Source organism: Streptomyces sp. NPDC086549 (assembly GCF_044746205.1).
GTDB lineage: Bacteria > Actinomycetota > Actinomycetes > Streptomycetales > Streptomycetaceae > Streptomyces.
Genome location: NZ_JBIVBS010000001.1, coordinates 676151 through 790745 on the forward strand (window position 1 = coordinate 676151; position 114595 = coordinate 790745).

Annotated in this window: 89 protein-coding genes, 3 tRNA genes and 6 pseudogenes (2 of these 98 cut by a window edge); 52 read left to right on the forward strand and 46 right to left on the reverse strand. The window is 70.1% G+C overall.

The genetic code is table 11. The features are described from left to right. Both ACIPSA_RS03150 and ACIPSA_RS03155 read left to right on the forward strand, forming a co-directional pair. Window positions 1-1122, forward strand: the final stretch of a protein-coding gene (locus ACIPSA_RS03150) for an SAV_2336 N-terminal domain-related protein (protein WP_402628189.1). The gene continues 3678 nt to the left of window position 1, outside the view; the window shows 1122 of its 4800 coding nt (coding positions 3679-4800); its start codon lies off the left edge, out of view; the stop codon is at window positions 1120-1122. A gap of 130 nt (window positions 1123-1252) precedes the next feature. Continuing rightward, window positions 1253-2290, forward strand: a complete 1038-nt coding sequence (locus tag ACIPSA_RS03155; protein WP_402628191.1) for a rod shape-determining protein — start codon at window positions 1253-1255, stop codon at window positions 2288-2290. Window positions 2291-2626: 336 nt separating this feature from the next. Here ACIPSA_RS03155 and ACIPSA_RS03160 read toward each other — a convergent pair whose 3' ends face one another. Further along, window positions 2627-3151, reverse strand: a complete 525-nt coding sequence (locus ACIPSA_RS03160; RefSeq protein ID WP_402628193.1) for a hypothetical protein — start codon at window positions 3149-3151, stop codon at window positions 2627-2629. Between the two features lie 150 nt (window positions 3152-3301). On the opposite strand from ACIPSA_RS03160, the gene ACIPSA_RS03165 reads away from it, so the two are divergent. Next, window positions 3302-3961 carry a hypothetical protein gene (locus tag ACIPSA_RS03165; protein ID WP_402628195.1) on the forward strand — a complete coding sequence of 220 codons (660 nt, stop codon included), beginning with the start codon at window positions 3302-3304 and terminating at the stop codon, window positions 3959-3961. Window positions 3962-4134: 173 nt separating this feature from the next. After that, on the forward strand, window positions 4135-5307 hold the full coding sequence (locus ACIPSA_RS03170; RefSeq protein WP_402628196.1) for an FG-GAP repeat domain-containing protein: 1173 nt from the start codon (window positions 4135-4137) through the stop codon (window positions 5305-5307). Between the two features lie 7 nt (window positions 5308-5314). Here ACIPSA_RS03170 and ACIPSA_RS03175 read toward each other — a convergent pair whose 3' ends face one another. Next, window positions 5315-5554, reverse strand: coding sequence for a hypothetical protein (locus ACIPSA_RS03175; RefSeq protein ID WP_402628198.1), 240 nt, complete (start codon window positions 5552-5554; stop codon window positions 5315-5317). A 370-nt stretch (window positions 5555-5924) separates the two neighbouring features. On the opposite strand from ACIPSA_RS03175, the gene ACIPSA_RS03180 reads away from it, so the two are divergent. Further along, a complete protein-coding gene (locus ACIPSA_RS03180) occupies window positions 5925-8795 on the forward strand; it encodes an AAA family ATPase (RefSeq protein WP_402628199.1) in 2871 nt (956 codons plus the stop codon). Between the two features lie 22 nt (window positions 8796-8817). On the opposite strand, the gene ACIPSA_RS03185 is transcribed toward ACIPSA_RS03180, so the two are convergent. Next, window positions 8818-10263, reverse strand: a complete 1446-nt coding sequence (locus ACIPSA_RS03185; protein WP_402628201.1) for a hypothetical protein — start codon at window positions 10261-10263, stop codon at window positions 8818-8820. A gap of 279 nt (window positions 10264-10542) precedes the next feature. Further along, entirely contained in the window at window positions 10543-11439 is an 897-nt protein-coding gene (locus tag ACIPSA_RS03190) for an AraC family transcriptional regulator N-terminal domain-containing protein (protein WP_402628203.1), read from the reverse strand. A gap of 87 nt (window positions 11440-11526) precedes the next feature. On the opposite strand from ACIPSA_RS03190, the pseudogene ACIPSA_RS03195 reads away from it, so the two are divergent. From ACIPSA_RS03195 to ACIPSA_RS03205, 3 genes and pseudogenes are all read left to right on the forward strand, one after another. Then, a pseudogene (locus ACIPSA_RS03195) lies at window positions 11527-11781 on the forward strand (aldo/keto reductase); the annotation flags it as partial. A 428-nt stretch (window positions 11782-12209) separates the two neighbouring features. Beyond that, complete coding sequence (locus tag ACIPSA_RS03200) at window positions 12210-12971, forward strand: SDR family NAD(P)-dependent oxidoreductase (protein ID WP_402628205.1); 762 nt, start codon at window positions 12210-12212, stop codon at window positions 12969-12971. 44 nt (window positions 12972-13015) lie between these two features. After that, window positions 13016-13183 carry a hypothetical protein gene (locus ACIPSA_RS03205; RefSeq protein ID WP_402628206.1) on the forward strand — a complete coding sequence of 56 codons (168 nt, stop codon included), beginning with the start codon at window positions 13016-13018 and terminating at the stop codon, window positions 13181-13183. A gap of 229 nt (window positions 13184-13412) precedes the next feature. Here the strand turns inward: ACIPSA_RS03205 and ACIPSA_RS03210 are convergent. After that, window positions 13413-13760: pseudogene (locus ACIPSA_RS03210) on the reverse strand (helix-turn-helix domain-containing protein); the annotation flags it as partial. 60 nt (window positions 13761-13820) lie between these two features. Here ACIPSA_RS03210 and ACIPSA_RS03215 point away from each other — a divergent pair. Next, window positions 13821-14324 (forward strand): annotated as a pseudogene (locus tag ACIPSA_RS03215) (glycine-rich domain-containing protein). A gap of 23 nt (window positions 14325-14347) precedes the next feature. Next, window positions 14348-14473 (forward strand): hypothetical protein, encoded by a 126-nt coding sequence (locus ACIPSA_RS03220; protein ID WP_402628208.1) that lies wholly within the window; start codon window positions 14348-14350, stop codon window positions 14471-14473. A gap of 181 nt (window positions 14474-14654) precedes the next feature. On the opposite strand, the gene ACIPSA_RS03225 is transcribed toward ACIPSA_RS03220, so the two are convergent. The 3 genes from ACIPSA_RS03225 to ACIPSA_RS03235 form a co-directional block, all read right to left on the reverse strand. After that, window positions 14655-14728: transfer RNA gene (locus ACIPSA_RS03225), tRNA-Ile, on the reverse strand. Between the two features lie 168 nt (window positions 14729-14896). Continuing rightward, a tRNA-Asn gene (locus ACIPSA_RS03230) sits at window positions 14897-14969 on the reverse strand. Window positions 14970-14974: 5 nt separating this feature from the next. After that, window positions 14975-15047 (reverse strand) — tRNA-Asn (locus ACIPSA_RS03235). Window positions 15048-15204: 157 nt separating this feature from the next. Here ACIPSA_RS03235 and ACIPSA_RS03240 point away from each other — a divergent pair. The 4 genes from ACIPSA_RS03240 (at window position 15205) to ACIPSA_RS03255 (ending at window position 20985) form a co-directional block, all read left to right on the forward strand. Next, complete coding sequence (locus ACIPSA_RS03240; RefSeq protein WP_402628210.1) at window positions 15205-15510, forward strand: YtxH domain-containing protein; 306 nt, start codon at window positions 15205-15207, stop codon at window positions 15508-15510. Window positions 15511-15703: 193 nt separating this feature from the next. Further along, window positions 15704-17155: an FGGY-family carbohydrate kinase gene (locus ACIPSA_RS03245; protein ID WP_402628212.1), complete on the forward strand. Its 1452-nt coding sequence runs from the start codon at window positions 15704-15706 to the stop codon at window positions 17153-17155. Between the two features lie 168 nt (window positions 17156-17323). Further along, window positions 17324-19057 (forward strand): ABC transporter ATP-binding protein, encoded by a 1734-nt coding sequence (locus ACIPSA_RS03250; protein WP_402628214.1) that lies wholly within the window; start codon window positions 17324-17326, stop codon window positions 19055-19057. Further along, entirely contained in the window at window positions 19057-20985 is a 1929-nt protein-coding gene (locus tag ACIPSA_RS03255; RefSeq protein ID WP_402628216.1) for an ABC transporter ATP-binding protein, read from the forward strand. The genes ACIPSA_RS03250 and ACIPSA_RS03255 overlap by 1 nt, the downstream gene beginning before the upstream one ends. Window positions 20986-21034: 49 nt before the next feature. Here the strand turns inward: ACIPSA_RS03255 and ACIPSA_RS03260 are convergent, their stop codons facing one another. The 5 genes from ACIPSA_RS03260 to ACIPSA_RS03280 form a co-directional block, all read right to left on the reverse strand. After that, window positions 21035-22342: an RNA polymerase sigma factor gene (locus ACIPSA_RS03260; protein WP_402628218.1), complete on the reverse strand. Its 1308-nt coding sequence runs from the start codon at window positions 22340-22342 to the stop codon at window positions 21035-21037. A gap of 104 nt (window positions 22343-22446) precedes the next feature. Beyond that, complete coding sequence (gene dnaG, locus ACIPSA_RS03265; protein WP_402628220.1) at window positions 22447-24357, reverse strand: DNA primase; 1911 nt, start codon at window positions 24355-24357, stop codon at window positions 22447-22449. 47 nt (window positions 24358-24404) lie between these two features. Next, a complete protein-coding gene (locus tag ACIPSA_RS03270) occupies window positions 24405-25670 on the reverse strand; it encodes an NAD(P)/FAD-dependent oxidoreductase (protein ID WP_402628222.1) in 1266 nt (421 codons plus the stop codon). A gap of 135 nt (window positions 25671-25805) precedes the next feature. Continuing rightward, window positions 25806-27095, reverse strand: coding sequence for a deoxyguanosinetriphosphate triphosphohydrolase (locus ACIPSA_RS03275; protein ID WP_402628224.1), 1290 nt, complete (start codon window positions 27093-27095; stop codon window positions 25806-25808). A 145-nt stretch (window positions 27096-27240) separates the two neighbouring features. Further along, complete coding sequence (locus ACIPSA_RS03280; protein WP_402628226.1) at window positions 27241-28014, reverse strand: sirohydrochlorin chelatase; 774 nt, start codon at window positions 28012-28014, stop codon at window positions 27241-27243. A 160-nt stretch (window positions 28015-28174) separates the two neighbouring features. Here ACIPSA_RS03280 and ACIPSA_RS03285 point away from each other — a divergent pair, with 160 nt between their 5' ends. Beyond that, window positions 28175-28852 carry a vancomycin high temperature exclusion protein gene (locus ACIPSA_RS03285; protein WP_402628228.1) on the forward strand — a complete coding sequence of 226 codons (678 nt, stop codon included), beginning with the start codon at window positions 28175-28177 and terminating at the stop codon, window positions 28850-28852. A 39-nt stretch (window positions 28853-28891) separates the two neighbouring features. Here the strand turns inward: ACIPSA_RS03285 and ACIPSA_RS03290 are convergent. Next, a pseudogene (locus ACIPSA_RS03290) lies at window positions 28892-29129 on the reverse strand (AMP-binding protein); the annotation flags it as partial. Between the two features lie 346 nt (window positions 29130-29475). Between ACIPSA_RS03290 and ACIPSA_RS03295 the strand changes: the two are divergent. Further along, on the forward strand, window positions 29476-31641 hold the full coding sequence (locus tag ACIPSA_RS03295) for a molybdopterin oxidoreductase family protein (RefSeq protein WP_402628230.1): 2166 nt from the start codon (window positions 29476-29478) through the stop codon (window positions 31639-31641). 130 nt (window positions 31642-31771) lie between these two features. Here ACIPSA_RS03295 and ACIPSA_RS03300 read toward each other — a convergent pair whose 3' ends face one another. Continuing rightward, on the reverse strand, window positions 31772-32182 hold the full coding sequence (locus ACIPSA_RS03300) for a gamma-glutamylcyclotransferase family protein (RefSeq protein ID WP_402628232.1): 411 nt from the start codon (window positions 32180-32182) through the stop codon (window positions 31772-31774). 138 nt (window positions 32183-32320) lie between these two features. Here ACIPSA_RS03300 and ACIPSA_RS03305 point away from each other — a divergent pair, with 138 nt between their 5' ends. Further along, a complete protein-coding gene (locus tag ACIPSA_RS03305) occupies window positions 32321-33964 on the forward strand; it encodes a M4 family metallopeptidase (RefSeq protein WP_402628233.1) in 1644 nt (547 codons plus the stop codon). A gap of 162 nt (window positions 33965-34126) precedes the next feature. Beyond that, complete coding sequence (locus ACIPSA_RS03310; RefSeq protein WP_402628235.1) at window positions 34127-34810, forward strand: DUF6215 domain-containing protein; 684 nt, start codon at window positions 34127-34129, stop codon at window positions 34808-34810. 556 nt (window positions 34811-35366) lie between these two features. Here the strand turns inward: ACIPSA_RS03310 and ACIPSA_RS03315 are convergent. The 6 genes and pseudogenes from ACIPSA_RS03315 to ACIPSA_RS03340 form a co-directional block, all read right to left on the reverse strand. Then, window positions 35367-35930 carry a hypothetical protein gene (locus ACIPSA_RS03315; RefSeq protein ID WP_402628237.1) on the reverse strand — a complete coding sequence of 188 codons (564 nt, stop codon included), beginning with the start codon at window positions 35928-35930 and terminating at the stop codon, window positions 35367-35369. A 7-nt stretch (window positions 35931-35937) separates the two neighbouring features. Beyond that, window positions 35938-36351, reverse strand: coding sequence for a hypothetical protein (locus ACIPSA_RS03320; RefSeq protein ID WP_402628239.1), 414 nt, complete (start codon window positions 36349-36351; stop codon window positions 35938-35940). Between the two features lie 170 nt (window positions 36352-36521). Further along, window positions 36522-36737: pseudogene (locus tag ACIPSA_RS03325) on the reverse strand (helix-turn-helix domain-containing protein); the annotation flags it as partial. Window positions 36738-36772: 35 nt separating this feature from the next. Further along, a complete protein-coding gene (locus tag ACIPSA_RS03330) occupies window positions 36773-37111 on the reverse strand; it encodes a helix-turn-helix domain-containing protein (protein WP_402628241.1) in 339 nt (112 codons plus the stop codon). Beyond that, window positions 37108-37491, reverse strand: coding sequence for a type II toxin-antitoxin system RelE/ParE family toxin (locus ACIPSA_RS03335; protein WP_402628243.1), 384 nt, complete (start codon window positions 37489-37491; stop codon window positions 37108-37110). Before ACIPSA_RS03335 ends, ACIPSA_RS03330 begins: the two co-directional genes overlap by 4 nt. 652 nt (window positions 37492-38143) lie before the next feature. After that, window positions 38144-38572, reverse strand: coding sequence for a GntR family transcriptional regulator (locus ACIPSA_RS03340; protein WP_402628244.1), 429 nt, complete (start codon window positions 38570-38572; stop codon window positions 38144-38146). Between the two features lie 322 nt (window positions 38573-38894). On the opposite strand from ACIPSA_RS03340, the pseudogene ACIPSA_RS03345 reads away from it, so the two are divergent. The 3 genes and pseudogenes from ACIPSA_RS03345 to ACIPSA_RS03355 all read left to right on the forward strand — a co-directional run bounded on the left by ACIPSA_RS03345 (window position 38895) and on the right by ACIPSA_RS03355 (window position 42095). After that, window positions 38895-40597, forward strand: a pseudogene (locus ACIPSA_RS03345) (replication initiator). Beyond that, window positions 40594-40782, forward strand: a complete 189-nt coding sequence (locus ACIPSA_RS03350) for a helix-turn-helix domain-containing protein (RefSeq protein ID WP_402628245.1) — start codon at window positions 40594-40596, stop codon at window positions 40780-40782. The pseudogene ACIPSA_RS03345 and the gene ACIPSA_RS03350 overlap by 4 nt, the downstream one beginning before the upstream one ends. Continuing rightward, window positions 40779-42095, forward strand: coding sequence for a tyrosine-type recombinase/integrase (locus tag ACIPSA_RS03355; protein WP_402628247.1), 1317 nt, complete (start codon window positions 40779-40781; stop codon window positions 42093-42095). Before ACIPSA_RS03350 ends, ACIPSA_RS03355 begins: the two co-directional genes overlap by 4 nt. 157 nt (window positions 42096-42252) lie before the next feature. Here the strand turns inward: ACIPSA_RS03355 and ACIPSA_RS03360 are convergent, their stop codons facing one another. The 3 genes from ACIPSA_RS03360 to ACIPSA_RS03370 all read right to left on the reverse strand — a co-directional run bounded on the left by ACIPSA_RS03360 (window position 42253) and on the right by ACIPSA_RS03370 (window position 44713). Beyond that, entirely contained in the window at window positions 42253-42588 is a 336-nt protein-coding gene (locus ACIPSA_RS03360; RefSeq protein WP_402628249.1) for a DUF6881 domain-containing protein, read from the reverse strand. Continuing rightward, on the reverse strand, window positions 42539-42922 hold the full coding sequence (locus ACIPSA_RS03365; RefSeq protein ID WP_402628251.1) for an HYD1 signature containing ADP-ribosyltransferase family protein: 384 nt from the start codon (window positions 42920-42922) through the stop codon (window positions 42539-42541). Before ACIPSA_RS03365 ends, ACIPSA_RS03360 begins: the two co-directional genes overlap by 50 nt. Before the next feature lie 270 nt (window positions 42923-43192). After that, window positions 43193-44713, reverse strand: coding sequence for an IS4 family transposase (locus ACIPSA_RS03370; protein WP_402628253.1), 1521 nt, complete (start codon window positions 44711-44713; stop codon window positions 43193-43195). Between the two features lie 555 nt (window positions 44714-45268). Between ACIPSA_RS03370 and ACIPSA_RS03375 the strand changes: the two genes are divergently transcribed. The 3 genes from ACIPSA_RS03375 (at window position 45269) to ACIPSA_RS03385 (ending at window position 47277) form a co-directional block, all read left to right on the forward strand. Continuing rightward, window positions 45269-46465, forward strand: a complete 1197-nt coding sequence (locus ACIPSA_RS03375; RefSeq protein WP_402628255.1) for a helix-turn-helix domain-containing protein — start codon at window positions 45269-45271, stop codon at window positions 46463-46465. Window positions 46466-46603: 138 nt separating this feature from the next. Next, a complete protein-coding gene (locus ACIPSA_RS03380; protein WP_402628257.1) occupies window positions 46604-46912 on the forward strand; it encodes a hypothetical protein in 309 nt (102 codons plus the stop codon). Further along, window positions 46909-47277, forward strand: a complete 369-nt coding sequence (locus ACIPSA_RS03385) for a hypothetical protein (RefSeq protein ID WP_402628259.1) — start codon at window positions 46909-46911, stop codon at window positions 47275-47277. Before ACIPSA_RS03380 ends, ACIPSA_RS03385 begins: the two co-directional genes overlap by 4 nt. Before the next feature lie 91 nt (window positions 47278-47368). On the opposite strand, the gene ACIPSA_RS03390 is transcribed toward ACIPSA_RS03385, so the two are convergent. Further along, entirely contained in the window at window positions 47369-48307 is a 939-nt protein-coding gene (locus ACIPSA_RS03390) for a GntR family transcriptional regulator (protein WP_402628260.1), read from the reverse strand. A gap of 223 nt (window positions 48308-48530) precedes the next feature. On the opposite strand from ACIPSA_RS03390, the gene ACIPSA_RS03395 reads away from it, so the two are divergent. The 5 genes from ACIPSA_RS03395 to ACIPSA_RS03415 all read left to right on the forward strand — a co-directional run bounded on the left by ACIPSA_RS03395 (window position 48531) and on the right by ACIPSA_RS03415 (window position 53193). After that, entirely contained in the window at window positions 48531-48857 is a 327-nt protein-coding gene (locus ACIPSA_RS03395; protein ID WP_402629455.1) for a hypothetical protein, read from the forward strand. Next, on the forward strand, window positions 48857-50185 hold the full coding sequence (locus ACIPSA_RS03400) for an FtsK/SpoIIIE domain-containing protein (RefSeq protein WP_402628262.1): 1329 nt from the start codon (window positions 48857-48859) through the stop codon (window positions 50183-50185). The genes ACIPSA_RS03395 and ACIPSA_RS03400 overlap by 1 nt, the downstream gene beginning before the upstream one ends. Before the next feature lie 170 nt (window positions 50186-50355). Then, a complete protein-coding gene (locus ACIPSA_RS03405; protein WP_402628264.1) occupies window positions 50356-51702 on the forward strand; it encodes a replication initiator in 1347 nt (448 codons plus the stop codon). Next, the gene (locus tag ACIPSA_RS03410; RefSeq protein ID WP_402628266.1) at window positions 51695-51880 is read left to right on the forward strand and encodes a helix-turn-helix domain-containing protein; all 186 of its coding nucleotides are present in this window, start codon (window positions 51695-51697) and stop codon (window positions 51878-51880) included. Before ACIPSA_RS03405 ends, ACIPSA_RS03410 begins: the two co-directional genes overlap by 8 nt. Continuing rightward, window positions 51877-53193 carry a tyrosine-type recombinase/integrase gene (locus ACIPSA_RS03415; RefSeq protein ID WP_402628267.1) on the forward strand — a complete coding sequence of 439 codons (1317 nt, stop codon included), beginning with the start codon at window positions 51877-51879 and terminating at the stop codon, window positions 53191-53193. Before ACIPSA_RS03410 ends, ACIPSA_RS03415 begins: the two co-directional genes overlap by 4 nt. Window positions 53194-53656: 463 nt before the next feature. On the opposite strand, the gene ACIPSA_RS03420 is transcribed toward ACIPSA_RS03415, so the two are convergent. Both ACIPSA_RS03420 and ACIPSA_RS03425 read right to left on the reverse strand, forming a co-directional pair. Continuing rightward, entirely contained in the window at window positions 53657-54130 is a 474-nt protein-coding gene (locus tag ACIPSA_RS03420; RefSeq protein WP_402628269.1) for an SUKH-3 domain-containing protein, read from the reverse strand. Next, a complete protein-coding gene (locus ACIPSA_RS03425; RefSeq protein WP_402628270.1) occupies window positions 54118-62442 on the reverse strand; it encodes a ricin-type beta-trefoil lectin domain protein in 8325 nt (2774 codons plus the stop codon). Before ACIPSA_RS03425 ends, ACIPSA_RS03420 begins: the two co-directional genes overlap by 13 nt. A 282-nt stretch (window positions 62443-62724) precedes the next feature. Here ACIPSA_RS03425 and ACIPSA_RS03430 point away from each other — a divergent pair, with 282 nt between their 5' ends. Continuing rightward, complete coding sequence (locus ACIPSA_RS03430; RefSeq protein ID WP_402628272.1) at window positions 62725-67134, forward strand: ricin-type beta-trefoil lectin domain protein; 4410 nt, start codon at window positions 62725-62727, stop codon at window positions 67132-67134. Window positions 67135-67228: 94 nt separating this feature from the next. On the opposite strand, the gene ACIPSA_RS03435 is transcribed toward ACIPSA_RS03430, so the two are convergent. After that, window positions 67229-67465: a hypothetical protein gene (locus ACIPSA_RS03435; RefSeq protein ID WP_402628274.1), complete on the reverse strand. Its 237-nt coding sequence runs from the start codon at window positions 67463-67465 to the stop codon at window positions 67229-67231. 56 nt (window positions 67466-67521) lie between these two features. Between ACIPSA_RS03435 and ACIPSA_RS03440 the strand changes: the two genes are divergently transcribed. The 6 genes from ACIPSA_RS03440 (at window position 67522) to nirD (ending at window position 73984) form a co-directional block, all read left to right on the forward strand. After that, window positions 67522-68109: a TetR/AcrR family transcriptional regulator C-terminal domain-containing protein gene (locus tag ACIPSA_RS03440; RefSeq protein WP_402628275.1), complete on the forward strand. Its 588-nt coding sequence runs from the start codon at window positions 67522-67524 to the stop codon at window positions 68107-68109. A gap of 283 nt (window positions 68110-68392) precedes the next feature. Then, window positions 68393-68935, forward strand: coding sequence for a hypothetical protein (locus tag ACIPSA_RS03445; RefSeq protein WP_402628277.1), 543 nt, complete (start codon window positions 68393-68395; stop codon window positions 68933-68935). 111 nt (window positions 68936-69046) lie between these two features. Further along, window positions 69047-69667 (forward strand): class F sortase, encoded by a 621-nt coding sequence (locus ACIPSA_RS03450; protein WP_402628278.1) that lies wholly within the window; start codon window positions 69047-69049, stop codon window positions 69665-69667. A gap of 143 nt (window positions 69668-69810) precedes the next feature. After that, window positions 69811-71028, forward strand: coding sequence for an NAD(P)/FAD-dependent oxidoreductase (locus ACIPSA_RS03455; protein WP_402628280.1), 1218 nt, complete (start codon window positions 69811-69813; stop codon window positions 71026-71028). Next, complete coding sequence (gene nirB / locus ACIPSA_RS03460; protein ID WP_402628282.1) at window positions 71028-73637, forward strand: nitrite reductase large subunit NirB; 2610 nt, start codon at window positions 71028-71030, stop codon at window positions 73635-73637. The genes ACIPSA_RS03455 and nirB overlap by 1 nt, the downstream gene beginning before the upstream one ends. Then, window positions 73634-73984: a nitrite reductase small subunit NirD gene (gene nirD / locus ACIPSA_RS03465; RefSeq protein ID WP_402628284.1), complete on the forward strand. Its 351-nt coding sequence runs from the start codon at window positions 73634-73636 to the stop codon at window positions 73982-73984. The genes nirB and nirD overlap by 4 nt, the downstream gene beginning before the upstream one ends. A gap of 54 nt (window positions 73985-74038) precedes the next feature. Here nirD and ACIPSA_RS03470 read toward each other — a convergent pair whose 3' ends face one another. The 6 genes from ACIPSA_RS03470 to ACIPSA_RS03495 form a co-directional block, all read right to left on the reverse strand. Then, the gene (locus tag ACIPSA_RS03470) at window positions 74039-74965 is read right to left on the reverse strand and encodes an oxidoreductase (protein WP_402628286.1); all 927 of its coding nucleotides are present in this window, start codon (window positions 74963-74965) and stop codon (window positions 74039-74041) included. A 75-nt stretch (window positions 74966-75040) separates the two neighbouring features. Beyond that, window positions 75041-77356: an FGLLP motif-containing membrane protein gene (locus ACIPSA_RS03475; RefSeq protein WP_402628288.1), complete on the reverse strand. Its 2316-nt coding sequence runs from the start codon at window positions 77354-77356 to the stop codon at window positions 75041-75043. A 217-nt stretch (window positions 77357-77573) separates the two neighbouring features. Beyond that, window positions 77574-78749, reverse strand: coding sequence for a methyltransferase domain-containing protein (locus tag ACIPSA_RS03480; RefSeq protein WP_402628289.1), 1176 nt, complete (start codon window positions 78747-78749; stop codon window positions 77574-77576). A gap of 1 nt (window position 78750) precedes the next feature. After that, window positions 78751-79434 carry a DUF6415 family natural product biosynthesis protein gene (locus ACIPSA_RS03485; protein ID WP_402628291.1) on the reverse strand — a complete coding sequence of 228 codons (684 nt, stop codon included), beginning with the start codon at window positions 79432-79434 and terminating at the stop codon, window positions 78751-78753. A 379-nt stretch (window positions 79435-79813) separates the two neighbouring features. Beyond that, the gene (locus ACIPSA_RS03490; RefSeq protein ID WP_402628292.1) at window positions 79814-81001 is read right to left on the reverse strand and encodes a helix-turn-helix domain-containing protein; all 1188 of its coding nucleotides are present in this window, start codon (window positions 80999-81001) and stop codon (window positions 79814-79816) included. A 106-nt stretch (window positions 81002-81107) separates the two neighbouring features. Beyond that, window positions 81108-81749 carry an HAD family hydrolase gene (locus ACIPSA_RS03495; RefSeq protein ID WP_402628294.1) on the reverse strand — a complete coding sequence of 214 codons (642 nt, stop codon included), beginning with the start codon at window positions 81747-81749 and terminating at the stop codon, window positions 81108-81110. Between the two features lie 138 nt (window positions 81750-81887). Here ACIPSA_RS03495 and ACIPSA_RS03500 point away from each other — a divergent pair, with 138 nt between their 5' ends. Further along, window positions 81888-82436: a flavoprotein gene (locus tag ACIPSA_RS03500; RefSeq protein ID WP_402628296.1), complete on the forward strand. Its 549-nt coding sequence runs from the start codon at window positions 81888-81890 to the stop codon at window positions 82434-82436. Between the two features lie 258 nt (window positions 82437-82694). Here ACIPSA_RS03500 and ppdK read toward each other — a convergent pair whose 3' ends face one another. After that, window positions 82695-85442 carry a pyruvate, phosphate dikinase gene (gene ppdK / locus ACIPSA_RS03505; protein ID WP_402628298.1) on the reverse strand — a complete coding sequence of 916 codons (2748 nt, stop codon included), beginning with the start codon at window positions 85440-85442 and terminating at the stop codon, window positions 82695-82697. 406 nt (window positions 85443-85848) lie between these two features. Then, window positions 85849-87078, reverse strand: a complete 1230-nt coding sequence (locus tag ACIPSA_RS03510) for an ROK family protein (RefSeq protein ID WP_402628300.1) — start codon at window positions 87076-87078, stop codon at window positions 85849-85851. A 78-nt stretch (window positions 87079-87156) separates the two neighbouring features. On the opposite strand from ACIPSA_RS03510, the gene ACIPSA_RS03515 reads away from it, so the two are divergent. From ACIPSA_RS03515 to ACIPSA_RS03525, 3 genes are all read left to right on the forward strand, one after another. Beyond that, window positions 87157-88638, forward strand: coding sequence for an amylo-alpha-1,6-glucosidase (locus ACIPSA_RS03515; protein WP_402628302.1), 1482 nt, complete (start codon window positions 87157-87159; stop codon window positions 88636-88638). Next, the gene (locus tag ACIPSA_RS03520) at window positions 88635-90572 is read left to right on the forward strand and encodes a glycogen debranching N-terminal domain-containing protein (protein WP_402628304.1); all 1938 of its coding nucleotides are present in this window, start codon (window positions 88635-88637) and stop codon (window positions 90570-90572) included. The genes ACIPSA_RS03515 and ACIPSA_RS03520 overlap by 4 nt, the downstream gene beginning before the upstream one ends. Window positions 90573-91771: 1199 nt before the next feature. After that, window positions 91772-93439: a CDP-alcohol phosphatidyltransferase gene (locus ACIPSA_RS03525; protein WP_402629458.1), complete on the forward strand. Its 1668-nt coding sequence runs from the start codon at window positions 91772-91774 to the stop codon at window positions 93437-93439. Here the strand turns inward: ACIPSA_RS03525 and dusB are convergent, their stop codons facing one another. Then, entirely contained in the window at window positions 93440-94582 is a 1143-nt protein-coding gene (gene dusB, locus ACIPSA_RS03530; protein WP_402628306.1) for a tRNA dihydrouridine synthase DusB, read from the reverse strand. Between the two features lie 79 nt (window positions 94583-94661). On the opposite strand from dusB, the gene ACIPSA_RS03535 reads away from it, so the two are divergent. After that, window positions 94662-96107 (forward strand): MFS transporter, encoded by a 1446-nt coding sequence (locus tag ACIPSA_RS03535; protein WP_402628308.1) that lies wholly within the window; start codon window positions 94662-94664, stop codon window positions 96105-96107. Here the strand turns inward: ACIPSA_RS03535 and ACIPSA_RS03540 are convergent. Next, window positions 96056-96991 (reverse strand): helix-turn-helix transcriptional regulator, encoded by a 936-nt coding sequence (locus ACIPSA_RS03540; protein WP_402628310.1) that lies wholly within the window; start codon window positions 96989-96991, stop codon window positions 96056-96058. The genes ACIPSA_RS03535 and ACIPSA_RS03540 overlap by 52 nt on opposite strands. A gap of 100 nt (window positions 96992-97091) precedes the next feature. Between ACIPSA_RS03540 and ACIPSA_RS03545 the strand changes: the two genes are divergently transcribed. Both ACIPSA_RS03545 and ACIPSA_RS03550 read left to right on the forward strand, forming a co-directional pair. Then, on the forward strand, window positions 97092-98519 hold the full coding sequence (locus ACIPSA_RS03545) for an MFS transporter (RefSeq protein ID WP_402628312.1): 1428 nt from the start codon (window positions 97092-97094) through the stop codon (window positions 98517-98519). Between the two features lie 110 nt (window positions 98520-98629). Beyond that, the gene (locus ACIPSA_RS03550) at window positions 98630-98848 is read left to right on the forward strand and encodes a hypothetical protein (protein WP_402628314.1); all 219 of its coding nucleotides are present in this window, start codon (window positions 98630-98632) and stop codon (window positions 98846-98848) included. Window positions 98849-98971: 123 nt separating this feature from the next. Here ACIPSA_RS03550 and ACIPSA_RS03555 read toward each other — a convergent pair whose 3' ends face one another. Then, the gene (locus ACIPSA_RS03555) at window positions 98972-99562 is read right to left on the reverse strand and encodes a TetR family transcriptional regulator (RefSeq protein ID WP_402628316.1); all 591 of its coding nucleotides are present in this window, start codon (window positions 99560-99562) and stop codon (window positions 98972-98974) included. A gap of 68 nt (window positions 99563-99630) precedes the next feature. Then, a complete protein-coding gene (locus ACIPSA_RS03560) occupies window positions 99631-100653 on the reverse strand; it encodes an aldo/keto reductase (protein ID WP_402628318.1) in 1023 nt (340 codons plus the stop codon). Between the two features lie 163 nt (window positions 100654-100816). Between ACIPSA_RS03560 and ACIPSA_RS03565 the strand changes: the two genes are divergently transcribed. Further along, window positions 100817-101863 (forward strand): chitinase, encoded by a 1047-nt coding sequence (locus tag ACIPSA_RS03565; protein ID WP_402628320.1) that lies wholly within the window; start codon window positions 100817-100819, stop codon window positions 101861-101863. A 160-nt stretch (window positions 101864-102023) separates the two neighbouring features. Next, window positions 102024-103151, forward strand: a complete 1128-nt coding sequence (locus tag ACIPSA_RS03570) for an endonuclease/exonuclease/phosphatase family protein (RefSeq protein ID WP_402628322.1) — start codon at window positions 102024-102026, stop codon at window positions 103149-103151. 138 nt (window positions 103152-103289) lie between these two features. Here ACIPSA_RS03570 and ACIPSA_RS03575 read toward each other — a convergent pair whose 3' ends face one another. Beyond that, a complete protein-coding gene (locus ACIPSA_RS03575) occupies window positions 103290-104672 on the reverse strand; it encodes a glycine--tRNA ligase (protein WP_402628324.1) in 1383 nt (460 codons plus the stop codon). Window positions 104673-104833: 161 nt separating this feature from the next. On the opposite strand from ACIPSA_RS03575, the gene ACIPSA_RS03580 reads away from it, so the two are divergent. The 4 genes from ACIPSA_RS03580 to ACIPSA_RS03595 all read left to right on the forward strand — a co-directional run bounded on the left by ACIPSA_RS03580 (window position 104834) and on the right by ACIPSA_RS03595 (window position 107977). Then, a complete protein-coding gene (locus ACIPSA_RS03580) occupies window positions 104834-105793 on the forward strand; it encodes a metal ABC transporter substrate-binding protein (protein WP_402628326.1) in 960 nt (319 codons plus the stop codon). Window positions 105794-105813: 20 nt separating this feature from the next. Next, on the forward strand, window positions 105814-106581 hold the full coding sequence (locus ACIPSA_RS03585; RefSeq protein ID WP_402629461.1) for a metal ABC transporter ATP-binding protein: 768 nt from the start codon (window positions 105814-105816) through the stop codon (window positions 106579-106581). Next, entirely contained in the window at window positions 106581-107480 is a 900-nt protein-coding gene (locus ACIPSA_RS03590) for a metal ABC transporter permease (RefSeq protein WP_402628327.1), read from the forward strand. The genes ACIPSA_RS03585 and ACIPSA_RS03590 overlap by 1 nt, the downstream gene beginning before the upstream one ends. 80 nt (window positions 107481-107560) lie before the next feature. Next, window positions 107561-107977 carry a Fur family transcriptional regulator gene (locus ACIPSA_RS03595; RefSeq protein WP_402628329.1) on the forward strand — a complete coding sequence of 139 codons (417 nt, stop codon included), beginning with the start codon at window positions 107561-107563 and terminating at the stop codon, window positions 107975-107977. A gap of 3 nt (window positions 107978-107980) precedes the next feature. Here ACIPSA_RS03595 and ACIPSA_RS03600 read toward each other — a convergent pair whose 3' ends face one another. The 4 genes from ACIPSA_RS03600 to ACIPSA_RS03615 form a co-directional block, all read right to left on the reverse strand. Then, window positions 107981-108649 (reverse strand): YcxB family protein, encoded by a 669-nt coding sequence (locus tag ACIPSA_RS03600; RefSeq protein WP_402628331.1) that lies wholly within the window; start codon window positions 108647-108649, stop codon window positions 107981-107983. 40 nt (window positions 108650-108689) lie between these two features. Next, window positions 108690-109538: an isoprenyl transferase gene (locus ACIPSA_RS03605; RefSeq protein ID WP_402628332.1), complete on the reverse strand. Its 849-nt coding sequence runs from the start codon at window positions 109536-109538 to the stop codon at window positions 108690-108692. A gap of 29 nt (window positions 109539-109567) precedes the next feature. Next, window positions 109568-110317 (reverse strand): DNA repair protein RecO, encoded by a 750-nt coding sequence (gene recO / locus ACIPSA_RS03610; protein ID WP_402628334.1) that lies wholly within the window; start codon window positions 110315-110317, stop codon window positions 109568-109570. A gap of 272 nt (window positions 110318-110589) precedes the next feature. After that, window positions 110590-110805 carry a hypothetical protein gene (locus ACIPSA_RS03615; protein WP_402629464.1) on the reverse strand — a complete coding sequence of 72 codons (216 nt, stop codon included), beginning with the start codon at window positions 110803-110805 and terminating at the stop codon, window positions 110590-110592. Window positions 110806-111011: 206 nt separating this feature from the next. On the opposite strand from ACIPSA_RS03615, the gene ACIPSA_RS03620 reads away from it, so the two are divergent. Both ACIPSA_RS03620 and ACIPSA_RS03625 read left to right on the forward strand, forming a co-directional pair. Next, window positions 111012-111560, forward strand: a complete 549-nt coding sequence (locus ACIPSA_RS03620) for a SigE family RNA polymerase sigma factor (protein WP_402628335.1) — start codon at window positions 111012-111014, stop codon at window positions 111558-111560. Then, window positions 111557-112507, forward strand: a complete 951-nt coding sequence (locus ACIPSA_RS03625; protein WP_402628336.1) for a hypothetical protein — start codon at window positions 111557-111559, stop codon at window positions 112505-112507. Before ACIPSA_RS03620 ends, ACIPSA_RS03625 begins: the two co-directional genes overlap by 4 nt. Window positions 112508-112519: 12 nt before the next feature. Here the strand turns inward: ACIPSA_RS03625 and ACIPSA_RS03630 are convergent, their stop codons facing one another. Beyond that, the gene (locus ACIPSA_RS03630; protein ID WP_402629466.1) at window positions 112520-113236 is read right to left on the reverse strand and encodes a FadR/GntR family transcriptional regulator; all 717 of its coding nucleotides are present in this window, start codon (window positions 113234-113236) and stop codon (window positions 112520-112522) included. Between the two features lie 213 nt (window positions 113237-113449). On the opposite strand from ACIPSA_RS03630, the gene ACIPSA_RS03635 reads away from it, so the two are divergent. Further along, window positions 113450-114595 carry the 5' portion of an ABC transporter substrate-binding protein gene (locus ACIPSA_RS03635; protein ID WP_402628338.1) on the forward strand. 489 nt of this gene lie beyond the right edge of the window, so 1146 of the gene's 1635 nt are visible here — the first part of the coding sequence; it begins with the start codon at window positions 113450-113452; its stop codon lies beyond the right edge, outside the window.

The window sequence follows — 114595 nt, forward strand, 5'->3', positions numbered from 1 at the left end:
CCTCCGGTGCAAGGCCCCTTCCCGCTGCCTCCCCGGGCCGTGCTCCCCGAGCCCGCCGGTGAGACCAGGACCGTCGTCTACCGCACACGGGACGACGAGCTCGGCCTCACCCGGACCCAGGACACCGTCGGCTACTTCGAGGTGGATCTCACCCTGCACCGGGTGGAGCTGGACAGTGCCAGGCCGTCCGCCGACGGAGGTTACGTCTTCAGGGTCAGGGGCGACGCGTCCTGGCGGATCGCGGACCCGGTCGAGGCCACCGTCCACGGCGGCGGTAGGACTCCGTCCGCGCTCGTCCAGGAGCGGGCGGAGGCGTGCCTGGACGAGGTGACGCTCAACTTCCCGCCCTCCCGGGCCGCCCAGGCGCGGGCCGCGTTCGACGACGCCCTGGTCCGAGGAGCCGTACCGGGTTGCGTGGTCCTCTGGGACGTCACCCTGACCACGACGCCCTCCTCGCGTTCCGGTCCGCCGGCCCGACGCCACAGGTCCAAGGTCGCCGGCTCCGTCAGGGCGGCCGAAGCCGTCGTGTTCGGTTTCGACGGGACGCTGGCCCGCCTCTATCCCGGGAACGGCGCGGCCGGGGTCGCCCGTGACCTCGCGCGGCTGCTCATGGACGAGGTCCTCGAACCGTGCCCGCACCCCCTCGCCCTGCTCCGCGCGTTCGAGCAGCACGAGGCGGCTCTGCGCTCGCGGCTGGCCGAGGTGGAGACGGCGGCCGCCCGCAGCGCGGAACCCGTGCCCCATGCCGACCTCCTGGTACGCACCCTGGCCGACAAGGGTGTGCCGCTGGCCGTGGTCACGGACTGCGCGCCACGGGCCGCGACGGCCTACCTGGTCGGGCGCGGGCTCACGGACTGCCTCCCCGGGGGTGTCCACGGACGCGACGACGGCCACTCCCGGCTGATGCCCTCTCCGGACGCCGTGCTGAGCGCGGCCGCCGGCCTGGGGGTGCGCCCCGGCGACTGTCTGGTCGTCGGCTCCACCGACGCCGAGTGGGAGGCGGCCCGTGCCGCGGGAGCCGAGTTCGTCTACCTGACCGCCAGACCCGAGCGGCTCGGCGAGGACCCCGTGCTCACGACCGTCGGCCTGGGCTCCCTCCTCCATGGCGCCCGATCCCGCTGAACCCCCCGTTCAGCCGCACCCCGCCCGGCCCCCTCCAGAAGGCGCGGCCCTCCCCCGCCCCCGCAGGATGCAGAAAGAGGCCCGCCACCCGGCGGCACCCCCACGGCCAGCTCACCCGGGAGGATCTGCCGTGACCGTCAGCCTGGAGCAGCTGCGCCGGTGCCACTTCGCCGTCGACCTGGGGGCGGCCCGCACCCGGGTGTATGTGAAGGGTGCCGGCCTCGTCGTCGACCAGCCCTCCGTCGCCGCCGTGAACACCCGGACCGGCGCGCTCATCGCGGTGGGCGAGTTCGCGGAGCGGATGACGGGGCGGACGCCGAGTTACATCCGGGTCGTGCGGCCGGTCTCCGGCGGTACCGTCATCGACATCGAGATGGCCCAGCGCATGCTGCGCCATCTCCTCGGCGACAAGGTCCGCCGCGCGCTGCGCCGCAAGGCCCGCCTCCGGGCCGCCGCCTGCACCCCGCACGACGCCGGCCCGCTGGCCCAGCGGGCCACCATCGAGACCCTGGCGGGCCTCGGTGCCCGGCGCGTCGAGCTCGTCGACACACTCATCGCCGCCGCGGTCGGCTGCGGACTGCCGGTCGAGCAGCCCCAGGGCACGATGATCGTCGTGTGCGGGGCCGCCGCCACCCAGGTCGCCGTCCTCTCGCTCGGCTCGATCGTCACCGCCGAGCGGGTCCCCGTGGGCGGCGAGGCCGTCGACCACGCGATCGTGCAGCATCTGCGGCACGAGCACGAACTGATGCTGCCGAGCCAGTCGGTACGGCCGTTGCAGCTCGCCCTGTCCGGCAACGGCCTCACCGCGCACGGCCCGTCGACCACGGAGATCCACGGGCGGGACGTGGCCACCGGCCTCGCCCGGTCCGTGCGGGTCGACACCGCGGCCGTACGGGACGCCATCCAGACCCCGTTGACGGCCGTGCTGGACGGTATCGGCAAGGTGCTGCGGGTGTGCCCTCCCGATCTGGTGGCCGACCTCGCCGACGTCGGGATAGTGATGGTCGGCGGTTCCGCGCTGCTCCCCGGGTTCGACGAGATGCTCAGGCAGGCAACCGGCATGCCGGTGGCCATCGCCGAGCGGCCCGACGTGTGTGCCGTGCAGGGCATCGGCGCCATGCTGGAGGGCAAGATCGAGCCGCTGGTGCTGGATCCGCTGGCCGCCTGAAACCGCCAGTGACTTTCGTCAGTACGGCAGGATCCGTCCCGAAGGCGTCCTGCGGTCGATCTCCTGCCCGCGGGGTGCGGCAGGCCGACGGGTGACACGAACACGGATCCGGCGGTCCATGACGCCTCCTCAGGCCTCGGACTTTCAGGTCTTCCTCGCACTGGCTCGTACCGCTCTTTCGGTACGAGCTCCGTGCCCCGTACCTGATACGTCCAAGCCTCGCCCTCGACCCGGTCTGGCACATCGTGCCCACGTATCGGCCGCCCATGCCTCCCCGGCAGGAGATACGAGAGGTCCGCCTGCTCCCCGGGGAGGAGGCGGACCTCGGAAACCGCGTCAGCTCAGGCCGAGGCTGGAGAGCGCGGTGGTCCAGTCGGTGACGATCGCGTCCTGGGCGTCTTCGAGGCTGACGCTACCCGCGCAGACCGCCTTCTTGAGCTTGTTCTCGACGGTGTCCTTGTTCGCGGCGGTCTTGGTGCCGTACTCGGGTTCGGGCCAGAGGTTGAGCTCGCTCTTGGGGGAGCCGCCGAGTTCGAGGGGGACGAAGTGGTCCTCCTCGTAGTCGGAGGTGCTGGTGTCGGTGTAGCCGTACTCGACGATCTGCTTCTTCTTCAGCGCGGTGGTGTAGGAGCTGGACGGCCGTACGGTCGCGGTCCAGCCGGAGACGCAGATCGTGGAGTCGATGGTGTCCTGGGTGACGTCGGAGTTGAACGCGCCGGGCTGGCAGCTGGGGTCGGGCAGGGGGAGGTAGGCCTGGCTGCAGGTGGCGGCGTGGGCGGTGCCGGTGGTGAAGGTGAGGCCCGCGGCGGCGAGGGCGAAGGCGGACAGGGTGGTCACGAGGGGGCGCGGTATTCGGGACATGTGGGGGTCTCCCGGTGCTGTGCCCGGCAGGGATTCCGGGCGGTCGTGGGCATGACAGCACCAGGGTCTCTATGCGGGTAGACCCCTTTGCCGGGCCAGGGGTGGCTTGGTTGAATATTTGACTGCGCCATGACAGTCGTAGGTGAAGTCATGGCCCAGGCTTGGTTGTTGACGTGCCGGACGGGAACGGGAGCGCACCTGCGCCGCCGGCCCTGGGACGCGGTGTGCGGGGGCAGGGTGGAGGAACCCGCGACGGAGGGTGACCCGACGCCGAAGGACGCGATGCCGGAGGACGCCGCGTCGGAGGACACGGCGTTGCAGGACACTGCGCCGGAAGCTCCGTCACCGCGGTCCGCGGCCGGTGAGCAGGACGGCGGCACGGGCGACGGCGGCCTTCGGATCTCGTACGACCCGCACCACGGCCATCCCGGCCCCGGCGCACCCGACGCGAGCGCGCCCCCGCCCCGGCTGTGGCGGTGTTGGGCACTGCCGCCGGCGGCCTTCGCGGCCGGTGTCGTACTCGGCGGTGCCTTCGTTCACGTGGCCGGGGCGTCCACGGCGGACGGAGCGTCCACCACCCCCAGCGGCGGGCCCTCCACGACGAACCCGGAGCCGGGCTGCCGGGCGGACGCCTGCTTAAGCCGTGCCCCCCAGGCGATGGACTGCCAGTGGGACGCGGTGACGGCACGTCGGACCTGGCTGCGCGGGCTGCGGACAGAGCTCCGCCACAGCCCCTCCTGCCAGGCCGTCCGGGGCCGGATCCAGAACGGCACCAAGGGCGACGGGGTCGGCATCACCGACCAGCCCTGAGCCCGGAGGGGGCTTTCGGCCGGGATCACCGCGCCCCGGAGGCGGCACCGCGCCCGCCGCCGGCGCACCCTGTGCGAAACCACGGTCCCGTAACACGTGAATCACAGCGCCGGCTCCTAATCTCGCCTGCCCATGACGGGAAACCACACCCACGGAAGGATCTCCATCCGCTCATGAGCAAGCACAGGAAGCACAAAGCCCTCCAGGTCCTGGCCGGCACGACCGCCGGTGCCCTGACGCTGGCCGCGGGCGTCGTAACCATGGCATCGGCGTCCGAGTCGGGCGGGTCGGGCTCGGAGGCGGCCACCGCCTGCACCTACACCCTGTCCGATACCTCCGCCGCGGTCGGCGACAACCCCCGCCACGTGGTCACCGGCGACGTCGACGGCGACGGCAACGCGGACGCCGTCACGGCGAACAACGACGCCGACTCGGTGTCGGTGCTGCTGGGCAAGGGCGACGGCACCTTCGGTACGGCCACCGAGTACGCGGTGGGCGACAAGCCGTACCAGACCGTCATCGCCGACTTCGACGCCGACGGCAACCAGGACATCGCCACCGCCGACTTCGACGGCGGCACGGTCAGCGTCCTGCTCGGCACCGGGGGCGGCACCTTCGGTACGGCCACCCAGTACACCGTCGGCCGCGGCGCCCGCTCCCTCGTCCCCGGGGACATCGACGGCGACGGAGACCTGGACATCGCGGTGGCCGAGGAGTCGGGCGGCGGGGTGAGCCTGTTACTGGGCGACGGCACCGGCTCGTTCACCACCGAGCTGGAGGCGGTGACCGTGACCCGGCCGCACGGCCTGGTCCTCACCGACTTCGACAGTGACGGCGACCTGGACATCGCCACCGCCAGCGTGGCGAGCGCCGGAGGCGTCAGCGTGGCGCTCGGCAACGGCGACGGCACCTTCGGGGACGTCACCGAGTACGACAGTGTCGCCCGCCTCTACTCGATCACCTCCGGCGACTTCGACGGCGACGGCGAGACCGACCTGGCCACGATCTCCAACGGCTCCAACACCCTGGAGATCTACGCCGGTAACGGCGACGGCACCTTCGACGACCCCGTCGACTACACGACGTCCGCCCTGCCGGTCGCGGTCGACTCCGCCGACCTCGACGGCGACGGCGCGACGGACATCCTCGTCTCCTCCCTGAACGGCGGCTCCGTCTCCGTCTACCAGGGCACCTCCGGCGGCGAGCTGACCAAGCTCACCGAGCTGACGTCCGCCGGCGCCTATGCGGCCGCGGCCGCCGACCTGACCTCCGACGGCACGCAGGACCTCGTGACGGCGAGCAGCAGCGGCGACAAGGTGGACGTCTTCACCGGCTCCTGCGGCTGACGGCCCTTCAGGACATCGACAGGGTGATCGCCCCGCTGTAGTCGCCGCCCGGCTCGACGGTGGCCGGCGCGCCGTCGACCGTCATCAACAGCGTGCTTCCGGCAGGGGCGGTCACCGCCGAGTCCGCGGAGAGGGTCAGCCGGCTCAGATACGACGTGCCGGTCACCGTCCACTCCGAGCCCCCGTCCAGGGTGACGAGCACGCCGTTGTCGACGACCGGCGTCGGTGTGTTGGTGACATGCCCCAACTGCGCGTATTCGGCGGAGGTGATGGTGTCGACGTCCCAGCACTGCCCGGTGCGGCCGACGGACAGACGGACGCCGAACTCCGGTGCCAGAGAGGCGAATTACCTGCCCAAGTCGTCGATCGACGCCGAGTTCTACTAGCTGGAGGCCGGCCGCCAATCGCACGTCGCGCGACCGCGCTCATGCCCGCCCGACTTTGGTTGTGAATGCCACATTGAGGGCGAAAGGCGCCGTCAATGTGGCATTCACGGACTTCGGCCAGCACGGCATCTGTCCGATGTGGACTGAGGTGATCGGCTGGGCCGCCTGCCGAGGGCACGCGAGCGTCGATACCATCGCCTGGTCGCGGACGGAAAGTGAGTCGACGCCAGCATGACTGACGAAGCAAAAGGGGAGCCCGTCGGCGGATTTCCCGGCCGGGCTCGAGAAGTCGCGATGCTGCGCGCGGTGCTGGCGGGCGAAGGTGGCACCCGGTGCGTCGCGGTCACCGGCGAACCGGGGATTGGCAAGAGCCGGCTGCTGACGGAGCTGGGAAAACTCGCGGACACAGCAGGATGGACGGTCCGCAGCGCACGCGCGGCGGAGTTCGAGACCCGCATCCCGTTCGGTGTGTTCGTCACCGCGCTCGACGGCCAGCTCGCCGAGCTGGGCCCGGAGCGTCTCGCCTCCCTCGGGCAACAGCAGCTCGCACTTCTCGCGACCGTGTTCCCGGCGATTCCCGCCGCCGGTCCCGCCGACCTGGTCGACGCGGAGCGGTACCGGCTGCACCGGGCGGTTCGGGCGTTGCTGGAGCTGGTCGCCGAGCCGTCCGGGCTGGTGCTCGTCTTCGACGATCTGCACTGGGCGGACGAGGGTTCGGTCGAGCTGCTCGACCACCTGTTGCGCCACCCACCCCAGGCGCGGCTGATCCTGGCATTGGCGAGCAGGCCCCGGCAGACGTCGCTGCGGCTGTGGCACGCGCTGTCCCGCGCCGCTACCGACGGGGTGGCCGAGCTACTGGAACTCGCGCCGCTGAGCCGAACCGATGCCGGCCACGTCATGCCGGAAGGTCTGAGCCGTACCCGGCGGGAAGAGCTTTACCGGGCCAGTGGCGGAAACCCGTTCTACCTGGAAGCCCTGGTGCGGGCCGGCGAGCGGGGTATCGCCGTCGGTGATGCGGCGCTCCACCCCGACGGGGCGATCCCGGTGGCGGTCCACGCGGTGCTCGGCTCCGAGTTGGCCGCTTTGACCCCGCAAGAGCGGGTCGTCGCGCACGCCGCCGCGGTCGTGGGTGACGACTTCGAGGCTGATTCGCTCGCCGAAACGGCGGCAATGGACGCCGGGTCCGTGCTGGCCGCGCTCGACCGGCTCGCCGAGCGTGACCTGGTGCGACTGGACGGCGCGACCGGCCGGTTCCGGTACCGGCATCCGCTGGTGCGCAGCGTCGCTTACCAGGACGCCGGCCCCGGCTGGCGGCTTCAGGCACACGGCCGGGCCATGTCGGCACTCCGGAGCCGGGGCGCGCCGCCGGCCGAGTTCGCCCGGCATGTGGAGCGATCCGCCGCCCGCGGTGACCTTGAGGCGGTCGCGGCGCTCACCGAGGCGGCCGAGGCGACGATGCACACCACGCCGGCGACCGCCGGGCACTTCCTGCGGGCGGCCATCCGGTTGCTCCCCGACTCGGAGTCGGCCACGCCGCAGCGCCTGATGCTGCTCGGCCGGCTGGCACACACCCTCGGCGCCACGGGCGACCTGCGGCAGGCCAGGGAAACCATGCACGAGGTGATGCGGCTCCTGCCTGCCGAACTCACCCAGATCCGGGCACAGACAGCGCGGGCCTGTGCAACCGTGGAGCAGATTCTCGGGCGCTACACCGAGGCCAGGGCGATGCTGCACAGCGAGTGGAAACGCGTCGAAGGTGTTGACGCCCACTCGGCGGCCGTCCTGCTCGTCGCGCTCGTTGCCGGTGAAAGTGTCGAGCGCGAGCACGGACAGGACCGGGTGGCCGAGGCGATCGCCGCCGCGCGGGAAGTCGGGGATCCGATGCTGCTGGCGACGGCGTTGTCGGCCGCAACGCTCATCGACCGGCGGACGGACCGGCTGGACGAGGCGGCCGCGCTCCTGGACGCGCTGCCCGACAGCGACCTGGTCCGCGACATCGATGCGGCGTTCTGGCTGAGCTGGTCGGAAGTCTCCGCCGACCGGCTCACGGCGGCGAGCCGGCACATGAGCCGTGGCCTGCAACTGGCTCGCGCGAGCAGGCAGTCCCACAAGATCGCGCTGCTGACCGCGATCCGCGGCATGGTGCATGCCTACCTCGGCGAGCTGGCGGCGGCGGCGATCTGCTTCGACGACAGCCTGGAGTCGGCGGAACTGACCGGCAGCGAGGAGCTGCGCGTCATGGCGTTGACCTTCGGGTGCTGGATCACCACCTGGCGCGGCGACCTGGCCGAGGCGATCCGCCTGGGTAAGGAGGCCATCGTCGTCGACGACCGGGTGACGGCCATGAGTTCCTGGCGCAGTGGCCAGGCCGAGGCGATGCTGGCGCAGGCGATGTTGCACTCGGGTGATCCGCACGCTTGCATCGAGCTGCTGCTCACCCGTGGCGGTGGGGCCGAGCTGCCCGCGGTGGGCATCCGCACCAGGCCATTGGTGTACCTGATGCTCACGGAGGCGGAGGTCGCGGCCGGCCGGGTTGCCGCGGCCGCGGCATGGGCCGACCGAGCGGAGGACACCGCCGGTCAGCTCGAGCTTCCGCTGCGCACCGCCATGGCACAGCAGGCCCGCGCGATCGCCACGCTGCCAACAGATCCGGCGGCAGCCGCATCGCTCGCTGTCGCCGCTGCCGGCACGTTCGGCCGGATCGGGGCGGCCGTGGAGGCCGGGCGGGCGCACTTGCTCGCCGCGACGGCGTTCGGCGGCAGCGGGGCGATCGACCAGGCCCGTGCGCACCTCGCGTCCGCCCGCGCGTTGTTCACCCGGTGTGACGCGCAACTGTTCCTGCCGCAGGTCGCGCGCGAGGAGCGGCGCCTGAACGCGCGGGGCCCCCGGCCCGAAAGCGGCGCCGAACGCTTCGACTTGACCGCCCGTGAGGTCGAGATCGTCAACCTGGTCTCGGACGGCCTGACCAACCGGGACATCGGCCTCCGGCTGCATTTGAGCCCCAAGACCGTCGAAGTCCACCTGGGCCGGGTCTACGCGAAGGTCGGCGTCTCCGGTCGTGCTGCTCTGGCCGGCGTGTGGGCCGCCGCGGCGCGTGGTTGAGGACGCCACGGCGGCCGCCAACTCAGTTGCCGAGGTCGCGTACGTACAGATTGAAGTTCCGGCTGGTGCCGTCACCGCCCAGGTTCGTCGCGCTGGTCGTGAAAGCGACGTGGTGGCCGTCGGCCGAAATCGAGGGGCTGTAGCTGTACCCGTCGCTCTGCGAGCCGTCATTGGCGACACTGACCCTGGTCGTGGTGGCGGTCACCCGGTCTCGCACGAACACGTCCCAGCTTGAGTTGGTGTCGCCGGTCACCAGCTTGTCCTCGCCGGACACGAACGCGACATAGCGGCCGTCGGCGGAGAGCGTCGTCCGCTCCTGGCCGGGGGTTCTGCTGTCGCTCAGGCCATCGGGGCCAAGGTTCACCTGCGTCGTCGTCCGGGTGACCCGGTCGTACAGGAAGATGTCGGTGTCGCTCGGACCGCCGGTGTCGCCCGCCACCAGATTCGACGCGTCGGATTCGAACGCGACGTAGCGGCCGTCGGCCGAGATGGTCGCCGTGCGACTGGTGGAATTGCCTTCGTTGCCGTCGGGACCGACGCTGATCCGGTCGGTGTACCCGGTCAGCTGATCGTGCACGAACACGTCGTCCGCGTGGTTGTTGTCGGGGAACAGGGACAGTGTCTTCGCCCCGGAGGAGAAGGCGACGTAGCGCCCGTCTGCCGAGATCGACGGCTGTTGGCTGATGTCGTCGCCCTGGCGACCGTTCGAATCGACGCTGACCCTGGTGGTCTCACCGGTCTGCCGGTCGCGCACGAAGACGTCGTGGATGTCGTTGGTGTCGCCGAACACCAGGTTCGACGCGGGAGAGTCGAACGCGACGAACCGGCCGTCGGCGGAGATCGACGGATGGAAACTCTCACTGTCGCTCTGCTCGCCGTGGCTGCCGACGCTGACCCTGGTCGTCTCACCGGTCTGCAGGTCGTGCACGAAAATGTCGCGGTAGCGGTTGGTGTCACCGGCCACCAGGTTCGACGCCGTGGACTCGAACGCGACGTAGCGGCCGTCGGCGGAGATCGACGGATTCCGGCTCACGTTGTTGGCCTGGTTGCCCGCGGAGTCGACGCTGACCCTGGTGATGACGCCGGTCTGCCGGTCGCGGACGAACACGTCCTCCGCCCGGTTGGTGTCGCCGGCCACCAGATCCCTTGCCGGCGAAGCGAAAGCCACGTAGCGGCCGTCGGCGGAGATCGACGGCGCGCTGGCGGAGTTACTGATCGGTGCCGTGCCCGCCGGCCCCAGTTCGGCATCCGTGGCATGCGCGACGCCGGCCGGTAGCAGCGCCGCGACGATTCCCGACGCGAGCACTGCACGCCTTGCGTTGCGGATTACGGAGAGACGTCTCATGGGTGTCCTTCTGTTCGGTTCGCCGCCACGGCAGCGTGTTGCCCGGATCAGCGTTCCGTGTCGGACCGGCCGAAGCATGAGGGAACCCCCTACACCTTCGGCGTCGCGTTCTGCGCGCCGCATATGGACCTTGCACCGCGCATTTCAGCGTGACGTGTCCGATCAGGCGTTTTACGGTGAGCAACAGCCAGTCGGGGTGGCGAGATCCGTCTGCGGCTTCGCCGGCTCACCCCCAGGCTTGGCGTTTCGGAGCGCGGTGGGCGCATCGGCTGTGAACCGGCCAAGGAGGCGGTCATCGGCCCGAGCTACGTTTCCCCGCAGCCCCTCACCGACTTCCGCAGGAAGCGTGGGTGCAGCCTTGAATGCCTTAGCCCTTTGCTCTCGGCGTCTGACTGCCAGGGCCTATGCCCGCCGTGATGTGTCAGCGGGGGTGTGGGTGAGTCGAGCGCGTAGGCGGGCCGCGTCCTGGCCTGGCGGGAGGCCGTAGGTGCTGCGGTACTCGCGGTTGAACTGGGTGGCGCTCGCGTATCCGACCGCCTGCGCGATCTGGGCCGCGGTGGCGCCGCCGGCGACCAGGCGCCGACGTGCCTCCTGCAGCCGTAGGTGTTTCTGGTACTTGAGCGGGCTCATGCCGGTTGCCGCTTTGAAGTGCCGGTGCAGGCTGGCGGGGCTCATGTGTGCCACGGCGGCGATCTCGTCGATGCTGAGCGGCTCGGTGTAGCGGGCGCAGATCCATTGGGCCACCTCGCGCACACGGGTGGTGGTCGAGTCGGCCAGCGACCACTGGCGCAGGATGGGGCCGAGGGAGCTGCGCAGCAGCCGGTAGAGGATCTCGCTCTCGACACGGGCGGCGAGGGGGCGGATGTCGTCGGGTGTGTCAAGGAGCTGGACATAGCGGGTGAGCGCGTCGATGAGTTCCGGTGTCATCGGCGCGGTCACCTGTCCTTCGATCGTCGACGGGGTGACCGGGCCCGTCTCGTGCAGCTCGACGAGCAGTTCGGTGAGCGCCTGGCTGTCGAATCGCAGGACGGCGGAGCGGTAGGGCGCCTTCTCCACCGCGACGGTGACGGGCAGGGCGATGGTGGTGAACAGCATCTCGCCGGCGTGAGCGACATGGCTGAGTTCCCCCGCGGTGGTGCGTTTCGTGCCATCGGCGACGAAGCAGAGCATCGGATCCTCCAGCCGGTCGGTGGGCTCGATGGGGTCGTCGAGCGCGACCAGGGTGAGCCGGGGGACGGCGGTGGGCGAACCCACTCCCACGAAGTGCCGGTCGATGGCCGAGGCGAGTCGGTCCAGCATCACACCCTCCTTGCTTGAGAGGATCAGGCAATCCTATGCGATCGGTGCCCCATGACCCCCGGGTGCCGTGTCCTTAGCGTCGAGGACATGGCACAGCGCACCACAAAGCTCGCCCAGCGCACCCTCGGCGGCCAGGGCCTCAAGGCCGGGGCGATCGGTCTGGGCACGATGGGCATGACGATCGCCTGCGGGGCTCCGGACGAGCAGAGCAGCACCGCCACCGTCCACCGGGCCCACGAACTCGGCGTCACGCCCTTCGACACCGCCGAGCTGTACGGCTTGGGCACCGGCAGCAATGAGCAGCTCCTCGGCCGCGCTGTGCAGGACTTCCGTGACCGATTGCGTTGGCGAGCTTGGACTCGGAATGGCACAAACGGGCATGCCCCGAGCGGATTCGGGCAGGATTCTTGCCCGTCCTTTGGCTAGGAAACGCCTCTGCCTGCGGAAATGCGCAAGCCGATGCCGACGCAATCGGTCACGGAATGTATGGCGTTTCCCCTGGTCATGCGGTTGAGAGCGCCTGCAGACAATCCACATGAAACCGGATGGGCCGGGCTCTGTGACTGCGAAAGCGCGCCAGACAGAAACGCTGCGGTGTCGGCGCCGTGGACTTGGCCCCGGACTGGTAAGGAACGGATGTCTTATCCCGCACGGCCCCACCAGTAGGGCCGTCGCCCTGTCCCGTACGGCCCCGATCAGTAGGGCCGTCCCCCTATCCCCCGTCCCGTACGGCTCGCAGCAGCGTGGCCGTTCATCGAAAGGCTTGAACCATGACTCGTCGTCTTGAAGGAACCGTCGCCCTGGTCACCGGGGCCTCCAGCGGTATCGGCCATGCCACCGCCCTGGAGCTTTCCCGCGAGGGCGCCTCCGTGGCCCTGGTCGGCCGGCGCGAGGACCGGCTCACCGACCTCGCCGGAGAGATCACCACCGCCGGTGGTCAGGCCCTGGTGGTGCCAGCGGACATCACCGACGCGCAGGCCGCCGCGGAAGCGGTCGAGCGGACCGTCGAGGGCCTGGGCCGCCTGGACACCCTGGTCAACAATGCCGGCCTCATGCTGCTCGGGCCCGCCCCCGGCGCGGACCTGAACGACTGGCGGCGCATGATCGACATCAACCTCATGGGCCTGATGTACAGCACCCACGCGGCCGTCCCCCACCTGGTCAAGGCAGCCGCCGAAGCACCGCGGCGGGTCGCCGACATCGTCAACATCAGCTCACTCGCCGGCCGCGGCGCCTTCGCCATGTCCGCCGTGTACTGCGCCACCAAGTTCGGTGTCGGCGCCTTCAGCGAGTCGCTGCGCCAGGAACTGGCACGCCAGCACGTCCGCGTCTCCGTCGTCGAGCCGGGCAGTGTCGACACCGAACTGCGCACCCACAACCCCGACGTCATCCAGCAGCAGATCGGCGCCGCCCTGGGCGACATCGAGCGGCTGCAGAGCCAGGACATCGCCGACACCGTCGGCTACATCGTCACCCGCCCCCGCCACGTGGCCGTCGCCGAGCTCCTCGTCCGCCCCACCGAGCAGATCTGAACACCAGACCCTGCGGTCAACTGCGCGACAAGGACGGGTCCACGTTGCTGGCCAAGGCGCAGAACCTCGCCGACCTGCCGAACAAAGCACTGGCCCGGGCGAACCTCGGCCTCGCCCTGTACGCGCTGCTGACCGGCGCCGAGTTCACCGGCAACGTCACGGTCGACGGTGCGTTCACCGTCGGCGGCTCCTCAACCTTCAACGGTGGCTGATCGTGTCCGTATGGTCGGCTGGCGACTTCACCGGGACGCAACGCTCCTACTTCCGCCTGTCGTCGGACGCCCAGAACATTCAGGTGGCCGGGAAGATGGAGTTCGTCGACACCCTGTACGGCAGCACGAGGCACGTCCTGGACGGCGCAGCGAACAAGGTTGCGTTCTTCGGCGCAACCCCGGCGAGCAAGCCGACCGTGACCGACGCGAAGGGCGGCAACGCCGCGCCTGGCGTCACGCCGTTCAGCGGCCACGTCAGGACCTCGACGAGGTCCCGCCGCATTACCCATGCGCCGAGGGGGTTGTCGCCGGTGTGGCCCTCGTCCTCGAGGGCGCTCGCCAGCAGCACATCGGCTTCCAATGCCCGCTCAAGCGCTGCGAGCAAGGCCGGTGCTGTGCCCATCTGCAGGAGGCGGTGACGGTGTACGAGCATCTGCCCGACCGGTACGGCGGTCAGTGGCCGGCGTCCCGACTCCCACCCGGCCACGGTGTCGGCCGAGACGTGGAACGCCTCGGCGAGGCTGTCCTGGGTATGGCCCAGCTGTTCGCGTATGACCCGGAAGACGTACCCGGCGATGATGCCCGCGCGGCCCTTCCCGGGCGATCCCTGACCCTCGGTACCATACCTCCGGGACCCATGGACCCGCCCGACCCTCAGGGCATGCCCGCGCTCGCCCGGATGCTCATCACCGACGAGCGGTTCGCCAGCTGCCGCGGCACGGTGATGGACGCCAACCCGGACATGCCCGAGGAGATGGCCGGCCGGATCGTCGACGAGGCCCTGAAGTTCGTCGCGGCCTGCTCCCGCAACCCCGGCGTCGGCTTAGCGCCGTCGCGGATCGTTGACGAGGGCTGGCACGCGCTGATCCTGCACACCGCCATGTACGCCGAGCTGTGCGAGCGCCTCGGCGGTGAGTTCGTCCACCACTACCCGGGCTACGACCCGACGAACTACGACCCACCGATCCTCGACCGGACCCGCGAGAAGATCGCCGAACTCGGCTGGGAGGCGGACCCGGAGCTGTGAGGGCCGCCGTCCGACGAGACCCTCGTGTCGGTGGCGGCCAAGTGCCAGCACGCCCCGGAGTGCACCATCGTGATCACGCCGAAGCCGAAGCCAAAGCCCGACGGCGTGGTCTAGCCTCCCCGATGAAGGGAGGCCGCATGTCCGAGTGGATCGACCTGCGGTACGCGGACCTGGTGGCGGCGTGGAAGCGCGCGCAGAAGCCTCAGTCTCGTGACCCGGAGCCGAAGCCGGTGCGGGGATTCGTCATCCCGCCCAAGCCCTGAGGGCAGCACCCGCGGCCCCGGTCGGCACTTCGCTGGCCGGGGCCGCTCATGTCTTGATCGTCTGCCGTTCGGGCCAGCAGCGGGCCAGCTAGCGCTCTCTACCGTGTCGTTCCACGGATCGCCGGATGAGCGGGTGGATAGTCGGCGCAGATGAAAACGTTCCTGCGCCGACGGGCGAGGGTGGGGCGGGTGGGACTCGAACCCACGGCCGACGGATTATGAGTCCGCTGCTCTAACCGGCTGAGCTACCGCCCCATAGCGGCGTGTCGCGTACAAGTGTGCGCGCCGTCTGCCGCAGCATAGCCGCTCATACGATCTCCTGCTTCGGATGGTCGGCTTCACATGACCTTGAGGACTCCCCCCTGGGCCGGGCGGTTCCCGCGGACATGAAAAAGGACCCCGGTGGGGTCCTCGTTCAGCATGCTCCCCCGACTGGACTCGAACCAGTAACCTGCCGGTTAACAGCCGGCTGCTCTGCCAATTGAGCTACGGAGGACCGAGCTCCCCCGACTGGACTCGAACCAGTAACCTGCCGGTTAACAGCCGGCTGCTCTGCCAATTGAGCTACGGAGGAATGCCTCGTTGCATCGAACGTGCCTACCTGGGTATTCGCCAGGGGGCGCTCGCTCGCTGCGACACATACATTAGCGCAAGCAGGGGGGTGCTCCGCCAATCGGTTCCCCCGGCGCCGACGCCGCACCGGAGACCTACGCAAGGGAAGGGTGGCCGCCATGCGCTACCGGCTCACATTCATCGCCGGACTCGCCCTGGGTTACGTGCTCGGCACGAGGGCCGGACGCGAGCGCTACGAGCAGCTGAAGAAGTCCGCGCGGCAGGTCGCGCAGAACCCCGCGGTCCGCAACACCGCCGAGACGGCGGCCCAGCAGGGGCGCGTCCTGGCGGGCAGGGCCGCCCACGCGGTGGGCGAGAGGGTCAGCGATCACGTGCCCGACGCGGTGACCCAGCGGATGCGCGCCATGCGGGCGCACCACCCGAACGGCGCAGGCTCGGACGACTGGGGCACGAGCAACACCTAGCGGCACCTCTCAGCACCTCTCAGCGCCCTTTCGGCACCGGACACATCCGCGCCCCCAAGGGGCGCGGATGTGTCATATGCGGCTCCGCCGCGTGGGCGCGACCAGCCACGGACGACCCGTACCCACGAACGAACACGCAACCCGGCGACGCCTATGGCCAAACCGAGCGGAGCGGTACGGCAGAATTTTCGCCATGGGGATAGTCGCCGGGTTGGACAGCTCGCCCGATTTCACTCGCATCGTCGTCTGTGACGCGGACAGCGGAGCCGTGCTCCGGCAGGGCTATGCGCCGCACCCGGTGGACAGCCCCGAGGGCGGCCGCCTCTCCGACATCGATCCGCAGGCCTGGCTGCTGTCCCTGGGCGAGGCCGCCGGCGGCGGGCTCCTCGAGGGCGTGCAGGCGATCGGCGTCTCCGCGCAGCAGAACGCGGTCGTGCCGCTGGACGCGCAGGGCAACACCGTGCGGCCGGCCATGGTCGGCGGGGACAAGCGGGCGCAGGTCGCGGCGGCCGACCTGATCGACGCGCTCGGCGGACGCGAGGCGTGGGCGCAGGCGGTGGGCTCGGTACCGCAGGCGGCGCGGCCGGTGACCAAGCTGCGCTGGCTCGCCAAGAGCGAGCCCGAGAGCGCGCTGCGGACGGCGGTCCTGCTCCAGGCCCACGACTGGCTCGTCTGGCAGCTGCTCGGCCGGCCTGTGAGGAGGACCACTGACCGCGGCGGAGCCTCCAGCACCGGGTACTGGTCGGCGGCCACCGGTGCCTACCGTTCCGACCTGGTCGAGCTGGCGCTCGGTCACCAGGCCATGCTGCCGGAGGTGATCGGCCCCTCCGACGCGGCGGGTACGACGCCCGAGGGGCTGCTGATCTCCGCGGGGACCGGGGAGACCATGGCCGCCGCGTTCGGGCTCGGCCTCGGGCTCGGGGACGCGGTCGTCTCGCTCGGGGCCTCCGGGTCCGTGATGGCCGTGCATCCGGAGGCCCTCACCGACCAGACCGGCATGATCACCTCGCTGGCCGACGCCACCGGCATGCACCTGCCGGTCGTCACCACCCTGAACGCCGTACGGACCCTGCGGGGCACCGCCGAACTCCTCGGGCTGCCCGACCTGGAGAGCCTCTCCGACCTGGCGATGAAGTCCACGCCGGGGTCCCACGGGCTGGTCCTGCTGCCGTATCTGGAGGGCGAGCGGACGCCGAACCTGCCGCACACCGCCGGCACCCTGGCGGGTCTCAGGCGCGAGTCCATGAGGCCCGAACACCTGGCACGGGCCTCCTTCGAGGGCATGCTCTGCGGGCTCGCGGACGCGCTGGACGTGCTGCGCGGGCGCGGCGTGGACGTGCGGCGGGTCTTCCTGCTGGGGCAGGCCGCCGAGCTGTCCGCCGTGCAGGCCGCGGCGCCCATGCTCTTCGGCGCGCAGGTCGTCGTACCGCAGCCCGCCGACTACGCCGCGATCGGTGCCGCCCGCCAGGCGGCCTGGGCCCTCGGGGTCTCCCAGGGCACGCTCGACCCGCGTACCCCTCCGGCCTGGCAGGGCGCGGCGGCGCAGGTCCTGGACCCCGGCGACGAGCTGGCGGTGGGGCAGGCGGTGCGGCAGCAGTACGTGTCGGTGCGCGAACAGACCCATCCCGGGGCGTTCCGCTCGTAAGAGACTCACGAGAGACCGCGAAGAGACCCGCTGGGACCGCACTGGAGATCCGACATCGGGTTAATCAGTTGAGGTAACGCGGGTGGAGTGTCCGACGATAGGGGCCAGGGGCAACCAACGCGCCCCTACCGCCGACTCGCCCCTACCGCCGACTCCGAGAGACGTAGCGTGCTCATACGACTTCTGCGGACCTATCTCAGGCCCTACAAGAAATCCATCACGATCCTGGTGCTGCTGCAGTTCCTGCAGACCTGCGCCACCCTCTATCTGCCCACGCTGAACGCGGACATCATCGACCACGGTGTCGTGAAGGGTGACACCGGCTACATCCTGTCCTTCGGCGTCCTGATGATCGGCATCTCGCTGGCGCAGGTCGTGTGCAACATCGGCGCCGTGTACTACGGCGCGAAGACCGCGTCGGCGCTCGGCCGGGACGTCCGGGCGGCCGTCTTCGACCGGGTGCAGTCCTTCTCCGCCCGGGAGGTCGGCCACTTCGGCGCGCCCTCCCTCATCACCCGTACGACCAATGACGTCCAGCAGGTCCAGATGCTGGCCCTGATGACGTTCACGCTGATGGTGTCGGCGCCCATCATGTGTGTGGGCGGCATCGTCCTGGCCCTCGGCCTGGACGTCCCGCTGTCCGGGGTACTGGTGGCGGTCGTACCGGTGCTGGGCATCTCCGTGACGCTGATCGTGCGCCGGCTGCGCCCGCTGTTCCGGTCCATGCAGGTGCGCCTGGACACGGTGAACCGGGTGCTGCGCGAACAGATCACCGGCAACCGGGTGATCCGCGCCTTCGTCCGGGACGAGTACGAGCAGGGCCGGTTCGGCAAGGCGAACGGCGATCTCACCGAGATGCAGCTGGCCACCGGCCGGATGCTCGCGCTGATGTTCCCGATCGTGATGACGGTGGTGAACCTGTCGTCGATCGCGGTCGTCTGGTTCGGCGCGCACCGCATCGACAGCGGCCAGATGGCGATCGGCGACCTGACCGCGTTCCTCGCCTATCTGATGCAGATCGTCATGGCTGTGATGATGGCCACCTTCATGTTCATGATGGTGCCGCGCGCGGAGGTGTGCGCCGAGCGCATCCAGGAGGTTCTGGACACCGAGAGCAGTGTGGTGCCCCCGGCCGCGCCCGTCACCGAGCTGCGCCGCCACGGCCATCTGGAGATCCGCGGCGGCGGCTTCTGCTACCCGGGTGCCGAGGAGCCGGTGCTGAAGTCCGTCGACCTGGTGGCCCGGCCGGGCGAGACGACCGCCGTGATCGGGTCCACCGGCAGCGGCAAGTCCACGCTGCTCGGACTGGTCCCCCGACTGTTCGACGCGACCGACGGCGAGGTGCTGGTCGACGGCGTGGACGTGGCGAGCGTCGACCCCGTGCTGCTCGCGAAGACCGTCGGGCTGGTCCCGCAGAAGCCGTACCTGTTCGCGGGCACGGTGGCCACCAATCTGCGCTACGGCAATCCGGACGCCACCGACGAGGATCTCTGGCACGCGCTGGAGGTCGCGCAGGCCGAGGACTTCGTGCGGAAGCTGGAGGGCGGTCTGAACGCCCCGATCGCCCAGGGCGGCACCAATGTCTCCGGCGGTCAGCGCCAGCGCCTGGCCATCGCCCGCACCCTCGTGCAGCGCCCGGAGATCTACCTGTTCGACGACTCCTTCTCCGCGCTCGACTACGCCACCGACGCGGCCCTGCGCAGCGCGCTCGCCCAGGAGACCGCCGAGGCGACCGTGGTGATCGTCGCCCAGCGCGTGGCGACCATCCGGGACGCCGACCGGATCGTGGTGCTGGACGAGGGGCGGGTCGTCGGCACCGGCCGGCACCACGAGCTCATGGCGGACAACGAGACGTATCGGGAGATCGTGCTCTCCCAGCTGACGGAAGCGGAGGCCGCCTGATGGCAGGGCCCATGGGACGCATGATGGCCGGGGGCGGCCCCGACCAGCGCTCGATGGACTTCAAGGGATCGGGCAAACGGCTCGTCGCCCGGTTCAAGCCCGAACGGCTGACCATCTACGCGCTGCTGCTGTGCGTCGTCGTCAGCGTGACCCTGAGCGTCATCGGCCCGAAGATCCTCGGCAGGGCCACCGACCTGGTCTTCGCGGGCATCATCGGCCGGCAGATGCCGGCCGGGGCCACCAAGGAGCAGGTCCTCGACTCCATGCACCGGCGGGGTCAGGGCTCCGTCGCGGACATGCTCAAGAGCACCGACTTCACCCCCGGCAAGGGCATCGACTTCGACGCCGTCGGGCACGTGCTGCTGTTCGCGCTGGGCACCTTCCTCGTCGCCGGCCTGCTGATGGCGGTGGCTACGCGGCTGGTCAACCGGGCCGTGAACCGCACGATGTACCGGATGCGCGAGGACGTGCAGACGAAGCTGTCGCGGCTGCCGCTGTCGTACTTCGACAAGCGCCAGCGCGGCGAGGTGCTCTCCCGGGCCACCAACGACATCGACAACATCGGCCAGACGCTCCAGCAGTCGATGGGCCAGCTCATCAACTCGGTGCTCACCATCATCGGTGTGCTGGTGATGATGTTCTGGGTGTCGTGGCTGCTGGCCCTGGTCGCCCTGGTCACCGTCCCGCTGTCGTTCGTCGTGGCGACCCGTGTCGGCAAGCGCTCGCAGCCGCACTTCGTGCAGCAGTGGCGCTCCACCGGCAAGCTGAACGCGCACGTCGAGGAGATGTACACCGGGCACACCCTGGTGAAGGTGTTCGGCCGGCAGCAGGAGTCGGCGAAGCAGTTCGCCGAGCAGAACGACGCGCTGTACGAGGCCGGGTTCAAGGCGCAGTTCAACAGCGGCGTGATGCAGCCGCTGATGATGTTCGTGTCGAACCTGAACTATGTGCTCGTCGCCGTGGTGGGCGGTCTGCGGGTGGCGTCCGGCGCGCTGTCGATCGGTGACGTGCAGGCCTTCATCCAGTACTCGCGGCAGTTCTCGATGCCGCTGACCCAGGTCGCCTCGATGGCCAACCTGGTGCAGTCGGGCGTCGCTTCGGCCGAGCGGATCTTCGAACTCCTGGACGCGGAGGAGCAGGAGGCGGACCCGGTGCCCGGCGAGCGGCCGGCGGAGCTGCGCGGGCGCGTGGCGCTGGAGCACGTGTCGTTCCGGTACGACCCCGAGAAGCCGCTGATCGAGGACCTGTCGCTGAAGGTGGAGCCGGGCCACACGGTCGCGATCGTCGGCCCGACCGGCGCGGGCAAGACCACGCTGGTCAACCTGCTGATGCGGTTCTACGACGTGTCCGGCGGGCGGATCACGCTCGACGGCGTCGACATCCGCAGGATGTCCCGGAACGAACTCCGGGCCGGGATCGGCATGGTGCTGCAGGACACCTGGCTGTTCGGCGGCACGATCGCGGAAAACATCGCGTACGGCGCCGCACGCGAGGTCACCCGGGGCGAGATCGAGGAGGCGGCGCGGGCGGCCCACGCCGACCGCTTCATCCGTACCCTGCCCGACGGCTACGACACCGTGATCGACGACGAGGGCACGGGCGTCAGCGCCGGCGAGAAGCAGCTCATCACCATCGCGCGGGCGTTTCTGTCCGACCCGGTGATCCTGGTGCTCGACGAGGCGACCAGCTCCGTCGACACCCGTACCGAGGTGCTGATCCAGAAGGCGATGGCCAAGCTGGCTCACGGGCGGACGTCGTTCGTCATCGCGCACCGGCTGTCGACGATCCGGGACGCCGACACGATCCTGGTGATGGAGAACGGCTCGATCGTCGAACAGGGCGCCCACGCGGAGCTGCTGGCCGCGGACGGTGCCTATGCGCGGCTGTACAAGGCGCAGTTCGCGCAGGCGGTCGCCGAGGTCGACTGAGCGGGTTCGTACCGCCGGGGGCCGCTCGCCGTGGGGTGAGCGGCCCCTTTCAGTCCAGGTAGCCCCGCAGCTGGTCGGCGAACGCGTGGTCGCGGAGCTTGCTCAGCGTCTTCGACTCGATCTGCCGGATCCGTTCCCGGGTGACCCCGAAGATGCGCCCTATCTCCTCCAGGGTGCGGGGACGGCCGTCGGCGAGTCCGTACCGCAGCTGCACGACCTTGCGCTCCCGCTCCCCCAGGGTCGACAGCACGGCCTCCAGATGCTCCCTGAGCAGCAGGAAGGCGGCCGACTCCACGGGGCTGGTGGCGTCACCGTCCTCGATGAGGTCGCCGAGGGCGACGTCGTCCTCCTCGCCCACGGGCGCGTGCAGCGAGACGGGCTCCTGGGCGAGCCGCAGTACCTCGCTGACCCGCTCGGGCGGCAGGTCGAGGTGGGCGGCGACCTCGTCCGGGGTCGGCTCGTAGCCGCGCTCCTGGAGCATCCGGCGCTGCACGCGCACGACCCGGTTGATGAGCTCGACGACGTGTACGGGCACGCGGATCGTACGGGCCTGGTCGGCCAGGGCACGGGACATGGCCTGCCGGATCCACCAGGTGGCGTAGGTGGAGAACTTGTAGCCGCGGGCGTAGTCGAACTTCTCGACGGCCCGGATGAGCCCCAGGTTGCCCTCCTGGACCAGGTCCAGCATGGTCAGCCCGCGCCCGACGTACCGCTTGGCGACGGAGACCACGAGCCGGAGATTGGCCTCGATGAGCCGGCGCTTGGCCATCCGTCCCATGACGACCAGCTTGTCCAGGTCGAGGGCGAGCCGGTCGTCCAGACCCGGGGTGTTGCCGAGCTTCTCCTCGGCGAACAGCCCGGCCTCGACCCGGCGGGCGAGTTCGACCTCCTCCGCCGCGGTGAGCAGCGGGATACGGCCGATCTCGCGCAGGTACTGCCGGAACAGGTCCGAGGAGGGGCCGCCGGTCTCGGTGCGGGCGGCGGCGGGCGGTTCGGCGGGCTCGGGGGCCTCTGCGGCCAGCGCCTCGGCGGGTGGTTCCGCCGGTTCGGACGGGCCCTCCGGCTCCGTCTCGGGGTGCAGTGCGGCACGGCTCTGCGGGGGCACGGCCGCGAAGACGTCGGTCTCGTCGTCCGCACCGGCGGCAGACTCGTCCGTCGTGCCGCTGTCGGTCTGGGTGAGGGTCTGGGTCTGCACGGGGGCGACCTCCAGGATGATCGCTGCCAAGGTGTACGACAGCGGTACTTCGGGGACGGAGTCGACGGCCTCGCCGCTGTCCGTCCCGTACGCGATGAGCGGAACAGCGGGGGTGTAGGACCCGTGGGGGACGGGTCGGCCGCGCTCCGAGGACTCAGGCACCGGAACCCAGTGTGGGGTAAGACACATCGCCGCCACGAGGGGCGTGCGGTGACTTTTTGCGTCCGGTCCGTGACCGCGTGGTTACCTTGGCGTACGCGAACCGCTCACAGAGCGGCCGCGCCCTGCTCACGCAGCGCTTGACCGTACTGCTGCAACACCCACAACTCGTTCTGCACGGCGGCCAGATGGGCGGGGTCGCCGCCCGTGCCGAGGCGGGTGAGGGTGATCTGGACTTCGTGGATGCGGCGGTCCACGGCTCGGCGGCGGACCCAGACGAGCTGTTCGCCCGCGTAGTTCTCGTCGACCGTGCGACGCATGATCGCCTCGACGGCCAGTTCGGTGACCATCGCGCGGACGGTGTCGTCGGGGGCCGCCTCGCGGACGCGGACCAGGTACTCCTGCGGGTCCTGCGTGCCGTACTCCGCGCCGCCCGCGTCCATGACGGCCTGGCGTACGGCCGCGTACGGCGCGGCGGTGAATTCGTCGATGCCGTACGCGTCGAACGCCGGGGACACCAACTCCGGGCGCTGGAGGGCCAGTTTGAGGAGCTCGCGCTCGGTGGCATACACCGGGTTGCGGAGGTTCAGGGCCGGGCCGGAGGCCGTGCCGCGGGCGGACGCCGCCGCCTCGTACTGCTGCGGGCCGCGGGCGGCCGGTGCCGGGCCCCTGCCGCTGCCGCGTTCACGTGCCCAACGGGCCAGCTGGGCGACCCGCTTGACCACGAACTGGGTGTCCAGGATGCCGAGCATCCCGGCGAGCTCGACCGCGACCTCGTGCTGGGCGCCGCTGTTCTTGATGCGGGCGACGATCGGGGCGGCCTCGTCCAGGGCGGCCGCCCGGCCCGCCGGGGTGTCCAGGTCGTAGCGGCTCACGATGTGGCGGAGGGCGAACTCGAAGAGCGGGGTTCGGGGTTCGGCCAGGTCGGCGACCGCCTCGTCGCCCTTGGCCAGGCGCAGATCGCAGGGGTCCATGCCGTCGGGCGCGATCGCGATGTACGTCTCGGCGGCGAACTTCTGGTCGTCCTCGAAGGCGCGCAGGGCCGCCTTCTGGCCGGCCGCGTCTCCGTCGAAGGTGAAGATCACGCGGGCGCTGCCGTTGTCCATCAGCAGCCGGCGGAGGATCTTGATGTGGTCGCCGCCGAACGCCGTGCCGCAGGTGGCGATGGCGGTGGTCACGCCGGCCAGGTGGCAGGCCATGACGTCCGTGTAGCCCTCGACGACGACCGCGCGGCTGGACTTCGCGATGTGCTGCTTGGCGAGGTCGATGCCGTACAGGACCTGGGACTTCTTGTAGATCGCCGTCTCGGGTGTGTTGAGGTACTTGGGACCGTTGTCCGCCTCGTACAGCTTGCGGGCGCCGAAGCCCACCACCTCGCCGCCGATGTCCCGGATCGGCCACATCAGGCGGCCGCGGAAGCGGTCGATGGGGCCGCGGCGGCCCTCCTGGGAGAGGCCGGAGAGGAGCAGTTCCTTGTCGGTGAAGCCCTTGCCGCGCAGGTAGCGGGTGAGGTGGTCCCAGCCCTGGGGGCTGTAGCCGACGCCGAAGTGGACGGCGGCGGCCTGGTCGAAGCCGCGCTCGGCCAGGAAGACCCGGCCGGTCTCGGCCTCGGGGCTGGTGGCGAGCTGCTCGGCGTACCACTGTGCGGCGATCTTGTGCGCCTCGACCAGGCGGATCCGCTCGCCGCGCTGGTGGGCCGGGTTGTATCCGCCCTCCTCGTAGCGCAGCGTGATGCCGGCCTGGGCGGCGAGGCGCTCGACCGCCTCCGAGAAGGAGAGGTGGTCGACCTTCATCACGAACGTGAGGGTGTCGCCGCCCTCCTGGCAGCCGAAGCAGTGGAAGAGTCCCTTGCTCGGGCTGACCTGGAAGGACGGCGACTTCTCGTCGTGGAACGGGCAGAGGCCCTTGAGGTTGCCGCCGCCCGCGTTGCGCAGCTGGAGGTACTCGGACACAACGGCGTCGATCGGGACCGCGTCCCGTACCGCCTTCACGTCCTCGTCGTTGATCCGTCCTGCCACGCGTGAATTCTACGGGGGTGGAGTGACAGCGGCGGCTCCCGGAGAGATCAGGAACCGAGGTTGTCGAGGGGTACGTGCGGGTCCGCGAGGGCCTCGGTGTTCACCCGGGCCCCGGAACGGATGAGATTCTGGATCGGCTCTGTGACGTCCCACACATTCACGTTCATTCCGGCCAGCACCCTCCCGTCCTTCACCCAGAACGCGATGAACTCCCGCTTGCCGGCGTCCCCGCGGATCACGACCTCGTCGTACGACCCCGGAGGCGCCCAGCCGCTGTACTCCATCCCCAGGTCGTACTGGTCGGTGAAGAAGTAGGGCACGCGGTCGTAGGTGACGTCCTTGCCGAGCATCGCGCGGGCCGCCGCCGGACCGCCGTTCAGGGCGTTCGCCCAGTGCTCCACCCTGAGGCGCGTGCCGAAGAGGTTGTGCGGGAAGGAGGCGACGTCGCCGGCCGCGTGGATGTCGGGGTCGGAGGTGCGCAGCCGCTCGTCGACCGCGATGCCGCCGCCCTGCGCCCGGTCGGTGAGCTCCAGTCCCGCCGCCTCCGCGAGGCCGATGCGGGGGGCCGCGCCGATGGCCGCGAGGACGGCGTGCGCCGGGTGCTCCTCGCCGTCGTCGGTGCGGACCGCGAGGACCATGCCGTCCTGGCCGACGATCTCGGTGAGCCGGACGCCGAAGCGGAAGCGGACGCCGTGCTCGCGGTGCAGCTCGGCGAAGACGTTGCCGAGCTCGGGGCCGAGGGCGTTGTGCAGCGGGGTCGGGTGCGGCTCGATGACCGTGACCTCCGCGCCGTACTCACGGGCGGCCGCCGCCACCTCCAGTCCGATCCAGCCGCCGCCCGCGATCACCAGGTGGCCGTTGTCCCGGCCGAGGGCGGTGAGGACGCCCTTGAGGCGCTCGGCGTGGGCGAGGCGGCGCAGGTGGTGGACGCCCACGAGGCCGGTGCCGGGGATGTCGAGACGGCGGGGCTCGGCGCCGGTGGCGAGAAGCAGCTTGTCGTAGCGGACGAGGGTGCCGTCGTCGCCGAAGCGCACCGTCTTCGCCGAGCGGTCGATCGCGTCTACGGTCTGGCCGAGGTGCAGCTCGACGTCGTTCTGCGCGTACCAGGCGGGCTCGTGCACGAAGACGCTGTCGCGCTCCTCCTTGCCGAGCAGGTAGCCCTTGGACAGCGGCGGGCGTTCGTACGGGTGTTCGCGTTCGTCGCAGATCAGTATCACCCGGCCGGTGAAGCCCTCGGCACGGAGCGTCTCGGCCGCCTTCGCACCGGCCAGCCCTCCTCCGACGATGACGAACGTCTGATCCGCGTCGACCACTTGATGCCTCCTCGTAAGGGTGCCGCCACATGGGAGCGTCCCGCACACAGCGTGGTGCGGGAAGAGGGAGTGACCCGATCAGGCCACGGAGGGTCACGTCACTGTCACATGTACCTCGTCAGTCTCACGTGTCGGTCACATGCGCCCCGTCAGGCGCGCGTGGAGCGAGCGGGCGGAGGCGTCGGTCAGGGAGGCGATCTGGTCGACGATCACGCGTTTGCGCGCGTGGTCGTCGGGTGCCCCGTCGAACAGGGAGCGAAACTGCGGATCAAGACCGTCGGGGGCGCGGACGGTCAGCGCCTCGGCGAGTTCGGCGACGACGACCCGCTGGTCGGCGCGGAGCCGCTCCTGCTCGGCCCGCTGCATCACGTACCGGTCGGCGACCGCCTTGAGGACCGCGCACTCCATGCGGGTGGCTCGCGGTACGACGAGTTCGGCGCCGTAGCGAGTGAGGCGGCCGCCGCCGTACGCGGCACGCGTGGCGCTCTCGGCGGCCAGGCAGAAGCGGCCGATGAGCTGGCTGGTGGCGTCCTTGAGGCGGGCCTGGGCGACCGCCGTGCCGTCGTACCCGTGCGGCCACCACTCCTGGTCCTGGAGCCGGTCGAGGGCCTCGGCGAGTTCGGCCGGGTCGGTGTCCGCCGGGACGTACCGGCCGACGGCGACCTCGAAGACCGCCTGCCGTTCCGGCTCGGCGTGCAGGCAGTTGGGGTCGATGTGGCCGGCGTGCAGGCCGTCCTCTACGTCGTGCACCGAGTACGCCACGTCGTCGGCCCAGTCCATCACCTGGGCCTCGAAGCACGTGCGCGTGCCGGGGGCCTCCTTGCGGACCCAGTCGAAGACGGGCCGGTCGTCCTCGTACACGCCGAACTTGGGTGACCCGGCGTCGGTGGGGTGGGCGCCGCGCGGCCAGGGGTACTTGGTGGCGGCGTCCAGGGCGGCGCGGGTGAGGTTGAGGCCGACGGAGCCCTCGGCGGTGAAGCGCTTGGGCTCGATGCGGGTGAGGAGCCTGAGGGACTGGGCGTTGCCCTCGAAGCCGCCGCAGTCCTCCGCGAACTCGTTGAGAGCCTGTTCGCCGTTGTGACCGAAGGGCGGGTGGCCGAGGTCGTGGGAGAGGCAGGCGGCTTCGACGAGGTCGGGGTCGCAGCCGAGGGCCGCGCCGAGCTCGCGGCCGACCTGGGCGCACTCCAGGGAGTGGGTCAGCCGTGTTCTGGGACTGGCGTCCCAGGCCTGGCTGCGCGTTCCCGGGGTGACCACCTGCGTCTTGCCCGCGAGGCGGCGGAGCGCCGCGCTGTGCAGGATGCGGGCGCGGTCGCGCTGGAAGGCGGTGCGGCCTGGGCGTTTGTCGGGCTCGGGCGCCCAGCGTTCGACTGACGTCGGGTCGTACTCGGTGGGGGGTGCGGTGCCGGTACCTGCGGTGCCTTCCATGGTTCGACATTAAGCGTCGGCAGTGACAATTGGGTGTTGATGGGTGCCTATTCGTCTGCCGCGTTTTGTCGGTTTGCGCGTGCGGGTCGTCTGTGGCTTGTCGCGCCCACGCGGCGGAGCCGCATATCGACGCAGCCCCGCGCCCCTAGGCAGCTGTCGTCGCCGGTGCCGCCAAGGTCTGGTCGTAGCGGTGGAGGATCAGGCGGGCCATGGCCGGGTGGGCGCCCAGGGGGGCCGACGCGATCCAGGGAGCCGCCTCGGCGCACTGGGTGGCGAAACGGCCCGGGGCCGTGAAGCAGGACGCCACGGCGATGCGGTGGCGGCCTCGGGCGGTCAGGGAGCGTACGGCGGTGGCGACGGTCGGCGTCGCGGCGGAGGCGTAGGCGGGGACCACGGGCACGCCCAGGCGCTCGGCGAGGAGGCGGGCGGTACGGCGGGTGTCGGCGGCGGAGTCGGGGTCGCGGGACCCGGCCGCGGCGAGGACGACGGCGCCGGAGCGGCGGGTGGCGGCGTCGGGCGCGGTGCTCCAGCCGGCCTCGACGAGGCGGGCGTACAGGGTCTCCACGAGGAGCGGGTGCGGACCGAGCGGGGCGGCCACGCGCGCGCGTGCCTCGGCGGCGGCCGCCATCTCGGGGATGTCCTGCTTGACGTGGTAGCCGCGGCTGAGCAGCAGCGGTACGAGGACGGCGGAGGCGTCGCCGAGGGCGGCGAGGGTGTAGGGGAGCAGAGGCTCGTTGAGCTCGATGTGCCCGAGGTGCACGGGCAGGCCGGGGCGCAGCTCCCGTACCCGCTCCATGAGCATGCGGACGGTGTTCAGCGCGCGCGGGTCCCGGCTGCCGTGCGCCACGAGGACGAGAGCGGGCGGGGCCGGGCGGCGCCTGCCGCTGAGCGGGACGAGGGAAGGGTTCGACACCGTCATGCAAGGATCCTGGCGGCGGGACGTTGCGCAGCCGTTGCGTGGTCGTGACGGGTATTTTCCGGGGCTTCACGGGACGGGTCCGCGCGGTGTGAGGCGAACCGGATCACCGTACGCTGCGTCCTCCATGGTCGAAGCCGACCTGGGGAGCCGAGGGGACCGCATGAAGATCCGTCGACCGCGCCTGCCGCGCACCCGTGCCGGGTGGCGGCGGCTGGTGCAGGCCGTGATGGCCGTGTGCGTCCTCGCGCTGCTGCCGGCGACATGGCTGTACGTGTCCACGGCCGACCGGCTGCGCACCACGGCGGACGCGCCCCGCACCGAGGTCGCCGTCGTCTTCGGGGCGGGCCTGTGGCAGGGCGAGCCGTCCCCGTACCTCGCGCACCGGCTGGACGCGGCGGCGAAGCTGTACCGTGCGGGCCGTGTCGAGGTCGTCCTGGTCACCGGGGACAACAGCCGCAAGGACTACGACGAGCCGGACGCGATGCGCGCGTACCTCACGAAGCACGGCGTCCCGGACGCGCGGATCGTCAGCGACTACGCCGGCTTCGACACCTGGGACTCCTGCGTCCGCGCGAAGAAGATCTTCGGTGTGGACCGGGCCGTCCTCATCAGCCAGGGCTTCCACATCCGGCGCGCGGTCGCCCTGTGCGAGGCGGCGGGCATCGACTCGTACGGCGTCGGCGTCGACGCCAAGCACGACGCCACCTGGTACTACGGCGGCACCCGCGAGGTCTTCGCGGCGGGCAAAGCGGCCCTGGACGCGGTGTTCAAGCCGGACCCGCAGTTCCTGGGGCCGAAGGAACCGGGCGTGGAGCGGGCGCTGGCGGCGGCCAAGTGACTCCACACGGGACCGCGCCGCCGTACCGTGCGTGCGCGGGTGGTCGCCGGGGCGTACGCCCTCGCGGACGAGACGGGCGGCGAGGGCGTCGGCGTAGCGGTCGAGTTCGCCGTAGGTGATGGTCGCGCCCTGGTGTTCGGCGGCGACCGCGCGGGGGGGCGGCCGCCCGCCGTTCTATGGCGTGGTGGACAAGCGGGTCGGGGACGGGCGCGCCGGGGCCGCGGCCGTACCGCCAGAAGAGGTGCTGGTCGCGGGGAGAGAGGTGACGCAGAGGCATGGCTCGGGAGACCTCCTGGCTGTTTCGAGTGGGGGAGGCCGAGTCCGGGGAGCGGCGGGCCCGGACCAGGCCGATATTTCGAACGCCGTGCGGGGTCTTGCGCAGGGGATGACTGTAGTCGTCACTCTTCAACTCTCAACCAGGTGTGACCGACCAACTACGGTACGGAATGAGCCACATGTGTCATCTTCTGTCACGTGGGCAACTCCAGTACCGTCCTGCGGCGACTCAGGGGTGGACAGGTGCGTGCCTCACGGCGGCGGGGGCGCGGCGGGGAGGTCGCCTTCCCGTCCGTGTAACAGGGAGCGGTCACGGGACGTAACACGCCCGAAGCACGCTGAGTGGCATGGAGACCGCCTCGACGCCCACCCACTGCCCGTACTGCGCCCTGCAGTGCGGGATGGCCCTGTCGCCCCTGCCCGGAGGGGGCGTCGAGGTCTCCGAGCGCGCGGACTTCCCGGTGAACCGGGGGGCGCTGTGCGGGAAGGGCCGTACGGCACCGGCGTTGCTCGCGTCGAGCGTCCGGCTGACCTCCCCGCTGGTGCGCTCCGGCGGCACGCTGGTGCCCGCGACCTGGCAGGAGGCACTCGACCGGATCGCCGCGGGCCTGTCGTCGGCGCGGAACGCATACGGTCCCGACGCGTGCGGGGTGTTCGGCGGGGGCGGGCTGACGAACGAGAAGGCGTACACGCTCGGCAAGTTCGCGCGGGTGGCGCTCGGCACCTCGCAGATCGACTACAACGGCCGCTTCTGCATGTCGTCGGCGGCGGCGGCCGGCATGAAGGCCTTTGGCCTGGACCGGGGACTGCCCTTCCCGCTGGAGGACATCCCCAGGACCGGGTGCGTGATCCTGGTCGGCTCCAATCTCGCGGAGACGATGCCGCCGTCGCTGCGCTTCTTCAGCGAACTGCGCGAGAACGGCGGCACGCTGATCGTCGTCGACCCGCGCCGGACGAGGACCGCCGAACAGGCCGACCTGCACCTGGCACCGCGTCCGGGTACGGATCTCGCGCTTGCTCTCGGCCTGTTGCACCTGGTGGTGGCGGAGGGCCGGACGGACGAGGCGTACATCCAGGAGCGCACGGTCGGCTGGGAGGACGCGCGGGCGGCGGCCATGGCCCACTGGCCGGAGTACGTGGAACGGATCACGGGGGTGTCCGTTCCTCAACTCCGGGAGGCCGTACGGCTGTTCTGCGAGCCGGAGGCCGCGATGGTGCTCACGGCACGCGGGCCGGAACAGCAGTCCAAGGGCACCGACACGGTGGGCGCGTGGATCAACCTGTGTCTGGCGACCGGCCGCGCGGGCCGTCCGCAGTCCGGGTACGGCTGTCTCACCGGGCAGGGCAACGGGCAGGGTGGCCGCGAACACGGACAGAAGGCCGACCAGTTGCCCGGCTACCGCAAGCTGACCGACCCGGCCGCGCGGCGGCACGTGGCCGGGGTATGGGGCGTGGACCCCGACTCGCTGCCCGGGCCGGGGCGCAGCGCGTACGAGCTGCTGGACGCGCTCGGCACGGACATCCGGGCGCTGCTGCTGATGGGCTCCAACCCGGTGGTGTCGGCGCCGCGCGCGGGGCACATCGAGGAACGGCTGCGGTCGCTGGACTTCCTGGCCGTCGCGGACGTCGTCCTCTCCGAGACGGCGGCCCTCGCGGACGTCGTGCTGCCGGTCACCCAGTGGGCCGAGGAGACCGGCACCACGACCAGCCTGGAGGGCCGCGTGCTGCTGCGCCGCCAGGCGATCACACCGCCCGACGGGGTCCGCAGCGACCTGGAGGTCCTGCACGGGCTCGCCGCCCGCCTGGGCGTGGAGAAGGGCTTCCCGACCGACCCCGAGGAGGTCTTCGAGGAGCTGCGCCGGGCCAGCGCGGGCGGCCCGGCGGACTACTCGGGGATCACCTACCGGCGGCTGGCGGAGGAGAACGGGGTGTTCTGGCCGTGCCCGTCGGTGACGGACACGGCTGCCGAGGACGGCGAGGATGGTGAGGACGCCGTGCTCGACGCGCTCCCCGACGATCCGGCCCGGGACGCCGAGGCCTCCGTACATCCCGGAACCCCGCGTCTCTTCCTGGACCGGTTCGCCACGGCGGACGGGCGGGCGCGGTTCGTGCCCGTGACGCACCGGGCGAGTGCGGAGGAGCCGGACGCGGAGTATCCGCTGCTGCTGACGACCGGCCGGGTGGTGTCGCAGTACCAGTCGGGGGCGCAGACGCGGCGGGTCGCGGAGCTGAACGCGGCCGCACCCGGCCCGTTCGTGGAGCTGCACCCGCGCCTTGCCGCCCGGCTCGGGGCGGCCGAGGGTGACCCGCTGGCGGTGGTCTCCCGGCGCGGCCGGGCCGTGGCACCCGCCCGCATCACCACCGCCATCCGCCCCGACACCGTCTTCATGCCCTTCCACTGGCCGGGCGAGGGCCGCGCCAACACCCTCACGAACCCGGCCCTGGACCCGACTTCGCGAATGCCGGAGTTCAAGACGTGTGCGGTGCGGGTGGAGGTCGTCCGGCCTGTGTGACATCCGGCCTGTGTGACGTCCGGCCTCTGTGACAGGAGCCCTGGGCGGGTGAACCTCGCGTAGGTTCGGCGCGTGGTGGAGGAGGAGTTCGGGATCGCCGTGCCCGAGGGGCTCAGGCTGCTGGGCTGAGTCAGCGGCGGGCGAGCCAGTCCCCGCCCGCTATCAGCCGCCCCTGGGCCCGCAGCCGGACGGCGATGCGCGGCGCGGCCACGTAGACCCAGGCCCGGGCGGCCGTGCCGTCGACGCGTACGACGTCCCGGGCGATGCGCTCGTACAGGTTGTGCGGGTCGCCCGGGGCGTACTCCTCCAGCCGGTCCAGTTCCGCGAGCAGCCGGCCGTAGGCCTCCGGGAGCGCGGTGACCAGGTCGCCGCTGACCGCTTCCCCGGGGGCCTCGACGGCGTAGGGGTAGCCGGGGCCGTCGTAGAGCACCGCGTCCGGGAGCCGGGCCGGTTCCTCCGTGTGCGTGCGGCCGCGCAGGAACAGGTCGTGGTTGGGTTCGCCGGGGCGGAGCGTGCCGTAGACGAAGAACGGAAGCGTCACAGGAACGATTCTCCACCCCCTCCATCCCCTCACACATCTCCTTGTGAGCGCTATGGACATGACATGTCATGCCCCCTTAAATCTCTGTCGTCACCAGCGCCACCCCCACGCCTTCGAGGCGCCTTCCCAAGGAGACTGATGAGTCGGACACGGCACATCCGAGGATCCCGTCTCACCACGGCCGGCATCGCCGCCACCACCGCGACCCTGCTGGCCGCCACCCTCTCCCCCGCCGCCCACGCCGACGGCAGACCGACCCGGGCCACCGCGATCGAGAACGCGGCCTCGGCGCTCGTACAGCACGCCACGAGCCTCGGGCTCGGCTCCGCGCAGGACACCAGCGTCCGGGACGTGATCGTCGACAAGGACGGCACCCAGCACGTCCGCTACGACCGTACCTACCGCCAACTGCCCGTCCTGGGCGGTGACTTCGTGGTCCACCTGGCCCCGAACGGCACGTTCCGCAGCGCGAACCGCGCCACGAGGAGCCACATATCCCTCTCCTCGATCACCCCGAAGCTGTCCGCCCCCAGGGCCGCCGACCTCGCGGTGAACGCGCTGCGCGCCGCGAACCTCGGCGACCGCCTGAAGCAGGTGAAGGCCAGGCCGCAGCTGGTCGTCGACGCCCTGCACGGCGCCCCGAGGCTGGCCTGGCGCACCGACGCGGCCGGCCAGGACTCCCTCGGCAACCCGGTCGCCCGCACGGTGCTGACCGACGCCCGGACCGGCGCCCAGATCGACGCGTGGGACAGCATCGAGACGGCGACCGGCGACGGTAAGTCGCTCTACAGCGGCACGGTGCCGCTGGAGACGACGCTGTCGGGATCGACGTACCAGCTGAAGGACCCCACCCGCGGCAACACGTACACCGGTGACGCCGCCAACAAGACCGACCTGTGCATCTTCGGCATCTGCTTCGTCCGCGCCCCCGCGACGCTGTTCACGGACGCCGACAACCACTGGGGCACGGGGACGACGGCCGACCGCTCCTCGGCGGCGGTGGACGCGCAGTACGGCACCAACGAGACCTGGGACTACTACAAGAACGTCCACGGCCGGAACGGCATCGCGGGCGACGGCAAGGGCTCGTACAACCGCGTCCACTACGGCAACAACTACAACAACGCCTTCTGGGACGACAGTTGCTTCTGCATGACGTACGGCGACGGTGACGGCTCGGTCTTCGGCCCGCTGGTGGCGCTGGACGTCGCGGGCCACGAGATGTCGCACGGCGTGACGTCCAAGACGGCGGCGCTGACCTACTCGGGCGAGTCCGGCGGGCTCAACGAGGCCACCTCCGACATCATGGGCACCCTCGTCGAGTGGTACGCCAACAGCCCCTCCGACCAGGGTGACTACCTCATCGGCGAGAAGATCGTGAAGCCCGGCTTCGGCAAGCCCGCCCTGCGCTTCATGGACAAGCCGTCCAAGGACGGGAACTCCGCCGACTCCTGGAGTTCGTCGGTCGGGAACCTCGACGTCCACTACTCCTCGGGCGTCGCCAACCACTTCGCGTACCTGCTCGCGGAGGGCAGCGGCGCGAAGACCATCAACGGGGTCAGCTACGACTCGCCGACCTCCAACGGCTCGACGGTCACCGGCATCGGCCGGGACAAGCTCGGCAAGATCTGGTACCGGGCGCTGACGGTCTACATGACGTCCTCCACGAACTACGCGGGCGCCCGCACGGCCACCCTGAACGCGGCCAAGGACCTCTACGGCGCCGGCAGCACGGAGTACAACGCGGTGGCGGCGGCCTGGAGCGCGGTCAACGTGAACTGACCGTCCCTGAAGGTGAGTTCGAGTAACACGCGGGCCGTCCCCACCGGAAGCGGGGCGGCCCGCGCGCACTGAGGAATCTCGCTTCCCCGTGCATCGATCACCCGTTAGGCTCCCCCGGCGCGCGTCCGGCGCGATCAGGGGGAACCGGGGGTAATGGAAGACATGGCCGATGCAGTCGCCGCAGCCGAGAAGAGCCCGAACGCGTGGGCTCAGGCCGTCGCGGCGGTGGTGCTGATCTCAGCCCTCGGGGGCGGGCTCTGGGCGCTTCAGAAGACCTCCGCGCACAACGCCGACGAGCCGGCCACCTGCTCGGCCGACAAGAAGGCCAAGCCCTCGAAGCGCGTTTCCGGGACAGAGCTGTGCACGGCACTGAACCGCACGGACCTGCCGACGCTCCTCGGAACGCCCCAGGAACAGGCCGAGACCGCCCACGGCAGTCAGACCTCGTTCGAGCTCCCGAGCGGCACCAGGATCGCCATCCCCGAGGCGACCGTCACGCTGGAGACCTACTCCGTGAAGCTGTCGCGGTCCTACGACGACCTCCCAATCGCCGGGACGACCGACCGGCTGAGCAGCCCGGAGAAGAAGACGGTCCTCGGCCACCCGGCGGTCCTCTACTCGGACCGGACCATCGCCCTCAGCTTCAGCCTCGGCGGCGGCAAGGCCGAATCCGGACCCGGCGGCATCGCGCGCACCCTCCAGGTCGCCCCGGACCCGAAGGACGGCGGCGGCTCCTTCGAGATAGCCATCTGGCGCCAGGACTCCGTAGTGCCCGACGACGCGGCACTGCTCCGCGTCGCGGAGAAGGTGCTGCCCACACTCCCGGGGTGGACGACCACGGGCTGACGGCCCACAGCGCTGGTACGAACTCGCCCACGGTCACGGCCAGATCGGGCGTGTCTCTGCTCAGGGATGAGGGAGCCTGCGGCATCCGGGGTGATCGCTCGGCTGATCCGAGGCGCTGTGGTGGCGGTACCGTCTGAGTGCTGCCGCAGAACGGAGTTCGCCGTGCCGCAGAGCATCGAGGAGCCCACTGGCGCCCGGATCGCCCGGATCCGAGTACCAGGCACAGGAGAATGAGGATGCGGGCTCGAACTGGCGGGGCAGAGGCCACGTCTTCACCCGGTCCGACGGGCACCCGATCGAACCCGCCACCCTCACCCGCCACTTCAACACCCTGCTCCGCGACGCCCGCCTTGGGCCGATCCGGTTCCACGACCTCCGCCACTCGACGGCGACGATCCACCCCCTTGTGCAACACCCGTCCGCTGACGTTGCCGTCGACTACTGCCGTCAGAGACCGAAGAAGCCCCGCCGGAATTCCATTCCGGCGGGGCTTCTGGCCGTTTATTGAACGCTCCCGATAGCCATGCTGATAATCACCCCACGGAAACCAACATCGCTAAGGGATGCCGAGCCAGCGACGCGCCGCGGCACTCTCTACCGGATGCCCGATTTCACCCGTCGCCACCCATTCGGCAAACTTGCGAAGGACTTGCGAATGGAGTGGATCCTTCAGGACGAAGACACTGATCGCGGACTCCCAGGTGGTCCCACAGGAAAGCACTGACCCATCAAGAGAGAGCATCCGAAATTCAGGCCGACAATACCCACTGCCGAGCAGGCTTGAAGCACCTCTTCCTATGATGTCCCAAGAGTCCTGCAATTCCACGCAGATCCACTGCGCAGGACCGTCCTCCTCGGGGGTGAGCGCGACCAGGAACCGACGATCGGTCTCAGCGAAAAGGCCTGCGTCGACCGAGAGTCGGTACCAGTCTGCGTTCGCCTTCTCGAGCAGCAGCGGATCCTCGATATCGACTAGGGATTCGGCTCGGCCGTCCTCGGCAGGGCAGCTCGGCGCCTGGCCACTGACGAGAGCGGGCATGAGTCCGCTCAGGTCGCCGCATCTCTCCAGCACCCGAAGACCCGCTGCGGCAAGAGTTTCCTTCAGTTCCATTTCATCCATCTCGAGATCACGGTCGCGGTACGTACTGGGCGAGGAGATTGGCGTAGCCGTACTCGATCACATTGTTGTAGTTGTGACCGAGCACATACCCAACAACCCCGTCGATTCGCACAAGCACGCGAGTCTTGGTCGTGGGCGAGCCCACGCCAGTGAAGATCGTTGCGTCATACCAAGGGCTTTTGGTATTGCCATTCGCGTTGAACCAGTCGGGCCCGTCGCTGTTGATCCGCTGAGTGACCCTACCGCTTTCAATACCGTTCACAGTGTTGTGGACTTCTCTCGGAATCTTCGCCCACGCAGCCCGCCCAGCATCGATCCGCTTTTGTACCTCGTTCGGATGGTACGGATCGCCCTCGAATGCCGGTGAGACGGCTTCCGTATTGCAGTTGTGTACAAGGACCGGCGTGCCGCCTGCCAGCACATAGTACGTGTGCGGGCGGGGGCTCCGTCAGCTGCAACTTCGCTGGTCAGGCTTCCATTTGACAGCCGTTCCACGTCCGTGCATGTGTACTGAAGTCCGCCGGTGTTGCCGTCACTACTGCCGTCGATGATCTAGACCACTCATGGAATTCTCGGGATTCGAGATCCACGTCAAGCGGCTTGGTCGTGCGGAGTGAGACTGATGCTCAAGTCGGCTCCAAGGGCACGGGCCAGGCGGCGCAGCATCGGAAGGGTGGGCACCGTTCCGCCGGCTTCGAAGCGGGAGATCTGCGGCTGTTTCATCCCGCACCGCTCAGCCAGCTCGGCCTGGGACAGCCCGAGCTCGGTGCGCCGGTCGTGGACGAGTCTGCCCAGCTCGCGGGCGAGTGCTGTGGAGGCGTCATGCATGGCTCCTCCTGGGTTCAGGCGGCCGGGGTGACGATGGTGACGGTGGGCTCATCCCCAGGGGCGAGGTGCATGTCGACGGTGAGGTCCAGGGCTCGGGCCAGGCGCATGATGACAGCGATGGGCGGCAGTTCGGTGGCGGTCTCGATGCCTTCGATCTCGTCGGTGGTGGTGTGTAGGCGCTCGGCCAGGTCGGCCTCGCTCAGACCGAGTTGCTTGCGCCGGTCGTAGACGGCTTTGCCCAGCGTCATGGCCAGGCTGGTTTCGTCGTAGACGCGGTCATACTCGGGGTCGGCCTCGAGGTGTTCACCGGCCAGCTGGCGGTGGCGGCGGGTCCTCCATTCGCTGTGGTTCATCGGTTCTCCTTGAGGTCGCGGCTGTAGAGGTCGTGTTCGGTGGCTGCCTGGTGCTCGGCTTCGCACAGCCGTTGAGCGGCGTGCGCGCGGTCCACTTCGGCCTGCTCGCGCATTTTGGTCTTGCGGAAAACGGTGAGCAGCACGACGCGACGGTCGGGTGCGAGCCAGTAGGTAATGCGCTGGTGAGCATCGCCGAGGCGGAAGCGCAGCTCGCGGAGCTTGCCGCCCAGGTGGCGGGAGTGCGGTTCGTCGAGCGTGGTGGGCTGCTCGGCGAGCAGGTCGGCGACGCGTTCGGCCTGCTTGTAGTGATGGGCGGGAATGTTCTCCAGCCACAGTCGCACCTCCGGCTCGATCTCGATCGAGTACCGCCCACCGTCCATAGCACCGATGATATATGGCACGGGGTGCGAGAGCGCGACTTCGTAGCTCAGGTCGTGTGCCGTCGCCGCGACCACAGCCACTCCAGCGTCGCACAACCCAATACTCCCCCTTCGTCCTCCTGTCACGGCGCCGCCGCAAACCGGCGGCAACCGGCCGAGGCGGCGCAGGGCCGGCTTCTTTCGGCAGGATCGGGCCCGAGTGGGAGAGGCAGCGCGCGGCCGGTCTGGCGCGTCGCCCAGTCTGGCGACGCGGGCGCCGGGGCGGGAAGGGTCGGCCTGCGACGGGTGGCCGGGAGCTTCGTTCCCCGCCGGAGGCGACGTCGGCCACCGCCCTCGGTGAGCCCGGCGACGGATGTTGTGGGTCGGCACCCTAGTCGGCCCTGTGCCTGCGATCCGGCCGTAGGACGGTCGTAGGCGACAACTTGCTGCGCGACGCGCAAGGGCTCCACGCCCACAACTTGCTGCCGGCCGTACCAGGTTGAGTCCCGCTCGCGCCTTGGTCCGGCCGCCCGCTGGCACCCAGGACGGGCGTCGGCTGCTTGCCCGACGGTGGGTCGGTCGGCGTTGTTCGGCCGGTTCAGACGGGCGGACGCCGCCTTGAACCTCGTAGAGAAAATCTGAACGCACACCCCCGGCCATCCGGCACGGCGGGTCAGTGGCCCCGCCCGCCGCCGCCTGACTCCAGGGTCTCCACGCGGCCACGAAGGTCGGCAATCTGCTGAGCGGCCTCGGCCAGCGCCCGTTCCAGCGCCTCGACGCGGGCAGCCATCCCGCCGACGGGTGCGGTCGCCTCCGGGCCGTCGAGGTCATCAGCATCGTCGGCGACGTGGCCGTGGTGGGCGACAAAGGCGCCCTTGCCGGGACGGGAGACCGCCCACCCGTCCTGCTTCAGCAGGGCCATGGCCTTCTGCACGGTCAGGCTCGCCGCCCCGAACTCCCGCATCAGCACGGCCTGCGTCGGCAGCGCGTCCCCCGGCTTCAGCCCGCCGGAGCGGATCTGCTCCCGCAGGGTCTCGGCGATGACCTCGAACGTCAGCTGCACCCCGCTGCCCGCCGGCCTGCGCCCGCGCCGCGTCGCCATCACGCCCGGTCACCCCCGCTTTCCACGCCCTGTACCAGCAAAATCCGGCCCGCCCAAACCGGGAAACCGGCCTCACACTACCCGCGTCTCACCACCCACCAGAAAGGAATCAGGAGGGATGCACTTGAATGCGCCCGTGAGGCGATGTTAACGTCACGCACCCGCCGGTGATCACCACCGCGCTCCGCCGACCAGCCCCTTGGTCCGGCCCCCGCGCCCAACTTCGAGGCGCCCCGTTCCCCTGTGAGCCGATCACTTCGGCCTGCCCACGCCGCCCCGCGCCGTACCGCTTCCGCGCTCTCGCCGAAAGGCCCCTTTCCGCATGTCCGCACAGCTTCAACTCCCGTACCCCGCGACCGTTCCAGCCACCTCGTTCCCATCGGCGGCGTTCACGACGCCGACCTGCCCGGCGGACGTCACCGCCTCGGCGGCAGGGCGGTCGGCGCTGGAGCGCCGCGCCAGGCTCACCGCCAAGCTGGCCAAGCTCGCCGCCACCGGCCAACTCGCACCCCTCGCAAGGCAGATAGCCGGACTCGGTGGCTGCGTGCGCCCGATCCGCCTCACCGGACACCGCACCCGACTCGACACCGCGACCGGCGAGATCCTCAACCACCTCGACTCCGGCCAACTCCCGGCAGGCGAACTGCTGGTCCGCTGCGGCAACCGCCGTGCCACCCGCTGCCCCGCCTGCTCGACCGTCTACCGCTACGACACCTACCAGCTCATTGCCGCCGGACTGCGCGGCGGCAAGACCGTCCCCACCAGCGTCGCCGCCCACCCCCGCGTCTTCGCCACCCTCACCGCACCCGGCTTCGGGCCCGTCCACAACCAGCCCGACACCGGCCGCTGCCACTGCGGCCAGGTCCACTCCGACGACGACCGGCTGCTGGGCACCCCGCTCGATCCCGAGCGTTACGACTACGCGGGCGCGGTGCTGTGGAACGCGCACGCCCCGGCCCTGTGGGCCCGCTTCACCACCCACCTGCGTCGCGAGATCGCCAAAGCCGCCGGCCTCACCCAGCGGGCCCTGCGGCACCACGCCACTCTCTCCTACGCCAAGGTCGCCGAGTACCAAAAACGCGGCCAGGTCCACTTCCACGCCGTCATCCGCCTCGACGGACCCACCGGCCCCGGCAGCACCCCGCCCGACTGGGCCACCACCCAGCTCCTCGACCACGCCGTACGCGCCGCCGCCGCACGCACCCGCGTCCACCACGAGGGCGAACCGCCGAAGCAACCGCAGCCCGCCGGGGACGTCCCCGCGTCCCAGCCCCAAAACTCAGATCGGGCAGAGCGGTTGGTGTTCCGGTTCGGGCGACAGATCGACGTCCGCGCGATCCGCGGCACCGACTTCACCGGCGGCGGCCCGGTCACCGACCGGCACGTCGCCGCCTACATCGCCAAGTACGCCACCAAGGGAGCCGAGACCACCAACGGCACCCTCGACCGCCGCCTCCGCCTGCTCGCCGACTCGCCACCCACGACATCACCAACCATGCCCGCCGCCTGATCCACACCGCCTGGCACCTCGCCACCAGGCCCCAGCACGCCCACCTCCGCCTGCGCCAATGGGCCCACATGCTGGGCTTCCGAGGCCATTTCTCCACCCGCACCCGCCGCTACTCCACCACCCTCGCCCACCTCCGAGCCGAACGCACCGCCTGGCGAACCCGCCTACCCAACACCCAGACCCCCGCCCCAGCACCGGCTGAGACGCAGGCCGGTCGGACGGACGGCAGTCAGGTCGGTGACCGCGCCGGACACCCCGCTGACCTGCCCCCCGGTCACAGCAACATCGCCGGTCAGCGCATGGACTCGGACACGACCTTGGTCATCTCCCACTGGCAGTACGCCGGAACCGGCCTTCTCCCTGAACTCGAACACCTCGCCAACCTCCTGGCCGCAAAACGGCAGACCCGACCCGAACAACCGACTCAAACCCGGCGCTCGAAGCGCTCCGGCGACCGCGCCGGTCACTCCACTCATCGACTGCCCCGTGCTGTCCGGACGGGGGCCCTCGCGTGACCGCCGGCACCGAACTCCTCACCGTCCCCCAGGTCATGGAACGCCTCCAACTCGGCAGCACCACCGTCTACGACCTCATCCGCACCCGCCAACTCCCCTCCCTCACCCTCGGCCGAGCCCGCCGCATCCCCGCCCACGCCCTCACCGACTTCATCCACACCCGCCTCGACCAGGAAGCTGCATGACCACACCCCGCGACACCCCCGCCTCCCGCCGCACCCGCGCCAACGGCGACGGAACCGTCTACCAGCGAAAAGACCGCCGCTGGGAAGCCGCCGGATACGTCCTCGCCCCCGGCAACACCCGCAAACGCGTACGCGTATACGGCAGCACGCGCACGGAGGCGCTGGCCAAGCTGACCGAGAAGATCGCCGCCAGCAACCGCGGCGTCCCCGCCGTCACCACCCAGGGCAGCCTTGCCGCCTACCTGACGTACTGGCTGGAGAACGTCGCCGTCCACCACCTGCGCGAGACAACCCACCCCCGCTACACCGCCGTCGTGCACCAATACCTCATACCGGGCCTGGGCCGGAAGAAGCTCGCCAAGCTCACCGCCAAGGACGTCCGAACCTGGCTGAACGAGCTGCGGACCGTCTGCCAGTGCTGCGCTCGCGGCATCGACGCCGGACGCGACCCGAACGCACAGGCCAGCCGACGCCCGCGCTGCTGCGCACTCGGCCGCTGCTGCGGCAAGCGGCTCTCTGCGCTGACGCTCGCCTACATCCACTCGGTGCTCAAGTCCGCCCTGGAGCACGCTGTCCGCGAGGAGGAGATACCGCGCAACGTCGCACGGAACGTCCGCACCGGAACACCCCGCCCCCGCCGCTTCAACCCCCTCACCGCCGAAGAGGCCCGGCAGTTTCTCGCCGCCTTGCACGGCCACCGACTCGCCGCGCTGTTCGAACTCGCCCTACGTACCGGGCTACGCAAGGGCGAACTCCTGGGGCTGCGCTGGGAAGACCTCGACCTCGACGGCGGCACGGCCAGCATCCACCGCACCCTCCAGCGCACCCACAGCCGTGGCCTGGCCACCCTGCCGACCAAGACCATCAGCTCCGAGCGGCGCGTCGCCCTGCCGGCCTCCTGCGCCGCCTCCCTCCGCGCTCACCGCCAGCGGCAGGCCGAGGAGAAGGAGCGAGTTGGCGCAGACTGGCAGGGCGGCGGCTACGTCTTCACTCGACCGGATGGACACCCGATCGAACCCGCCACCCTCACCCGCCACTTCAACGCCCTGCTCCGCGACGCCCACCTCCGGCCGATCCGGTTCCACGACCTGCGCCACTCGACGGCGACGCTCCTCCTGGAACAGGGCGTCGAACTCGTCGTCATCAAGGAACTCCTCGGCCACGCCCACATCGGCGTCACCGCCACCGTCTACGCCCACGTGCGACTCCGCCTCCAGCGCCAGGCCGTCGACACCCTCGGACGCGTGCTTGGCGCCCGGGCCGAGGGCGACGACGGCGACGATCCGCCGCCTTATGCAGCAACCGTCCGCTGACGTTGCCGTCAACTACTGCCGTCAGACGCCCGGGAAGCCCCGCCAGGGTATTCCTGGCGGGGCTTCCAATTTGCTCGCGCTACCCAAATCAGCGGTGACGAATTTACGCAACGAGGCCGCGAGACTGCTCCGCAGCACCCGTCAGGGTGTGGCTAATTCATCCCGCAGAACGAGCCTTGATCCACTCCCGCTCGAACTCTTCCGGAGCTATCTCTACAGCATCAAACTCCGGCTGGTCAGAGATTTCTCGAAGATCGAGCGGGAAAGCGACTTCAGAAAGACCGACGCTTGCCGTCTCATGCAATTCGTCTGCCCACTCGACCTTGCCATCCCGGAAGAATTGAATTTTCCGAGTCTCATATCCACCCTCGCCGAGTTCACTCAGGTAGAGGACCGGCTCATCCTCAAGATCATGACTCCATGCCACCCTGACGTACCTCACGCTAGTTCCTTCCAGACCCAATGATGCGGCCAGTGAGATCGAGAGGTTCATCGTTGAGTATATAGAACACTCCTGGTCTACCCTGACGCACATCTAGCCCACGCACATCGATCGAAATATAGTGCGAGACCTTTTTCCCTAGCCAGGGCACTCGATAGAAGGCGGCGGATAGCTGCCCCGGCCTCTTCGTTCCAGGCGCAATGTCGGTGAGATATTGGCCATCGCCGAACTTGGCATCGTTTGGGTTCGCCGCTTGGGTGGACGGGCGAAGCTCTTGGCTCGCCAATATTCCATCATGTCCCGCTTCATTGGTGTAGTGATGCAGGACATCGGGAATCTCATCATTGCAGTTGTGAACCAGGACCGGCGTGTCGCCCGCCAGCACATAGTACGTGTGAAAGCGGGCCGCTCCCTACCTGGGTTTTTGCAGGTCGGCGCGGAACTACCCGTCCGTCGAGGTCCATTGGAGTGCGCTGATGTCCGCCCTTGTTGCCGTCAGCGTTGCCGTCAGTGGTTTAGACCTCGCCACGTAGCGGCGGTAGCCGACAACGGCGGGCGGCGGAGCGATTTTGGCCTGGAGCTGCTTTGGCGCGAGTGATCATGGCCCCGTAAGCTTCCGGCGCGTCGGGCAGTCTGTGGACCTAACGTCGCGTCGCTATTTGGCTGGTGGTCGGGGTGTGACGCGAGGCGTCTCGTCTCGGCGGCAGATGGTGATGGTGTAGGCGACGTTGCCGGTGGGCACGGGGCCGGGAGCTCGCATGCGGTGGTTGGGTGCCTGTCTGGCGCGGGGCCTGACGCGGTTGGGTCTGCGGGGGATGAGCTGGGCCAGGGCCTCGGCTTGGATGAGGGTGATCAGCAGAGGCTGTCCTGCGGTGGGCCGGTAGTGCAGGTGCCGGCGGATGGTGCGCAGGATGGCGGTGAAGGAGATGCGGTCGGGGTCCAGCATGGTGCCGGTTGCGGGGTCCAGGCTGGCTTGGGCGGCGTGGGCCCTTTGGGACTGCAGGTATTGATGAGTGATGAGCAGTCCGTAGATTTCCTGCGTGACGCCGTCGGGGTGCTGGGAGCGCAGCAGAGACCGGTGGTCGCGCTGGAGGATCTTGGCCTCGAACAAGCTGGTCTCGCTGTTCCAGCGTTGTGCGTAGAGGGTGGCGACCTGTTCGGCCGGGGCCTGGTCGGGGTCCAGCAGGCTGGTGATCACGCGCAGGGGGCGGGTGCGGGGAGGCCCGTGTTCCGGGGTGGCGGTGATGTCGGCGTCCACCACCCGTACCGGGATGCCGTGCGGGTGGCCTGGGGGCATACGACGGTTACAGAAGCGGGAGGCGGCCTGGCGCTGGCTGGAGGCCCGGTCCGGCACACACGACAGGAAGCTGCCGTCTGGGAGTTCGCGCAGGTGGGGCAGCCAGTGGTGGGAGTGCGCGCGGACGATGAAGTCGGCGCCGCAGGCGGTGATCTGGGCGAGGATGTCATGGCCGTGGAAGGCCCGGTCCATCAGCACGAGCTGCCCGTCCGCCAGCGTCGGGGCCGTGGCCAGGTCTTTGGCCAGGGTCACTTCGTTGTCCCGGCGCGGGCCGAAACGGGCGCCGATGATGCCGCGGGTGCCGCAGGCGATCAGCAGGACGAGTTTGACCTGCGGATAGCGTCCTGGTTTGTGGCTGCCGCCCGGAGGCGGGCCGAACGCCTTGGTATTGGCCGGTGTGGGCGCGACATCGAGGACGGTGCCGTCCAGGGACAGCATCAGCAGGCGGCGGCCGAAGGCGAACGCGCCAGGCGACTGCGGGGTGGTCAGGGGTCCGCGCACCTGCTCGAACAGGGCTTTCAGCGGCTCAGGCCCCAGTCGCGTGCGGGCTTTGGATACAGCGGAGGTGCCTGCCACCCGCAGGGCACCTGCGTGGACTGCCCCGCGCAGGCCGTCGGTGAGCTTGCGCAGGATCTCTGCGTAGCTCTCGTTGAAGTGCAGGCACATCGCCAGCACGAAGTAGACCACCGCGCTGGCTGGCAGGCTTGCGCACCAGCGTCTGTCTCCGCGGCCACACGAACGGACGGCTTCCTCCACCGCCTGCGGGGAGATGAACTCATCCAGCGCCTCCAGCCGGATCCCGGCGGCCGCCCGCGCCGACGTGATCCGCTGCCCAGCCCTGGAGTTCGCTCCCGCTGCGGTGACACGATGACAAGACATCGAGGCTCCACAGGTCAGATCTCTCACCGCTATCCGACCTGCCAGGGGCCTCGATGGCCGTCAACCTCCATACACCCACAGGCGCCCCAACTGCACTGCAGAGACGCGACGTTAGTCTGTGGACCTGCCCGGTAAAGCACGACGTTGGGGCCATGATCTGCGAGGCTCGCGCCAAAGTGGCTGGCTAAAATCGCTCCGTCGCCCGCCCCAGCCACGACGTACCCCTTCTCTGGCATCAAGCGTCTGATTGCTGTGAGCGTGGCATGGGCGCCGGCCGGGCCGGAGCGGGACGAAGGCAGGAGCGCAGGCCCGGCCGGGGGCCGGGCCGCGCGCGGGGAGCGGAGCGAGCCGCCTTGAAGACGTAGAGAAAGTTTGGACGCATCCCGCCTTGGCGCTGTGCCGTGGCCGTCGGCTGGTCGTTCGGCTGGAGTGTGGTCCGAAGCATCGGACTGGCGGGTGTGGTTCTGCAAGCAGCCAGTGGTGATCGTTGTTCGGCCGGTCCGGGGCGGTGTTGCAGGGGTACCGTCTGAGTGTTGCCGCAGAACGGAGTTCGCCGTGTCGCAGAGCATCGAGGAGCACACCGGCGCTCGGATCGCCCGTATCCGGAAGCAGCGCGGACTGACGCAGCAGGGGCTGGCGATGCGGGCGCACCTGTCGAAGTCGCTGTTGTCGAAGGTGGAGTGTGGGCAGAAGGCTGCTTCCCCGGCTCTTGTTGCTGCCTGTGCCCGTGCGCTGGGCGTCTCGACTTCCGATCTGCTGGGACAACCGTACGCCGAGGAGTTGCGCCGGGACCGCATGGACGCCTTGATCCAGCCGATCCGTGAGGGGCTGGAGAACTGGGACGTCGCTCTCGACTGGGAGACGGCTCCGCGTCCGGCGGCGTTGATCCGAGCTGATGTCCAGCGGGCCCTTGTGCAGCGCCGTCAGGCTCAGTACACGGACATGGTGCGCGACCTGCCCGGGTTGATCGATGAGTCGGTGCAGGCGGTGCACACCAGCAGCGGGGAGGAGCAGCGGCTGGCCTACGAGTGTCTGTCGGGGACGTTCCGGTGTGTGTTCACCGTGGCGTGGAACTTCGGCTATATCGACCTGGCCACCGTCGCGCTGGACCGCCTGGCGTGGACGGCACCACGCGCCGACGAGCCGGGGCTGGCCGCCATGCACGCCTACCTGCGCGCACAGACCACGATGTCGTCCGGCCGCTATGACGTGGGCATCCGGGTGATCGACCGAGCCCTGCGCGATCTCGACGGGCAGGACACGCGCCGCCCGGCAGGCGTTGAGGCGATGCGGGGCGTAATGCAGTTGCGGGCTGCGGTGATCGCGGGCCGGATGAAGGACCGGGAGCATGCAGACGCCCGCCTGGCCAAAGCCCGTACTCTCGCACGGACCACGGGTGAACTGCCCGACTTCGGCGTCACCTGGGGGCCGACCAATGTCGGGGTGCACGCGGTGGCCATCGCCTCCGAAATGGACGACTTCGGGCGTGCGATCGAACTTGCAGAGGACGTACGTATCCCGCGCGGCTGGACCCGTTCCCGGGCCGGGCACCACTGGATGGACCTCGGACGGGCTCATGCCTGGTCAGGCCACCCGGAGCAGGCCCTGGACTGCCTGCACCAGGCCCGGCGTATCGCCCCGCAGCAGACGCGCTACCACCCGACCGTGCGAGAGACCGTGCTGGCGCTGAAGCGGCAGGAGCGGACGCGCAGCAATTCGCTGGCGCAGTACGCGGAGTGGGTCGGGATATAGCAGATCCCGGGCAAGGGCGGTTGCACTTCTTGGTGCAACCGCCGTGCATCGCCGGTCGGCAGGCTGACGTCTCGTCAGGACCCCCGCGACCGCGCGAACGGTCCGGGGGCATGGCCAACGCTGACAAGGAGCGTCGACATGCCGCACTGTATCGCCCACATCTTCGAGCCGCTGCTGCGGCTGCTGTGGCCCGCACGGGGTCGCCATCGCAGACCTGATCACTCATCCGCCGGCCTTGCTGTAGAGGCGTCGACCGCCTGTCCGGCTCGCGTACCGGCCGCCCGGGTACTGCGTGGTGAGGAAATCGGGCTGGTCCGCCCGTACCTGGTCGCGCACGAGCGGCGGGAGGCGCAGAAGCAGCAGGCTCGGCGTCGCGCGCTCCGGCTGGCTGTGCGCGGCATCGACATCAGTCCCCGGTTGTTCGGCGGAGTGGAGGTCACGGCATGACGAGCGGGACCGGACAGCTGCGCCTGCTGCCGTGGGCCGGGCCCGAGGGCAAGCCGTGCTATCTCGCAAGTGACGGGGCCGGATATCTGTCGAGGCTCGCCGACAACATGGAGTCGACCCAGCTCGGCCTGGCCGGGGAACTCTTCCAGGAGGCCAAGCGTGTTCTGGACAAGCGGCAGTGGACGCAGGGCGAACTGCACCTTCTGGCAGTCCAGTTGACTGAAGCGCTCGGCAACGTGCGCCGCATCGCGGTGAGTCGCGGCGCGCGCCTGCCCACACCCGCCGACGACGATCTCGACACCGTGGACGACCTCGAGGACGAGGAAAAGAGGCAGGAGAGTTCGTACCCGGCCGTCTGCCGCTGACCGTGCCTCGTGGCTCCCTGTTCCCATCCAAACCGGGCCGGTAGAGATCCCCGGAGAGCCATGGTTCTCCGGGGATCTCCCTTGCATGCCGTCAGGTGTCCTGGGAGCGCTTGGTTCCTGGACGATGGCTCGCCTCTTCCAGGCGCTCCAGGCGCTCGCGCATATCGGCCATCTGCTCCAGGATCAGATCCAGCTTGCCCGCCAGATCCATGTCCCGGGATGCCGACGGAGTTGGGTGCGGTGGCTGCTCTCCTGAGCTGCCTTCCGTTCCGCCTGTGTCTCCCGGCTCGCCCCAGAAGAGGCTTTCGCCGATGACGTAAGCCAGCTCTTCCGGCTGCGGCTCGCTCGGCCGGGTGCGGGAGGGGATCTTCTTGCGCGGGTTCTTGTAGACCTTGCGGACGTGCCCTTCCAGGGCCATCGTGGCCAGGGCCTGTTCGGTGTTCTCTTCGCTGTGGCCGATGGCCTTGGCGGCCTCCGCTGCGGTCAGCCGGGTGCCCTTGGGCAACGAGCCGTTACGGATCTTCTGGACAAGGGCCGCGTGGGCGAGGTGCCGTCCGAGGGCGGGATCGTCCGCGTCGCGTACGTAGGCGTCGTGGCTGTGTTCTTCGTCCTCGTAGCGGAGCCATTCGTTGCGTACGAGCAGGCTGACCGCCGTATCGATGACGCGGACCGGTACCGCGTAGTGGTCGGCGAGCGTTTCACGGCCCGGCAGCTTGGTCCCCGGGGTGAGGATGCCGGAGCGGATCTGGCGTTCCAGCTCCTTGACGACGCTCTCGAAGGCGTGCTCGAAGTCCGCGGACCTGCTGACGAAGGTGCCCTTGCCCTGGCGGGTCATGACCCAGCCTTCGCTGCGCAGGAGCCGCACCGCCTTCTGCACGGTCAGGCTCGACGCGCCGTACGCCTCCATCAGCTGGCTGTGGGACGGCAGCAACTGCCCCGGCTGGAGCTTCTCACTTCGGATCTGCTGCTTGAGATCGTCCGCGATGCGCTCGAACGCCAGGCGCGCGTCGTCGGCAGGAGGCATCGTCATCCCTCGGGTCGGCGTACATCGGTGGCCGGAAGGACGGGCCAGCCGCCATTCCCGCAGCACAGCGCGCTGCACCGGCCAGATTAGCGACCCCAGGGACAGAGCGAGAGCGGAACAGTGATGAATAGGGATGGATGGAGTTGGATTGAGTCGGGTAGAGTCGCGTCACGCGATCACCCACATTGGTGAATCGCGCCCCTCTACCTGGAGGTTTGCCGTGAAGACCATGCCCATCGACCAGTCCCCGGCCCTGGTGATCCTGGCCTCCGAGCCCCGGCCGCGGTTCAAGGACCGCGACGGCCAGCAGCCCGCGATCGACCGGGCCACCGCGACCCACCTGCACCTGGTGGACGTGATGTTCGCCTTCAACGGCCGTGCCGAGGTGATCACCGTGAACGTCCCCGAGCCGGGTCTGGGCAAGGGCCTGAAGGTCGGCCTGCCGGTCGCCTTCACCGGCCTGGTCGCCTCGGCCTGGGAGAACGAGATCAACGGCAAGGACCGCCACGGCATCTCCCTGCGCGCCGACGCCATCACCGCCAAGGCGAGTGCCTGATGACCGGCAGCCCCCTCGGGCTCGCGCTGCTGGTCGTCTTCGGCCTCGGCACGCTCGGGCTGCTGGGCTGGGCCGGGTTCTGCTTCTCCCGCTGGTACCGGGCCGATGCCGAGACCCGTGTCAGTCTGCGGCAGGCGCGGCGGATGCGGTGGAGCTGGAAACGGCTCGCGCCGATGCTCGGCCTGGCCGTCAAGGACGCCACCCCCACCGTGCTCCAGCAGTACGGCCCACAGGAACAGCCGGCGAAACCGCGCGTGTTGGTGCCACGCCTGCACACCCGCGCCGACGCCTTCGGCGTCACCGTCACCGCCGACGCGCTGCCGCAGGTCGGGCTGAGCGCCTGGCAGGACGCCAGCGAGGGCCTGTGCGACGCCTGGGGCATGCGACGCATCCGGATCACCCAGCCCACACCAGGCGTGATCGTCGCGCGCGGCTTCCGGCGGGAACCACTGGAGGCGGTGATCCGCTCACCACTACTCGATCCCGACGGTTCCCCGGCCTGCCGACCCGGTCAGTTCGTCTCCACCAATGACGTGCTGCTCGGATGGGACGAGGACGGCACCCCCGTCGTGCTCAACCTCACCTACTCCGCCCACGCCCTCGTCGCCGGCGCCACCCGCTCCGGCAAATCGATCACCGTCAACACCCTGCTCGCCTACGCCTCGCTCATGCGGGACGTGCGCCTGATCGTGATCGACCCCAACCTCGGCGCGGTCGCGCCCTGGTGGCGTACCGCGTACAAGGTCTCCGACGCCATCCACCCCGACGAGCCGACCGAGATCCTGCGCTGGGTGCGCGAGGAGATGCAGCGCAGGGAGCGGCTGTTCTGGTCCGGCCGTACCGACCGCATCACCGACTTCAGCCCGGAACTGCCGCTGCTGCTCGTGGTGATCGACGAGGTGGCGAACTACACCCGTCACCCCGACCGCAAGGCCCGCGAACGCTTCGAGGCCGAACTGCTGGCCATCGCCAGCCAGGGCGCCAAGTTCGGCGTCCGGCTGTGGCTGCTCACCCAGAAACCCTCCGCCGACGTGCTCACCACCGCCATCCGCACCAACCTGTCCGCCCGGATCTGCCACCGCGTCGACACCGTCGAGGACTTCCTGCACCTCTTCCCCGACGGCCGGGAACTGGACATCACCGCCGCCGACCGCACCATGCCCCAGGGCGTCTCCATCGCCTCCGTCGGCGACATGCGCACGCCCGTCCGGCTGCGCTCGGTCTACCTGCCCACCGAAGCCTGCTGGCAGATCAACGACCTCATGTGCAGCAACGGACTGAAGGTCCGCGAACTGCCCGCCTCTGCCGACCTGGACAAGGCCGCGTGACCCGCGCCGGTCAGCCGCCCGAGTCGGAAAGTCCCGCTCCCGACCGAGTCCGTAACGCAGTCATCCCCGGCAAGAGCGTGTAGTCGCCAAACCCTCGCCCCTGCCGGGGCCTCCCTCCCCATCCATCCACGGCACACGCATGTGCCGCAGCGCAGAGAGGTCCCGCCAGCATGCCACCACACAACCCCACCACCACAAGCCCCCGCCCCGAACCGGCCGCAGCCGTACTGCCGTCGTTTACCGGGTACCGGGACCTGCTCGGCCTGATACGGCAGCTGTCCTCGCTCGGCGGGTGCGCCCGGCCCATCCGGCTCGAAGGCCACCGAACCGAACTCGACGCCTTCACCGGCGAGATCCTGCGCGAACTGAAGTCCAAGGAACTGCCCGCCGGACACCTCCTGGTCCGCTGCGGCAACCGCCGCACCACCCGCTGCCCCTCCTGCGCCGAGCTCTACCGCCAGGACACCTACCACCTCATCGCCGCCGGCCTACGCGGCGGCAAGAACATCCCCGACCAGATCGCCGCCCACCCCCGCGTCTTCGCCACCCTCACCGCGCCCTCGTACGGACCGGTCCACGGCCGACGCGTCAACGGCTCCGCCCGCTGCCGATGCGGACGCACCCACACCAAAGGCGACCCGCTCCTCGGCACACCGCTCGACCCCGAGCGCTACGACTACACCGGCGCGGTGCTGTGGAACGCCCACGCCCCCGCTCTGTGGGCGCGCTTCATGCTCCACCTGCGCCGCACCATCGCCGCCGCAGCCGGAATCCCCCAGCGCCTGCTCCACAGGGTCGCCCGCGTCTCGTACGCCAAGGTCGCCGAGTACCAGCGGCGCGGGCTGATCCACTTCCACGCCGTGATCCGCCTCGACGGCCCCGCAGGCAGCCACACCCCACCACCCGCATGGGCCACGCCCGAGACGTTGGCCGATGGCATCCACGCTGCCGCTGCCCGCGCCCATGTCGACGGGCCGGAGATCGACGGTCGGACCTACTCCTTCGGCTTCGGCAGGGAGCTGGACGTCAAGGTCATCCAGTCCGCCGCCTTCCAGGCCGGGACCACGATCACGGAGGGCAAGGTCGCCGGGTACGTGGCGAAGTACGCCACCAAGGGCGCCGCAAGCGCGGCCGGCACCCTCGACCGCCGACTGAAGCTGATCGCCGAACTCGGCCAGGAGACCATTCCCGAGCACGCCGCCCACATGATCCGCACTGCCTGGGCCCTCGGCGCCCGCCGCGACCTCGCCCACCTGAAACTGCGGGCCTGGGCCCACATGCTCGGCTTCCGCGGCCACTTCTCCACCAAGACCCGCGCCTACTCCACCACCCTCGGAGCGCTCCGAGCCGCCCGCGCCGCCTGGCAGAGCCGTCACACCCCCGACCCCGAACCGACCACCCTCGTCCTCGCCCACTGGGCCTACGACGGCACCGGACTCACCCCTGACCTCGAACGCCTCGCCGCACTCATCGGCGGCGGCCCAGCGCGCGAACAGGCGGTGACAGTCGGTGCGTGACGACGAACTCCTCACCGTCCCCGAGGCCATGGCCCGTCTCAAGATCGGCCGCTCGGCACTCTACGACCTCCTGCGCACCCGCCGCCTGGCCTCCCTGACCATCGGCCGCGCCCGCCGCATCCCCGCCCACGCCCTCGCTGACTACGTTCAGCGTCACATGGAAGAGGCCGCCCAATGACCGCGCCCAAGCGCAAGAAGACCCGCGCCAACGGCGACGGCACCGTCTACCAGCGCAAGGACGGACGCTGGGAAGCCGCCGGATACGTCCTCGCCCCCGGCAACACCCGCAAACGCGTCCGCGTCTACGGCAGCACACGCGAGGAGGCCCTCGCCAAGCTGACCGAGAAGATCGCCGCCAGCAACCGCGGCGTCCCCATCATCACCGCCCAGGGCAGCCTCGCGGCGTACCTGACGTACTGGCTGGAGAACGTCGCCGTCCACCAGCTCCGCGAGACCACCCACACCCGCTACACCACCTGCGTCAACCAGTACCTCATCCCCGGCCTCGGCCGGAAGAAGCTCGCCAAGCTCACCGCCAAGGACATCCGCACCTGGCTCAACGAACTGCGGACCGTCTGCCAGTGCTGCGCACACGGCATCGACGCAGGACGCGATCAGAGGGCCCAGGCCAGCCGCCGCCCGCGCTGCTGCGCGATCGGCCAGTGCTGTCGCAAGCGCCTCTCCCCGGTCACGCTCGCCTACATCCACTCCGTACTCAAATCCGCCCTGGAGCACGCCGTGCGCGAGGAGGAGATTCCCCGCAACGTCGCCCGCAACGTCCGCACCGGAACCCCTCGCCCCCGCCGCTTCAACCCACTCACCGCCGACGAAGCCCGACGCTTCTTCACCGCCGCCCAAGGCCACCGGCACGCCGCCCTGTTCGAACTCGCCCTGCACACCGGCCTGCGCAAGGGCGAACTCCTCGGCCTGTACTGGGAAGACCTCGACCTCGACGCCGGCACCGCCACCATCCGCCGCACCCTCCAACGCACCCGTACCGGCGGTCTGACCACCCTGCCGACCAAGACCATCAGCTCCGAACGGCGCATCGCGCTGCCGGTCTCCTGCGTCACCTCGCTTCGTGCGCACCGCGAGCATCAGGCAGAGGAGAAGGAGGAGGCGGGCTCGGTCTGGCAGGGCAGCAGCCACGTCTTCACCCGGCCCGACGGTCACCCGATCGAACCCGCCACCCTCACCCGCCACTTCAACGCCCTGCTCCGCGACGCCCGCCTACGGCCAATCCGGTTCCACGACCTCCGCCACTCAACGGCGACGCTCCTCCTGGAACAGGGCGTCGAACTCGTCGTCATCAAGGAACTCCTCGGCCACGCCCACATCGGCGTCACCGCGACGGTGTATGCCCACGTCCGCCTCCGCCTCCAGCGCCAGGCCATCGACCTCCTCGGCCACGCCCTCCGTAACTTCTCGGCGCCCGCGTCCGGGACCGAGGACGGCGACGACCCGCCGCTCTGCGCAGCACCTGTCCGCTGACGTTGCCGTCAAGTACTGCCGTCAGACACTGCAGAGGCCCCACCAAAACAAATCTGGTGGAGCCTCTGCAGTGTCACCCGGTAATAATCCAGACCTCATATTCCTCAGTTGTCACTCCGCATGAAACGCGACCATCGAGAGACATCGCAACGAACTCCGGCTCCCCTTCAACGGAACCGAGCCACTGAGCCAAACTCATCGAACTGGCGCGCTGAACGTAAGCCCATGGAGCTTTCGCGGCGCCTATACCACCAACACTGATGAGAAAGTCACCTTGGTCTCCAAAGAGTCCATTTTCATCGCAAAGCCTCGCCCATTGGTCCTGCACCTCGAGAAGATGCCCATTCGCCTCTAGTGCGCGGATCCGAGCTGCGCGCTTTGCTCCACCACTGATAATTGGACGCCACGCTTTCATGGGTTCCGGAGTTCCCCCGACCATGCACAGTAGATATCAGATTCGGACTCAGGGCAACCAATCAGCCCGATGCGCCCGATCTTCTCCGCCGGTGACCACGTAGGTCACCGCCTCAGTAAAGCTCGAACCCAACTCCCAAATGGTGTGCGTCCCCACGGCAATAACCTTACCGTCAGCCGCAATATAAGACCTAAATTGCACGGACCACATTCCGAGGGGCGAGTAGTTCTGGCCAAGTCGTTGAGACAACAGGACAGCTTCGTCTAGGGCATCGATGCAGGCGTCCACCGGATCGACCCGTAGGGACGATGCAGGAACACGAGCTGCGGAGCTTTTGATCGCCAATTCCCCGAATTCTTCCCATACCCGAAGGGCGGTTCCATTCAACTGGAACCCGACCCCCTCAAGCAAATTAACCGAGGAAGTAATGTCAATTCGCCTATGCGGAAACCATCCAGCTGCAACCAAAGCCCTCACGACTGAAGGATCGCCGTCTCCGAACATTCCGCTCAATTGCTCCACGTCCCGAATGTTTTCCTGATCACGACCTGACACGATTCCTCGCACGGGTCGAATGGCACACCACTCTCCAATGGAGACCCTAGGGGCCTTACTCGCAGCGTTCTAAAAGATCCGCCGAATATAGCCGAATCACCTTCTGCTTTCTGCGCCTCATTCATAGCGCAGATCTCCGAGCAGGTATCACGCCCATTGGCACCCAGGACGTCATCGAGCGCACTTCCCGGTTCAATTTCAGTATCTCCCTGGGTGCGCCCCCAATAGGACCTTCCAGAAGGTGACGTGTACTCCGTGACAAAGTCAGGGGTTGTCGCCTGATTATGTCCGCGATTTGCGTTGGCGTAATCCTCTAGCGTATGTCCATCTTGAGCTGGGCCAGGTCTCGGATCGGGCCCACAAGCGTTGTGGACCAAGATCGGGACGCTGCCCGCCACAACATAGTACGTGTGGAGTTGCCGGACGGTGAGGTTCCAGCGGTTGGCGGCGCCGGGGGTTGGGTGGGTGGCGACGACGTAGGCGTGGTGGTTGGTGGGGGTGTTGAGGGCGTCGCCGTGGTGGAGTTTGCCGGCGGGGACCCAGGTGTGAGTGGTGTCGTCCCAGAAGGGGTGGTTGGCGGTGGTGTGGATGGTGGCGGTGTGGCCGCCCTTGGCGCGAATCGTGAGGTCGAGCAGGTCGTGGTCGTGGTTGATCCACACGTGTTGGACCGTGCGGGCGCCTACGTGCTTGCCCGTCTTTTGATCGGCCGCTTCGACCTTGTCGCCAGCCTTGATCTTGCCGATCGGCTTGGTCTCGCCCTTGGCCATCAGGACGGGCGTATCGGGCGAGAAACTGCACCTGCTGGGTTTCCCGGCCTTGGCGGTCTCTGTCCCCGATGAACCGGTGTCCGGTTCGCTCGGGCGGGCTGCCGCCGCGTCCGCGTCTCTCGCGGCTTTCTCAGCCTGGGCCTTGGCGTTCACCCGCTTCAGGCTGACCAGATCGCCGGCCGAAGTGGCTGCGGCTTCGTCGACGGCCTTGGCGTCGGCGCCTGCCGCTTCTGCCGCGGTAGTGCGCCTGGGAGAGTCGTCGCCGGCCTCCTCGCCGCGCCCTCCCGCGCCTCCGGGCCCGCAGTCACCCATGATTCCCGAGCACGCAGCGGTGAAGGCCTCTCCAGCACCCGTGATGCAGGCATAGCTCGCCCAGAACGCCGTGTCGATCTCGCAGGCCGAGAAGCTGATGGCGATCGCGTAGCTCACTACGGACAGCCCCAGGACATCGACGACCTGACCCGCGGTCGGCGGAGGGGTCGTGTCGTGCTGTGCGTTGGATACGTCGCAGGCGAACTTGGCTGCCTGGTTACAGCGGCTGCCACCCGTGCCGCCGCGGTTACCGCTGTTGCCGCTGGAGGTCTTGGTGGTGCCTCCGTTTGTTGAGGTGCCACCTCCGCCACCAGTTCCCGGACCGCATTTCTTCCAGCCGCCGCTGCACTGAGTGCCGTCGGAGTTGACTTTGATGGTGCCCGTCGGGTCGCTGCCCGACGCCGGGTTGTCGCCGGCGTAGGTGTAGCCGCCCATCTGGTTGGGGTCCCCGACCTCGAAGAGGGGGTCGACGGTGAGGAAGCGGCCCAGGGTGGGGTCGTAGTTGCGGGCGCCCAGGAGGTTCAGGCCCGTCGTGGTGTCATCGGGCTTGCCAAGGAAGCCGTGGTTCTCGTCGGGTGCCACCCAGGTGGACGGGGTGGTGCCCCGCGGGTTGCCGTACGGGTCGTAGGAGCGGCGGGTGACCGCCAGGGTCGAGGCGTCCACGGCCGTCGTGGCCGTGCCCTGACCGTTCGCGACCTGGTAGGTGACCGTGCCGGTGCTGGAGCGGGTGATCGTCGTGCCGTCGGGCCCGGTGTAGTACCGCAGGCCCGTGCAAGTCTTGGCCGACACGTCCAGCGTCAGCTGCTCGGCGCCACCGAAGAGGTAGAGGATGCGGGACTTGTCCGTTCCGCCCACCGACGCGGACTGCTCCAGCAGGTTGCCGTCCGCGTCGTACAGGTACTTGCTGGTGCGGTCGGTGGTGCCGGACGGGGTCGAGACGGTGGCGGTGCGACCCTCGGCGTCGTAGGTGAACGTCTGCGTCTGGCCGGCGGGGAGCGCGCCCGTCTCGATCGTCGACCAGGTCTGCCCCTTGCCACCGCAGGTGGTCAGCGTCAGCTGGGTGCCCTTGGTGGCACTCGCGCTCGGATCGGTCAGGCACAGGGTGCTCTTGGCCGCGTTGACCAGGGTGCCGGTGGTCGTCAGGCGCCACTTCTGGGTGGTGTCGGTGGAGCAGGTGTCCGCGACGACGCCCGTGCCGGTCGTGGTGGCGTTGCCCGCGGTGTCGAGGCAGAACCCGCCCGCCTTCACCGTGCCGTCCGTGCCGATCGCCCACTTCTGGGCGGTCGAGGAGGAGCTGCAGGTGTTGATCTCGACCTTCGCTCCGGAGCCGGTCTCCTCCACGCACAGCTTGCCGCCGCCGGTGAGGGTGAAGGCGGTGGTGAGCGGCCCGGTCGTCTTCGTCGCGCGGCTGAGCGTGTTGCCGGCGTTCTTGCCGCCTGTGTCCGTGTACGACGGGGTCTGGGTGGCCGTGCCCGTGACGGGGTTGGCCGTTGTGGTCGCGCCTGCCTGGTTGGGGTGCGTGACGGTGGTCGTACCGTCCGTGCCCGGGTAGGTCGTGGTCTGGGTGGTGTCCGCGAGTGCGTTGCCGCTGGTGTCGTGGTCGACCATGCCGGTGCGGTCGCCGAGCAGGTCGTAGGTGTACGTCTGCCAGTAGGGTGCCGGGCCTCCGACCGTCTTCGTCTTCACCGGCGCGGTGCTGGTCTGCACCGAGGCCGTCGTGCAGCCGCCCACCGCGCCCACGGGTGCGCTGCCCGAGTCCGTGATGCCTGCCGTGTCCGTCCAGGCGGCCGTCAGCCGCTGGAAGGAGTCGTAGGTGAAGCACTGGATGTCGTGCGTGGTGTTGTTCTGCAGGTCATCGGTGGCGGTGAGCTCGCCTGCCTGGTTGTAGCGGTAGTTGACGACGTCCAGAGCCGTGGCGGAGGTCTGCACCATGCTGCTGGTCTGCGTGGTGCGGCCGGTGGTGGCGTCGTACTGGGCGAAGGTGGCCAGTTCCTTGCCGACGGGGCCGTAGTTGGCCCGCAGGACCCGGCCGAAGGGGTCGTGGACCGTACCGTCGAGGTAGGAGGGGGTGTTGGAGACACTTATGTCGCCGCCGAAGCCGTCCAGGATGCCCTGCAGGGTGTAGCCGTAGCCGACGCGCTCGGCGGGCAACCCGCCGTCAGCCTTGTAGTCGGTGGTCCACAGCAGGCCCGTGTTCGGGGTGTAGGAGGAGCTCAGGGTGTAGGTGACCGTGCCGCTGTCCTTGCCCGCCGTCCCGGGGAAACCGTCGGCGGAGGGCACGGTGAGCGTCGAGCCCAGCGGCTGGTACGCCGTGTTGTAGCCGGTGACGGCCTCCGTGTACGCCTTGCCGCTCGCCCCACCCACGTAGCGGGTCGAGGAGGTCGCATAACCCTTGGCGAGCGTGTCGTAGAGGCGCGAGGTCAGCTGCTTCGCCGGGTCTGGCGTCGCCGACCACGGGCCGGTGTACTCCGCGGTGACCCGGTTGTCCCAGTCATAGGCGTACGACAGCGTCTGTCCGCGGGAATCGGCGGTCTGGAGCAGGTTGCCCATGACGTCGTACTTGTCGAAGGTCGTCGTACCGGCGTCGGGGTCGCTCTGGGTCGTCTTCTCGCCGAGCAGGTCGTACTTGTAGGACCAGTTGTTGCCGGCGCTGTCGCTGACCGACTCCACCCGTCCGGCGGGCGTGTAGGTGTAGCGGGTGGTGGCGTCGGCGGCCGGGACCGCGCCTGCCGTGCCCTGCGTCCACGGTGTCGAGTTGCCGTCGCTGCTGACGACGGCGACGGTGGAGTCGGCCCGGACCTGGAAGGTGGCGCCCGTCGTCGCGGTCAGGCCCGTGCTCCACTTGGACGTGCCGGAGGCGGTGTAGACAGCCAGGTTTCCGTCCGTGCCGAACTGGGCGTAGGCACCGGGATTTCCAGCCGTGTTGCTGGACCAGAGACTCTTGCCCGTGTTGAGCGCGGTGAGGACCAGGTTGCCGTCGGCCTGCATGGTCAGGCGGACGCTGCTGGAGGTCAGCGAGGTGCCGGACGGGATGACGCTGCCGCCCTTGAGGGTCGTCGTGGCGTCGGTGTTCTTCACCACGGACTTCACGGTCTGGCCGAGCGCGTTGGTGAACGTCGCGGTCGCCGAACCGCCGGCCGGCGGGGTCGTGTCGGTCTCGTCCGCGCCCGGATATGTCGTCCCGGTGCTCCACTGTTTGACGGCCTGGTGCCACAGCGTGCCGGTGGTGGCGCGGCCCTGGCCGTCGTACGTGGTCGTGGTCTCGGCCGGGATCTCGTTCTCGTTGGCCGCGTACAGCGTGGTGGAGGGGACGTGGCCCGGCTCGGAGTAGGGGGCGTAGGAGGCGGATGCCCAGCCGTGGGAGTCGTAGAAGGTGTCGGAGATGATGCGGCCGGAGTCCGAGTCGCCGTCGGCGGTCGTCTGGGTCTGCCGGGGCTGCAGCATCCCGTCGTAGATGCTGATCGACGTCGAGTAGGAGCCGTCCTCGCGCAGGGTACGCGTGGTGACCGAGGACGGGTCTCCAGGCTGGGTGATCGTGCCGCCGGGGGCGGGAACGGCACCGGGGTTGATGGAGTACGCGAACTGCATGTCCGCGCTCTGCGTGGCCTTGTCGCGTCCGGGCAGCCAGACGGCGGTACGGCGGCCGAGGGCGTCGTAGGTGATGTCGGTGACGCGGCTGTTGGCGTCGATGTTCTCGGTGGTCAGGCCCCGCAGCGGATCGAGAGTGGACGTGACCTTCCACTGCTTCTGGTTGGTGGAAACGATGCTGGTCGGGTTGGTGGTGCCGCCCGCGCCGCTCCATTTCGGCAGGTAGTCGGTGTGCGCGCCCTTGCCGGTGGCGTCCAGGGTGTCGGTGGCGCGGCCGGCGCCGTCGTAGGCGATGCCGCTGGTGGTGCGCCAGCTCTCGGTGCCGTCGCTGCCGTAGCCGGTGGCGATCTGGGTGCCGGTGACGTGCGGGTGGGTGAGTGTGCCGTAGGCGCCGAGGTCGGTGATGGATCCGTCGCCGTCGTAGTAGATCTTCTTGTCGCTGAGCAGGGTGTCGGTGCCGGGCTTGGTGCCGCACGGGCCGGAGACGGTGGTGATCCGGGACGGGTAGGCCAGCAGCATGCTGTTGCCGGCCGAGGAAGCCGGGGAGGCGTAGTCCGCGGTCGTGCACTTCTCCTGCGCGGCCACGGACACGTCACCGTGTGCGTCGACGGACTGGACGCGGCCCTGGTCGTCGTAGGCCGCATCGGTGCGGGTGTGCCGCCAGGTGCCGTCGGCGAGCGGCGCGTAGCCGTGGCTCTGGCTCGACTGGATCCGGCGTGCGGTCAGGTCGGGCAGGGAGGAGGTGGCCGGCTTGCTGTCGCCGGGGTTGTCCTCCTGCGTCCAGCCGGTCCATGGGGTGCGGTCGGCGTGGGCGGTGGTGGTGTAGGTGAACGGACCGCTGACGGTGGACCCGTTCACCTTGCCGCCGGAAGCGGTGTAGGTGTCCGACTGCAGGGCGGTGCCCGCCAATTGATCGGCATCGGCGACTGTCTCGACCGTCTTGCCGCCGACGGTGGCGTCCACGCTGACCGAACGGCGGCTGCCGTCGGCCTTGTAGTCGCCGTCCATGCCCTGCAGGTAGGTGGTGGTGAGCTGGGTGACCGGCTCGGGCGCCTTACCGGTGCGGACCGTGACGGTGCGGAAGCCGCGGAACTGGTCCCAGGTGCGGTACTGGTCGTCGGTGAAGTCGGAGTCGTCTCGGTGCCAGGCCGGACCGGAGTAGGAGTAGGTGGAGACCTGGGCCTCGGAGCCGGCCGGGATCTTGGACGAATCCGGGTTGTACTGGGCGGCAACGGTCAGGTCGGCGACGGTGACGCTGTGGACGGTGGTCTTGTTGAACCAGTCGGCGATCGGCTTGGAGTCGCCGGGCACCGTCCAGTACACGGGATAGCAGAAGTTGGTGTTGGTGTCGGCGGCCTTGATGTCCAGCTTCTTGCCGACGCACGGGTTCTGGTTGTACTCGACGGTGATCGACTCACCGGTCTCCGTCTGCACGTTGGCGATGCGGGGCCGGTAGAGCGGCGGGGCGGACGGGGAGTCGTCGTCGACTCTGTTGTCGATCTCGGTGCCGGTGAAGGAGACCTGGTTCAGCGTGATGTCGCTGTTGCCGTTGTTGTAGGTGTCCTTGCCGGTGTGCTTGATGGACTGCAGCCACAGCACGGCTTGGAGCGAACCGGCGTCCTTGGGGTCGACGGTGGTGCCCGTGACCGGGTCGACGGCGCCGCCCGCGTCGGAGTACACCTGCCCGAGGTCGTAGCTGTCGACCGGGATCAGTTTGTCGGTCGAGCCGTCCTTGACGTGGACCTTGGTGGTGATGCTGTCCAGCCGGGTGGTGGTCCAGAAGGTGGGTGACGAGACGATGCAGACGTCCGTCGGCACCTTGGTCGCGTCATCGGGCAGCTTCGTCTTGTCGGTCGAGTCGCAGTGCAGGTCCCACGGCACGTCCGGCCAGTGCGGGGCCGTGTTGTCGTCGAGGTTCCCGGCCGAGCAGTCGGTGAAGGACGACGTGGTCTGGCAGCGTTGCTTGGACGTGAACACCACCTGGGCCGCCGGGGTGTGGCCGGCCTGCTCGTCGTCCAGGGTGTAGCCGTACGAGATCGAGGTGAGCGTGCCGCCGCGGGTGTACGAGGTGAGGGTTCCGGTGTCGTCCGTGTCGCTGGTCTTCGCCGCCTGACCGCCGCCGAGGTCGTAGTAGCCGGTCTCGGTGGAGTAGTCGTAGCGCTGGACGAAACCGCTGGGCGAGACGACGAAGTCGAGGTTCCAGCGCCAGCCCTCGGCCTTGTCGCAGCGTGACTTCTTGCCGTCGGTGTCGCTGTGACAGGGGTCGGAGGAGCGGGGGTGCAGCACCGGGACGCCCCAGGCGGCGTGGGTGGTGTCGTCGCCGGAGGTGGACGAGGCGGTACCGGAGGTGCCGGGTGCGCTCGGGGCGTGATCGGCGCCGAAGTAGGCGGCGGTGCCGTCGGTGGTGAGGACCCGGAAGTAGACGCCGTCGTGCAGGCCGTTGGCGGCGCCCGAGAGCTCCTGCACCACGGTGCCGTCGTCACCCTCGAGTCTGAACTCCTTTATTTCGCCGGGCGCTCCGGAAGACGTGGTGGGTACGAGACGGCCGGAATGGGATCCGAAAGAGACGGTAGCGTTGTCGCCGCCCCAGCACTCGTCGCCGGAGCCCTTGAGGATCTTCTTGCCGTCCGAGTCGAGGAGCGAGCCACAGGAACGGTACGTCCGCTCCACGAACCCGGGCTGGTAGCCCCAGCCGTCGCCGATCCACGAGGCCTGGGAGTTGCGGGCGGAGGTCTCGCCGTCCACGGTCTGCGAGTCGTACGACAGCGCGACCGACGGTCCGGTGTCACCGACGGCGCCGGGTACGTCGATCGGGTACGAGTACGTGTACGCGCCGGTGCCACTGGTCTGCCACGTTCCTGAGGGGCTCAGGGAGGTGGCGGAGTAGTCGCCCTGGGAGCCGCGGCTGCCCGAGGTCACGGCGATCGCCGAGCCGGCGGTGGTCGTTGCGGTGAGCTGGTCGGCGGTGGCCCGGTTGGTGGACTTCAGGGGCGTCCGGGTACGGCAGGCAGGCTGTTCAGGCGTGGTGAGGGCACAGGCCGGGAGGCGCGTGAGGGTGAGGCGGGAGCCGTATCCGCCGCCGTAGGCCTTGGCGACCGACGAGTAGTCGATGACGACACGGACCTTGGCGGTGGGGGACTTCGTGCGCCCCAGGCCCACCAGCAAGCCGGCATCGGCGCCTGCCCGCAACGCCTGTGTTCGGGAGGCGAGTTGGATATGTACCTTCTCGCCGTCTGCTTGATTCGCCTTGGCCGCCTTGGCGTTCTTAGCCGTCTTGGTCGCCTTGTCGGCGGACGCCACCCACAGGGGCAGCGAGCCCGCCTTGACCGGCTTCTCGTCCAGCGCGACCGTACGGGAACCGGCCTTCGGCCAGGTCGGCTTGGACGCGGCCTGATAGCGGGTGAGAGCGCGGTAGCCCCAGGGCTGGACCGTCTGCGGGCGACGCAACGCATGCTTGCCCACCCCTGGTGTGACAGGCAGCGGTTTCGGGTCCCAGAGTTTGCCGTGGAAGACATACGGACCGATGCCGTCCTTGGCGACCGCCCCGGTCACGAGCAGCGCCATGGCAGCGACAAGTGCCGAGACGAACGTCAGCGTCCTCCGCACATCCACGTGAGAAGTCCCCCCGTATGACACGGACTTGATGGTCCGTTGATTGCAAGGTCACGTGGTCGGCGTGATCCAGGACGGGAGGCTAGGAAGCGATTTGACCGATCATCAAGACTTTTTGCCAATGCCATGACAAGTGTGTGATTACTTTTGGCCTTTCCTGTGTACGTTCTGTGACGGGGGAAGCGACCCTCACCGTCGCACGCCGTCGCTGGCTTCCTGACCAACGCCCAGCGAGCCGCTTCCTGAAGTGTCTGTCGTGCCGTCGTGTGAAGGAGCTCTGTCGTGCTGCCGTCGTCCGTCCGCAGACTCGCGCTGTTGCCCGCAGTGGCCACGCTGCTGCTCACCGGACTGGTGGTCCCCGCCGCCGGGTTCGCTGCCGACGATCCTGTGGACACCTCCGACCCGTTGCTCGCCGCCCAGGCACAGGCCATTGCGGGCGGCACTTCCGTTCCGGTGGACGCGCTGACCAGTGAGACCGGCACCGTGGCCGCTGAGCCGGACGGCTCCTTCACCAGAACCTCGTCCGTGCTGCCGGTACGAGTGCGTCAGGACGGCGACTGGGTGCCGGTGGACGCCACTCTCGCCGCCAACGCCGACGGCACCTACTCCCCCAAGGCCACGCTCAGCGGAGTACGTCTCTCGGGCGGAGGCAACGGGCCACTGGCGACGCTCACCGATCCAGCGGGACACCGCATGAGCCTGACCATGCCGTTCGCCCTGCCGGCACCTCAGGTCGGGGGCAACACAGCGCTCTATACCTCTGTGCTGCCCGGCGTCGATCTGTCGGTCTCCGTGACGGATCAGGGCGGTTTCAGCGATGTCCTGGTGGTCCACGACGCGAAGGCCGCCGCTGATCCGCGGGTCCGCAGACTTGCCGTGGCAACGGACACCGACGGGCTGGACCTTTCGCCCACCGCTGCCGGCGGGATGACGGCGACCGCCCGCGACGGTTCGGTGTCCTACACAAGTCCGCCTCCGCTGATGTGGGATTCCAGCAGCAGTTCGCCGACCGGCACCCAGACACGCCTCAGGACCGCGTCCCTCGCGCGTGCCGCCGCCGGTTCCTCGGACCCTGCGGACACGTCCTCCGTGACGGGTCCCGGCACCGGTGCCCAGGTCGGCCAGGTGCCCATGAGCACCACCTCCGGCACCATCACGCTGGCTCCGGATACGTCACTGCTCGACGGCTCGGGCACGCACTATCCCGTCTACATCGACCCGTTCGACGATCCCGTGAACAGCAAATCCGGTGCCTTCGATGAGGTGTACTCCAGCTCCGCCTGTTCCGACGCCCCGCAGTACAACAAGCCGCAGACCAACGGCGAGGGCGTCGGCTACCAGCGCTGGGGCGGTGCCTGCGGCATCGGTCTGGAACGCTCCTACTACGCGGTCAATACCAGCGGCCTGGACCCGGCCATGCACGTGATCGAAGCCGAGGTCACGGTCAAGACCACCTACGCGGCCAGCCTCGACTGCTCCCACGACCAGCCGATCACCCTGCACAGCACCGGTCCCATCAGCTCCGACACGGACTGGAAACACCAGCCCGAAACCCTCGACGACAACGGCTACCCCGCCGTGAAGACGACCGTCCCCAGCGGCGCCAACACCAACTGCAGCAACAGCACGGCCCGCTTCCGCGTCGACAAACAGATCCAGCAGATCGCCGACGGCAACAAGAGCACGTGGACGATCGGCCTGTTCGGCAACGAGTCCACGTCCAGTTCCAACGACGACTACCTGCGTATGTCCCAGACCCTCAGCCTCGTCACCAACTTCGACATCCCACCGGACACCCCCACCAAGCTGCGCACCACGCCCAAGCCGCTCGGCGCCGACGGCGACTGCGTGACCGGCAGTGGCGCGGTCGGCTGGATCGGCGCCACCACGTACGACGACGCAGGCAGCAACGTCCAGCTGCACTCCATCGTCATCACCCACATCAAGGGTGAACACGCGCAGGCCCACTACCACGTCTGGGACCGCACCGACCTCGACTCCAGCGGCAACCCCGTGGACAAGCCCGACCGGGTCAGCGACTCGACGGCCTCCGGCGGCGACGCCGACGCATCCATCGGCTTCACCCTCAAGGACGGCCACGAATACGGCTGGGACGTCTACGCCCGGGACAACTCGTCCATCCACATGCAGTCCCCGGTCAGCGACCACTGCTGGTTCGACACCGACTTCACCCCGCCGCAGACTCCGGCCATCGCCGACAACCCGCACTTCCCGTCCGTCGGCGGCGGAGCCGGCGACACCTATGCGGGCAGCGACGTGACCACCGACTTCTCCGTCACCGCCGCCGACAACACCCCGGCCGACACCTGCGACCCGGCCGGCTGCAAATCCAGCGGCATCGACCACTTCCTGTGGCAACTGGACAGCCAGCCGACCGCCACCACCGGCCACACCGCCAAGGTGACCTCCACCAGCGGCACCACCGCCTCCGGCACCCTCACCGTTCCGGTGACCAACTGGGGCGTCCACACCCTGTACGTCGCTGCCGTCGACCGCGCGGGCAACATCTCCCAGAGCCCCGCGGGCTACACCTTCACCGCACCCTGGAACCCCAAGACCAAGATCGCTCCCGGTGACATCACCGGCGACGGCAGCCCCGACCTGCTCGCCACCACCAGCACCGGCGACCTCGAACTCATCCCCGGCAACACCGACCCCGCCCAGGCCCCCGCCCAGGCGCAGGACGGCCCGGTCACCGGTACCCCGCCCGCGATCACCGGCCCGGTGATCGTGTCCACCGCCGCCGACGCCCCCGCCGGAACCTGGAAGGACTACCTGATCGCCCACCGCGGCAACCTGCACGGCGACACCCATGACGACCTGTTGGCGTACAACCGTAAGAACAACCGGCTGTACGTGGTGCAGAACGACCTCGACCCCAAGGACGACGGAGCCTTCCCGCACGAACCCTTCTCCACCTTCCCCGGTTTCCTCGACCACCGGTACGAAGCCGTGTCCAAGGACCCCTGCGAGTCCACCGACACCGTCCCTGCCGCTCGCTGCGCGGACGCGGGGTACGATCCGAAGGCCCCATGGGACATCACGCAGTTGGTGGCCGCGGGAGACGTGTACGGCAACAGCGACCACCCCGCCGTCATCACGGTCGAACACGGCAAGCTGTGGATCTACCAGACCTACGGCACAGTCCACATGGGACACCCCCGGCTGCTCGGCGACGGCGACTGGTCGGGCCTGACCCTGATCGCACCCGGCCGGGTCGGCGGCACATTCACAGTGGACGCCAACGGCAACGGCAAGGTCACCGGCGGAACCCCCACCCTCTGGGCCCGCGACGACGCCTCTGGCGCCGTCTACACCTTCCCGCTCGGCAGCGACGGCAACGGTCAGCTGCCCAAGCTGCTGCACGCCCCCGTACGCACCGCCCTCACCTCCGCCGTACGACCCACAAGCGGGGGGACCATCTGCCTGGACGACGCCGGCGCCCACACCGCCGACCGCACCAAGATCCAGGTGTACGCCTGCAACGGCTCCGCCGCCCAGAAGTGGGTCCTGCACGACGACGGCTCTCTCCGTGTCCTCGGTAAATGCCTCGACGTCACCGGCGGCGCAACGGACAACGGCACCCTCATCCAGCTCTACACCTGCAGCGGCAGCGCGGCCCAGAAGTGGACCACCGGCGCGTCCGGCAGCCTGGTGAATCCGCAGTCCGGCAAGTGCCTGGACGATCCGGGCTCAAGCACCACCAACGGCACCCAGGTACGCCTCTACACGTGCAACAACAGCGCAGCCCAGAACTGGACGAGCAGCACCGCCGCCGACTGGAGCACATACCCCGCCACCGCGCTACCGGTGGTGCTGCGAGCCCACGACTTTCCCACCGTGGCCTCCCCCGGTGACGTCAACAGCCCCACCGGCGGTCCCGACGGTAAGCCGGATCTCTACGCCACCGACACGGCGGGACAGCTCACCGAATACCCCGGCGCCACCCCGACCGAGACCACCGCGGCCTTCGCCGACCCCGTGGGGCTGGGCACCGTCACCGACACCGCCGCCCACCGTTGGAAGCTGGACGACGCCAACGGCGCCGCCGCCGACGCTGTTGGCAACCTGCCCGCCACCCTGACCGGCGGAGCATCCTGGGCCACGGACACCGACCGCGGGACGACGCTCAACCTCAACGGCAGTACTGGCTACGCCGCCACCACAGACCCGGGCGTCGACACCAGCGGCAGCTTCACGGTCTCGGCCTGGGTCAAGCTCAACTCCCTCTCCGGCGACAACTCCACGTTCGTCTCACAGTCCGACGACCCATCCGTGGGCGCCGCCAACGGCTTCCAGCTCTACTACTCCTCCGGCGCCCAGGTCTGGGCCTTCGGCCGCCACGACGACGACACCGCCAGTGCCTCCTTCACCGCCGCCTACGGCGCCAAGGCCGTGGCCGGCAAATGGACCCACCTCGTCGGCGTCTACGACGCGGACGCCGGGCAGCTCCTGCTGTATGTCAACGGCCGGCTGTCGGCCACCAAGGCCTACACCGGCACCATGTGGAACGCGGCAGGCCCCGTCCAGTTCGGTCGGCGCCTCTACCAGAACACATACGGCGAATACGCCAACGGCCGCCTCAGCGATGTTCGCCTGTATGCCACGGCACTGCCACCGGGAGACGCGGCGACACCGGGCGGCAGCGCAACTCTGCTGCAACTCGACTGACTGCGAGCCGCGTCGGTCCGCGCCGTCGTCGACGTCCCTGCAGCGCAAGAGGCCGGTGTCCGTCGGGGCACCGGCCTTGTCGTGTGCGCTGTGGTCAGGCGGCCGGCTCCTGGTCCCGGGACTCGGCGGGCTGCTCCGGCTTGCCGTCCCGCATCACCACCGTGGCCAGGATCGCCGCGGCGAGGACACCGAGGGCGCTCAGCGCGAAGGAGGTGGACGTCGAGGAGGTGAAGGCCTCGCGGGCCGCGTGGACCAGTCCCGCGTCGCCGTGGGCCGTCGCCGACGCGCCGGCGACGGACTGCTCGGCCTGTTCCGGGGCGTCGGCGGGCATCCCGTCGGCGTAGCCGCTGCTGAGCAGGGAGCGCGGACGGCATCGAGGCGCTCAGCATGCGCAAGCTCGGCGCCCGCCTGAACGCCGGCGCAACCTCCCTCTACCGGCACGTCGCCACCAAGGACGAGCTGATGGAGCTGGCCGTGGACGAGGTCGCCGCCGAGATCCACGTACCGCCCTCCGACAGCCCGGACTGGCGCGCCGCCGTCACCGAGGCCGCGACCTCCTTCCGTGCGACGGCCCTGCGGCACCCCTGGCTGTCCTCGGTCCTCGGCCAGGCCGGGCTCGCCTACCTCGGCCCCAACCTCATGGCCTTCTCCGAGCGGCTCGCCGCGCTGTTCACCGCGATCGGCTTCCCCGAGCCCAGCGGCGCGATCGACGCGGTGCTGTCGTACACGATCGGGATGAGCAGCACGGAGGCCGCCTGGCTCACCACGGTCGCCCGCTCCGGCGAGACCGAAGCCGAGTTCATCAACCGCCTGCTGCCCGCCGCCCAGCAGGCCGCGGCCGGCCACGACCACCTCGCCGAGTCCTACGCCGACGCCGTCGCGGCGACCACGGACCCGGTGAAGGTCCGCGACGACAAGTTCGCCTACGCCCTGGAGATCGTGCCGGCCGGACTGGCGATGCGGCTGCCGGACTAGCACCTGCCTGACCCCGGTCACCCGTTCACACGCGCCGCCGACGCCGTTCGTGTTCCCTTCCGTGTGTGGCCTGGCGCACGCCCATGACCTGCCGGAACACCCGACCGGCAACCCGTACGGACGCGGCCGGGGACACCCGTTCATCCCATTCCTGACGCTTCCTCAGGAAGCGGGCGCGGCCGAGTGCCACTTACCTCGGAAGGGCAGGGGCGCGACCGACTCGGCGGCACATGGGGGTGCCGCGGGCCGTGCCCCCGGAGACAGTCCGACTCGAGGGAGCACCATGCGACGCACCGCCCGCATGCTGACCGGTACCGCGCTCGCCGTCGCCGCGGCGGGGTTCGCCGCCGCGCCCGCGCCCGCGTACGGCGGTGTCGCGGTGACCTCGGCGGCCGGCAGCCTGGAGGTGTATCCCACCACCGCGGTGCCGGGCGGTCAGGTCACGGTGAACACGAAGGTGTGCGGCGAGCGGGGGTCGGCGGCGGGTGACGCCAGCGCGGTGGGCGCGGGCCCCTTCATGCTGGCGCCCAGCACGCACGAGGGCGACGCGATCGGCCAGTTCCGGGTGCCGCCGAGCGCGCAGCCGGGGACGTACGAGATCGTCGCGAAGTGTGCCGTGGGCGGCCGGCAGGTGACGGGCGACCTCGTGGTGACGCTGAGCACGGCGCACGAACAGGTGCAGCCGCGCGGAGTTGTGAAGACGGGGGTCGGCGGCGCACTGGGCCCCGACCCCGTACAGACCGCGGTGGGTGTGGCGGCTCTTGCCGTCGCCGCCGCGGGCGGTACCTGGCTCCTGCATCGCCGGGCGAGAGGCGACGGGATCTGACGGACACCCTCCGCTGTCCGTCAGCCGGTACCGCAAGCCCCACCCCCTCCGGGTCCGACGCCCCTCGCGGCCCGGAGGGGGTAGGGGGCCACGTCCCGGAGAGGGGTTCGCATGAGCAGGATCGGCGACACCGCCATAGCCGCCGTCACCGTGGTCGCCCTGGCCTCCGGCGTGTTCCTGCTGGGAGGCGGCGCGGGAACACACGCCCCGCCCCAGCCGTCCGTCGCCGAGGGCCGCCCGGATCCGGGCGAGGAACGGCTCGCGACCGCCGCGCTGCCGCCCTCCCCGCCCACCCGCATCCACATCCCCTCGATCCGGGTGAACGCCCCGCTGATGGGCCTCGCCCTGACGAAGTCCGGCAGCCTCGACGTCCCGCCCGCCGCCGAGAAGAACCTCGCCGGCTGGTACGAGGCCGGCACCACCCCCGGCGAGACCGGCACCGCGATCGTCGCGGGCCACGTCGACAACACCGAAGGACCCGCCGTCTTCTACGACCTCGGCGCCCTGAAGCGGGGCGCCACCGTCGAGGTGGACCGGCGCGACGGCGGCGTCGCGGTGTTCACGGTCGACGCGGTCGAGGTCTACCAGGCCCGGAATTTCCCCGACGAGAAGGTGTACGGTGCGGCCAGGCGCCCCGAGCTACGGGTGATCACCTGCGGCGGGGGCTACTCGAAGGCCACCGGCTACCAGGGCAACGTGGTCGTGTTCGCGCACCTGACCGGGAGCCGGTGAGCCCACCTGGCCGGGAGCCGGTGAGGGCACCTGCCCGCGTCCCGAACCCTCACACCCGCTCGCCCCTCCCGCTGAGGGCAGCGTTCCTCACGGGAAACAGCCGTGATGCCACCGGGTAACGTCGGCACCGCACGCTGCGTTACATGACCTCGAATACGCGTGTGGTGGTGATCGGCGCCGGACTCGCGGGCGTACGTCTCGCCCGCCGGCTCGGTGAGCTCGGCATGCCCGCGCTGCTCGTCGGCGAGGAGGAGCACCGCCCGTACAACCGGGTGCTGCTCGCCGAGGTGCTGGCCGGCCGTTACAGCCCGGAGGTGATCGCCCTCCCGGCGCCCGCGGAGCTGACCCGTGCCCAGGCCACCGGCATCGACCGCGACCGGCGCACCGTGCACTGCGCGGACGGCACGGAGATCGCATACGACACGCTGGTCCTGGCCACCGGGTCCAACCCCGTACTGCCACCCCTGCGCGGCCTGTTCACCCCCGACCGTGTGCTGCCCGAGGGCGTGCACGCCTTCCGCACGATGGACGACTGCCTGGGCCTGTCCAAGGCGGTACGGCCCGGTGTGCGGGCGGTCGTCATCGGCGGCGGGCTGCTCGGCGTGTCCGCGGCCCGCGCGCTCGCCGTGCGCGGCGCCCAGGTGGTCCTCGCCCAGCAGGCCGAACGGCTGATGGAGCGCCAGCTCGACCCGAACGCGTCCAGGCTCGTGCTGCGGCATCTGAAGGACCTCGGCGTCGAGGTGCACACCGAGTGCCGGGTGCGGGACGTGCGCTGCGTCGGCGGCGCGGTCCGCTCCGTGGAGATGGCCGACGGGTACGCCCTCGACGCCGACCTGGTCGTCCTCGCCTGCGGCATCCACCCCCGGGCCGGCCTCGCCCAGGAGGCGGGACTCGCCGTCCACAAGGGCATCCTCGTCGACGACGAACTCCGTACGTCCGACCCGCACATCCACGCCATCGGTGACTGCGCCCAGCACGACGGCACGGTGTACGGCCTGGCCACTCCGGCGCTCGAACAGGCCGAGGCACTGGCCGAGCTGCTGGCCGGCCGGTCCGGCGCCCGCTACACCGGCACCCGTTCCCTGACCCGGCTCACCCTGACCGGGCCGGACTCCCCCTTCGACCTCGCCGCGTTCGGCGAGACCGAGCCGCTCCCCGGCGACGACGTCGTCCAGCTCACGGACGCCACCCGTGGCACGTACCGCAAGGTCGTCGTCCGCGACGACCGCCTGGTCGGCGGGGTCCTCGTCGGCGAACTCGGCACCGTCGGCGCGCTCGCCCGCGCCTGGGAGGGAGCAGAGCCGCTCCCGTCCGACGGCGGCCCCCTGCTCCACCTGCTCACCAACGATGGAGGCTCCTGATGTCCACGACCGCAACCGTCGGGGGCCCGCCCCGCCCCACGATCGTGCTCGTCGGCCACGGCATGGTCGGCCAGCGCTTCCTCGAAGCGCTGGCCGAGCGCGGCCTGACCGCCACGCACCGCGTGGTCGTGCTGTGCGAGGAGCCGCGTCCGGCGTACGACCGCGTGCAGCTCACCTCGTACTTCTCGGGGAAGACGCCCGAGGACCTCTCCATGACCGACCTGGAGTTCATCAAGGACCACGGCATCGAGCTGTACGTCGGCGACCCGGCGGAGACGATCGACCGCGAGGCGCGCAGGGTGACCGCCCGCTCGGGTCTCGTCGTCGACTACGACGTCCTCGTCCTGGCCACCGGCTCGTACCCCTTCGTGCCGCCGGTGCCGAACAAGGACGCCGAGGGCTGCTTCGTCTACCGCACGATCGAGGACCTGCTCGCGATCGAGGAGTACGCGAAGACCCGCGCCACGACCGGCGCGGTGGTCGGCGGCGGCCTGCTCGGGCTGGAGGCCGCGGGCGCGCTGAAGGGCCTCGGACTCACCAGCCACATCGTGGAGTTCGCGCCGCGCCTGATGCCGGTGCAGGTCGACGAGGGCGGCGGCGCCGCGCTCCTGCGCACGATCGAGGACATGGGCCTGGCCGTCCACACCGGTGTGGGCACGCAGGAGATCGTCGTCGGCGAGGACGGCGCGGTCACCGGCATGAAGCTGTCCGACGGCTCCGAACTCGCCACCGACCTCGTGGTGTTCAGCGCCGGTGTCCGCCCCCGCGACCAGCTGGCTCGGGACTGCGGCCTCGCGGTCGGTGAGCGCGGCGGCATCACCGTCGACGAGCAGTGCCGTACGGTCACCGACCCGCATGTGTTCGCGATCGGCGAGTGCGCGCTGGCGGCGGACGGCCGGGTGTACGGCCTGGTGGCACCCGGTTACGAGCAGGCGGAGACGGCCGCGGCGACCATCGCGAAGGACGAGGCCGCGTTCACGGGCGCGGACCTGTCCACCAAGCTCAAGCTCCTCGGCGTCGACGTGGCCTCCTTCGGCGACGCGCACGGCACGACCGAGGACTGCTTGGACGTCGTCTACTCCGACTCCCGCGCGGGTCTGTACAAGAAGCTGGTCATCGGCCGGGACGGCACGCTGCTCGGCGGCATCCTGGTCGGCGACGCGGAGGCGTACGGCACGCTGCGCGCGTTCACCGGCTCGGTCCCTCCGGTCTCGCCGGAGTCCCTGGTGCTGCCCGCCGGCGCGGGCGCCTCCGTCCAGCTCGGCCCCTCCGCCCTCCCCGACGAGGCGGTCATCTGCTCCTGCCACAACGTCACCAAGGGCACGATCCGCGGTGCGGTGACGGAGCACTCCTGCACCACCGTGCCCGAGGTCAAGAAGTGCACCAAGGCCGGTACGGGCTGCGGCAGCTGCGTCAAGGTGCTCGGCCAGCTGGTCACCGCCGAGCTGGAGGCGAGCGGCGTCGAGGTCGACAAGGGCCTGTGCGGCTGCTTCGCGCAGACCCGCGAGGAGCTGTACGAGATCGTCCTCGCGCTGCGCATCAACACCTACCAGGACCTGCTCGACCGCTACGGCCGGGATGCCGCCCGCAGCGGCGACGGCTGCGAGGTCTGCAAGCCGGCGGTGGCCTCGATCATCGCCTCCCTCGCCCCCACGATCGGCGCGAGCGGCTACGTCCTGGACGGCGAGCAGGCGGCCCTGCAGGACAGCAACGACCACTTCCTCGCCAACCTCCAGAAGAACGGCTCGTACTCGGTCGTCCCGCGCATCCCGGGCGGTGAGATCACCCCCGAGGGGCTCATCGTGATCGGGGAGATCGCCCGCGACTTCGGCCTCTACACGAAGATCACGGGCGGTCAGCGGATCGACATGTTCGGCGCGCGCGTCGAGCAACTCCCGTTGATCTGGACGCGGTTGGTTGACGCGGGCTTCGAGTCGGGCCACGCGTACGGCAAGTCGCTGCGCACGGTGAAGTCCTGCGTCGGCCAGACCTGGTGCCGCTACGGTGTCCAGGACTCCGTCCGCATGGCGATCGACCTGGAGCTGCGCTACCGGGGGCTCAGGTCCCCGCACAAGCTGAAGTCGGCGGTCTCCGGGTGCGCCCGCGAGTGCGCCGAGGCCCAGTCGAAGGACTTCGGCGTGATCGCCACCTCCAACGGCTGGAACCTGTACGTCGGCGGCAACGGCGGCGCCACCCCGCGCCACGCGGACCTGCTCGCACAGGACCTGTCCGACGCCGAACTGGTCCGCCTGATCGACCGGTTCCTGATGTTCTACATCCGCACCGCCGACCGCCTGGAGCGCACCTCCACCTGGCTGGAGCGGATCCCGGGCGGCCTGGACCACGTGCGTGACGTGGTCGTGGAGGACTCCCTCGGCATCTGCGAGGAGCTGGAGTCCCTGATGGCCGACCACGTGGCGCACTACGCCGACGAGTGGGCGACCACCATCAACGACCCCGAGAAGCTCGCCCGGTTCGTGTCCTTCGTGAACGCCCCCGACACCCCCGACCCGGTCGTCGGCTTCGTCCCCGAGCGCGACCAGATGAAGCCCGACCTGCCACTGCTGACCATCGGCCACCGTCCCCTGGAAGGAAGCGCCCAGCGATGACCCTGGCACCCGAGACGACCGACCTGAAGGTCCGGCTGCGGCTGGAGGAGGACTGGTTCACGGTCTGCGACCTGAGCGCGCTCACCCCGGGCCGCGGAGTGGCGGCACTGCTGCCGGACGGCCGCCAGGTGGCCCTGTTCCGTGACCGGGCGGGCCGCCTGTACGGCATCGACAACCGCGACCCCTTCGGCGGCGCGGCGGTCCTCTCCCGCGGCCTGACCGGCACCCACCAGGGGCGCCCGTTCGTCGCCTCCCCGCTCCTGAAGCAGCGCTTCGACCTGGAGTCCGGACAGTGCCTGGACGACGAGAGCGTCCGGGTGGCGGCTTACGAGGTGCGCGCGAGCTAGCGCGCCGGCTGTCAGCGGCGCTGCTCCTCGGGCGAAGGGGGGCGCGGGGTCGTGTCACGCCTTCAGGGCGTCATACGTCACCCCCGTCAGCTGCTCGGACGCGTCCCAGAGTCGCGCGCCCGCTTCGTCGTTGAGCGTCCACGAGGCGCGCCAGGACGGTGCCGGCGCGCCCCGCCACATAGCGAAGGACGGCCCGAAGAAGGAGTCGGGCCGCGCGCCGGGGGCGGTCGCCGCGTACAGCGTGGGCAGGGCGCCCGCTTCCGCCGGCTGGGCGAGGACGCGGTTGCCGGCCTCCATCAGCCGCTCGGCTCCCCGGCGCCCCTCGGCCCGCGGCCCGGCGGTCTGGAGGTTGGTGGCGGCGTACCCGGGATGGGCGGCGGCCGCGACCACGTCCGCCTCGGTCGCGGCCAGCCTGCGTGCCAGTTCGTGCGTGAAGAGCAGGTTGGCGGTCTTGGAGCGGGCGTAGGCGATCCAACGCCGGTACCGGCGCTCGCTGTTGAGGTCGTTGATGTCGATGTTGGCGAGCGCGTGCATCATGCTGGACACGGTCACGATCCGCGCACCGGGCGTCGCGAGCAGCGTGGGGGCCAGCAGCCCGGCAAGGGCGAAGTGCCCGAGGTGATTGACCCCGAACTGCGTCTCGAACCCGTCCGCCGTCGTCCCGTACGGCGGTGCCATCACCCCGGCGTTGTTCACGAGCAGATCGAGGCGGTCGTACGAGAACCCCTCCGCGAAGTCCCGCACGGACGCCAGGTCCCCGAGGTCCAGCCGCCCGAACTCGACCCGGGCCACCGGCACCTCGGCCCCGATCCGGTCGACGGCCTCCCGCCCCCGCGCCTCGTTCCTGCACGCGAGCACCACCCGGGCCCCCTTGCGGGCCAGCTCCCGCGCGGTGACGTACCCGAGGCCGCTGTTGGCTCCGGTGACGACGGCGACGCGGCCGCTCTGGTCGGGGATGTCGTGAGCGGTCCAGCCGGGCATGGTGCGGGTCCTTCCGATGGGGGCGCCGTGGCAGACACCATCCCACGTGACCGTCCCGGGGGCAGTCCGTGCTGGTCACGGGCGCGTCGGTGGGTTCCGTCGCGCATCACGCGCCACGTACCACCGCAGGAGCAGGGAGAAGGCCCCGGCGGCCAGGAACAGGGCGGTGGCTATGCCCACGGTCCACCAGCGCAGGTCCCCTCTGGCCGCGAGGTCCTTGCCCACTCCCGGGTGCAGGCTGTTCAGCAGGACGTGGAAGAAGAAGGTCAGACCGATCAGGTAGAGGGCGAACCAGGCGAACTTGTTCCAGTCCTTCAGGTGATGCCCGTCCATGCCGGACAGCGGGAGCAGGCCGAACACCACCACCTCGATGCCGCCGACCACCATGAGCCCCAGGGTGTAGGCGATCACATAGCGGAGGCTGCCGGGCGAGTCGTGGTCTTTCTGGACGGCCTGGATCAGGGGCGCGCCCAGCACCCATACGAGGACTGAGGCGGCGAGCACGCAGATCCCGCCGATCAGGGCCGCCTGCCCCCTCGGCATGCCGTCGTCGGGGCCGGGGCGGCGGGAGCCGGACACGATGTAGACGGCGACCAGGCCGTAGACGTACGGGACCGGGAACTCCAGGAACCGGGACATCAGCGCCATCAGCGCCGCCAGCAGCAGCCCGACGGGGACCACCCGCAGCTCCGTGCGGAACCCGCCCCGGCGCGGGTGGCGCAGGGAGTCCTTGGTCTTCTCGTAGGCCATCAGGACCATCAGGATGCCCGCGGCGGCGCCGACGGTCCTGACCGCGGTCGACGTACTCAAACCGGTGCTGGCATCGGACCAGACGGCCAGGGAGCCGCCGAGGAGTGCGAAGCCGAACATCCTGGCCCAGCCGGGCAGCTTCGGCTCCGGTGCCTGTCGCCGCTGCCACCAGCGGCTTATCGCGTTGTCGGCCAACTGGCTGGGGAAGGCCCGCTCCAGGAGGAGGACCAGCAGCAGGAACCAGGCGGCCATCGCCACCGACCCGGCCAGGTCCTTCAGCGCCCAGGAGACGTCGGCGGGGGTGCGCAGAGCCCCTACGAGGTCAAGTGCCGCATCGTGCCCGGTTCCGCCGCCGCCCGGGCAACACGGGTCGCGGCTCTCGGACGGGCTCGGACTGGCGCTGTGGCTAGGGTCGGTACTCTCTGTCGGGTCCGGACTGCCGCTGCTCGTGGGCGACGGGGTGATCGGACCCGTCGGCCCCTCCGGGTGGCTGAAGGAGCCCAGGGGCAGCTCGAAGAGCTTCAGCTCGTCCGTGCTCGGCAAGTCGATCTCGCCGGCCTTCTCCCGGGCCCGGCCAGGGCAGTCCAGGTCGACTTCCCGATGCCCCGTCATGTCGGCCGGCAAGTGGGCGTGGAGGTCGATGAACTCCCAGCGTCCCGCCCCGGCGGCACCTTCGGTCGAGCCCTCGTCCAGCCAGGTGTCCAGGCGGCGTCCGCCGATGACGATGGCGCCCCGGGTGCACGCGGCCGGGTAGTCGGTCAGGTGGATGGTGACATCGTGGGTGTCCTCCGTTGAGGGGGTGGCGGACGGAGGGTTCACGGTGAAGGTCTTCGAGTCCTGGACGTCCTGCGGGCTCTGGCAGCTCACGGTCACCTCGTGCTCGCCTTCCGTGGCGGTGGACGGGACCGTCAGCCCTGCGTCGAAGGTTCCGTCCGCGTCGGGGGTGGCGGTGGTGGCGGGTTCCCCGTCCCAGAGGACGTCCACTCCCGCTCCCTCGTCGCACAGGAATCCCTCGCCGTGGACGCCCGAATCCGTCCCTGGGTCCCCGGAGTCCGGATCGAGGGAGATCGACGGGTCGGGGGTCTCCGGGGACTCCGGCGGCAGTACTTCGTAGGTGGCCTCGGCGACGGGCTCGCCGTAGTCCGAGCAGTAAGCCCGAATGTGGTAGGTCCCGGGCTCGGTGTCTGCCGGCACGGTGACGTCGTGCTTGAAGCCCCCATGGTCGTCGACCGTGAGGCTCGCCGGGTCCCGCCCCTCCACCTCGAAGGTCAGCGGGCCCGCCAGCTCCGGCCCGTCGGCGCAGTCGAAGTCCGTGCCGGTCATGGTGAACGACGTGGGGGCCTCGACCTGTTGGTCCGGCGGCGTCAGCGAGGGGTCGAGCGACGGAAGCGAAGGCGAAGGCGTGTCGTCGTCCGTCTCTGTGTCCGTCGGCTGCGGGTCCGGCTCGTCGTCCGGCTCCGAGGGAGACACGGGCGGGCCCGACGGCCCCGGTGTGTCGTCCGCCCGGACTCCGGTCACCACCCGCGCGCCGACGCTCGCCGCGGCAGCGCTCGGCAGCGCCGTCATGGCCACGAGCAGCAGCACCGCCGTGACCGCGCTCCACAGCCCCCGACCCCGTGTGCGTCCGGTCCACCACCCCATGCCCCTGCCCCCTCACACCCGCACGGCCTCCCCACGCCGCGCCCCCTCGGTTCCACCACGTCAGACGAACGGGCAGCGCTCGGCCGTTTCCGCCCGTGGGGGCGCATCATGGTGTGGCTCTCAATGCGAAAGCTCCGCACGCCCTGGGTGGTACGCCCGCGCGTGCCGAAGGGGCGGCAACCCTCACAGGGTGCCGCCCGCCCTCGTCGCGGACAGGTCACACGGGCCAGGGCTCGTCGTCCGGATTGTCGAGCCAGACGTGCTGGGCACCCTCGGCAGTCACGGTCAGCCCGAACCGCTCGTAGCCGGGTCGGCCCGATCCCTGCCACCAGCGCAGCGCGGCGTGCACCTCGTCCCACAGCTTGCGTGGCCCGGACTGGTAGACGGTGGCCTCCGGCTCGCCGTCCCGGAACATCACGCACGCCCAGGAGCGGCCTGCGAGGTCGTAGAACCACACCGGCCGGGCACCTTCGCGTTTCCGGGCGGCCTGTTGGTAGCAGTTCCGCACCCGCAGTCCGATCGCGTACGTCGTCGCGTTGAACCTCCCCTCGCCGAGCAGTTCACCCTCGGTGACGGTCGTGGTCGAGCGCTCGGCGTCGGCCACGCCGTCGGGGACGTACTCCTGATGTCCCGCGAAAGGCAGGCGCTGGGCACGCAGCTTCATGAACTGCACGGGTCCGGTGAAGTGGCCTGAGGCACTCGCGCCGTCCTGCGCGACGGTAAGTCGGGCGATCGCATCCTGGTTGCTGTAGTGCGTGCCCCAAGGTGCCACGACGAGCCCACCGGGCCGTGTCTGGGCGAGCCAGGCGGGTGGAATACAACGCACACCGGCCGTGGCGATGATCCGGTCGTACGGAGCGCACCGCTCGTCACCGAGCGCACCGTCCCGAGTCAGCACCAGCAGGGGCGATCCGAAGCGGGCCAGCCGATCCCGTGCGGCGGCGGCCACGTTCGGATCGATCTCGATGCTGACGACGTTGTCCCGCCCGAGCCGGTGGGCCAGGAGGGCGGCGTTCCATCCGGTACCGGTACCGATCTCCAGGACACGCTGTTCCGCCTCGACGTCGAGGTCACGCAGCATGCGGAAGACCACGGACGGCATGGAAGCGGATGACGTCGACAGAGTGCCGTGACCATGGCTGTCGCCGTCGTCCCACTGGGTCACGATCGGCACGTCGGCGTCCGCGTATCGCTGCCAGGCGGCCGGGTCCTCCCGCCGGTCCGCTTCCACGGTGGTGCCGGTGTCCATGTCGTACGGCCACATCACGTCGGGCAGGAAGGCGGCTCGCGGCACGGCCGCGAACGACGGGACCCAGTCGGAGGTCAGGTCCTTGCGTGCGAGAAGGGAGCGGCCCAGAGCGGACCGCCCCTCCTCCAGATCGGTGAACGTCATGTCAGCCGGCGGCCCTCGGACCGCCGTCCGGGGAGGGTGGCTCCTCCGGCCCCGGCCACGGCTCGCCCGGCAGACCGTCACCGCCCTCTCCGCCTCCGCCGCCTCCCACTGCGGTCGCGATCACATCCGTCTTCATGGTGTCTCCCTCGATTGCGAACTCATGCGGATTCGACGAAGTCCGCGTGCGTGCGGCACCTCGGTCGTGTGCGTACGCCGCCAACTTCTCGTAGTGCTCGCACAAGGCGTTCAGGACGCGGGCGAGCTTCCGGGCGTGGGCGACGTCTCTGCTCACCCCCGGTCGCGGCGTACTCCGGAGCTTCCCTCGCGCCTCCCCCACGCACGCGAGGGCGCAGTACCGGGGAATGCTCTCCTTGTGAAGCCTCCCGGCCGCCTTCTCGACCTCGGGGACGAGCAACTCCAGGTGCCCGCTCAGCGTGCGTGTGAGGGTGTCCAGCTCGTCGGGACCCGGGGGCAGGGCATCCGGCGCGGCGTCGGGCTCCAGCAGGATCCTCGCGGTCTCGCGCATCACCTTGATGTCCACCGGCCCGTACGGCTCCCACCCGTGCGGGATGTTGACCGTGCCGCGGTCCTCCGTGATGGATCCCTCGCGGTTCACCCGGTACACGCGCATGGTCATCTTGATGCCAGGTGGGCGGTCCTGTTCGGTGGCTGTACCGTTCGTCATGTCGACGCTCCTTCGTAGCGTGGGCCACGCCCCGGGGCCGTCGCGAGCGGTCGCCGGGGTCTGTCGGCTTCTTCCAACGTGGTGTCGGCCACGGCCGCCCTGCTCCCGCATCCGCACGTGACGATCTGCCACACCCGCGTGCTGCCATGGACCATGACGTGCCCAGCCCCGCGCAGGGGCTGCTTGCCAACGGCTCCGCATTCGAAGCAGGCTTTGGCGTGCAGCAGGGCGATGCCCACGCGCCCATCGATGACCTTCGGCGCGAAAGAGAGCACCGGGCACCCCCATTCCCATCTTCCGGTTCCTGCGCTTGGGACAGATGGTGGGGGTGAAGAGGAGCCACAAATACCCCAGCGAGGGGTATTCGAGGTGGTTCGCCTCAGGTGGCGGCGCACCACTCAGCGAAGTTGGTGAGGGTCTCCGCGTCAGCACGCTTCAACCGGCGCAGCGTGGCAGTGTCCTCACGGACCCACGGATGTTCTCGGGTGTGCTGCGGAGCGATCCGGCGAGAGACCTTCAGCGACTCGAACGCATCGCGGGCAAGCCCAGACCACAACTGGGCGCGGGCTAGTTCGATGTAGAAGCCGCTGCGGCGCTCGGCCGGAAGCGTGTTGGGCGGCTTCCACTCGCGTGCGACAGCCAGGGCACGGCCCACATATTCATTTCCGAGGCTGACCGCGACGGACACCTCGTGGATGCGCACGGAATCGGGGCCGAACGCGGTGCCGTCGTACACGTCCTCGGTGACTCGATCCGCGAGGGCGCGGGCCTCGTCGAGATGGGTGGCGGCAGCCGAGGCGTCGCGCGCACGGCCGGCAATGACCGCGGCCCTCATGTGCAGGGCACCCCTCGCCGCGGTCTCGCGGGCGGTGCCGGAGGCGGGTGCTGCGTCGATGGCCTGTTCCAGCGCCCGCAGCCCAGCGGCATGAGCCTGCGCGGCAAAGAAGATCTCTGTCCGCACGTAGGCGACGGCCGCGGTGAGAAGCGGGTCGTCAGCCTTGGGGGCGGCCCACCGCATGAGTTCGATGAGACGCGCGGACAAGTCGCGGGCACCGAACTTGTAGGCGACGGCGTCCGCCGAGCGGTAGGCGCTGACAAGGAGTCCGGCGAGTTCGAGCTGCTCGCGGGCAGGGGCCGCATGACAGGCGCGGGCGAGTTCGGCCAGCAGATCGGGAACCTCGCGCACGATGCGCGTGTACTGAGCACTCAGCCGCCAGCAGGTAGCCTCGGCGACCGCTGCGCGGAGTTCATGGAGGGGACGGATCGCCCCGTCGTCCGGGAGGTCGTACGTGGCGATCGCGGCGGACAGAGCGGGCAGCGCTTCGTGGACGCGGGTCTGAGTCGTGTCCCGGTCAGAACGCAAGCGTGTGGGGTCGACACCGAGGGCGTCCGCAATGGCCTCCAGCGTGGCATCGGTCACGCCACGTTCACCGCGTTCGATCTTTCGAATGGTGCCTAGGGCGACGCAGGCCGCATCCGCGAGCTGCTGCTGCGTCATTCGCGGTCGGACGACGCTGCGGCAGTAGGCGATCCGCCTGCCTACTCCGCCATCGGTGTGTGCGGGCATGTTGGCTCCAGTTCGGGGCGTCCGCTCCGAACGGTACCCGCGTCGCAACGTTGCGTGTACGCGAACGGCCCCACCCGCTCCGGCTGGTGGAGCCGCTCCGCAGCGGTCAGGTTCCGATGATCGCGGCCAGCTGCGAGAGGCTGTCGATCCGCCAGTCAGCCGCCGCCACGACCTCCGGGTCGTCGGCCCACAGATGTCCCCAGGGGCCCCTGCGGAGATGGGCCGCGCGCAGCCCAGCCGCCTTCGCGGGGAAGAGGTCGTTGGCCGGATGGTCACCGACGTACAGAGTCGCGCTCGGAGGAGCCTGCGAAACCTCCAATACTCGTCGAAAGAAGGCTTGTTGAGGTTTCGCAACCCCCCAGTCCCCCGATGTCACGATGAGGTCCGCAGGGAGGTCCAGGTCTTGCAGCAGTTCACCCACGCGGGATGTCTGATTACCCGCGATGATGACGTGCAGACCGAGTTGGCGCAGCGTGGACAGGGCTGAGCGCACATCGTCGTAGAGGTCGGTCTCGTCGAGGTGCTCGCCACGGCCCGCCGCTTCGCGGGCGTGGTACTCGGCGGCGACGTCGATGCCGGGACGTGCGAGCCGGAGGGCGTCGGCGTTGTCCTGCCCCCGGGCGACGACCGCGCCGACGAGTGCGGAGAGGGTGTGGCGGGGAACCTCCAGCCAGTCGGCCCATGAAGCCCAGTAACGGTCGTCCCGGGTGATCGTCTCGCCGATGTCCAACACGATGGTCTCAATCACCCTGGGAGCCTACGGCGCAGTCGGCGCCGAGTGCCCGACGCGAGACGGCGATGCGATGACGCGGTTCGCGTACTCCCGACACGGCCTCCCTCAACTCCTTGCGGATCAGGGACGGTTACGTGTGATCGGATAGGCAGCATGACGAAGACTGCCCGCGTGCTCTACCTGTTCGGTTCGGCCGCCCCACCCGCCTTCGGCGTCGCGCAGGTGATCCAGGACGCGCAAGCCCGCGGATTCGACGTATGCCTCGGTCTCACCCCCACCGCCGCGCGCTGGATGGCACCGCAACTGGCCGAGCTGGAGCGGCTGACCGGGCATCCCGTGCGCAGCGAGTACAAGATGCCGGGTGAGCCGGACGTGTGGCCGAAGGCGGACGTGATCGCCGTCGCGCCGGCCACCTTCAACACGTTCAACGCGTGGGCCCTCGGCCTCACACACGACTTCGTGGTGGGCGTAGTCGCCGAGGGCATCGGCAAGAACATCCCGACTGTGACGATGCCGTGTGTGAATGCCGCCTACGTTCGGCACCGCCAGTTCGAGCGCAGTGTCGCCGAGCTGCGCGACATGGGCGTACGGGTCCTGTACGGCGAGGGCGGCTTCGTGCCGAACCAACCCGGTCAGGGCAAGCCCAAGGAGTACCCCTGGCACCTGGTCCTCAACGCCGCAGAGGAAATCGCCCGGGACTGATCAGTTGCTCGACCGCGAGCCTGCTGCCCCCGTGCGTCCGGATCGGGCTTCGTCTGAAGTGCCGCGTCCTCACGGGCGGGACCGTCCTATATCACGGGATGACACAAAGGAGCGGCACCCCCGCACAGGGTGCCGCCCCTTCTTCTTGGTGCGCCGGAGCCGCCGCCGATCGGTCTGAGGGTCGGGGACCGACGACGGCTCCGGGGCCAGGGGAGGGGCGGCGTCGGCCGCCGGCCTCCGGGCGAGCGGGTCAGCGGGTCAGCGGTGGTCGCTGCCCGCCGACTGGGTCGCCGCGCGGCCGGCCTCGAGACGCGCGACCGGGATGCGGAACGGGGAGCAGGAGACGTAGTCCAGACCCACCTCGTGGAAGAAGTGGACCGACTCCGGGTCGCCGCCGTGCTCGCCGCAGACGCCGAGCTTCAGGTCGGGCCGGGTCTCGCGGCCCGCCTTGGCCGCCGCCTTCACCAGGGAGCCGACGCCGTCCTTGTCGATCGTCTCGAACGGGCTGACGCCGAAGATGCCCTTCTCCAGGTAGGCGGTGAAGAACGAGGCCTCCACGTCGTCGCGGCTGAAGCCCCACACCGTCTGGGTCAGGTCGTTCGTGCCGAAGGAGAAGAACTCGGCGGCCTCCGCGATCTGGTCCGCCGTCAGCGCGGCGCGCGGGAGCTCGATCATCGTGCCGATCGCCAGCTTCAGGCGGACGCCCGTGGCGGCCTCGACCTCCGCGATGACCTGGTCGGCCTCGTCGCGGACGATCTCCAGCTCCTGGACGGTGCCGACGAGCGGGATCATGATCTCGGCGCGCGGGTCGCCCTTGGCGTTCTTGCGCTCGGCCGCGGCCTCGGCGATGGCCCGTACCTGCATGGTGAAGAGGCCGGGGATGACCAGGCCGAGGCGTACGCCGCGCAGGCCCAGCATCGGGTTCGACTCGTGCAGGCGGTGAACGGCCTGGAGCAGCCGCAGGTCGTTCTCGTTCGCGTCCTTGCGGGACTCCGCCAGGGCGACCCGGACCGACAGCTCGGTGATGTCCGGGAGGAACTCGTGCAGCGGCGGGTCGAGGAGGCGGACCGTGACCGGCAGGCCGTCCATCGCCTCGAACAGCTCGACGAAGTCCTTCTTCTGCAGCGGGAGGAGCTGCTTGAGGGACTCCTCGCGCTCGGTCTCCGTGTCCGCCAGGATCAGGCGCTCGACCAGCTCACGCCGGTCGCCGAGGAACATGTGCTCCGTGCGGCACAGGCCGATGCCCTGGGCGCCGAAGCGACGGGCGCGCAGCGCGTCCTCGGCGTTGTCCGCGTTGGCGCGGACGCGGAGGCGCCGCTTGCGGTCGGCGAAGGCCATGATGCGGTGGACCGCCTCGACCAGCTCGTCGGCGTCGTCGGCGCCGGCGTGCATCCGGCCCTCGAAGTACTCGACGACCGGGGAGGGGACCACCGGGACCTCGCCCAGGTAGACCTTGCCCGTGGAGCCGTCGATGGAGATCAGGTCGCCCTCCTCGACGACGTGACCGCCCGGCACCGTCATCCGGCGGCGCTTGGTGTCGACCTCCAGCTCCTCCGCGCCGCAGACACAGGTCTTGCCCATGCCGCGCGCGACCACGGCCGCGTGGGAGGTCTTGCCGCCGCGCGAGGTCAGGATGCCCTCGGCCGCGATCATGCCGTCGAGGTCGTCCGGGTTGGTCTCCCGGCGGACCAGGATGACCTTCTCACCCGAGCGGGACCACTTCACGGCGGTGTACGAGTCGAAGACCGCCTTGCCGACCGCGGCGCCCGGCGAGGCCGCGATGCCCCGGCCGACCTGGTCGGTCTTGGCGTCCTCGTCGAAGCGCGGGAACATCAGCTGCGCCAGCTGGGCGCCGGTGACGCGCTGGAGCGCCTCGGTCTCGTCGATCAGGCCCTGGTCCACCAGCTGGGTGGCGATGCGGAAGGCGGCACCGGCAGTGCGCTTGCCGACGCGGGTCTGGAGCATCCAGAGCTGGCCGCGCTCGATGGTGAACTCGATGTCGCAGAGATCCTTGTAGTGGTTCTCCAGGGTCTCCATGATCTGCATCAGCTGGTCGTACGACTTCTTGTCGATCGACTCCAGCTCCGCGAGCGGGACCGTGTTGCGGATACCCGCGACCACGTCCTCGCCCTGCGCGTTCTGCAGGTAGTCGCCGTAGACGCCCTGGTGGCCGGAGGCGGGGTCACGGGTGAAGGCGACGCCGGTGCCGGAGTCGGGGCCGAGGTTGCCGAAGACCATGGAGCAGATGTTCACCGCGGTGCCCAGGTCGCCGGGGATGCGCTCCTGACGGCGGTACAGCTTGGCGCGGTCGCCGTTCCAGGAGTCGAAGACCGCCTTGATGGCGAGGTCCATCTGCTCGCGCGGGTCCTGCGGGAAGTCCCGGCCGGCCTCGGTCTTGACGATCCGCTTGAACTTGGTGACCAGCTTCTTCAGGTCGGCCGCTTCGAGGTCCGTGTCGACGGTGACCTTCTTGGCCTCCTTGGCCGCGTCGAGGGCCTCCTCGAACAGCTCACCGTCGACGCCGAGGACCGTCTTGCCGAACATCTGGATGAGGCGGCGGTACGAGTCCCAGGCGAAGCGGTCGTCGCCGGCCTGCTTGGCCAGGCCCTGCACCGACTTGTCGGACAGGCCGATGTTCAGGACGGTGTCCATCATGCCGGGCATGGAGAACTTCGCGCCCGAGCGGACCGACACGAGGAGGGGGTTGTCGGCCTGGCCGAGCTTCTTGCCCATACGGGCTTCCAGCGCGGCGAGGTGCGCACTCACCTCGTCACGCAGTGCCGCCGGCTCCGAGCCGCTGTCGAGGTAGACCTTGCAGGCCTCAGTGGTGATCGTGAAGCCGGGAGGGACGGGAAGCCCCAGGTTGGTCATCTCGGCGAGGTTCGCGCCCTTGCCGCCCAGGAGGTCCTTGAGGTCCTTGTTGCCCTCGGTGAAGTCGTAAACGAACTTCACGCCCTCAACACTCTGGCCCTGCTCGGCTACCTGAGGATCTTTGTTTTCCGACACGGGTCTCGACTCCTTGAGGCCGCGGTGGCTGCCCTGACGGCCAGGAACATACCCAGATCGAAGGCTCCTGGGTACGTCCACTTGTGCGTCATGCGCCCGTAACCAGTCGTCCGCCACAGGATCGAAAGTCAAAGCTTGGCAAGCGCAGAGCAGTCGATGTTTTCACTTCTTGAACGCATCAGCGCCAGCAGGCGCCAGATTCCGCTCACATGAGCGTCTCTCGGCACGCCTGAGTTCGATCGATGAACGATCAAGGGGTGGCACCGAGTGCCACCCCTTGGAGAAGTACAGTCGCCCGTGATCCGCTCATCTGAGCGCAACCCTTATCAAGGGTGGCGAGAATCACGCTCCCACAGACGCCCGGATTTCACCATGCGGAACGTGACCTGGGACGGAAACACGCCGGTCACACGCCCAGCGCCAGCAGTCGCTCCTCCACCCGCTGCGGCGCGTAGAGGTGCTCCACGACCAGGGCACCGGCGCCGACCAGGCCGGCCCGCTCGCCGAGCCGCGAGGTGACGACGTCGAGATGGGCGGTGGAGCGGGGCAGCGCCCGCTGGTACAGCAGTTCCCGCACACCGGTGAGGAAGGGTGTTCCGGCCAGATCCCCGGCGATCATCAGGACCCCGGGGTTGAGCAGGGTCACGACCGTCGCCAGGACGTCCCCGACCCGGCGCCCGGCCTCGCGGGCGAGCGCGGCCGCCTCCGGGTGCCCGGACGCCAGCAGGTCCCGCACGTCCGAGCCCGAGGCCGCCGGAACACCGGCCTCCGCCAGCCGCCGGGCCACGGCGCCACCGCTGGCGACGGCGGCGAGACAGCCGTACGAACCGCACCGGCACAGCGCCTCCGCGTCGACCCGGATGTGCCCGATGTCCCCGGCACCCCCGTCGACGCCCCGGTAGATCGAACCGTTCACCACGACGCCGGCGCCTATGCCGGTCGACACCTTGACGAGCACGAAGGCCGAGCAGTGGGGGTGTCCGGTGCGCTGTTCGCCGTACGCCATGAGGTTCGCGTCGTTGTCCACGAGCACCGGCATGGCGGGCACGCCGGTGTGCTCGGTGAAGGCCCGGGAGAGGCGGTCGCGTATGTCGTAGCCGTCCCAGCCCGGCATGATCGGCGGCTGCACGACCCGGCCGGTCTCGCTGTCGACCGGCCCCGGCACCGCGAGCCCGATCCCGCACGCCTCGTCCGCCCGGTGCCCCGCCTTCTCCAGCAACTCGGCGAACCAGCGGCCGAGTTCGCCCAGTACGGCCTCGGGGCCGTCCTCGATCACCAGCGTGCCGGAGTGCTCGGCGAGGATCTCGCCGGTCAGCGACAGGACGGCCGCGCGGGCGTGCCGGGTTTCGAGGTCGGCGGCGAGGACCACGGCGTGGGAGTCGTCGAACTCCAGGGTGATGGAGGGGCGTCCGCCGAGCGGCGAGTCGACCGGACCGCCGGCTCCCTCGCGCAGCCAGCCGGCCCGGAACAGCCGGTCGAGCCGCTGGCCGACGGTGGCCCGAGACAGCCCGGTGGCCTGCTGGAGGGCGCCGCGTGTGATCGCCCGTCCGCTGCGCACCAGTTCGAGCAGCTCGCCGGCGCCGGCATGGCTGCCGCCCCTGCCGCCCCTGCCGGTCCTCCCGGACTGTCCGGTCATGCGCACCCCCTTGTGTTTCTCAAGCTTGCATTACATATTGGGTTTTGCGTGTTAAGTAGACGTAACTCTATGGTAGCTATGACCGAACCAGGTCGGCCGGACGTCTTCGGGGAGCCCCGAGTGGACCGCACTGCCCAGCTCACTGCCCGCCCCGCGGAGCATGCGATTGCATACGATCCGCCGCATTTGATGGACTTGCCGCACGTCAGGGCCGCCCGAGTGCTGGAGGACAACTGGACGGGCACCTCCACCGTGCCCTCGCGCAGTCTGTATCCGCACCAGTGGTCCTGGGACTCCGCGTTCATCGCGATCGGCCTGCGGCACGTGTCGCCCCACCGGGCCCAGACGGAACTGGAGACGCTGCTGGCCGCCCAGTGGGCCGACGGGCGCGTCCCGCACATCGTGTTCAACCCCTCCGTACCGCTCGACGCCTACTTCCCGAGCCCCGACTTCTGGCGCTCCTCGACCGCGGGGCGCGCTGCGGGCGCCCCGCGCACCGTACAGACCTCGGGCATCGTGCAGCCACCGGTGCACGCGCTGGCGGCCTGGCTGGTGCACTGCGCCGACCCGGGGCTGTCCCGGGCCCGCGGGTTCCTGGCCGGGGTCTACCCGCGGCTGGCCGCCTGGCACCGCTATCTGCTGCACCGGCGGGACCTGGGCGGCGGCGGGCTCGCGTCCGTGGTGCACCCCTGGGAACAGGGTATGGACAACAGCCCGTGCTGGGACGCCCCGCTGTCCCGCGTCACTCCGGCCCCGGCCCGCTCCTTCCGCCGCGCCGACCTCGACCACGGCGCGCCCGAGGACCGGCCGACGGATCTGGACTACGGGCGGTACGTACGGCTGGCGACGGACTACCGGGACGGTGGATATGCCGATGGAGGCGGCGAGTTCGCGGTGGAGGACCCCTCCTTCAACGCCCTGCTCATCGCCTCCGAGCACGCACTCGCCCGGATCGCGCACGAGCTGGGCGCGACCGGCACGGCCCGCCGCGCGCGTGCGGAGCGGCTGACGGCGACGCTGGTGGAGCGGCTGTGGGACCCGGCGGAGGGGATGTTCTTCTGCCGGGACGTGCGCGACGGCGAGCACGGGGCGCTGATCCCCGAGCGCGGCGTCTCCGGTCTGATCCCGCTGATGCTGCCGGGCCTGCCCCCCGAGGTGGCCGCCGCGCTCGTCCGTACGGCGTACGGCCCGCACTTCGGGCTCGGCACCGTCACGCGCCTGGCCCCCAGCTACGACCTCCACGGCGAGGCCTTCAATCCGCACCGCTACTGGCGGGGCCCGGCCTGGTTCAACACGAGCTGGCTGCTGGAGCGCGGACTGCGCCTGCACGGCGAAAGGGAGCGGGCCGACATGCTGCGGGCGGCGGTGGTCGGCACGGCCGACATGACCGGATTCGCGGAGTACGTCGACCCGTACACCGGCGAGGCCTGCGGGACGACCGGCTTCAGCTGGACGGCCGCCCTGGCGCTCGACCTGCTCAAGGACGGCTCCGGGGACGGCGTGTCCCCGGCGGGCACCGAAACGTTCGACAGGAGTGACAAGGGAGGGGACCGGGGATGACGGACCGGCAGCATCTGCTCGTGCACGGCACGACGTTCGCCGCCGTGGGCGACCGCGGCGACATCAGCGGAGTACGGGGCAGCAGTTCCCCGGACGGGTTATTCGTACGTGACGCCCGGCACCTCAGCCGCTGGCAACTGACGGTCGACGGCGCGGTGCCCGAGGCGCTCACACCGGTCGCGGACAGGGACGTGGCGCGCTGTGTGCTCGTACCGCGCGGCAGCCGTCAGGAGCCGCCCGCACACACGCTGTTCCGTGAACAGGCCGTCGGCGACGGCTCGTTCGTGGAGTCGCTCCGGGTGACCAACAACCGCCCGGTGCCGACCGTCGTGCGCCTGGCGATCACCGCCGACGCCGACTTCACCGACCAGTTCGAGCTCCGCTCCGACCACCGCACCTACGCCAAGGTCGGCGCCGTGCGCTCCCGTCAGGTCCTGGACGACGGAGTGGAGTTCGTCTACCGGCGCGGTGAGTGGCGCTCCTGCACGACCATCACCTCCGACCCCGCCCCCGGCTACGTCGAGGAGACCGGCACCGGCGCCCGCCGTCTCGTGTGGACCCTGGACCTCGAACCGCACGGCACGGCGGAACTGGTGCTGCGGGTCATGGCACGACCGCACGGCGAGAAGCGCGCCCTGCGCGTGCCGCGCTCCCCGGCCGCACTGAACGATCAACTCCTCGCATTGGAGGGCGAGTTCGTGGAGGGCGTGGCCTTCCCGACCGGCTGGCCGGAGCTGGCGGCGGCCTGCGCCCGCGGCCTCGCCGACCTCGCCGCGCTCCAGATCCCGGCGACCGGCCCCGACGGCGAGGAACTGCGCGTCCCGGCGGCCGGGGCCCCCTGGTTCCTGACCCTCCTGGGCCGGGACGCCCTCCTCACCTCCCTCTTCGCCCTCCCCTACCGCCCCCGGCTGGCCGCCGCCACGCTGCCCGCGCTCGCCGCCACCCAGGCGACGGAGACCGGGGCGTCCTCGGTGGCCCAGCCCGGCAAGATCGTGCACGAGGTGCGGCACGGGGAGCTGGCGCACTTCGGGCAGGTGCCGTTCGGCCGCTACTACGGCTCGGTCGACGCGACCCCGCTGTTCCTCGTCCTGCTCGGCGCGTACGTGGAGCAGACCGGGGACACGGACCTGGCGCGGCGTCTGGAGCCCCACGCCCGCGCGGCGATCGGCTGGATGCTGGACCACGGCGGGCTGACCTCGCGCGGTTATCTGGTCTACCGCGCCGACCGGGGAGGCCTCGCCAACCAGAACTGGAAGGACTCCCCCGGCGCCATCTGCTCGGCCGACGGCACCCGCGCGACCGGCCCGGTGATGGCGGCGGGGGCCCAGGGATACGCGTACGACGCGCTGCGCCGCACGGCGTGGGTCGCGCGCACGGTCTGGGAGGACGAGACCTACGCGGCTCTCCTCGAACAGGCCGCCGCCGACCTGCGCGACCGCTTCCAGCGGGACTTCTGGATGCCGGAGCACTCCTTCCCGGCGCTCGCGCTGGACGGGGAGGGCCGCCAGGTGAACGCGCTGGCGTCGGACGCGGGCCACCTCCTGTGGTCCGGTCTCCTGGACAAGGAGTACGGCGAACTGGTGGGCCGGCGCCTCCTGGAACCGGACTTCTTCTCGGGCTGGGGCGTACGCACCCTGGCGTCCGGCCAGTCGGCGTACCACCCCCTGTCGTACCACCGGGGTTCGGTCTGGCCGCACGACAACGCGCTGATCACCCTGGGCCTGGCCCGCTACGGCCTGCACGACGAGGCCCGTACGGTCGCCCACGCCCTGGTCGACGCGGCCACCGCGGCCGGCCACCGCCTCCCCGAGGTGCTCGCGGGCTACGGCCGCGACACCCACGCGGAGCCGGTGCCCTACCCGCACGCGTGCGTACGGGAATCCCGCTCGGCGGCGGCCCCGTTGGCACTGCTCACGGCCGTCGGGGGCGCCTAAGCGCTCCGCCGGAAGTCTGGTGTGTCATCCGCGGGTCCGTCGTGGCTGGTCGCTCCCCCAAGTTCTCGGCTTCGCTCGAACAGGGGGGACCCCCATCGCGGCGGAGCCGCATATCGATATCGCCCCGCGCCCCTTCAGGGCGCTGCCGAACCGCACCGGACTTCGCCGGACCTGCCCAGCGAGAGTGTTGACGAGCCGTTTGCCGGGTGTTTGCCCAGGGCCCTGAACAGGCACCGGAGGCGAACCGTACGGGAGGACGGCGGGTCCTTGCCTCCCCAGCGTGGCCCGCCGCTCCGTTCACGGGTCTCGCACGGAAGGACCTCCGGGTGCCTCAGCACACGAGCACGCGCCAGTCACACAGTACGGCCGGGGAACCCAGCGGTTCCGCCGAGGGGACCGCGGTCAAGGAGCCAGAGGTCGAGACGACCGAGGCCGAAGCCACAGCCCGAGAAGAGCTCGGGACCCGGCTGGAGGCGACGGGAACGGGGACGGGGGAAGCCGAGCCGGGGGCCGCCGTTTCGGCGGGGACCGAGGCGAAGGCCGCCGGTGAGGCAGAAGCCGCATCGCAGACCGCCGGTGCGGCCGGAGCCGAGCCGATGACAGGCCCTGCGGCGCGAGCCGCGGCGCAGGCGGACGGTACGGCGGAGGCCGAGGCGGACGCGGCCGGTGCCGAGAAGGTCGCGCCGAAGGCCGCCGAGGCGGGGACGGCCGAGGCCGTGAGCACGGCCGAGGCCGAGGCCGAGGAGAGCGGCTCCGCGGCGGGGAAGCCCGGGAACGACGACCCCGCGTCGGTCGGTTCGAGGTCTGCCGGTGCCGAGTCTGCGCAGGCCGAGACGGTCGAGGCCGCAACGGCCGAGGCCGCAACGGCCGAGGCCGCGACTGCCGTCGGTGAGAAGGCCGAGGGTGACAAGGCCAAGGGTGACAAGGCCGAGCCGCGAGAAGGCGCCGGAAGCGACTCCTCGCGTCGCGCCACCGCCGCTCCCGCCGAGGCGGACACTGCCGACGGCGCGGACGCTGCGGACATAGGCACGGTGGCCCCCGGCGCCGGGGAACCCGCCGCCGAGACCACCGCCGACACGACCCCCGCCGCCGAGACCGCTGTCACCGAATCCTCCACCGCCACGGCCTCCGCGCCCGAGACCCCCACCGCGGAAGCCGCTCCCGGAGCAACCCCCCGTTCCGGCGGGCGCGGTCGGCGGATGTGGCACGGGTGGCGGGCCAAGCACCCCACGGCCGCCCGTGTCCTCTCCGTCGTCACCACCGTGCTGTCCGCCGTCCTCGTCTACGTCTGTCTCCAGATGCCGAGCACCCTCGGCAACCTGAAGCCGGTCGAGTTCATGCGCCTGCCCGCCGAGGCGATCATGGGGGCGGTGGTGCTCCTGAGCCTGCCGCGGAAGCCCCGGCTGGTGGTGTCGGCGCTGACCGGTGCGCTGCTCGGCGCGATCACCGTGCTGAACATGTTCGACATGGGGTTCAACGAATACCTGGGCCGGCACTTCAACATCATTCTTGACTGGTCCCTGTTCGGCGACGCCCGCGGATACCTCAGGGACACCCTCGGCGGGACGACCGAGATGGGCATCACCGTCGGCGTCGTGGTCTTCATCTTCCTGCTGATGACCCTCGTCGCCCTGGCCACCGTGCGGCTCAGCAACCTGCTGGTGAAGCACCGGGCGAAGACCTCGAAGGCCACGCTGATCGTCGGTACCGTCTGGATCACCTGCACCTCGCTCGGTCTCACCGTCGGCGGCATCCCGATCGCCTCGCAGCACACCGCCGGCGTGCTCAAGGTCCAGGCGCGCACCGTGCGGGACACGCTTCGGGACGAGGCGGAGTTCGCGAAGATCGCCAAGGTCGACAAGTTCGGGAACACCCCGGCCGACCAGCTGGTCCCCGATCTGCGCGACAAGGACATGATCTTCACGTTCATCGAGAGCTACGGCCGCAGCGCCATCGAGGACCCGATCGAGGCGCCCGGCGTGGACAAGACGCTCGAGGTGCGCACGGCGGCCCTGGCGAAGGCGGGCTTCCACGCGAAGAGCGGCTGGCTGACGTCGGCGACGTACGGCGGCAGCAGCTGGCTCGGCCACTCCACCACGCTGTCGGGCCTGTGGATCAGCAACCAGCAGCGCTACCGCACCGTGATGGCCAGTGACCACCTCAGCCTGACCAAGGTGTTCAAGAAGACCGGCGCCTATGACACGGTCGGCGTGATGCCGGGCATCCAGAAGGGCTGGCCGGAGCAGAAGTACTACGGCCTCGACAAGGTCTACAACGCCTTCCAGCTCGGCTACAAGGGCCCGAAGTTCAGCTGGTCGACCATGCCCGACCAGTACGCCCTCGAACAGTTCCAGCAGCGGGTGCACAGCAAGAAGCGCGCCGACGGCAAGCATCTGATGTCGGAGATCATCCTGACCTCCAGCCACCAGCCGTGGGCGCCGATCCCGAAGATGGTCGGCTGGGACCAGCTGGGCGACGGCTCGATCTTCAAGGGCATCCAGGCGGCGGGCAACAAGGCGGCCGACGTCATCGCCGACACCACCAAGTCCCGGCAGGAGTACGGCAAGTCGATCCAGTACTCGGTGACCGCCCTGACCGAGTGGCTGGAGCGCTACGGCAACGACAACACCGTGCTCGTCTTCCTGGGCGACCACCAGCCCATCGCCCGGGTCAGCGGCAACCACGCCAGCCGTGACGTGCCGATCTCGATCGTCGCCAAGGACCCGAAGGTCCTCGACAAGATCGCCGACTGGAACTGGACGGACGGGCTGCGCCCGGCGCACAACGCGCCGGTGTGGAAGATGAGCAACTTCCGCGACCGCTTCCTGACCGCGTACGGCTCGACCCCGCACCCCAAGAAGGGCTGATCAGCCCCCGGACGTGTCCAGTTCCGCGTCCTCGCTGACGCCCGCGCAGTCGTACGGGTCCTTCAGCCAGCCGTCCGGCAACACCACCCGGTTGTTGCCGGACGTACGGCCGCGGGGCCCGTCGGCGCCGACGGGCCAGGGCTGGTCGAGGTCCAGTTCGTCGAGGCCGGCCCGCAGCTCCTCCAGCGAGGACGTGATCGCGAGCCGCTTGCGCATCTCGGAGCCGACCGAGAAGCCCTTCAGGTACCAGGCGACGTGCTTGCGGAAGTCGATGACGCCCCGCGACTCGTCGCCGATCCATTCGCCGAGCAGGGTGGCGTGGCGGACCATGACGTCGGCGACCTCGCGCAGCGAGGGCCGCGCGATGGCGTCCGTACGCCCCTCGAACGCCGCCACCAGGTCCGCGAACAGCCACGGCCGGCCGAGGCATCCGCGGCCGACGACCACGCCGTCGCAGCCCGTCTCCCGCACCATCCGCAGCGCGTCCTCGGCCGACCAGATGTCGCCGTTGCCGAGGACCGGGATCTCGGGGACGTGCTCCTTGAGGCGTGCGATGGCGTCCCAGTCGGCCGTGCCGCCGTAGTGCTGGGCGGCGGTGCGGCCGTGCAGCGCGATGGAGGTCACGCCCTCCTCGACCGCGATCCGTCCGGCGTCGAGGTAGGTGATGTGGTCGTCGTCGATGCCCTTGCGCATCTTCATCGTGACCGGCAGGTCACCGGCCCCGGACACCGCCTCGCGCAGGATCGCCCGCAGCAGGTTGCGCTTGTAGGGCAGGGCGGAGCCGCCGCCCTTCCTGGTCACCTTCGGGACCGGGCAGCCGAAGTTCAGGTCGATGTGGTCGGCGAGGTCCTCCTCCGCGATCATGCGGACGGCCTTGCCGACGGTCGCCGGGTCGACGCCGTACAGCTGGATCGAGCGCGGCTTCTCGGTCGCGTCGAAGCGGATCAGCTGCATGGTCTTCTCGTTGCGCTCGACCAGCGCCCGGGTCGTGATCATCTCGCTCACGAACAGGCCCTTGCCGCCGCTGAACTCCCGGCACAGGGTGCGGAAGGGCGCGTTGGTGATGCCGGCCATGGGGGCCAGCACGACGGGCGGCTGGACGGTGTGCGGGCCGATCGACAGGGGCGAGGCGGGCGTGGGCATTCCCCCATTGTCGCGTACGGCGACAGATGCCACGGTCATTAGTTAGACGCACTATCGAAATCGGCGTACGATGGAGCGCATGCCCGAGCTCAGCCCTCGTCGACGCCACCTGGTCCTCGCGATCTGCTGTATGAGCCTGCTGATCGTGAGCCTCGACGTCACCGCCCTGAACGTCGCCCTGCCGTCGATGCAGCGCGAACTCGACGCCAGTACGTCCGGGCTGCAGTGGACGATCGACGCCTACACGCTGGTGCTGGCCTCGCTGCTGATGCTCGCGGGCTCCACGGCCGACCGGGTCGGCCGCAAGAGGGTCTTCATGGCGGGTCTGACCGTGTTCACCATCGGCTCGCTGCTCTGCTCCCTCGCGCCGGACCTCGACGCGCTGGTCGCGTTCCGCATGGTCCAGGCGGTCGGCGGCTCGATGCTCAACCCGGTCGCCATGTCGATCATCACCAACACGTTCACCGACCCGCGCGAGCGCGCACGCGCCATCGGCGTGTGGGGCGCGGTGGTCGGTATATCGATGGCCGCCGGCCCGCTCGTCGGCGGCCTGCTGGTGGAGTCGGTCGGCTGGCGCTCGATCTTCTGGGTCAACCTGCCGGTGGGCCTGACCGCGCTGCTGCTGACCCTGCGCTACGTCCCCGAGTCCCGCGCGCCCAGGGCCCGCCGCCCCGACCCGGTCGGCCAGCTGCTGGTGATCGCGCTGTTCGGCTCGCTGACCTACGCGATCATCGAGGCGCCGGACTCGGGCCCCGGCACGGTGGCTCCGTTCGCCGCGGCGGCCCTCGCCGCCCTGCTGGGGCTGCTGTGGTACGAGCCGCGGCGCGACGAACCCCTCATCGACCTGCGCTTCTTCCGTTCGGCTCCGTTCAGCGGCGCCACGCTGATCGCGATCAGCGCGTTCGCGGCACTGGGCGGCTTCCTGTTCCTGTCCACGCTGTATCTGCAGAACGTGCGCGGGCTCGACGCGCTGCACGCGGGACTGTGGATGCTGCCGATGGCGGTGCCGATGTTCCTGTGCGCGCCGCTGTCCGGGCGGCTCGTGGGCAACCGGGGGCCGCGTCTGCCGCTGATGGTCGCCGGGTTCGCGATGACCGCGAGCGCGGTGCTGTTCGCCGCGTTCGAGGCGGAGACGTCGGACGTCACGCTCTTCGCCGGGTACGTCCTGTTCGGCATCGGCTTCGGCTTCGTGAACGCGCCGATCACCAACACGGCGGTGTCCGGGATGCCACGGGCCCAGGCCGGGGTGGCGGCGGCCGTCGCCTCCACCAGCAGGCAGCTCGGGCAGACGCTCGGGGTGGCCGTGATCGGGGCTGTGCTGGCCTCCGGGGTGGGCTCGTCGCCGTACAAGGGCGTGTTCGTGTCGGCGGCCCGGCCGGGATGGTGGATCCTCACCGGGTGCGGCCTCGCCGTGCTCGTCCTGGGCATGCTCACCAGCGGCAGCTGGGCCCGCCGCACGGCCGAACACACCGCTCAGCGGCTGGAGTCGCCGGAGGTCAGGGAGGCGGCGGGCATCAGCGCCTGATCCTGCTCCTCCGCCGCCAGGGCGAGGGCGTGCAGCCTCTCCAGCCGCCGCCTCGACTCCTCGTCCACCGGCACGTACGTCACCATCCGCGCCCCGGCCTCCGGGTTCAGCCACAGGTCCGTGTGGTCCACGGTGAGCAGGCCGACGTCCCGGTTGCGGAACTGCTTGGTCTTGGTGCGGGGGTTGACGACCTCGTACCGCTCCCAGTTCGCGCGGAACTCCGCCGACTCCGCCTTGAGCCGTTTGACCAGCATCTTCCAGGCGGGTTCGCCGAGGTGACCGGCCATCGACGCGCGCAGCCTGGCGGCCATGAGCCGCCTGGTCTCCTCCAGGTGGACGATCGCCGACTGCCACTCGGCGTTGGTGTGGACGAGGAGCATGCAGTTGCGGTCCTCGGGCGGTACGTCGTCGAGGTCGCTCAGGAGGCGGCCGTAGGTGCGGTTGTAGGCGAGGATGTCGTACCGGCTGTTCTGGATGCAGGCCGGGACCGGTTCGAGCCCGCGCAGCAGCTCGCGCAGGGCCGGGGTGACGGTCGAACAGCTCGCCGCGGGCGTCGGGTCGGCGGAGCCGGCCAGCTGGAAGAGGTGGGCTCGTTCGCTGGCGTCGAGCAGCAGGGTGCGGGCCAGCGCGTCCAGCACCTGCACGGAGACCTGGATGTCCCGGGCCTGTTCCAACCACGTGTACCAAGTGACGCCGACCGCGGAGAGGTGCGCGACCTCCTCCCGGCGCAGTCCGGGCGTACGGCGGCGCGAGCCGCGCGGCAGCCCCACCTGCTCCGGCGGGATGCGCTCGCGGCGGCTGCGCAGGAAGGCGGCCAGCTCGTGCCGCCGGATCTCCGCGCCCCGTACCGCCGGGGCCACCGTCTCCTGCGCCATGGTTGTCATGCCTCCAGCGTGCCGCCCGGCCGACCCTGTTTCCAGGTAGTTCTTGTACCAGGATATGAAGACTCTGGTACCAGTCTGAGCGGCGGCGCAGGCTCGGATCATGACCGAAACCGTCACATCACCGACCGTCCGGTCCCCGTCGGCGCCTCCCGCGCTCGGCGGCCTCGGACTCTTCACGGTACTGCTGGCCGCGGCCCTCCCCCTCATCGACTTCTTCATCGTCAACGTCGCCCTGCCCACCATCGGCAGGGACCTCTCCGCGAGCGAGGCCGTCCTCGAACTGGTCGTCGCCGGGTACGGGGTCGCGTACGCCGTCCTGCTCGTCCTCGGCGGGCGGCTCGGCGACCTGTTCGGCCGCCGTCGGCTCTTCCTCGGCGGCATGGCCGCCTTCGGCCTGACCTCACTGGCCTGCGGGCTGGCGCCGGACGCGTGGAGCCTGGTCGCGGCACGGGTCGCGCAGGGCGCGTCGTCCGCCGCGATGCTGCCGCAGGTGCTCGCCACCATCCAGGCGGCCACCACGGGCTCGCGCCGCGCGAAGGCGATGAGCCTGTACGGCGCCACGGCGGGCCTGTCCATGGTGGCCGGCCAGATCCTCGGCGGAGTCCTGGTCGCCGCGGACCTTGCGGGCACCGGCTGGCGCGCGGTGTTCCTCGTCAACGTGCCGGTGGTGGTGATCGGCCTGGTGCTGGGCGCTCGCGCCGTCCCGGAGACCCGCGCCCAGCGGCCCGAACCGGTGGACGGTCCCGGCACGATCCTGCTCGCGGTGTCCCTGCTCACGCTGCTGGTCCCGCTCACCGAGGGCCGGGCGGCGGGCTGGCCGCTGTGGACCTGGCTGGCCCTCGCGGCGTTCCCGGGCCTGGCGTGCGCGTTCTACGCGGTGGAGCGCCGGGCGGACCGGCAGGGCCGCACGCCGCTGGTGCCGCCGAGCCTGTTCGCGCTGGAGTCGCTGCGCCGGGGGCTGGTGCTGATGGTGCCGTTCTCGATCGGCTTCAGCGGCTTCATGTTCGTGATCGCGGTGTCGCTGCAGAGCGGCGCGGGCCTCGGCCCGGTCCCGGCGGGGCTGGCACTCGCTCCGATGGCCGTCGCGTTCTTCTTCGTCTCGCTCGCCGGGCCGCGCCTGGTGGCCCGGTACGGCACCCGTGTGGTGACCGCCGGTTCGCTGATCCAGGGGGTGGGGGTGGCGCTGATCGCGCTGGCCGCCTGGCACTACTGGCCCGGCCTGGGCTTCGTCGAGCTGCTCCCCGGAGTCGCCGTCGCCGGCGCGGGGCAGGCGCTCCAACTGCCCGTCGTCATGCGGATCGTGCTGTCCGAGGTGCCGCCGGTCCGGGCCGGCGTCGGCAGCGGTGTGATGGTCACCACTCAGCAGTCGGCCCTGGCACTGGGCGTGGCGACGCTGGGCACCCTGTTCCTCTCCCTGGTCCCGGGGCATGGCATGCGGGACGCCCTGGTCACGACGCTGCTGGTGCAGCTGGCGGGGGTGGTCGCCACCGGCCTGCTGAGCCTGCGACTGCCGAGGACGATCAGCTGACGCGACGGCCACGGCTTGGCCGACTCGACAGGCGAGACCCCCTGTTGATGTTGGTCTTGCTGCACACTCCTAGCTGTTCGAGATTCACCGGAGGGGACGCTGGAGGCGTCATGCCGCAGATCAGCTCTAGCAAGGTGAGCCGCTGGGACGGGCACGGGCGGGAGCACGTGGTCCGGGTGCAGCGCACGGGGGTGCAGCGCACGATCAGATGTGACACGTGCGGCTGGCGCAGGAGGGCGCAGTTCCTGCCCTGGCTGAAGGCCGAGGAGCATCTCGCCGAGGCGCACCAGGCCACGGTGGACCCGACGGCGGCTCAGCCGGCCCGCTGAGTTCCGGCACCCGGGCGACGGGACGGTGCCCGGGTGCCGTGAGCCCGGTCGCGCGGCGCGTCGGTGCACGCTCGGCGGCCGAAGCCGTCCGCTCAGCCCCACCTGGCGTCGTACGGCGGGCGGTCAGCCGCGCAGGCCGCGCACCAGCAGGTCCAGCATCGCGGCGAAGTCGGACTCGGCGTCGGGCCGCTCCCACTCCCGGGCGTAGCACGGGTCGTGGAAGCGGCCGGTGGCCTGGAACAGCGCGCGGGCGGTGGTGGCGGGGTCGGTGGGGGTGAAGGTGCCGGCGTCCATGCCCGACCGGAGGATCCGGGTCAGCTGGGCGGTCAGGTCCGCGACGTGTCCGGCGACCGCCTCGACGTTCTCGTCGGCCAGCACCATGTACGTGGCGAACAGCTCCGGATCGTCGCCCGCCTTGCGGCGCTTGGCGTCGTACAGGGCCCTGACCCAGTCGCGCAGCCGGGTCTCGGGGTCGCGGTCTTCCGCCTCGACGATGACCGACAGGACCTCCGACGTACGGTCCAGCCACCGCTTGGTCACCGCCTCCCGCAGCGCCGCCTTGGTGCGGAAGTGCCGGTAGACGCTGCCGTGGCTGACGCCGAGCGCGCGGGCCACGTCCACCACGGTGGCCTTGGCCGGGCCGTGACGGCGCAGCACCTCCTCGGTCGCCTCGAGGATGCGCTCTGCGGTCAGGGTCGGGGACGTCGCTGCCATGGCCTAGACGGTACCCGGACGGTGGTTCGCGCTGCCCGGAGCCGTGATCACTGCCCGGTGAGCCATGATCACTGTTCGGTGCCGAGGGACGCCATCTGCACGGCCGGGTAGCGAGTGCCCGCCGCCGCGTCCGCCGGTACGGCCTCCTCGATCGCCGCCAGTTCGGCCGCGTCGAGGGTGACGTCCAGGGCGCCCAGCGACTCGGAGAGCCGCTCGCGGGTGCGGGCGCCGACGAGCGGCACGATGTCGTTGTCGTGCTGCGAGCCCCGGGAGAGCACCCAGGCGATGGCGATCTGCGCGACCGACACGCCCTTCTCGTCGGCGATCTTGCGCAGTGCCTCGACGAGGTCGAGGTTGTGCTGGAGGTTCTCGCCCTGGAAGCGGGGCGAGTGGGCCCGGTAGTCGCCCGCGCCGAGCTGCCGGTCGCGGGTGAAGTGGCCGGAGATCAGGCCCCGGGAGAGTACTCCGTACGCCGTGATGCCGATGCCCAGTTCACGGGTGGTCGGCAGGATCTCCCGCTCGATGTCCCGGGTGATCAGCGAGTACTCGATCTGCAGGTCGGCGATGGGCGCGGTGGCGGCGGCCCGCCGGATGTTGTCCACGCTCGCCTCGCTGAGGCCGATGTGCCGGACGTACCCCTGTTCGACCAGTTCCTTGATCGCGCCGACTGTCTCCTCGATCGGGACGCCCGGGTCGACGCGGGCGATCCGGTAGACGTCGATGTGGTCGACGCCGAGGCGCTGGAGGGAGTAGGCGGCGAAGTTCTTCACCGCGGCCGGGCGGCCGTCGTAGCCGAGCCAGCTGCCCTCCGGGCCGCGCAGCGCACCGAACTTCACGCTGACCAGCGCCTGTTCGCGGCCGGCGGCCGGGGCGGTGCGCAGGGCCTCGCCGATCAGCAACTCGTTGTGGCCCATGGCGTAGAAGTCGCCGGTGTCGAGCAGGTTCACGCCCGCTTCGAGGGCGGCGTGGATGGTGGCGATCGACTCGGCGCGGTCGGCTTCGCCGTACAGCGCGGACATGCCCATGCAGCCGAGGCCGAGGGCGGAGACCTGGGGGCCGGTGGATCCGAGGGGGTGGGTGTGCATCGTCATGGCTCCACCTTGGCATGACAGCTGACAGATTTCAATATCTGTCATTCCATACTCGGACTCCCGCTTTCTGGTCCAGACCTATTGACGAGAGGTCTGGACCACCTGCACTGTCATGCCTACGACACCGTGCGCACCAACCCCGACCCCCACCGGGAGGCCCCGCATGTTCCGCCGCGCCCTCAACCTGCTCGCCGCCGCCCTGGCGACCGCCTGTCTCGCCCAGCTCCCCGCGGCCACCACCGCGTCCGCCGCCGACACCTGCGCGGTCAAGTCCCGGCCCGCCGGCAAGGTGTTGCAGGGATACTGGGAGAACTGGGACGGCTCGGCCAACGGCGTCCACCCGCCGTTCGGCTGGACCCCGCTCACCGACTCCCGGATCGCCGCCCACGGCTACAACGTGATCAACGCGGCCTTCCCGGTGATCCGTTCCGACGGAACGGCCCTCTGGGAGGACGGCATGGACTCGGGCGTGAAGGTGGCGACGCCCGCCGAGATGTGTGCCGCGAAGGCGTCCGGCGAGACGATCCTGCTGTCGATCGGCGGCGCGGCCGCGGGCATCGACCTCAGCTCCACCGCCGTGGCCGACAGGTTCGTCTCGACGATCGTCCCGATCCTGAAGAAGTACAACTTCGACGGCATCGACATCGACATCGAGACCGGCCTGGTGGGCAGCGGGTCGATCACCCAACTGTCCGCCTCCCAGGCCAACCTGGTCCGCATCATCGACGGGATCCTCGCCCGGATGCCGGCCGGCTTCGGCCTGACCATGGCCCCGGAGACGGCGTACGTCACCGGAGGCAGCATCACCTACGGCTCGATCTGGGGCGCCTACCTGCCCATCGTCAAGAAGTACGCCGACAACGGCCGCCTCTGGTGGCTCAACATGCAGTACTACAACGGCAGCATGTACGGCTGCTCGGGCGACTCGTACTCGGCCGGCACGGTCGCCGGCTTCACCGCGCAGACCGACTGCCTCAACAAGGGCCTGGTCGTGCAGGGTACGACGATCAAGGTGCCGTACGACAAGCAGGTCCCGGGGCTGCCCGCACAGTCGGGCGCGGGCGGCGGCTACATGGCGCCGTCCCTCGTCTCCCAGGCCTGGAAGCACTACGGCACCTCGCTCAAGGGCCTGATGACCTGGTCGATCAACTGGGACGGCTCGAAGAACTGGACGTTCGGCGACAACGTCAAGGCGCTTCAGGGGCGCTGAAGCCGACGCCCGGCCGGTGCGGGAGGAGCCGACGGCGGCCGGCTCCTCCGTTCGACAGAGCCCGGCCGGGCTCCGAGAATGGAACTGCCGACGAGCAGTCAGCGGCGGCGCCTGCCGTCGGTCGTGCCGTGCGATGCTCTCGCGCCGCCGAGGAGGCGCCATGACCATCCGGATCGCCACGTTCAACATGGAGAACCTCTTCCGCCGGCCCACGGCCTTCCGCCTGGAGAAACCGGCCGACCGGGAGCAAGTCCTCACGGACTTCGCCGCGTTGGTCGCCCTCCTCGACAAGCCGACGTACACGAAGGCCGACAAGGAGGAGATGGTACGGATCATCAACACGTACCGGGCCGACAAGATCGACGACCCGGAACACCCGGACCCGAAGGGCCCGCCGCCGATCACCATCAACCAGTCCCGCCCGGGGAAGCAGACCGGGCTCTTCGACTCGACCAAGCCGTTGAAGACCTCCGAGGACATCACCGCCACCGGCCGGGACTCGTGGACCGGATGGGCCGAACTCGGGCAGGACGACCTCGACATGACCATGGTGCGGAACACCGGCCGGGTGGTCTCCGAGGTCGACGCGGACATCATGCTGACCGTGGAGGTCGAGGACCGGCTCGCCCTGGAGCGCTTCAACACGCAGGTCCTGGAGGGGGCACTGGGCAGGCGGCCGTACCCGTACAACCTGCTCATCGACGGCAACGACCCCCGGGGCATCGATGTCGGGATCCTCAGCCGGCACCCGATCACGTCCGTCCGGACCCATGTCTTCGACACCCGCCAGGACCGCCCCGACGAGCGCCTCTTCAGCCGGGACTGCCCGGAGTTCGAGATCCAGCTCGACGGATCGCCTCTCGTGATCCTCGGCAACCACTTCAAGAGCAAGTTCCGTGACGACCCGGACCTGCGGCTGGCCCAGGCGCGGCGGGTTGCGGAGATCTACCGTGCCGCGCTGGAGCGCACCCCGCACGTCGTGGTCGCCGGGGACCTCAACGACGACCCGAACAGCGCGCCGGCCGTGGAGCTCGGGGAGACCGGTCTGCGTGACGTGATGAGTCACCGCGCCTATCGCGGACTGCCCGGCACCCACGGGAAGTGCAAGAGCGAGGACGACAAGCTCGACTACATACTGCTCCCGCCGTCGCTCTGGCCCGAGGTCCAGCACGTCGGCCTGGAGACCCGCGGCATCCACGCGGACGGCATCAAGTCCTTCGACACGGTGAAGTCGAAACTGACGGAGGCGTCCGACCACGCGGCGCTGTACGTGGACCTGGACATATAGACGCCGATTCCCCGCGCCCCCGAAGGGGCGCGGGGCTGTATTGAACATGCGGCTACCGCCGCGTGGGCGCGACCAGCCACAACCGACCCGCAGCCGGCCACGCACTCGAGCCGGGCAGACGCCGACCCGCTCAAACGCCTAGCACCCGATGAGACGCCCCGCGAGGTAGCCCTCGATCTGGTCCAGCGACACGCGTTCCTGCTTCATCGAGTCACGCTCACGGACCGTCACCGCGTTGTCCTCGAGCGTGTCGAAGTCGACGGTCACGCAGTACGGCGTACCGATCTCGTCCTGGCGACGGTAGCGGCGGCCGATGGCGCCCGCGTCGTCGAACTCGATGTTCCAGTTCTGCCGCAGCGCCTGGGCGAGGCCCTTGGCCTTCGGGGACAGCTCGGGGTTGCGGGACAGCGGGAGCACCGCGACCTTCACCGGGGCCAGGCGGTGGTCCAGGCGCAGCACCGTGCGCTTCTCCAGCTTGCCCTTGGCGTTCGGCGCCTCGTCCTCGACGTAGGCGTCGAGCAGGAAGGCGAGCATGGCACGGCCGACACCGGCCGCGGGCTCGATGACGTACGGAGTCCAGCGCTCGCCGGCCTCCTGGTCGAAGTAGGTCAGGTCCTGGCCGGAGGCCTTGGAGTGGGCGCCGAGGTCGTAGTCGGTCCGGTTGGCGACACCCTCCAGCTCGCCCCACTCGTTGCCGCCGAACTGGAAGCGGTACTCGATGTCGGCGGTGCGCTTGGAGTAGTGGGAGAGCTTCTCCTTCGGGTGGTCGTACCAGCGCATGTTCTCCTCACGGAGACCCAGGCCGGTGTACCAGTTCCAGCGCTGCTCCATCCAGTACTCCTGCCACTTCTCGTCCTCGCCCGGCTTGACGAAGAACTCCATCTCCATCTGCTCGAACTCGCGGGTGCGGAAGATGAAGTTGCCGGGCGTGATCTCGTTGCGGAAGGACTTGCCCATCTGCGCGATGCCGAACGGCGGCTTGCGGCGCGAGGTGGTCTGCACCTGGGCGAAGTTGGTGAAGATGCCCTGGGCGGTCTCGGGACGCAGGTAGGCGACGGAGCCGGAGTCCTGGGTCGGGCCGAGGTGGGTGGAGAGGAGACCCGAGAACTGCTTGGGCTCGGTGAACGTGCCCTTGTTGCCGCAGTTGGGGCAGTTCAGGTCCGCGAGGCCGTTCTCCGGCAGGCGGTTGTGCTTGGCCTCGTACGCCTCCTCCAGGTGGTCGGCGCGGAACCGCTTGTGACACGAGGTGCACTCGGTCAGCGGGTCCGTGAAGGTGGCGACGTGGCCGGAGGCGACCCAGACCTCGGGGGCCAGGATCACGGACGAGTCGATACCGACCACGTCCTCGCGCGACGTCACCATGTAGCGCCACCACTGACGCTTGAGGTTCTCCTTGAGCTCGACACCCAGCGGCCCGTAGTCCCAGGCGGCGCGCTGACCGCCGTAGATCTCACTGCAGGGGAATACGAAGCCACGGCGCTTGCTCAGGCTGACGATGGTGTCGATCTTGTCGGCGGCCACGGTGCTCTCTTCATTACGACGACGGGCGACGAAGCGAGATGCTTCAGAGCGAATGCTTCAGGTTACCGGCGGGGGCTCCCCCACATCCAAATCGGTATGCCCTATGAGGCCCTCACCAGGCTTGTTGACAACGGTTTCCATGTTTGTTGAAAATGACTGTCATGAACGTACGACGACGCCTCCTACCGGCCGCGGCCGCGACCGCGGTCACCGCCCTCGGGCTCGGCACCCTCTCCGCCTGCTCCACCGACACCGCCGCGGCGGCGCAGACGAGCAAGTTCGACGTCGTCGCATCGTTCTATCCGATGGCTTTCCTCGCCGAGCGGATCGGCGGGAGCCACGTCCACGTCACCAGTCTGACCTCTCCGGGCCAGGAACCGCACGACCTGGAGCTCAGCACCAAGCAGATGGTCCAGCTCGCGGAGTCCGACGCGGTCCTCTACCTCGGGAACCTCCAGCCCGCCGTCGACGACGCGGTCGCCCAGTCCGAGATCAGGACGAAGATCGACGCGGCCTCCCTGACCACGCTGGAGGAGCACGGCGACGAGGTCGGCGGCCACGCGGCCGCGCACGACACCGCCGAGAACGGCGAGGGGGCCGGCAAGGACCCGCACATCTGGCTCGACCCGGTGAAGTACGCCCAGGTCGCCAAGGGCGTCGGCGCGGCCTTCGAGAAGGCGGACCCCGAGCACGCGGCCGACTACCGGAAGAACACCGCGGCCCTGGTCGAGCGGCTCGACGAGCTGAACACGCGGTTCGAGCAAGGCCTGGCCGATACCAAGACCAAGGTCTTCATCACCACGCACGCCGCCTTCGGCTACCTGGCCGAGCGCTACGGACTCACCGAGGAGGCCGTCAACGGCCTCGACCCGGAGTCGGAGCCCAGCGCCGCCCGCGTCAGGGACCTTGAGAGGATGGCGAAGGCCGACGGCGTCACGACCGTGTTCTACGAGACGCTCGTCAGCGACAGGACGGCGAAGACCATCGCCCAGGACACGAACCTGAGGACGGACGTCCTCGACCCGATCGAGGGCATCACGAAGAAATCCCGCGGCCAGGACTACTTCGCGGTCCAGGAGGCCAACCTCAAGGCCCTGCGGACCACCCTGGGGGCGAAGTGACCGGCACGGAGGACGACACCATGGGCGAGCCCGTCATAAGGATGCGCGGCGTGACCGCCGAGCTGGGGTCGCGCCCCGTGCTGCGCGGAATCGACCTCACCGTGCACCGCGGCGAGGTCGTCGCGCTGCTCGGCGCGAACGGCTCCGGCAAGTCGACCGCGATCCGCAGCCTCATCGGCCAGGTACCGGTCAGCGGCGGCGAGATCGAGCTGTTCGGCACCGCGCGCCGCGGCTTCGGCGACTGGGCGCGCGTGGGATACGTACCGCAGCGCACCACCGCGGCGGGCGGGGTCCCCGCGACGGTGACCGAGGTCGTCTCCGCGGGCCGCCTGTCCCGCACCCGCTTCGGGCTCTTCCGCAAGGCGGACCACGAGGGCGTACGGCGGGCCCTGGAGCTGGTCGGCATGGCGGACCGGGCCAAGGACTCCGTGAACGCCCTCTCCGGCGGCCAGCACCAGCGGGTGCTGATCGCCCGCGCCCTGGCCGCCGAGCCCGAACTGCTGATCATGGACGAACCCATGGCCGGCGTCGACCTGGCCAGCCAGGAGATCCTCGCGCGGACGCTCGAGAAACAGGTGGCACAGGGCACGACGGTCCTGCTGGTCCTGCACGAACTGGGCCCGCTGGAGCCCCTGATCGACCGGGCGGTGGTCCTGCGCGACGGCTGCGTCCTGCACGACGGACCGCCACCGCGCGCGGTCGGCCAGCACGCCCTGCCCGGCCACGACCACGTACACCCGCACGCACCGGCGGGCTCCGAACCGATCCGCACGGGACTGCTGAGCTGATGGACTTCCTGAACTTCGCCTTCATGCAGCGGGCACTGCTCGCCGCCGTCCTGGTCGGCGTCACCGCCCCCGCCGTCGGCATCTACCTGGTCCAGCGCCGCCAGGCCCTGATGGGCGACGGCATCGGCCACGTGGCGATGACCGGCGTCGGCCTCGGCTTCCTGCTGTCCACGTCACCCGTGTGGATGGCGACGGCGGTCGCCGTGCTCGGCGCGGTACTGATGGAACTGATCCGCTGGTACGGCAGGACGCGCGGCGACATCGCCCTCGCGATGCTCTTCTACGGCGGCATGGCCGGCGGCGTGATGCTCATCAACGTCGCCGGCGGCTCCAACGCGAACCTGACGTCGTATCTGTTCGGTTCGCTCTCCACGGTGTCGCAGTCCGACGTGACGGCGATCTGCGTGCTGGCTGCCTTCGTGCTGCTGGTCACGCTGGGCCTGCGCCGGCAGCTGTTCGCGGTCAGCCAGGACGAGGAGTTCGCGCGGGTGACCGGCCTGCCGGTGCGCGCCCTCAACCTGCTGACGGCCGTCACGGCGGCGGTGACGGTGACCGTCGCGATGCGCGTGGTCGGCCTGCTGCTGGTGTCGGCGCTGATGGTGGTTCCGGTGGCCGCGGCCCAGCAGCTCAGCCGCAGTTTCACCGCCACGTTCGCGATCGCCGTCGCCATCGGCGTGACCGTGACCATCAGTGGCACGATCACGTCGTTCTACTACTACGTTCCGCCCGGCGCGACGATCGTGCTGCTGACCATCGCCGCGTTCCTCGTGCTGACCGCGCTGGCCACCCCGCTGGCCCGCCGCCGCGCCCGAGCGGCCGCCGCGACCCAGCCTGCCGGGGACCCTGCGGAGTGCTCGATTCCGGCCACCCGGGCGGCCGCCGACGAGGTCGGCGTCTGACCGCGCACGGCCCGGACTGGCACAATGGCCCGGCAGACGCAGCCGTGAGCCGGCGAACGGGCCGAAGAAGGAGGCAACCGGTGACGACCGCTGGACCGCCCGTGAAGGGCCGTGCGACCCGCCAGCGCGCAGCCGTGGCGGCGGCCCTCGACGAGGTCGACGAGTTCCGCAGCGCGCAGGAACTCCACGACATGCTCAAGCACAAGGGCGACTCGGTCGGCCTGACCACGGTCTACCGCACCCTCCAGTCCCTCGCCGACGCGGGCGAGGTCGACGTCCTGCGCACCTCCGAGGGCGAGTCCGTCTACCGCCGCTGCTCCTCCGGCGAGCACCACCACCACCTCGTCTGCCGCGCCTGCGGCAAGGCGGTCGAGGTCGAGGGGCCCGCGGTGGAGAAGTGGGCGGAGGCCATCGCTGCGGAACACGGGTACGTGAACGTGGCGCACACCGTGGAGATCTTCGGCACGTGCGCGGACTGCGCCTGCCCAGGGAACTGACGCTCAGGCCGGGGTCAGATTGCGGTTGAGGATCTCCCGCAGTCTGTCCGCGTCGGCGGGGTCGGGCAGGCCGCGCTTGGGCAGCAGGCTGAAGCAGGTGGCGTTCTTGTCGTCGCTGAAGGTGAAGAAGGCGTCCTCGGTCTCCCGGTAGCGCGGCTGGGCGACCCAGTTGACCGACGCCGTGCTGTTGTCGGTGACCATCGTCATCCCGGCGTCCGTGACGGTCACCCGGTGCACCCCGTTGCGGGCGACGACCTTCATGAGCCGGCGGGCCTGCAACCGGGGCCCGAGGAGCAGCAGCCCCGCGGCCAGAGGCAGGTAGAGCAGCAGGAACCAGTCGGCGTGACCTCCGGTCACCGCGCGCCCTGCGCTCAGCGCCCAGGTGACGGCCAGAAGGGCCAGAGCCGCCTTGTTGATCCGCCCCGCCCGGTTGAACCGCCTGCGCTCCCGCAGCACCCCCACGAAATCCCCCGCGACCGGCTGGAACACCAGCTCGACCACGCCCTGTTCGGAATCCCGCCCCATGTTCATGACCATGAGGCGGGATCGTACCCGCAGCTTTCGGCCACGCCCGAAGCAGCGCTCCAGCTCGTCCAGGTCATAGGACTTGCCGCCCTTCGCGATCGGACGGCAGCCCGCCCTGAAGGCGAGGACAGGCGTGAGACGTCTCATGAGTCCCGCATCCTCGGCGGCCCGCGTGAACCAGCGACGGCTACGAGGTGGCGTCACCCTTCATCGCGGCTTCCATGGCGAGGAGTTCCTCGTTCGGGACGGCCCCGCCGAAGCGGCGGTCGCGGGAGGCGAACTCCATGCAGGCCCGCCACAGGTCGCGGCGGTCGAAGTCGGGCCACAGCACGTCCTGGAAGACCATCTCGGCGTAGGCGCTCTGCCAGAGCAGGTAGTTGGAGGTGCGCTGCTCGCCGCTCGGGCGCAGGAACAGGTCCACGTCCGGCATGTCCGGGTAGTACATGTACTTCTGCAGGGTCTTCTCGTTGACCTTGGACGGGTCGAGGCGGCCCGCCTTCACGTCCTCGGCCAGCGCCTGCGCTGCGTCGGCGATCTCGGCGCGGCCGCCGTAGTTCATGCAGAAGTAGAGGGTGAGCAGGTCGTTGCCCTTGGTCTGTTCCTGGGCGACCTGGAGCTCCTTGGCGACCGACTTCCACAGCTTGGGCATACGGCCCACCCAGCGCACCCGGATGCCGAGTTCGTCGAGCTGGTCGCGGGTCTTGCGGATGAAGTCGCGGTTGAAGTTCATCAGGAAGCGGACCTCGTCGGGCGAGCGCTTCCAGTTCTCGGTGGAGAAGGCGTAGAGGGAGATGTTGCGGACGCCGATCTCGATCGAGCCCTGGAGCACGTCGAGGACGCGCTCGGCACCGACCTTGTGCCCTTCGGTGCGGGGCAGCCCGCGCTCCTTGGCCCAGCGGCCGTTCCCGTCCATGACGATCGCCACGTGGTTCGGGACGAGCTCGCCGGGGAGCTTCGGCGCACGGGCGCCGGACGGGTGCGGCGTCGGCGCCTTGAACTCGCGGCGCTGGCGTCCCAGGATCCCGCGTACGACCATGTGCTTCTCGTCTCCTAGATTCTGTACGGCTACTTCTCTACGTACCGGAGCGAGCGCAGCCCGCGCTCCAGATGCCAGTGCAGGTAGGCGGACACCAGCCCGCTGCCCTCCCGGACGTACCGCGGCTCGCACGCGTCCGCGGTCTCCCAGTCTCCCGTAAGCAGCGCGCCGAGGAGGACGAGGGTCTGCGGCGAGGGTACGACGCTGCCGGGCACCCGGCAGTCCACGCAGACGCTGCCGCCGGAGGCGACCGAGAAGAAGCGGTTCGGTCCGGGCATTCCGCACTTCGCGCAGTCGCCGAAGCTGGGCGCGTAGCCGTTGACGGCGAGGGAGCGCAGCAGAAACGCGTCGAGGACGAGATGCGGGGCGTGCTCGCCGCGGGCGAGGGTGCGCAGCGCGCCGACCAGCAGCAGGTACTGCTGCACGGCCGGCTCGCCCTCGTGGTCGGTGAACCGCTCGGCGGTCTCCAGCATGGCGGTCCCGGCGGTGTACCGCGCGTAGTCGGTGACGATGCCGCTGCCGTACGGAGCGATGGTCTCGCTCTGGGTGCACAGGGGCAGCCCACGCCCGACCAGCTCGCCGCCGCCCCGGGCGAAGAACTGCACGTCGACGTGGGAGAAGGGTTCGAGCCGGGCCCCGAACTTGGACTTGGTCCGCCGTACCCCCCGGGCCACGGCCCGCACCCGGCCGTGACCGCGGGTGAGCAGCGTGATGATCCGGTCGGCTTCTCCGAGCTTCTGCGTGCGCAGGACGACGCCGTCGTCACGGAAGAGACTCATCGCACGCCCCCACGAGCTTCCGGCCGGGGGTACGGGGGGTGCCCCCCGGGAGACCACAGCATGATCCGGTCGGCTTCTCCGAGCTTCTGCGTGCGCAGGACGACGCCGTCGTCACGGAAGAGACTCATCGCACGCCCCCACAGGACCGCGGCATGATCAGGTCCGCCTCACCCGCCGGCTTCTGGGTGCGCGGCGCTATGCCGTCGTCGCGGAACAGACTCATGAGCCCATTCTGCCCTCACGCCGGGGCGGCCGGGGCCGGCGCCGTCCCTTCAAGGCACCTCGCCCCGGCTGCGCGCGTTGGCGTAGGCCGTGGCCACGCTCAGCCGCTCGGCCGGGGTGGCCCGGCGGACGGTATCCGGCCGGACGTCCCACTCCCGCCCGCCGCCGTACGGCCGCAGCTGCACGTACGGTCCCTCGTAGCCCATCACGATGCCCAGTTTTCCGGTACCGGTGTCGACGGCGTAGCAGCCGAGCGGGAGCTTCATCACGTTCACGTTCACCTCGGTCCCCTCCTGCCACGAGTTTCACGCTTCGGCTCCCTCTGGTGGCTCTGTGTGACTAGACTCCGCGCCCCGGGAAGTACGCCCCCGGTGTGACCTCCACGGCCGGAGCCGGCCACCCGATCCCCGGGACAGCCCGCCGGGCAACCGAATCCGCGGGACCGGTGGTCTGGGGGGCGAGGGGGTGACTGATGCAGGCCGAACAAGAGGCCCAGTTCCAGGAATTCGTCAAAGCGCGGTGGTCCCATCTGGTGCGGACCGCCTACCTGCTCACCGGCGACCGGCACCACGCCGAGGACCTGACGCAGACCGCGCTGGCGAAGGCGTACCGGTCGTGGCGGCGCGTCTCACGGACCGACCATCCGGAGGCGTACGTCCGGCGGATGCTGGTCAGCTGCAACAGCGACCGGTTCCGCAAGCGGCGGGTCACGGAGTCGCTCACCGCCGCGCTGCCGGAGTTCGCCGGGCACGACGACGCCGTGTCGCGGGCCGACGAGCGCGGCACGCTGATGGCGGCGCTCGCCGGACTGCCGCCCCGGCAGCGGGCGGTGGTGGTGCTGCGCTACTGGGAGGACCTGTCCGAGACGGAGGTGGCCGAGGTGCTCGGCTGCTCCACGGGCACGGTCAAGAGCCAGGCGTCCAAGGGCCTGGCGAAGTTGCGTTCGTTCCCGGGGCTCGCCCGGTCGGCGGACGGTCCCGACCGCACCCGTGTGGCAGCCGGGCAAGGAGGCGGCAGATGAGTGAGGAGCTGCAGGGTGAGGGAACCGAGTTGGACATCGAAGTCAGGGTCAGGGAACTGATGGCCGAGTACGCGTACACGATCCAGCCCACGCCGGTGCCCTACCCCGAGATCCGGCGGCGGGGCGTGGTCGAGCGCCGGCGGCGCGTGGCGGTGGCCGGAGCGGCACTGCTGACACTGGCCGCGCTGCCGGTGGCCGCGTACGCGGTGAGCGGGGGCGGTGCCTCCACGCCTCCCGCCGCGCCCAAGCCGTCGGTCGTACAGACCCGGAGCCCGAAGCCGACGCCTTCGGGGCCCGCGCGGCCCGCCACCGCGGGCCAGCTGGTGGACGGGATCACCTTCGAGCAGGCCGCGGACGGGCTGACGAAGTGCATCGACTTCAACCGGGCGCACAAGCCGCACTACACGCAGCAGGACCTGAAGCGCGGCCGCATGTCCACCTACACCGACCTCGGGGATCCGGCCGACTACCGGATCATCCTGGCGATGCCCAGTACCGGCGACTCGAACACGCCCGGCGACGGCATGCACGTCGTCGCGGTGCGGGAGAAGCCCCAGCAGACCCGGCTCATCTGCAACATCAAGGGCGGCGAGGCCTCGGACCTCAACTACAGCACGGGCTCGGACTTCGTCCCCGACTCCACCGCCCCCGTCGCGGCCGACGTCAACAGCGGCAAGCTCTACCAGCAGTCCTTCCTCGACAAGGGTCACTGGAAGCTGCCGTTCCGCTGGGGGATCATCGGCAACGTGCGGTCGTCGGTGGCGAAGCTGACGGTGTCGTACGGCGACAGCAGCGGCGAGGCCGTCCTCGACCACGGGTGGTTCGTCGCCACCGGCCTGCTGCACCAGCAGGTCACCAAGGCCCCGCACATCAAGGGGTACGACGCCGGCGGCAAGCTGCTCTACGACTCCGACCACGACAAGGACTACATGAACACGCTGCCGTAGGCCCCGGAGGCCTCAGCCCACTCCGCGCGACTCCTGCGCCGCCCGCGCCTCGATCCCGCGGAAGTGGACCGCCATCGCACGCTGCGCGCCCTCGGCATCGCGGGCGCGCAGCGCGGTGACGATGTCGCGGTGGCGGCGGGCGGTGAGTTCGGGGGCGGGGTCGGCGGTCCAGCCGCGGGCGCCCGCGACCCTGCGGAACACCGTCCAGAAGGCGCCGAGGAGCTGCGGCACGAGCGCGTTGCCGAGCGAGGCGTAGAGCAGCTCGTGGAACTCGCGGTCGAGCTCGGGGAAGGGCTGCCCGGCGCGGCCCGCCGCCTCCATCCGGGTCACCACCGACTCCAGACGGTCCAGCTCCGGCTCGGTCACCGTCGCCGCGACCCGCCGGATCAGCTCCACCTCCAGCACCTCCCGGACCTGGAGCACCTCGGCCAGCGCGCCCGCGTCGTCGTCCTGCCGGGCCAGCGCGCGGAAGGTCAGGCCGTCGGCCAGCGGGGTGAGGGAGGCCTGGCCCACATAGGTGCCGTAGCCGTGCCGGATCTCCACGATGTCGAGGGCCTGGAGCGCCTTGAGGGCCTCGCGGACGGAGTTGCGGCTGACGCCGAGGTCCTCCATCAGCTCCGTCTCGGTGGGCAGGGGCGCCCCGGACGGGAGCCCGCGGTCGAGGATCAGCTGCACGACCGCACGCTGTATCCGGCTGTTCCTGGGCTCCCCGGCGGTCATGCGCCGCATCGTACGCGCACCGGACGTCCTACGTCCCATCTCCTGCGCCGACCTGCGCCAACTCCCGCCATTTCACTGTGCCATTGGTCCAACCTCTGGCGGCTACGCCATTCGTGTGCGCCCCCTTGACCGCCCTCACAGGCCCTCTTATGGTCACGCTGACCGACAGGACGTAGGACGTCGTACCTCCCCATCGACCAGACCCTCTTCGCTGGAGGAACCGTGCGCGACGACGTGACCCACGATGTGCCGGCGCTGCACCGCCGGTCGTTCCTGAAGTACACCGGAGCGCTGGGCGCGGCCGCCGCCCTCTCCTCCTCGCTGGCCGGCTGCTCCTCCGGGCCGGAGTCCACCAACGACACCGGCGGTGGTGGCAGCGGCAGGAACCGCACGCTGACGGCGGTGATCGGTTACGGGAACGACGGCAGCTGGGACCCGACACAGACGGCGTCCGCGTTCGCCATGGCCGGCAACAATCACATCTACGAGGGCCTGCTCGACACCGACCCGATCTCCCGTGAGCCCTACGCGGCGCTGGCGACCCGGGTGCCGGCCGACCTCAGGGCCACCACGTGGCGGTTCACCCTGCGGGCGGGCGCCAGGTTCCACGACGGCAAGCCGGTCACCGCCGACGACGTCGTCTTCGTCTTCGACCGGATCCTCGACCCGAAGACACAGACCCTCGCCAAGGGGTTCTTCGCGAGCTGGCTGAAGGAAGTGCGGAAGGTCGACGCGCAGACCGTCGAACTGGTGCTCAAGTTCCCCTTCCCGGAAGGGGTCTCCCGGCTCACTCTCGCCAAGATCATGCCCAAGCACGTCTTCTCGCTGCCGGGTGCCTGGGACGACGCGGTCAAGGGCAAGGCGGTCGGCTCGGGACCGTACCGGCAGACCGCGCACCACCCGAAGTCCAACACCACCTTCGAGGCGTTCGCCGGCTACAACGGCCCGCGTCCGCCCGCCTTCAAGAAGATGAACTGGCTGACCATAGTGGACGCCGCACCCCGCGTGGCGAAGATCTCCGGGGCGAGTGCGGGCGCGCAGATCGCCGACAACATCCCGTATGCCAACATCTCGCGGCTGGAGAGCGGCGGGCTGTCGGTCGCGGGCGGGGCCGGGATGAACAACCTGTTCCTGATGTTCAACACCCAGCACAAGCCGTTCGACGACGTGCGGGTCCGGCAGGCGCTGCGCTACGCCATCGACACCGGGAAGATGGTGGAGGTCGCGCTGAAGGGCCATGGGAAGCCGTCCTCGTCCTTCCTGAACGAGGGCAATCCCTCCTACCGGCGCGCGAAGACCGTCTACGACTACGACCCCGACAAGGCGAAGGCGCTGCTGAAGGCGGCGGGGGTGAAGAACCTCAAGATC

What these genes read in the sequence shown, in the direction of transcription:
- ACIPSA_RS03160 (WP_402628193.1), bottom strand. Translation starts at nt 3,151, where the DNA reads ATGTCCCGAATACCGCGCCCCCTCGTGACCACCCTGTCCGCCTTCGCC.
- ACIPSA_RS03165 (WP_402628195.1), top strand. Translation starts at nt 3,302, where the DNA reads ATGGCCCAGGCTTGGTTGTTGACGTGCCGGACGGGAACGGGAGCGCAC.
- ACIPSA_RS03170 (WP_402628196.1), top strand. Translation starts at nt 4,135, where the DNA reads ATGAGCAAGCACAGGAAGCACAAAGCCCTCCAGGTCCTGGCCGGCACG.
- ACIPSA_RS03180 (WP_402628199.1), top strand. Translation starts at nt 5,925, where the DNA reads ATGACTGACGAAGCAAAAGGGGAGCCCGTCGGCGGATTTCCCGGCCGG.
- ACIPSA_RS03185 (WP_402628201.1), bottom strand. Translation starts at nt 10,263, where the DNA reads ATGCGGCGCGCAGAACGCGACGCCGAAGGTGTAGGGGGTTCCCTCATG.
- ACIPSA_RS03190 (WP_402628203.1), bottom strand. Translation starts at nt 11,439, where the DNA reads ATGCTGGACCGACTCGCCTCGGCCATCGACCGGCACTTCGTGGGAGTG.
- ACIPSA_RS03200 (WP_402628205.1), top strand. Translation starts at nt 12,210, where the DNA reads ATGACTCGTCGTCTTGAAGGAACCGTCGCCCTGGTCACCGGGGCCTCC.
- ACIPSA_RS03220 (WP_402628208.1), top strand. Translation starts at nt 14,348, where the DNA reads ATGTCCGAGTGGATCGACCTGCGGTACGCGGACCTGGTGGCGGCGTGG.
- ACIPSA_RS03240 (WP_402628210.1), top strand. Translation starts at nt 15,205, where the DNA reads ATGCGCTACCGGCTCACATTCATCGCCGGACTCGCCCTGGGTTACGTG.
- ACIPSA_RS03245 (WP_402628212.1), top strand. Translation starts at nt 15,704, where the DNA reads ATGGGGATAGTCGCCGGGTTGGACAGCTCGCCCGATTTCACTCGCATC.
- ACIPSA_RS03255 (WP_402628216.1), top strand. Translation starts at nt 19,057, where the DNA reads ATGGCAGGGCCCATGGGACGCATGATGGCCGGGGGCGGCCCCGACCAG.
- ACIPSA_RS03275 (WP_402628224.1), bottom strand. Translation starts at nt 27,095, where the DNA reads ATGGAAGGCACCGCAGGTACCGGCACCGCACCCCCCACCGAGTACGAC.
- ACIPSA_RS03280 (WP_402628226.1), bottom strand. Translation starts at nt 28,014, where the DNA reads ATGACGGTGTCGAACCCTTCCCTCGTCCCGCTCAGCGGCAGGCGCCGC.
- ACIPSA_RS03285 (WP_402628228.1), top strand. Translation starts at nt 28,175, where the DNA reads ATGAAGATCCGTCGACCGCGCCTGCCGCGCACCCGTGCCGGGTGGCGG.
- ACIPSA_RS03295 (WP_402628230.1), top strand. Translation starts at nt 29,476, where the DNA reads ATGGAGACCGCCTCGACGCCCACCCACTGCCCGTACTGCGCCCTGCAG.
- ACIPSA_RS03305 (WP_402628233.1), top strand. Translation starts at nt 32,321, where the DNA reads ATGAGTCGGACACGGCACATCCGAGGATCCCGTCTCACCACGGCCGGC.
- ACIPSA_RS03310 (WP_402628235.1), top strand. Translation starts at nt 34,127, where the DNA reads ATGGCCGATGCAGTCGCCGCAGCCGAGAAGAGCCCGAACGCGTGGGCT.
- ACIPSA_RS03315 (WP_402628237.1), bottom strand. Translation starts at nt 35,930, where the DNA reads ATGGATGAAATGGAACTGAAGGAAACTCTTGCCGCAGCGGGTCTTCGG.
- ACIPSA_RS03330 (WP_402628241.1), bottom strand. Translation starts at nt 37,111, where the DNA reads ATGAACCACAGCGAATGGAGGACCCGCCGCCACCGCCAGCTGGCCGGT.
- ACIPSA_RS03335 (WP_402628243.1), bottom strand. Translation starts at nt 37,491, where the DNA reads ATGGACGGTGGGCGGTACTCGATCGAGATCGAGCCGGAGGTGCGACTG.
- ACIPSA_RS03340 (WP_402628244.1), bottom strand. Translation starts at nt 38,572, where the DNA reads ATGGCGACGCGGCGCGGGCGCAGGCCGGCGGGCAGCGGGGTGCAGCTG.
- ACIPSA_RS03355 (WP_402628247.1), top strand. Translation starts at nt 40,779, where the DNA reads ATGACCACACCCCGCGACACCCCCGCCTCCCGCCGCACCCGCGCCAAC.
- ACIPSA_RS03360 (WP_402628249.1), bottom strand. Translation starts at nt 42,588, where the DNA reads ATGAACCTCTCGATCTCACTGGCCGCATCATTGGGTCTGGAAGGAACT.
- ACIPSA_RS03370 (WP_402628253.1), bottom strand. Translation starts at nt 44,713, where the DNA reads ATGTCTTGTCATCGTGTCACCGCAGCGGGAGCGAACTCCAGGGCTGGG.
- ACIPSA_RS03380 (WP_402628257.1), top strand. Translation starts at nt 46,604, where the DNA reads ATGCCGCACTGTATCGCCCACATCTTCGAGCCGCTGCTGCGGCTGCTG.
- ACIPSA_RS03385 (WP_402628259.1), top strand. Translation starts at nt 46,909, where the DNA reads ATGACGAGCGGGACCGGACAGCTGCGCCTGCTGCCGTGGGCCGGGCCC.
- ACIPSA_RS03390 (WP_402628260.1), bottom strand. Translation starts at nt 48,307, where the DNA reads ATGACGATGCCTCCTGCCGACGACGCGCGCCTGGCGTTCGAGCGCATC.
- ACIPSA_RS03395 (WP_402629455.1), top strand. Translation starts at nt 48,531, where the DNA reads ATGCCCATCGACCAGTCCCCGGCCCTGGTGATCCTGGCCTCCGAGCCC.
- ACIPSA_RS03400 (WP_402628262.1), top strand. Translation starts at nt 48,857, where the DNA reads ATGACCGGCAGCCCCCTCGGGCTCGCGCTGCTGGTCGTCTTCGGCCTC.
- ACIPSA_RS03405 (WP_402628264.1), top strand. Translation starts at nt 50,356, where the DNA reads ATGCCACCACACAACCCCACCACCACAAGCCCCCGCCCCGAACCGGCC.
- ACIPSA_RS03415 (WP_402628267.1), top strand. Translation starts at nt 51,877, where the DNA reads ATGACCGCGCCCAAGCGCAAGAAGACCCGCGCCAACGGCGACGGCACC.
- ACIPSA_RS03435 (WP_402628274.1), bottom strand. Translation starts at nt 67,465, where the DNA reads ATGCCCGCCGACGCCCCGGAACAGGCCGAGCAGTCCGTCGCCGGCGCG.
- ACIPSA_RS03440 (WP_402628275.1), top strand. Translation starts at nt 67,522, where the DNA reads ATGCGCAAGCTCGGCGCCCGCCTGAACGCCGGCGCAACCTCCCTCTAC.
- ACIPSA_RS03445 (WP_402628277.1), top strand. Translation starts at nt 68,393, where the DNA reads ATGCGACGCACCGCCCGCATGCTGACCGGTACCGCGCTCGCCGTCGCC.
- ACIPSA_RS03450 (WP_402628278.1), top strand. Translation starts at nt 69,047, where the DNA reads ATGAGCAGGATCGGCGACACCGCCATAGCCGCCGTCACCGTGGTCGCC.
- ACIPSA_RS03455 (WP_402628280.1), top strand. Translation starts at nt 69,811, where the DNA reads ATGACCTCGAATACGCGTGTGGTGGTGATCGGCGCCGGACTCGCGGGC.
- nirB (WP_402628282.1), top strand. Translation starts at nt 71,028, where the DNA reads ATGTCCACGACCGCAACCGTCGGGGGCCCGCCCCGCCCCACGATCGTG.
- nirD (WP_402628284.1), top strand. Translation starts at nt 73,634, where the DNA reads ATGACCCTGGCACCCGAGACGACCGACCTGAAGGTCCGGCTGCGGCTG.
- ACIPSA_RS03470 (WP_402628286.1), bottom strand. Translation starts at nt 74,965, where the DNA reads ATGCCCGGCTGGACCGCTCACGACATCCCCGACCAGAGCGGCCGCGTC.
- ACIPSA_RS03475 (WP_402628288.1), bottom strand. Translation starts at nt 77,356, where the DNA reads ATGGGGTGGTGGACCGGACGCACACGGGGTCGGGGGCTGTGGAGCGCG.
- ACIPSA_RS03480 (WP_402628289.1), bottom strand. Translation starts at nt 78,749, where the DNA reads ATGACGTTCACCGATCTGGAGGAGGGGCGGTCCGCTCTGGGCCGCTCC.
- ACIPSA_RS03485 (WP_402628291.1), bottom strand. Translation starts at nt 79,434, where the DNA reads ATGACGAACGGTACAGCCACCGAACAGGACCGCCCACCTGGCATCAAG.
- ACIPSA_RS03490 (WP_402628292.1), bottom strand. Translation starts at nt 81,001, where the DNA reads ATGCCCGCACACACCGATGGCGGAGTAGGCAGGCGGATCGCCTACTGC.
- ACIPSA_RS03500 (WP_402628296.1), top strand. Translation starts at nt 81,888, where the DNA reads ATGACGAAGACTGCCCGCGTGCTCTACCTGTTCGGTTCGGCCGCCCCA.
- ACIPSA_RS03510 (WP_402628300.1), bottom strand. Translation starts at nt 87,078, where the DNA reads ATGACCGGACAGTCCGGGAGGACCGGCAGGGGCGGCAGGGGCGGCAGC.
- ACIPSA_RS03515 (WP_402628302.1), top strand. Translation starts at nt 87,157, where the DNA reads ATGACCGAACCAGGTCGGCCGGACGTCTTCGGGGAGCCCCGAGTGGAC.
- ACIPSA_RS03520 (WP_402628304.1), top strand. Translation starts at nt 88,635, where the DNA reads ATGACGGACCGGCAGCATCTGCTCGTGCACGGCACGACGTTCGCCGCC.
- ACIPSA_RS03525 (WP_402629458.1), top strand. Translation starts at nt 91,772, where the DNA reads ATGTGGCACGGGTGGCGGGCCAAGCACCCCACGGCCGCCCGTGTCCTC.
- dusB (WP_402628306.1), bottom strand. Translation starts at nt 94,582, where the DNA reads ATGCCCACGCCCGCCTCGCCCCTGTCGATCGGCCCGCACACCGTCCAG.
- ACIPSA_RS03535 (WP_402628308.1), top strand. Translation starts at nt 94,662, where the DNA reads ATGCCCGAGCTCAGCCCTCGTCGACGCCACCTGGTCCTCGCGATCTGC.
- ACIPSA_RS03540 (WP_402628310.1), bottom strand. Translation starts at nt 96,991, where the DNA reads ATGACAACCATGGCGCAGGAGACGGTGGCCCCGGCGGTACGGGGCGCG.
- ACIPSA_RS03545 (WP_402628312.1), top strand. Translation starts at nt 97,092, where the DNA reads ATGACCGAAACCGTCACATCACCGACCGTCCGGTCCCCGTCGGCGCCT.
- ACIPSA_RS03550 (WP_402628314.1), top strand. Translation starts at nt 98,630, where the DNA reads ATGCCGCAGATCAGCTCTAGCAAGGTGAGCCGCTGGGACGGGCACGGG.
- ACIPSA_RS03555 (WP_402628316.1), bottom strand. Translation starts at nt 99,562, where the DNA reads ATGGCAGCGACGTCCCCGACCCTGACCGCAGAGCGCATCCTCGAGGCG.
- ACIPSA_RS03560 (WP_402628318.1), bottom strand. Translation starts at nt 100,653, where the DNA reads ATGACGATGCACACCCACCCCCTCGGATCCACCGGCCCCCAGGTCTCC.
- ACIPSA_RS03565 (WP_402628320.1), top strand. Translation starts at nt 100,817, where the DNA reads ATGTTCCGCCGCGCCCTCAACCTGCTCGCCGCCGCCCTGGCGACCGCC.
- ACIPSA_RS03570 (WP_402628322.1), top strand. Translation starts at nt 102,024, where the DNA reads ATGACCATCCGGATCGCCACGTTCAACATGGAGAACCTCTTCCGCCGG.
- ACIPSA_RS03580 (WP_402628326.1), top strand. Translation starts at nt 104,834, where the DNA reads ATGAACGTACGACGACGCCTCCTACCGGCCGCGGCCGCGACCGCGGTC.
- ACIPSA_RS03585 (WP_402629461.1), top strand. Translation starts at nt 105,814, where the DNA reads ATGGGCGAGCCCGTCATAAGGATGCGCGGCGTGACCGCCGAGCTGGGG.
- ACIPSA_RS03590 (WP_402628327.1), top strand. Translation starts at nt 106,581, where the DNA reads ATGGACTTCCTGAACTTCGCCTTCATGCAGCGGGCACTGCTCGCCGCC.
- ACIPSA_RS03600 (WP_402628331.1), bottom strand. Translation starts at nt 108,649, where the DNA reads ATGAGACGTCTCACGCCTGTCCTCGCCTTCAGGGCGGGCTGCCGTCCG.
- ACIPSA_RS03605 (WP_402628332.1), bottom strand. Translation starts at nt 109,538, where the DNA reads ATGGTCGTACGCGGGATCCTGGGACGCCAGCGCCGCGAGTTCAAGGCG.
- recO (WP_402628334.1), bottom strand. Translation starts at nt 110,317, where the DNA reads ATGAGTCTCTTCCGTGACGACGGCGTCGTCCTGCGCACGCAGAAGCTC.
- ACIPSA_RS03615 (WP_402629464.1), bottom strand. Translation starts at nt 110,805, where the DNA reads ATGAAGCTCCCGCTCGGCTGCTACGCCGTCGACACCGGTACCGGAAAA.
- ACIPSA_RS03620 (WP_402628335.1), top strand. Translation starts at nt 111,012, where the DNA reads ATGCAGGCCGAACAAGAGGCCCAGTTCCAGGAATTCGTCAAAGCGCGG.
- ACIPSA_RS03625 (WP_402628336.1), top strand. Translation starts at nt 111,557, where the DNA reads ATGAGTGAGGAGCTGCAGGGTGAGGGAACCGAGTTGGACATCGAAGTC.
- ACIPSA_RS03630 (WP_402629466.1), bottom strand. Translation starts at nt 113,236, where the DNA reads ATGCGGCGCATGACCGCCGGGGAGCCCAGGAACAGCCGGATACAGCGT.